The 115,343-nt window shown below is 43.6% G+C and carries 102 protein-coding genes and 1 tRNA gene (1 of these 103 only partly in view); 53 read left to right on the top strand and 50 right to left on the bottom strand.

Annotated elements, in window-relative coordinates:
* Positions 1–235 precede the first annotated feature (235 nt).
* From aciT to serB, 3 genes are all read right to left on the bottom strand, one after another.
* Positions 236–613 carry an AciT family ciprofloxacin tolerance protein gene (gene aciT / locus AAEY80_RS03995; protein ID WP_227502360.1) on the bottom strand — a complete coding sequence of 126 codons (378 nt, stop codon included), beginning with the start codon at positions 611–613 and terminating at the stop codon, positions 236–238.
* A gap of 274 nt (positions 614–887) precedes the next feature.
* Complete coding sequence (locus tag AAEY80_RS03990; protein WP_350587921.1) at positions 888–1,898, bottom strand: DUF368 domain-containing protein; 1,011 nt, start codon at positions 1,896–1,898, stop codon at positions 888–890.
* A gap of 260 nt (positions 1,899–2,158) precedes the next feature.
* Positions 2,159–3,349 (bottom strand): phosphoserine phosphatase SerB, encoded by a 1,191-nt coding sequence (gene serB, locus AAEY80_RS03985; RefSeq protein WP_350587919.1) that lies wholly within the window; start codon positions 3,347–3,349, stop codon positions 2,159–2,161.
* A 527-nt stretch (positions 3,350–3,876) separates the two neighbouring features.
* Here serB and AAEY80_RS03980 point away from each other — a divergent pair.
* The 6 genes from AAEY80_RS03980 to AAEY80_RS03955 all read left to right on the top strand — a co-directional run bounded on the left by AAEY80_RS03980 (position 3,877) and on the right by AAEY80_RS03955 (position 9,423).
* The gene (locus AAEY80_RS03980; RefSeq protein WP_350587918.1) at positions 3,877–5,403 is read left to right on the top strand and encodes a hypothetical protein; all 1,527 of its coding nucleotides are present in this window, start codon (positions 3,877–3,879) and stop codon (positions 5,401–5,403) included.
* Between the two features lie 207 nt (positions 5,404–5,610).
* The gene (locus tag AAEY80_RS03975) at positions 5,611–5,847 is read left to right on the top strand and encodes a PA3496 family putative envelope integrity protein (RefSeq protein ID WP_025652287.1); all 237 of its coding nucleotides are present in this window, start codon (positions 5,611–5,613) and stop codon (positions 5,845–5,847) included.
* A gap of 510 nt (positions 5,848–6,357) precedes the next feature.
* On the top strand, positions 6,358–6,915 hold the full coding sequence (locus AAEY80_RS03970) for a UPF0149 family protein (RefSeq protein WP_025652288.1): 558 nt from the start codon (positions 6,358–6,360) through the stop codon (positions 6,913–6,915).
* A gap of 163 nt (positions 6,916–7,078) precedes the next feature.
* Entirely contained in the window at positions 7,079–7,516 is a 438-nt protein-coding gene (locus tag AAEY80_RS03965) for a YbjQ family protein (RefSeq protein ID WP_227502364.1), read from the top strand.
* A 49-nt stretch (positions 7,517–7,565) separates the two neighbouring features.
* Entirely contained in the window at positions 7,566–8,054 is a 489-nt protein-coding gene (locus AAEY80_RS03960) for a YbjQ family protein (RefSeq protein WP_025652290.1), read from the top strand.
* Between the two features lie 445 nt (positions 8,055–8,499).
* Positions 8,500–9,423, top strand: coding sequence for a bile acid:sodium symporter family protein (locus AAEY80_RS03955; RefSeq protein ID WP_025652291.1), 924 nt, complete (start codon positions 8,500–8,502; stop codon positions 9,421–9,423).
* A 146-nt stretch (positions 9,424–9,569) separates the two neighbouring features.
* On the opposite strand, the gene AAEY80_RS03950 is transcribed toward AAEY80_RS03955, so the two are convergent.
* The gene (locus tag AAEY80_RS03950) at positions 9,570–10,727 is read right to left on the bottom strand and encodes a formate/nitrite transporter family protein (RefSeq protein WP_201565538.1); all 1,158 of its coding nucleotides are present in this window, start codon (positions 10,725–10,727) and stop codon (positions 9,570–9,572) included.
* Between the two features lie 374 nt (positions 10,728–11,101).
* Between AAEY80_RS03950 and AAEY80_RS03945 the strand changes: the two genes are divergently transcribed.
* From AAEY80_RS03945 to AAEY80_RS03930, 4 genes are all read left to right on the top strand, one after another.
* Entirely contained in the window at positions 11,102–14,047 is a 2,946-nt protein-coding gene (locus AAEY80_RS03945) for a valine--tRNA ligase (RefSeq protein ID WP_350587917.1), read from the top strand.
* A gap of 180 nt (positions 14,048–14,227) precedes the next feature.
* Entirely contained in the window at positions 14,228–14,332 is a 105-nt protein-coding gene (locus AAEY80_RS03940) for a hypothetical protein (RefSeq protein ID WP_201565659.1), read from the top strand.
* Between the two features lie 169 nt (positions 14,333–14,501).
* On the top strand, positions 14,502–16,898 hold the full coding sequence (locus AAEY80_RS03935; RefSeq protein ID WP_201565530.1) for an SIR2 family protein: 2,397 nt from the start codon (positions 14,502–14,504) through the stop codon (positions 16,896–16,898).
* 145 nt (positions 16,899–17,043) lie between these two features.
* Positions 17,044–17,232 carry a hypothetical protein gene (locus AAEY80_RS03930; protein ID WP_227692007.1) on the top strand — a complete coding sequence of 63 codons (189 nt, stop codon included), beginning with the start codon at positions 17,044–17,046 and terminating at the stop codon, positions 17,230–17,232.
* 9 nt (positions 17,233–17,241) lie between these two features.
* Here the strand turns inward: AAEY80_RS03930 and AAEY80_RS03925 are convergent, their stop codons facing one another.
* On the bottom strand, positions 17,242–18,375 hold the full coding sequence (locus tag AAEY80_RS03925) for a sterol desaturase family protein (RefSeq protein ID WP_201565529.1): 1,134 nt from the start codon (positions 18,373–18,375) through the stop codon (positions 17,242–17,244).
* A gap of 251 nt (positions 18,376–18,626) precedes the next feature.
* On the bottom strand, positions 18,627–20,690 hold the full coding sequence (locus AAEY80_RS03920) for a carboxypeptidase-like regulatory domain-containing protein (RefSeq protein WP_025652298.1): 2,064 nt from the start codon (positions 20,688–20,690) through the stop codon (positions 18,627–18,629).
* A 455-nt stretch (positions 20,691–21,145) separates the two neighbouring features.
* On the opposite strand from AAEY80_RS03920, the gene AAEY80_RS03915 reads away from it, so the two are divergent.
* Together AAEY80_RS03915 and AAEY80_RS03910 are read left to right on the top strand one after the other, a co-directional pair.
* A complete protein-coding gene (locus AAEY80_RS03915; RefSeq protein WP_025652299.1) occupies positions 21,146–21,565 on the top strand; it encodes a YbaN family protein in 420 nt (139 codons plus the stop codon).
* 245 nt (positions 21,566–21,810) lie between these two features.
* Positions 21,811–22,020, top strand: coding sequence for a cold-shock protein (locus AAEY80_RS03910; protein ID WP_010201661.1), 210 nt, complete (start codon positions 21,811–21,813; stop codon positions 22,018–22,020).
* Between the two features lie 207 nt (positions 22,021–22,227).
* Here the strand turns inward: AAEY80_RS03910 and AAEY80_RS03905 are convergent, their stop codons facing one another.
* Entirely contained in the window at positions 22,228–23,310 is a 1,083-nt protein-coding gene (locus AAEY80_RS03905; RefSeq protein WP_025652300.1) for a YeiH family protein, read from the bottom strand.
* A 187-nt stretch (positions 23,311–23,497) separates the two neighbouring features.
* Here AAEY80_RS03905 and AAEY80_RS03900 point away from each other — a divergent pair, with 187 nt between their 5' ends.
* The gene (locus AAEY80_RS03900) at positions 23,498–24,427 is read left to right on the top strand and encodes a LysR substrate-binding domain-containing protein (RefSeq protein WP_037025358.1); all 930 of its coding nucleotides are present in this window, start codon (positions 23,498–23,500) and stop codon (positions 24,425–24,427) included.
* Between the two features lie 120 nt (positions 24,428–24,547).
* On the opposite strand, the gene AAEY80_RS03895 is transcribed toward AAEY80_RS03900, so the two are convergent.
* Positions 24,548–25,015 carry a universal stress protein gene (locus AAEY80_RS03895; RefSeq protein ID WP_025652301.1) on the bottom strand — a complete coding sequence of 156 codons (468 nt, stop codon included), beginning with the start codon at positions 25,013–25,015 and terminating at the stop codon, positions 24,548–24,550.
* Between the two features lie 298 nt (positions 25,016–25,313).
* On the opposite strand from AAEY80_RS03895, the gene AAEY80_RS03890 reads away from it, so the two are divergent.
* Positions 25,314–28,391 carry an insulinase family protein gene (locus AAEY80_RS03890; RefSeq protein WP_350587915.1) on the top strand — a complete coding sequence of 1,026 codons (3,078 nt, stop codon included), beginning with the start codon at positions 25,314–25,316 and terminating at the stop codon, positions 28,389–28,391.
* 121 nt (positions 28,392–28,512) lie between these two features.
* Here the strand turns inward: AAEY80_RS03890 and AAEY80_RS03885 are convergent, their stop codons facing one another.
* Complete coding sequence (locus AAEY80_RS03885) at positions 28,513–29,076, bottom strand: NUDIX hydrolase (RefSeq protein ID WP_025652303.1); 564 nt, start codon at positions 29,074–29,076, stop codon at positions 28,513–28,515.
* Between the two features lie 519 nt (positions 29,077–29,595).
* On the opposite strand from AAEY80_RS03885, the gene AAEY80_RS03880 reads away from it, so the two are divergent.
* A complete protein-coding gene (locus tag AAEY80_RS03880; protein WP_037025361.1) occupies positions 29,596–30,348 on the top strand; it encodes an NUDIX hydrolase in 753 nt (250 codons plus the stop codon).
* Between the two features lie 110 nt (positions 30,349–30,458).
* On the opposite strand, the gene AAEY80_RS03875 is transcribed toward AAEY80_RS03880, so the two are convergent.
* Positions 30,459–31,799 carry an oxygenase MpaB family protein gene (locus AAEY80_RS03875; RefSeq protein ID WP_025652305.1) on the bottom strand — a complete coding sequence of 447 codons (1,341 nt, stop codon included), beginning with the start codon at positions 31,797–31,799 and terminating at the stop codon, positions 30,459–30,461.
* Positions 31,800–31,871: 72 nt separating this feature from the next.
* Entirely contained in the window at positions 31,872–33,071 is a 1,200-nt protein-coding gene (gene nhaA / locus AAEY80_RS03870; protein WP_025652306.1) for a Na+/H+ antiporter NhaA, read from the bottom strand.
* A 517-nt stretch (positions 33,072–33,588) separates the two neighbouring features.
* On the opposite strand from nhaA, the gene AAEY80_RS03865 reads away from it, so the two are divergent.
* The gene (locus AAEY80_RS03865; RefSeq protein WP_025652307.1) at positions 33,589–34,344 is read left to right on the top strand and encodes a TSUP family transporter; all 756 of its coding nucleotides are present in this window, start codon (positions 33,589–33,591) and stop codon (positions 34,342–34,344) included.
* A 211-nt stretch (positions 34,345–34,555) separates the two neighbouring features.
* Here AAEY80_RS03865 and AAEY80_RS03860 read toward each other — a convergent pair whose 3' ends face one another.
* The 3 genes from AAEY80_RS03860 to radC all read right to left on the bottom strand — a co-directional run bounded on the left by AAEY80_RS03860 (position 34,556) and on the right by radC (position 40,807).
* A complete protein-coding gene (locus tag AAEY80_RS03860) occupies positions 34,556–35,929 on the bottom strand; it encodes a dicarboxylate/amino acid:cation symporter (RefSeq protein WP_101212232.1) in 1,374 nt (457 codons plus the stop codon).
* A gap of 525 nt (positions 35,930–36,454) precedes the next feature.
* A complete protein-coding gene (locus AAEY80_RS03855) occupies positions 36,455–39,361 on the bottom strand; it encodes an acyl-CoA dehydrogenase (RefSeq protein WP_350587914.1) in 2,907 nt (968 codons plus the stop codon).
* A gap of 762 nt (positions 39,362–40,123) precedes the next feature.
* The gene (gene radC, locus AAEY80_RS03850) at positions 40,124–40,807 is read right to left on the bottom strand and encodes a RadC family protein (RefSeq protein WP_025652310.1); all 684 of its coding nucleotides are present in this window, start codon (positions 40,805–40,807) and stop codon (positions 40,124–40,126) included.
* 128 nt (positions 40,808–40,935) lie between these two features.
* Here radC and coaBC point away from each other — a divergent pair, with 128 nt between their 5' ends.
* Positions 40,936–42,321 (top strand): bifunctional phosphopantothenoylcysteine decarboxylase/phosphopantothenate--cysteine ligase CoaBC, encoded by a 1,386-nt coding sequence (coaBC, locus tag AAEY80_RS03845; RefSeq protein WP_201565522.1) that lies wholly within the window; start codon positions 40,936–40,938, stop codon positions 42,319–42,321.
* 40 nt (positions 42,322–42,361) lie between these two features.
* Positions 42,362–43,150, top strand: coding sequence for a sulfite exporter TauE/SafE family protein (locus tag AAEY80_RS03840; RefSeq protein ID WP_101212235.1), 789 nt, complete (start codon positions 42,362–42,364; stop codon positions 43,148–43,150).
* A gap of 82 nt (positions 43,151–43,232) precedes the next feature.
* Here AAEY80_RS03840 and AAEY80_RS03835 read toward each other — a convergent pair whose 3' ends face one another.
* From AAEY80_RS03835 to AAEY80_RS03820, 4 genes are all read right to left on the bottom strand, one after another.
* Entirely contained in the window at positions 43,233–43,439 is a 207-nt protein-coding gene (locus AAEY80_RS03835) for a DUF2905 domain-containing protein (protein ID WP_025652313.1), read from the bottom strand.
* Positions 43,440–43,509: 70 nt separating this feature from the next.
* The gene (locus tag AAEY80_RS03830) at positions 43,510–44,424 is read right to left on the bottom strand and encodes a histone deacetylase family protein (protein ID WP_101212236.1); all 915 of its coding nucleotides are present in this window, start codon (positions 44,422–44,424) and stop codon (positions 43,510–43,512) included.
* 219 nt (positions 44,425–44,643) lie between these two features.
* Positions 44,644–45,465, bottom strand: a complete 822-nt coding sequence (locus AAEY80_RS03825; protein WP_201565519.1) for a YbjN domain-containing protein — start codon at positions 45,463–45,465, stop codon at positions 44,644–44,646.
* 63 nt (positions 45,466–45,528) lie between these two features.
* A complete protein-coding gene (locus AAEY80_RS03820) occupies positions 45,529–46,566 on the bottom strand; it encodes a hypothetical protein (RefSeq protein ID WP_227692006.1) in 1,038 nt (345 codons plus the stop codon).
* 133 nt (positions 46,567–46,699) lie between these two features.
* Between AAEY80_RS03820 and ccmA the strand changes: the two genes are divergently transcribed.
* The 5 genes from ccmA to ccmE all read left to right on the top strand — a co-directional run bounded on the left by ccmA (position 46,700) and on the right by ccmE (position 50,139).
* Positions 46,700–47,329, top strand: coding sequence for a heme ABC exporter ATP-binding protein CcmA (gene ccmA, locus AAEY80_RS03815; RefSeq protein ID WP_201565517.1), 630 nt, complete (start codon positions 46,700–46,702; stop codon positions 47,327–47,329).
* Between the two features lie 56 nt (positions 47,330–47,385).
* Positions 47,386–48,123: a heme exporter protein CcmB gene (locus AAEY80_RS03810; RefSeq protein WP_227674779.1), complete on the top strand. Its 738-nt coding sequence runs from the start codon at positions 47,386–47,388 to the stop codon at positions 48,121–48,123.
* Positions 48,124–48,341: 218 nt separating this feature from the next.
* The gene (gene ccmC / locus AAEY80_RS03805) at positions 48,342–49,130 is read left to right on the top strand and encodes a heme ABC transporter permease CcmC (protein WP_025652319.1); all 789 of its coding nucleotides are present in this window, start codon (positions 48,342–48,344) and stop codon (positions 49,128–49,130) included.
* Positions 49,131–49,174: 44 nt separating this feature from the next.
* Positions 49,175–49,396, top strand: a complete 222-nt coding sequence (ccmD, locus tag AAEY80_RS03800) for a heme exporter protein CcmD (RefSeq protein ID WP_025652320.1) — start codon at positions 49,175–49,177, stop codon at positions 49,394–49,396.
* A 242-nt stretch (positions 49,397–49,638) separates the two neighbouring features.
* Entirely contained in the window at positions 49,639–50,139 is a 501-nt protein-coding gene (ccmE, locus tag AAEY80_RS03795) for a cytochrome c maturation protein CcmE (RefSeq protein ID WP_025652321.1), read from the top strand.
* A gap of 98 nt (positions 50,140–50,237) precedes the next feature.
* On the opposite strand, the gene AAEY80_RS03790 is transcribed toward ccmE, so the two are convergent.
* Positions 50,238–51,086 carry an aldo/keto reductase gene (locus AAEY80_RS03790; protein WP_025652322.1) on the bottom strand — a complete coding sequence of 283 codons (849 nt, stop codon included), beginning with the start codon at positions 51,084–51,086 and terminating at the stop codon, positions 50,238–50,240.
* 264 nt (positions 51,087–51,350) lie between these two features.
* Between AAEY80_RS03790 and AAEY80_RS03785 the strand changes: the two genes are divergently transcribed.
* On the top strand, positions 51,351–52,580 hold the full coding sequence (locus AAEY80_RS03785; RefSeq protein ID WP_350587912.1) for an MFS transporter: 1,230 nt from the start codon (positions 51,351–51,353) through the stop codon (positions 52,578–52,580).
* Positions 52,581–52,752: 172 nt separating this feature from the next.
* On the opposite strand, the gene AAEY80_RS03780 is transcribed toward AAEY80_RS03785, so the two are convergent.
* The 6 genes from AAEY80_RS03780 to AAEY80_RS03755 form a co-directional block, all read right to left on the bottom strand.
* The gene (locus AAEY80_RS03780) at positions 52,753–53,718 is read right to left on the bottom strand and encodes a MetQ/NlpA family ABC transporter substrate-binding protein (RefSeq protein WP_350587911.1); all 966 of its coding nucleotides are present in this window, start codon (positions 53,716–53,718) and stop codon (positions 52,753–52,755) included.
* A gap of 95 nt (positions 53,719–53,813) precedes the next feature.
* A complete protein-coding gene (locus tag AAEY80_RS03775) occupies positions 53,814–54,503 on the bottom strand; it encodes a methionine ABC transporter permease (RefSeq protein ID WP_173238775.1) in 690 nt (229 codons plus the stop codon).
* A gap of 53 nt (positions 54,504–54,556) precedes the next feature.
* Entirely contained in the window at positions 54,557–55,327 is a 771-nt protein-coding gene (locus AAEY80_RS03770) for a methionine ABC transporter ATP-binding protein (protein ID WP_173238776.1), read from the bottom strand.
* Positions 55,328–55,598: 271 nt separating this feature from the next.
* Positions 55,599–57,818, bottom strand: a complete 2,220-nt coding sequence (locus tag AAEY80_RS03765; RefSeq protein ID WP_101212248.1) for a HAMP domain-containing sensor histidine kinase — start codon at positions 57,816–57,818, stop codon at positions 55,599–55,601.
* Between the two features lie 193 nt (positions 57,819–58,011).
* Positions 58,012–58,734 (bottom strand): response regulator transcription factor, encoded by a 723-nt coding sequence (locus tag AAEY80_RS03760; protein WP_201582972.1) that lies wholly within the window; start codon positions 58,732–58,734, stop codon positions 58,012–58,014.
* Between the two features lie 306 nt (positions 58,735–59,040).
* On the bottom strand, positions 59,041–60,246 hold the full coding sequence (locus AAEY80_RS03755) for an efflux RND transporter periplasmic adaptor subunit (protein WP_350587909.1): 1,206 nt from the start codon (positions 60,244–60,246) through the stop codon (positions 59,041–59,043).
* Positions 60,247–60,964: 718 nt separating this feature from the next.
* Here AAEY80_RS03755 and pilG point away from each other — a divergent pair.
* From pilG to AAEY80_RS03710, 9 genes are all read left to right on the top strand, one after another.
* Positions 60,965–61,342, top strand: a complete 378-nt coding sequence (gene pilG / locus AAEY80_RS03750) for a twitching motility response regulator PilG (RefSeq protein WP_010201623.1) — start codon at positions 60,965–60,967, stop codon at positions 61,340–61,342.
* A 363-nt stretch (positions 61,343–61,705) separates the two neighbouring features.
* Positions 61,706–62,068, top strand: coding sequence for a response regulator (locus AAEY80_RS03745; protein WP_025652330.1), 363 nt, complete (start codon positions 61,706–61,708; stop codon positions 62,066–62,068).
* A gap of 3 nt (positions 62,069–62,071) precedes the next feature.
* Positions 62,072–62,602 (top strand): chemotaxis protein CheW, encoded by a 531-nt coding sequence (locus AAEY80_RS03740; protein WP_025652331.1) that lies wholly within the window; start codon positions 62,072–62,074, stop codon positions 62,600–62,602.
* A 201-nt stretch (positions 62,603–62,803) separates the two neighbouring features.
* Positions 62,804–64,204, top strand: a complete 1,401-nt coding sequence (locus tag AAEY80_RS03735) for a methyl-accepting chemotaxis protein (protein ID WP_201577378.1) — start codon at positions 62,804–62,806, stop codon at positions 64,202–64,204.
* Positions 64,205–64,353: 149 nt separating this feature from the next.
* Positions 64,354–65,304: a CheR family methyltransferase gene (locus AAEY80_RS03730; protein WP_025652333.1), complete on the top strand. Its 951-nt coding sequence runs from the start codon at positions 64,354–64,356 to the stop codon at positions 65,302–65,304.
* Positions 65,305–65,334: 30 nt separating this feature from the next.
* Positions 65,335–72,357, top strand: a complete 7,023-nt coding sequence (locus AAEY80_RS03725) for an Hpt domain-containing protein (RefSeq protein ID WP_350587908.1) — start codon at positions 65,335–65,337, stop codon at positions 72,355–72,357.
* Entirely contained in the window at positions 72,347–73,348 is a 1,002-nt protein-coding gene (locus tag AAEY80_RS03720) for a chemotaxis protein CheB (RefSeq protein WP_201565509.1), read from the top strand. Before AAEY80_RS03725 ends, AAEY80_RS03720 begins: the two co-directional genes overlap by 11 nt.
* A 17-nt stretch (positions 73,349–73,365) precedes the next feature.
* Positions 73,366–73,947, top strand: a complete 582-nt coding sequence (locus tag AAEY80_RS03715) for a hypothetical protein (RefSeq protein WP_350587906.1) — start codon at positions 73,366–73,368, stop codon at positions 73,945–73,947.
* A gap of 52 nt (positions 73,948–73,999) precedes the next feature.
* Complete coding sequence (locus tag AAEY80_RS03710; protein WP_307783247.1) at positions 74,000–74,608, top strand: cytochrome b; 609 nt, start codon at positions 74,000–74,002, stop codon at positions 74,606–74,608.
* Between the two features lie 123 nt (positions 74,609–74,731).
* Here AAEY80_RS03710 and minE read toward each other — a convergent pair whose 3' ends face one another.
* The 5 genes from minE to yihG form a co-directional block, all read right to left on the bottom strand.
* Positions 74,732–75,022: a cell division topological specificity factor MinE gene (gene minE / locus AAEY80_RS03705; protein WP_025652337.1), complete on the bottom strand. Its 291-nt coding sequence runs from the start codon at positions 75,020–75,022 to the stop codon at positions 74,732–74,734.
* A gap of 2 nt (positions 75,023–75,024) precedes the next feature.
* A complete protein-coding gene (minD, locus tag AAEY80_RS03700; protein WP_010201589.1) occupies positions 75,025–75,837 on the bottom strand; it encodes a septum site-determining protein MinD in 813 nt (270 codons plus the stop codon).
* A gap of 444 nt (positions 75,838–76,281) precedes the next feature.
* Entirely contained in the window at positions 76,282–77,124 is an 843-nt protein-coding gene (gene minC, locus AAEY80_RS03695; RefSeq protein ID WP_025652338.1) for a septum site-determining protein MinC, read from the bottom strand.
* Between the two features lie 127 nt (positions 77,125–77,251).
* The gene (locus AAEY80_RS03690) at positions 77,252–78,331 is read right to left on the bottom strand and encodes a hypothetical protein (RefSeq protein ID WP_407074180.1); all 1,080 of its coding nucleotides are present in this window, start codon (positions 78,329–78,331) and stop codon (positions 77,252–77,254) included.
* 486 nt (positions 78,332–78,817) lie between these two features.
* Positions 78,818–79,774, bottom strand: coding sequence for a 1-acylglycerol-3-phosphate O-acyltransferase, YihG family (yihG, locus tag AAEY80_RS03685; protein WP_025652340.1), 957 nt, complete (start codon positions 79,772–79,774; stop codon positions 78,818–78,820).
* Positions 79,775–80,176: 402 nt separating this feature from the next.
* Between yihG and AAEY80_RS03680 the strand changes: the two genes are divergently transcribed.
* The 7 genes from AAEY80_RS03680 (at position 80,177) to AAEY80_RS03650 (ending at position 88,750) form a co-directional block, all read left to right on the top strand.
* The gene (locus AAEY80_RS03680; protein ID WP_025652341.1) at positions 80,177–80,833 is read left to right on the top strand and encodes a YiaD family glycine zipper/OmpA-like lipoprotein; all 657 of its coding nucleotides are present in this window, start codon (positions 80,177–80,179) and stop codon (positions 80,831–80,833) included.
* Positions 80,834–81,153: 320 nt separating this feature from the next.
* Entirely contained in the window at positions 81,154–82,608 is a 1,455-nt protein-coding gene (locus AAEY80_RS03675) for an imelysin family protein (RefSeq protein WP_201565506.1), read from the top strand.
* 265 nt (positions 82,609–82,873) lie between these two features.
* Positions 82,874–84,535, top strand: a complete 1,662-nt coding sequence (locus AAEY80_RS03670) for a di-heme oxidoreductase family protein (RefSeq protein ID WP_350587905.1) — start codon at positions 82,874–82,876, stop codon at positions 84,533–84,535.
* A 41-nt stretch (positions 84,536–84,576) separates the two neighbouring features.
* Positions 84,577–85,725: an imelysin family protein gene (locus AAEY80_RS03665; RefSeq protein ID WP_025652344.1), complete on the top strand. Its 1,149-nt coding sequence runs from the start codon at positions 84,577–84,579 to the stop codon at positions 85,723–85,725.
* A gap of 3 nt (positions 85,726–85,728) precedes the next feature.
* Positions 85,729–87,354 (top strand): DUF1513 domain-containing protein, encoded by a 1,626-nt coding sequence (locus tag AAEY80_RS03660; protein WP_025652346.1) that lies wholly within the window; start codon positions 85,729–85,731, stop codon positions 87,352–87,354.
* A 24-nt stretch (positions 87,355–87,378) separates the two neighbouring features.
* On the top strand, positions 87,379–88,041 hold the full coding sequence (locus tag AAEY80_RS03655) for a M48 family metallopeptidase (RefSeq protein WP_025652347.1): 663 nt from the start codon (positions 87,379–87,381) through the stop codon (positions 88,039–88,041).
* Positions 88,042–88,147: 106 nt separating this feature from the next.
* On the top strand, positions 88,148–88,750 hold the full coding sequence (locus tag AAEY80_RS03650) for a methyltransferase domain-containing protein (protein ID WP_025652348.1): 603 nt from the start codon (positions 88,148–88,150) through the stop codon (positions 88,748–88,750).
* Here the strand turns inward: AAEY80_RS03650 and AAEY80_RS03645 are convergent.
* Together AAEY80_RS03645 and AAEY80_RS03640 are read right to left on the bottom strand one after the other, a co-directional pair.
* A complete protein-coding gene (locus AAEY80_RS03645) occupies positions 88,731–89,399 on the bottom strand; it encodes an HD domain-containing protein (RefSeq protein ID WP_025652349.1) in 669 nt (222 codons plus the stop codon). The two genes, AAEY80_RS03650 and AAEY80_RS03645, sit on opposite strands and share 20 nt — an antisense overlap.
* Before the next feature lie 53 nt (positions 89,400–89,452).
* Positions 89,453–90,361, bottom strand: a complete 909-nt coding sequence (locus AAEY80_RS03640) for a hydrogen peroxide-inducible genes activator (RefSeq protein WP_025652350.1) — start codon at positions 90,359–90,361, stop codon at positions 89,453–89,455.
* 278 nt (positions 90,362–90,639) lie between these two features.
* Between AAEY80_RS03640 and ahpC the strand changes: the two genes are divergently transcribed.
* Positions 90,640–91,206 (top strand): alkyl hydroperoxide reductase subunit C, encoded by a 567-nt coding sequence (gene ahpC, locus AAEY80_RS03635; protein WP_025652351.1) that lies wholly within the window; start codon positions 90,640–90,642, stop codon positions 91,204–91,206.
* A gap of 172 nt (positions 91,207–91,378) precedes the next feature.
* Here the strand turns inward: ahpC and AAEY80_RS03630 are convergent, their stop codons facing one another.
* Both AAEY80_RS03630 and AAEY80_RS03625 read right to left on the bottom strand, forming a co-directional pair.
* Entirely contained in the window at positions 91,379–91,627 is a 249-nt protein-coding gene (locus tag AAEY80_RS03630) for an HP1242/YdcH family protein (protein WP_201565502.1), read from the bottom strand.
* A gap of 385 nt (positions 91,628–92,012) precedes the next feature.
* Positions 92,013–92,261, bottom strand: a complete 249-nt coding sequence (locus AAEY80_RS03625) for an HP1242/YdcH family protein (RefSeq protein WP_025652353.1) — start codon at positions 92,259–92,261, stop codon at positions 92,013–92,015.
* A gap of 488 nt (positions 92,262–92,749) precedes the next feature.
* Here AAEY80_RS03625 and ahpF point away from each other — a divergent pair, with 488 nt between their 5' ends.
* From ahpF to AAEY80_RS03610, 3 genes are all read left to right on the top strand, one after another.
* Positions 92,750–94,330, top strand: coding sequence for an alkyl hydroperoxide reductase subunit F (gene ahpF / locus AAEY80_RS03620; RefSeq protein ID WP_025652354.1), 1,581 nt, complete (start codon positions 92,750–92,752; stop codon positions 94,328–94,330).
* 133 nt (positions 94,331–94,463) lie between these two features.
* Positions 94,464–95,318, top strand: a complete 855-nt coding sequence (locus tag AAEY80_RS03615; protein WP_025652355.1) for a hypothetical protein — start codon at positions 94,464–94,466, stop codon at positions 95,316–95,318.
* Positions 95,319–95,392: 74 nt separating this feature from the next.
* Positions 95,393–96,187 (top strand): hypothetical protein, encoded by a 795-nt coding sequence (locus AAEY80_RS03610; RefSeq protein ID WP_025652356.1) that lies wholly within the window; start codon positions 95,393–95,395, stop codon positions 96,185–96,187.
* 16 nt (positions 96,188–96,203) lie between these two features.
* On the opposite strand, the gene AAEY80_RS03605 is transcribed toward AAEY80_RS03610, so the two are convergent.
* The 5 genes from AAEY80_RS03605 to AAEY80_RS03585 form a co-directional block, all read right to left on the bottom strand.
* Positions 96,204–96,944, bottom strand: a complete 741-nt coding sequence (locus AAEY80_RS03605) for a glutathione S-transferase family protein (RefSeq protein WP_201582994.1) — start codon at positions 96,942–96,944, stop codon at positions 96,204–96,206.
* A gap of 153 nt (positions 96,945–97,097) precedes the next feature.
* Positions 97,098–97,430 carry a protein tyrosine phosphatase family protein gene (locus AAEY80_RS03600; RefSeq protein WP_350587904.1) on the bottom strand — a complete coding sequence of 111 codons (333 nt, stop codon included), beginning with the start codon at positions 97,428–97,430 and terminating at the stop codon, positions 97,098–97,100.
* A 119-nt stretch (positions 97,431–97,549) separates the two neighbouring features.
* The gene (locus tag AAEY80_RS03595; protein WP_025652359.1) at positions 97,550–97,876 is read right to left on the bottom strand and encodes a protein tyrosine phosphatase family protein; all 327 of its coding nucleotides are present in this window, start codon (positions 97,874–97,876) and stop codon (positions 97,550–97,552) included.
* Positions 97,877–98,167: 291 nt separating this feature from the next.
* Positions 98,168–99,877: a SulP family inorganic anion transporter gene (locus tag AAEY80_RS03590; RefSeq protein ID WP_350587903.1), complete on the bottom strand. Its 1,710-nt coding sequence runs from the start codon at positions 99,875–99,877 to the stop codon at positions 98,168–98,170.
* A 56-nt stretch (positions 99,878–99,933) separates the two neighbouring features.
* Positions 99,934–100,224 (bottom strand): ArsR/SmtB family transcription factor, encoded by a 291-nt coding sequence (locus tag AAEY80_RS03585; RefSeq protein WP_025652361.1) that lies wholly within the window; start codon positions 100,222–100,224, stop codon positions 99,934–99,936.
* 476 nt (positions 100,225–100,700) lie between these two features.
* Between AAEY80_RS03585 and AAEY80_RS03580 the strand changes: the two genes are divergently transcribed.
* Both AAEY80_RS03580 and trxA read left to right on the top strand, forming a co-directional pair.
* Positions 100,701–101,573, top strand: coding sequence for an MBL fold metallo-hydrolase (locus AAEY80_RS03580; RefSeq protein WP_025652362.1), 873 nt, complete (start codon positions 100,701–100,703; stop codon positions 101,571–101,573).
* 150 nt (positions 101,574–101,723) lie between these two features.
* Positions 101,724–102,161 (top strand): thioredoxin, encoded by a 438-nt coding sequence (gene trxA, locus AAEY80_RS03575; RefSeq protein ID WP_025652364.1) that lies wholly within the window; start codon positions 101,724–101,726, stop codon positions 102,159–102,161.
* Positions 102,162–102,295: 134 nt separating this feature from the next.
* Here trxA and AAEY80_RS03570 read toward each other — a convergent pair whose 3' ends face one another.
* From AAEY80_RS03570 to AAEY80_RS03555, 4 genes are all read right to left on the bottom strand, one after another.
* Positions 102,296–102,697, bottom strand: a complete 402-nt coding sequence (locus tag AAEY80_RS03570) for a hypothetical protein (RefSeq protein WP_025652365.1) — start codon at positions 102,695–102,697, stop codon at positions 102,296–102,298.
* A gap of 425 nt (positions 102,698–103,122) precedes the next feature.
* Positions 103,123–103,482, bottom strand: a complete 360-nt coding sequence (locus AAEY80_RS03565) for a SirB2 family protein (RefSeq protein WP_101212297.1) — start codon at positions 103,480–103,482, stop codon at positions 103,123–103,125.
* 138 nt (positions 103,483–103,620) lie between these two features.
* Positions 103,621–103,947: a BolA family protein gene (locus tag AAEY80_RS03560; RefSeq protein WP_101212299.1), complete on the bottom strand. Its 327-nt coding sequence runs from the start codon at positions 103,945–103,947 to the stop codon at positions 103,621–103,623.
* A gap of 282 nt (positions 103,948–104,229) precedes the next feature.
* Entirely contained in the window at positions 104,230–105,042 is an 813-nt protein-coding gene (locus tag AAEY80_RS03555; protein WP_025652368.1) for a M48 family metallopeptidase, read from the bottom strand.
* A gap of 637 nt (positions 105,043–105,679) precedes the next feature.
* Here AAEY80_RS03555 and AAEY80_RS03550 point away from each other — a divergent pair.
* A tRNA-Gly gene (locus tag AAEY80_RS03550) sits at positions 105,680–105,754 on the top strand.
* 205 nt (positions 105,755–105,959) lie between these two features.
* Here the strand turns inward: AAEY80_RS03550 and AAEY80_RS03545 are convergent.
* The 4 genes from AAEY80_RS03545 to AAEY80_RS03530 form a co-directional block, all read right to left on the bottom strand.
* Positions 105,960–106,763 carry an SDR family NAD(P)-dependent oxidoreductase gene (locus AAEY80_RS03545; protein WP_173238801.1) on the bottom strand — a complete coding sequence of 268 codons (804 nt, stop codon included), beginning with the start codon at positions 106,761–106,763 and terminating at the stop codon, positions 105,960–105,962.
* The gene (locus AAEY80_RS03540) at positions 106,763–107,167 is read right to left on the bottom strand and encodes an MBL fold metallo-hydrolase (protein ID WP_350587902.1); all 405 of its coding nucleotides are present in this window, start codon (positions 107,165–107,167) and stop codon (positions 106,763–106,765) included. The genes AAEY80_RS03545 and AAEY80_RS03540 overlap by 1 nt, the downstream gene beginning before the upstream one ends.
* Positions 107,167–107,880 (bottom strand): hypothetical protein, encoded by a 714-nt coding sequence (locus tag AAEY80_RS03535; RefSeq protein WP_350587901.1) that lies wholly within the window; start codon positions 107,878–107,880, stop codon positions 107,167–107,169. Before AAEY80_RS03535 ends, AAEY80_RS03540 begins: the two co-directional genes overlap by 1 nt.
* 151 nt (positions 107,881–108,031) lie before the next feature.
* Positions 108,032–108,937, bottom strand: a complete 906-nt coding sequence (locus AAEY80_RS03530; RefSeq protein ID WP_101212305.1) for a LysR family transcriptional regulator — start codon at positions 108,935–108,937, stop codon at positions 108,032–108,034.
* Positions 108,938–109,072: 135 nt separating this feature from the next.
* Between AAEY80_RS03530 and AAEY80_RS03525 the strand changes: the two genes are divergently transcribed.
* Genes AAEY80_RS03525 through AAEY80_RS03515 form a run of 3 tightly spaced genes read left to right on the top strand, consistent with a single transcriptional unit; the run spans position 109,073 to position 110,803 of the window.
* On the top strand, positions 109,073–109,471 hold the full coding sequence (locus tag AAEY80_RS03525) for a DoxX family protein (RefSeq protein WP_350587900.1): 399 nt from the start codon (positions 109,073–109,075) through the stop codon (positions 109,469–109,471).
* 32 nt (positions 109,472–109,503) lie between these two features.
* On the top strand, positions 109,504–110,058 hold the full coding sequence (locus AAEY80_RS03520; RefSeq protein ID WP_350587899.1) for an NADPH-dependent FMN reductase: 555 nt from the start codon (positions 109,504–109,506) through the stop codon (positions 110,056–110,058).
* On the top strand, positions 110,051–110,803 hold the full coding sequence (locus AAEY80_RS03515; RefSeq protein WP_350587898.1) for a YoaK family protein: 753 nt from the start codon (positions 110,051–110,053) through the stop codon (positions 110,801–110,803). Before AAEY80_RS03520 ends, AAEY80_RS03515 begins: the two co-directional genes overlap by 8 nt.
* 224 nt (positions 110,804–111,027) lie before the next feature.
* On the opposite strand, the gene AAEY80_RS03510 is transcribed toward AAEY80_RS03515, so the two are convergent.
* On the bottom strand, positions 111,028–111,354 hold the full coding sequence (locus AAEY80_RS03510; RefSeq protein WP_025652375.1) for a GNAT family N-acetyltransferase: 327 nt from the start codon (positions 111,352–111,354) through the stop codon (positions 111,028–111,030).
* A gap of 301 nt (positions 111,355–111,655) precedes the next feature.
* On the opposite strand from AAEY80_RS03510, the gene AAEY80_RS03505 reads away from it, so the two are divergent.
* From AAEY80_RS03505 to AAEY80_RS03495, 3 genes are all read left to right on the top strand, one after another.
* Positions 111,656–112,363 carry a pirin family protein gene (locus tag AAEY80_RS03505; RefSeq protein WP_025652376.1) on the top strand — a complete coding sequence of 236 codons (708 nt, stop codon included), beginning with the start codon at positions 111,656–111,658 and terminating at the stop codon, positions 112,361–112,363.
* Positions 112,364–112,544: 181 nt separating this feature from the next.
* Positions 112,545–113,483, top strand: coding sequence for a pirin family protein (locus AAEY80_RS03500; protein ID WP_350587897.1), 939 nt, complete (start codon positions 112,545–112,547; stop codon positions 113,481–113,483).
* Positions 113,484–113,709: 226 nt separating this feature from the next.
* Complete coding sequence (locus AAEY80_RS03495) at positions 113,710–114,321, top strand: nitroreductase family protein (RefSeq protein WP_201565485.1); 612 nt, start codon at positions 113,710–113,712, stop codon at positions 114,319–114,321.
* Between the two features lie 245 nt (positions 114,322–114,566).
* On the opposite strand, the gene AAEY80_RS03490 is transcribed toward AAEY80_RS03495, so the two are convergent.
* Both AAEY80_RS03490 and pnuC read right to left on the bottom strand, forming a co-directional pair.
* On the bottom strand, positions 114,567–115,007 hold the full coding sequence (locus AAEY80_RS03490; RefSeq protein WP_101212319.1) for an Mpo1 family 2-hydroxy fatty acid dioxygenase: 441 nt from the start codon (positions 115,005–115,007) through the stop codon (positions 114,567–114,569).
* 162 nt (positions 115,008–115,169) lie between these two features.
* Positions 115,170–115,343, bottom strand: partial view of a nicotinamide riboside transporter PnuC gene (gene pnuC, locus AAEY80_RS03485; RefSeq protein WP_201565483.1) — the end only. It continues 579 nt past the right edge of the window; only the last 174 of its 753 coding nucleotides appear in the window; its start codon lies off the right edge, out of view; it ends in the stop codon at positions 115,170–115,172.

Below are 115,343 nucleotides of genomic sequence, written 5' to 3'. Positions count from 1 at the left end.
AAAGCGTACTTTATACCAATTTTTGCGACAAATATATAAGTAGATTATAAACCATTGCAAGGTCACAACTCTTTAGTAGTTAAGTAGAGAGCGTTAAGTATCTTGTAACATTAATCGCTCAAGGTTTACTGATTATCAGTTTCTTCGCATTGGCTTTCTTACTTCTGCTGAACTGTTTGCAGTTATCTACTTTTTTATAGATTACTTTTTGATTGTCTGCTTTTTATTTAACCTTTCAATGAAAGCGCGGCTGATAATCGTCGTCGTAGACAGGAGTGTGTTCGATATAGCGTGCCGCTTCCAATTCTCGCTGTTGTTGTACCGTTTGACTGACGTCGTCGTAACGTAGCGCCCGATACAGTACCCAAGCACCTAAAGGTAGCCAGCTGATACCCATGGCGATGACATAGCTGTGCCATTCTGAGAGCGTGGCGAGCATCGGCCAAGTCGCCAACAAACCTTGGATGACTTCAACAGCCAGCCAATAGGCCATACCACCAAACAGATATAGCAGCAGCCAGCGCTGTGATGACAAGGCAAGCGCCACTACCAAGCTTGCCAACAAGCCATAGCCGAGCCACGTCGCGCTGCTCCACGTGTCTATACTGATCATAGAAAATATCGTCAATAACATCATTCATCTCGCTAGTCATAAGGTGAATTCCAATGTGACCATTATGAAAGTTTGCTGAGTAAAGCTAAAGAGGGCAGAGGCGACTTTGCGACAACAGATGACGTTTGGTTTTTTGACTAATTTTGACCGTTGAGCATGTGTAATTGGCAGGCAAAGCGCCGCAAGGATGGGCGCTTATTTTTGAGACTGGCGATGGTTTAAGAATAAGATATTAACAAAACTATTGCTAAATCGAATTTTGACAGTTTAACGGTTAAAGACGATTGCTGCGGTTGCCCCACCAAGCCAATAGTGAGACTAAAACTGCGCCTAATAGCATCAGTCCTATAGTGGTGAGCCACTGCGGGCCAGTAGGGTATTGCCAAGGCATGACATTGGTGACTGCCTCGCTATCCAAAGTACCCAAAGCGTCTGTTTTCCACGGCCAGACTTTAACCAAGGAGCCAGCGATAAAACCGGTAAGCAAGGCCAAGGTGGCTTGATAATAATGTGACAATAGCCATTTGAGCGCGCGTGTAAATAATAACAAACCCGTTGCCATACCCGCCATAACAGTAAGGATGATAGTAAAGTTATGGGTATGCACCGCCTCTAATACCGTATCATAAGCGCCCATTAGCAGTAAAATAAACGACCCTGAGATGCCCGGTAAGATCATCGCACAGATGGCAATGGCTCCGGCAAAAAACAGATAGGGTAAGCTTGGGGTGGTGGTCAATAAAGGCAAACTACTGATAATGACCGCTGCCGCAATCCCGATGACAAACAGCACCGCCCGTCCCATGTTCCAGCGCTTAATCTCACTCAATAAAATAAAGACAGTGGCGACGACCAGTCCAAAAAAGAACGACCAAATCAGTAGCGGCTCATTGTCTAGTAGATGCTTAATAATGCCAGCCAAGGTCACAAAGCTGGTCGCAATGCCGAGTAGCAGACACAATAAGAAGGTGGCATCAACTTGGCGCCAAACGGCAAGCAAGCCTTTGATACCACCATCTTGCCGAAATACTCGCCAGAGACTGAGGCCGATGCTGCCGAGCGCATTAATCAAACGCTCATAAATACCGGCGATCAGCGCGATGGTACCACCAGAAACACCAGGTACGATATCAGCCGCGCCCATCGCCATGCCTTTGAAATACACGCCCAGTAGCTGTTTTGGATTGTCTGTAGCGGTAGCAGGGTTGATGCTGTTATCCAAAGATTGTGGCAATGGTTGTGGCGCTGACGGCGCATTTGGCCGTGGTGATGGTGATGCCGTCATGGACTATCCTTTATGATTAAAAAATAATAAATCTAAAAACCAGCGAAACATATAGTCGATACTAAATAAAATAGAGACACGACATTATAAAATGCGTGACTGGTACAAATTTTTTTGGCTTGCTGTGCCTACGCAGATAAAGGCGACAAAAAATTTATCTCAGTCACGCTGGCTCTTTTTTATATTGAACTGACCATACAAACCAGATTAATGATAAAGCATTAACCTAATTTGTATGAACATGTCTAACTATTTAGCGTCTACACAGTAGGGGCAAGCGCTGGATAACCAAGCGCATAGAGTGTGCCTTCCAGCCCAGTGACATTGATTGCGGCATCGGCGCGTGCTTGTACAATAGGCTTGGCATGATACGCAACACCCAGGTCAGCAATAGCCATCATTGGCAAATCATTAGCACCGTCACCGATACAGACCACTTGCGACATGTCGATACCCAAGCGCTCGGCAGTATGCTCAACGATAGCTGCTTTTTTTGCACCATTGACGATGGGCAGCTGTACATGACCGGTGACTTCACCTTCGTCGATGTCTAAGGCATTGGCGTGAACCTCATCAATGCCTAATTGCTCAGCGATATAGCGCGCAAAGTAGGTAAAGCCGCCGGAGACCAATACCGTATGATAGCCCACTGCTTTGAGCGCCTTGATCGTCGTGCGAGCACCCATTGATAGCGTCAAGCGGCTGCAGATATCATCCAGTACATCGGTTGAGATACCTTTTAATAACGCCACTCGCTGGGCAAAAGACTCATCAAAATCCATCTCGCCGCGCATTGCCGCTTCCGTGATAGCTTCGACTTCCTCACCGATGCCCGCTGTTTTGGCCAGCTCGACGATCACTTCTTGCTCGATTAAGGTTGAATCCATATCAAAGCAGGCAAGTTTGTGAGTACGTAGCATATGACCGACTGATAAAATATGACAATCGACGACATTTAAGTTATCTGCGCTGCTAGCGCTGCGTGTATTGTTATACGCTTCGGTCAAGTCATGACGCAAACGCGTGGTTAGCTGATCGTCGATGATGTGAGCCGCTGCCGTTTTTTTAGCAGGGTGCATGAGCGTGTCAGTCACTGGTACTAGCAAATAGCGGAAGACTTGTGATTGTGTAAAAGGCAGGCGTTGGACGTCTGCTGCTGTCGGTTCTGTATCAGAAACCATAATGTCGACGAAACTGGCATCGGTATCTTCAGCGACGGTCACCAAATGCCAGCTTGGCTGCTCATCGACCCATGACTGTATATACTGATGGATATCAAGCGTTGTGACTTGCATCGGCAACACTACAATGAGGGCAAAAACCGGTAGTGATTGCAGCGCGTCGAAATCTTGCAAGTTAGTACCGTCGGGTAGTAGTGAAGCGATAGAGTCGACGGCTTGTTGCCATGCTTTGCTGTCTTTTGGTAACGAATAAGAGGTATTTTTTGGCATGGCTCAATTGTCCCTTGTATGCTCATATAAGATTGGGAATAATAACAGCTTTACTCGGCAGCGCCTATAGATGAGGCGCAAAGTCTCAGCGTTGTATCAAAACGACTCTGAGGGGTAAAAAAGCCGTTAGAATAAATTCAAACGATTATGACAAATTTATAAAACGGCTAACGCCATCAGGCTTACTATGGTGATATAGTAGCGTTATTGCCTTGATAATGACTTTATATTTAAGATAATGACTTTATATTTAAGATAATGACTTTATATTTAAAAGGCGATGCTGAGCAATTTTATCTTAAGCTGTGCTATTTTTTAGACCTCGTTAAGTTTAAGGCTGTGGTGCTTTTTAGATGGCAAGGCTTTTTAGATTGTGGAGCTTTTTAGAACATATTACGTCTTATAATGTAGTGCTTAATGTCATCATCTTTATAAATATAAACATCGCAGAATTTTTTAAAATTAGCCAAAAAATGAGCCATCGCCTTGTTTTTTAATTTCTTTTATCCAAAAAAGTTTACTATATCATGACGTATTTAGCGCCGCGGCAAGGGTTGTTTGCCATTATTCTTCTGGTTAGTTTTTGTTTGCAAACTCTATTATTGGTCATCAGTACCGATCAACAGCTGAGCGAGAGTCGGGCGCAAAAGGGCGAACAGATGGTCGCCCAACTGATTGATGAGGCGCGCTTGTCTTTGGAAAACAAAGACCGTGTCAGCTTGAGCGTCATTGCCAATCGCTATACCAGCGAGCAAGACGTGACTCGCATACTGATCAAAGACAATAACGACGATATATTAGTGCCGGTCGGCAATGCGCCGATGCAGCAAGGCAATACGATCAGTCAAATCGCGACTAAAGGCGATGCGGTGATTGGCAGTGTGTCATTGACGTTGAAGGATATTAGCAAAGGCGAGATCATCACCATGCAGTGGCCGTTTGTAATCGGTACTATGCTGCTGCATTTATTATTGTGGCTCATCTATGGCTATATTGCCCGTCCGACCAAAGAGCAGATTAATGCCCTGAGCCGTGATATCGAAGATTTGCACCGTGAGCAATATCGGCAGATTGATCAGCGTGGTCATTACCGCGAGAATGCTCGTGGCTATGCGGATGATGGAAAAGGCAAGCGCTCAGACGATTTTGAGACAGCGGATAAAGATCTTAACCTTACTGATAGCCAAGCGAATGCCAGTGGTGAGACAAACGATACAACCACGCGTACTCGCAAAATTGATGTTCACAATGAAGTCAATGCCTACTTAAGAGCGCAGCAGAATCAAGAGGCGACTGCTGTTAACTCTGATCATGCATCTGAAAATCACACAGATTATCAGGTAACCAACGCGACGCACCATGAGGAGCTTGATACTGATAACGGCGCTCACAAAACTACTCGTAGTGCCTCCCAGCTATCTACTAATAAGCTATCTAACGCCAAGCTATCTGCCACCCGCGCATTTGACACGGTCAGCGTCCAAATCGTCTTTCATGACGAATTTAATATGCTTGAGCGCCTAGCGCCTTCTCAGCGCTTGCCTTATCTGGCGCTATGTACGCAGCTTCTGAATCAAGCAATGACCGAGCTACTCAAACAGCCACTGCTGATGGGTGTGAGTGCGATGAATGAACCGCGCTTTGATGAAAACGGTGCTTGTGCGCTGCTCAAAGCAGATAATAGCCACGCCAAAGTTGCGCTAGCAGGTGTAATGTTGGGTAAGCTCTATTTAATGCTTAATAAAATCATCCACGACAAGCATATTGAGCTATCACGCTTTGCTTTGCCAGCCAAAGCTGGGGTGAGCGATGATGCCCAAGCCGATGCCATGAGCCAACTGCTACAAAGCGTGGGCAAAAAAGAACAGATGCTGATATTGCTCCCCAATGCTGGCCTTAAGCAAATCAGCAACCATGTCCAAGTACACAGCATCATGCGCCCAACGACTGTCTATGAGCGTGAGTGCGCGATATTTGATGGTGGCAATGACGCCATGATTCAGCGCTTAGCCGATGTCCGTAATGCCGTATTGATGATTGAAGACGAAGAGTGATGATGACAAGTATGGTATTTCGTTGCCTTTAACGCAGCTACTTTCTCTACAATTGCCTACGCGATAGCTGGTCAGATTCACTTTGTATTTGCGACTAAATAGCGCATAGTGATAAAAAGGATTGACAACGCTCAGTAGAGACTTTATAAGGCATATATATATTCATGTATTTTTAATACACTTGCCGAAAAATGATAGGAGTTTGTCATGAGTGACGCTGATATTGACGACGATTTTGATGATGATTTTGTCGACGATGACGACGCAAAGATGGTAGAAGAGGCTGAGACCAGTGTGCGTACGCGCCTAAGCAGTCTCGAGAAGCGTCGACTAATCGATAATTTGCTAGAAGAAAAGCGTTTGGCAAAAGAGTTAAAAGACGACCTTGATGATCTAGATAACTTCGATGAAGATGGCGATGATTGGGATGATGACGACCTCTAGCTTTAGACTTAAGTTAAGCGCTAGAGGCGTCAGCCAAACAGCCGTTATAACCTTGGTTATACGAAGTAGATCATACAAATTGGGTCACGCAAACTAGGTTATGTAAATTAGGTCGCGCAAAAGCAGCTCAATAAACTAAGCCAACGCCTTAGCAGATTATCGCGACTTAATTGTGCTAAGCTGACTGTCTACATATTAGTGGTTAACGCTTGATTTTCGTTTTTACCGACTGCGACATTATCTACTTTATCTAATAGACTTATAGTCTGTTCGATATAATCTGGATACCAGGAGAGCGAGTGAAGTACTACAAATAGTAGACTAAGCGAGCTTGATACCGTATCTGACTTATAGAGGACTGACTATGCTTTATAAAGGTTGTTTGGTTCTAAGTATGCTCGCCAAGCAACTGCTATCCTCTTTTTATTTACCATCTTTTATTTACCACCTTACATTTAATCGATCGTTTGTGGCGACTGACGCAATCTATCTTTCAAGGACCATCACACCATGAATAACCAATTAAGTTTCGACGAATTATTAGACTATTTGGACAATCAAGAGAGCCAATTTGTGCTTGATAGTGTCGCAACCCATGGTTTTTTGACGGCGACTGTCATTGGGCGTCCGTTGCCTAACTGGCTTGAGGCGCTTTTTGAAGGTCATGTGAGCGAAATTCCAGAAAACGTTATTGATGGTATCCAGCGCTGGCGCGACTCTATCATGGCTGAGCTAAAGAACGAGACGCCTATTGAATTGCCTTTTGGTGAAGATGCGGGCAACGAAGAAGTGGCTGTTGATTTTTCTGAAGAGTCCGATATCGTTGCTTGGTCAATTGGTTTTGTCGATGCCATGTATGGTGATGAAGCCAGCGACTGGTTTGAAAACGAAGAAACGGCAGAAGACGTGGCTGTATTAACCTTGCCAATGATTGTGCTCAGCGGTATCGATGATGAAGATCCAGAGCTGGCCGAAATGCGTGTGGATCAAGATAAAATGGCACAGATGGCCAACAGTATCGAAGGCAATCTGACTGAGTTGTTTTTATTGTTCCATACAAATGATTAGTTTGTTAGAGACAGCATTTATTATTAACACTATTTATTTCTATTAATATTGGGTTTTGTTCGCAGCCATGCGCGCTAACATTACCCTTAATCAACGTCGATGAACGCTGAATGTTACTCGCTAAATTATTTTTATAAGTCACCGATAAGGTCGTACTATGACTGTGCAACTCTCCAATCTTGAGCACTTGCCCAACTATCAGATCACTGAGCGCTTGGACGTGGTTTACGGCAGTACCGTGCGCTCAAAGCATGTCGGTAAGGACTTGTTCGCCAGTCTAAAAAACATCGTTGGTGGCGAGCTGACTGCCTATACTGAGCTACTAGAAGAGTCGCGCCAAGAGGCGATAGATCGCATGATTGTAAAAGCCGAAGCACTCGGTGCTGATGCCGTCGTTGGTCTGCGATTTTCGACCTCTAGCATTGCCCAAGGCGCTTCTGAGCTATTTGTCTATGGTACTGCAGTCAAAGCAGTGCCGGTACAACAGCAGCCTGCCTCAGCGCAACCACCACATTCTCCCTCTAGTCACGACCCATCTATTCAGAATTCACAACCGCCAGCCCCAGCGGATGATTTGCCACGTTTCAATCCTTTTGGTTAGTTAATTAAGTTTTAAAACACTAAAGCTTTTTTATGATAAGAGACGTGCCATGAATAACTCTATGACTCAGTTCCTCATTAACTACGCGCCGCTTATCATATTATTCGTGGTAGGGTGGTTCTTTGGCTCGCGTCATGAGCGTCAGCATTTGGCGCAGCTGATGGTTTCAGAGCAAGCCGTGGGTCATATTGTGGTCTCAAGCGAGCGCTTTTATCGCCCCAAGCTGGTAGCCAATAGTGACAGTGAGCTGGTGCTTGGCAGCGTGGTGATTGCGCAAGATTACTTTAAGATGATTATCGCTCGGGTGCTGAGTTTGTTTGGCAAAAATCTAACCACTTATGAGACGCTGTTAGACCGTGCACGACGTGAGGCTATCGTCCGTATGCGCTCGCAGGCACAAGCCAAAGGCTACAATCATATCTATGGTTTGCGTCTGGAAGTCACTAATATCAATCAATTGGGCAGCATGGTTGAAGCCATTGCCTATGGTACGGCAGTTCTTAGCACTGAGATTGCTACCAAAACGTCCCCAAAATAAGCGCTCATAGCACTATCAATATTTAGCCATCATTATTTAGCTATAACTACTTCACGCCAAATTATCGACCGCCAATTCATTTAAAAGCCAAATCCTTTAGAAGCTGACGGTACACACTCTCATTTAATCTTATTAAACCCGCTTTTATTGTTGTTCAATAGACCCTATTCTGCATTTGACTGATGAGTCGTTGAATAAAGCAGATAAACCTAACTTTCGCCCTATATACTCCCTTTATTGATTCTTAATAATTATCAATGATTAATCACAGTATCTATAAAGTATTTTATAAAAATCTATATCAGAAATGGTATAAAAAAATGGGTGATGTCCGTTATTCATAAGGGTCGGTAACGATGAACCCGTATTAGCAAGGAGCGCTAATCTGGCATCATTTAATCATTATAAACTGACCTAGTATTAGGTCTTCTACATGGATGTAGTTATGGAAAATCTTGAAATAGTCACTTTAGTAAACTCAGTCGTGATTCCCCTTTGCCTATTTTTGATCATGATGGGTATGGGTATGACCCTCATTACCAACGATTTTAAACGTGTTTTAAAATACCCAAAAGCGGTCAGTATTGGCTTGCTCAATCAGCTTATTTTGTTGCCTATTATAGGTTTTGCACTGGCAAATATCATGCCGCTGCGACCTGAATATGCGGTAGGGGTCATGTTACTCGTGCTCTGTCCGGGTGGCACCACTTCCAACTTATTTACCTTCCTTGCCAAAGGCGATGTAGCGTTATCCGTCACTATGACTGCGATTGCTAGTATCATCACGGTATTTAGTATTCCTATTGTTCTAAGCTTTTCATTGATTCACTTTATGGGTGCTGGAAGCGAGTTTCAACTGCCAATTATAAAGACAATGATTTCTTTATTCGTCATCACCATTTTGCCTATTAGTATTGGTATGCTGATCAAACGCTTTGCGCCAAGGGTTGCCGATAGCTCACAAGTATTGGTCTCTCGTTTTGGCGTGACGTTTTTGACATTTTTAGTGGTGTTTTTGAGTTATGTACAAAGAGATATCATCGTTGAGGCGCTTATCGCTACTGGCCCCGTATCGTTGCTACTAAACCTATCAACCATGGCGCTTGGTTACTACAGTAGTAAATGGTTGGGCTTGAACCTAGCACAACGAACGTCTATCACTATGGAAGTCGGCTTGCAAAATAGTACCTTATCTATATTTATGGCGCTCACGCTCTTGTCTAATTACGATATGTCGATGACCCCAGCTATTTATACCTTAGTTATGTTCTTGACCGCTGGTATATTGGTGAGAGTATTTAGCTCGAAGTTCAATAAGTTGAAGAAGACGGAAATTGAGAAAGGGGTTTTGGCCGCCCGTATGCTCTAAAGGTATCATCAGTGTTGAGCACTTATTGCCTATAAAATATAATTACTGATAAAATATTGCCAGCGCACACTCTTAAATAATGAGTTTGCGTTGGTATTTGCTTGTATGAGTCAGAGGCTTTACGAGTCGATAGGCATTTGATTACCCTAGCGCCGTCGTCTATTCATCCTCGCGACTTGGTTGTCTTTGTTTTGCTGCTTCACTCTTTCGATTTCAAATAAGAAGGTACGGTTTTTGAGTACCGCGACGAACACCACGCCGCCTACGGTATTGCCTAATATCACTACCACCAAAAATATCAAGTAACGCCAAAAGCTGACGGTATTGCCATACAGTAGGGCAGAAAACACCTCGATATTACCCACGATACTATGATGCAAACCCAAAAAACCAATACTACCCGTGATTAATGACACCAGCACGATACGGCTAATGGTATCGCGTGCCGAGGTCACCAGCCAAGCGGCGACCCCCATCATCCAACCTGCCAGCACAGCACTACCAAATATCACCCACCATTCAAATCCCAAGACATGCTCGGAATAGGCGTCGATATCGCTCGCACTAAATAGCTGCATATGTAAACCCAACCCGATCATTAACGCTGCAAATAAGCAGCCACCAACGACGTTACCCGCGATCACAATGCCCCACAGCCGCATGAGTTTGTTTAATGGTTCGATGCCATTTAGTACAGGAAGACTCAACAGAGACGTTTGCTCGGTAAACAATAGCGATTGTCCAATGACGACAATGATAAAGCCAATCGGGTAAAGTAGGGAAGCGAGGACAATGGCATAATGACTGGGTAGCACGCCACTCAACAGCGCAAAAGCCGATAAAATCATAAAAAAGCTAATGCCAATCTCCAGCCCAGCGGTAAAGGCACTGGTAAATAACGAGCCAAGCGAGCGTTCAAAGGTTTCTTTGGCATCCATTACTTGCTCAACCAAGATACTGGCATAGCTTTTAGGTTCGCTTAAGTTGTCATCGCTGGCCACTTCTTTGATAGATTGTTTGTCTTCATCGCTCATGCCTTCTGAAAAGTCTTCGTCTTTTAGGGTTTTGCCCTCTGACGCACTTTCATCTTGGTTTTCATCTTCAGAGTCATCTTGGCTTTCATTTTTGGAATCATTTTGGTCTTCATCCTGAGCGACGTACTGATGGGTTTCATTGCTCACTGCTACTGCATTGTTCTTGTCATCGGTATTGGCATTATTATCGTCACTGCTCTTTGCTGCGTGACGGTGAGTGGTGACGCTGGATTCATTATTTTCATGAGAATGATCTTTGTTATTAGGCATGCTAGTAAACTTATATAAGAGAAGCGGTGAGTAAAAGATATAAAAGTGCGAGTCAAACCGACATCGACTTATAGCCATTGCCATGCTGTAATGGCGCTATGCCGTGCTGCTGTATTACTAAAGACAGCTTATTTTAATAAGTTACAGTAAGCCAATAACGACTGCAAGCAGCGAAAAAGCATTCGATGCTAACAAAATTTGCCCATATAAGATAAAATCATCCTACTAACTTTTTTGTTTGCTCGGATGACTTATTATTATCCAACGTTAGCGCTAGGTCTGAACCTAGCTTGCGTTGGTTAATTGTATGAATTCGACGATAACCATACCTTTGCTTATTATTTAATCCATTTACATTTTAGTCTGAGAGCCTTATGAGTAACCCTGATAGCAAAAATAATTTAACCCAATCGATTCAAGCCGCCTTAAGCCAATTAGAAAACGCCTACAATCCAAGCGATGTCGAAGCAGGCATGTATCAAGGCTGGGAAGAAAGCGGTTATTTTAAGCCAAGCTTTGATAAAGACGAATCGTTTTCTATTGCTTTGCCACCGCCAAACGTCACCGGCTCGCTACATATGGGACACGGTTTCAATAACGCCATTATGGACGCATTGACGCGTTATCACCGTATGGATGGTGACAATACCTTGTGGCAACCGGGTACCGATCATGCGGGTATTGCTACCCAGATGGTCGTTGAACGTCGTTTGGAGGCGCAAGGTATCAAGCGCCGTGACATGACTCGTGAAGACTTCGTGGATAAAGTATGGGAATGGAAAGAAGAGTCGGGTGACAATATCACCCGTCAAATTCGTCGGCTTGGTAGCTCGGTGGATTGGTCGCGGGAACGCTTTACGATGGATGATGGCTTGTCCAATGCGGTAAAAGAAGTGTTCGTACGTTTATTTGATGATGGTTTGATTTATCGCGGTAAGCGTCTGGTCAATTGGGATCCTAAATTCCAAACGGCGTTATCAGATTTAGAAGTCGAAAACCACGACGAAAAAGGTAGCTTGTGGCATTTCCGCTATCATTTCACCGATAAAGATATCACTACACAAGACGGCAAAAACTATCTGGTTGTCGCCACCACACGCCCTGAAACTTTACTTGGTGATACCGCCGTTGCAGTTAATCCTAGCGATGAACGTTATGCACACTTAGTTGGCAAAACCATTACCTTGCCGATTACTGGGCGCGTAGTGCCTATCGTCGCTGATGATTATGTCGAAAAAGACTTTGGGACTGGCTGTGTAAAAATTACACCAGCGCATGATTTTAACGATTATGAATTGGGTCGTCGTCATAGCTTACCGCTGATTAATATCCTCGACGAGCGCGCTAATATCTTAGCTGACATGGAGGTCTACGCTGACTTGCAAGTGCGTGAGCCTGCACTTGAGCCTACGCCTGTCGAGTACGCGGGACTTGAGCGTTTTGCGGCGCGTAAATTCCTCGTTGAGCAAGCAGGTGAGCAAGGTTGGCTAGAAGACATCGAAGACTACGCGCTCAAAGCACCGCGCGCTGAGCGTGGTGGTACGATCGTCGAGCCATTTTTGACCGATCAGTGGTACGTCGCCATGAATAAGCTGTCACAGCCTGCGATTGATGCGGTAGAAGATGGCAGCATCGAGTTCGTTCCTGCGCAATATAAAAACATGTATATGGCGTGGATGAACAATCTGCAAGACTGGTGCATCAGCCGTCAGCTGTGGTGGGGGCATCGTATCCCAGCATGGTATGACGATGCCACTGGTGAGATTTATGTGGCGCGCGATGAAGCCGAAGTCCGCAGTAAGTACAATCTAAACGCTGAGGTAACACTGCGCCAAGACGATGATGTGCTTGATACGTGGTTTAGCTCGGGACTGTGGACGTTTAGTACGCTTGACTGGGCAGACGTCAATGCGGATCCACGCGTACTGAAAACTTTTCACCCGACTAGCGTGTTGGTCACTGGCTTTGACATTATCTTCTTTTGGGTTGCGCGCATGATCATGATGACCATGTACTTTGTCAAAAACGAAGATGGCACGCCACAAGTACCGTTTAAAACCGTCTATGTGCATGGTTTAGTACGTGATGGGCAAGGGCAAAAAATGTCTAAGTCCAAAGGTAACGTCCTTGACCCTATTGATCTGATCGACGGTATTGACCTAGAAGCGCTGGTCGAAAAACGCACCAGCAATATGATGAACCCAAAAGACGCGGCCAAAATCGAAAAGCAAACGCGTAAAGAGTTCCCAGAAGGCATCCCAGCCTTTGGTACGGATGCACTGCGCTTTACCTTTACCTCTCTTGCCAGTACCGGTCGCGATATCAACTTTGATCTAAAGCGTGTCGAGGGCTATCGTAACTTCTGTAATAAAATCTGGAACGCCAGCCGCTTTGTACTCATGAACTGTGTAGACAGTGAAGGCAGTGCCAAGCCTATCGATCAAGTGGCAAACCCTGACGTTTGGGAATTACCAGAAAAATGGATCATGAGTCGTTTGAACTCTACCGTTGCCGATATCCATCAGCATTTCGCTCAGTACCGTCTCGATATGGTCAGCCAAGATATCTATGAGTTTATCTGGAACGAGTACTGTGATTGGTACGTTGAGCTTGCCAAAGCCAGTCTGAATGATGACTCGGTATCAAGCGAGCGTAAAGCGCAAATCCGCTACGTGCTCTTGGATGTACTTGAAACCGCCATGCGCTTTACCCATCCGATTATGCCGTATTTGACCGAAGAGATTTGGCAAACCATCGCGCCGCTATTGGGTCGCAAAAATACCGACAGCATCGTAGTCGCTGACTATCCACAGACCGATGCCAGCCAAATCAGTGAGCAGACCGAAGCGGATATGGCATGGCTACAAGAGCTAATCGCTAGCGTCCGTAATATCCGTGGCGAGATGAAACTGGGTAACGCGGTACGTCTGCCCGTGCTACTACAAAATATCTCTAGCGACGAAGATGCGCGTCTATCACGTATCAAAAACCAGTTCAAAGCGCTTGCCAAAGTCGAGAGCTTAGAGATCGTCAAAGAAGGCGATGAGGTGCCGCTATCGTCATCAAGTATGGTCGGTCAGCTACGGGTACTCGTACCGATGAAAGGACTTATCGATCCAACGGCTGAGCTAGCACGTCTAGGTAAGTCATATGATAAGTTGAAAGGTCAAGCCGAAGGTATCGCACGTAAGCTAGGTAATGAAGGCTTTGTCAGTAAAGCACCTGCGGAAGTGGTCGATGCGGAAAAAGCCAAACTGGCTGAGCTAGAAGGGCAGTTGACGGCGATGACGGCGCAGATGGAGCAGTTGAAAGCGTTGTAAATAAAGCGTAAATATTTATAGTAATAAAAAACGCTGTCACAATTGTGATGGCGTTTTTTATTGTTTACTGGTTAGTTCTCTGAATAGCTCTTGATCCTGCAGTATAACTGAATATTTGTGTGCTATTATTTACAGTCTATTAATATGAACTCGAATATATCTATATAAGCTGCAAAAAGTATCGTCAGTAAAGCACCTGCGGAAGTGGTCGATGCTGAAAAGGATAAACTGGCTGAGCTAGGAGGGCATTTGATGGCGCAGATGGAAGAGTTGAAAGCGTTGTAAATATCAAAAGCTTAAAAAATATGGCCCCAGCATCGAAGTCCTTTAATAGGGAGTAAATATGTGATGAATGAGGTAGCGTTTTTTAAAGAGCTTTCTCGGCTTCGTCCCTGACAAAAAATCAGGTATTGGAGTAGATATAAAATGAAAATTGATTAATCAAGGATGGTAAATGTCTATAAAGCTTGAACAATTAGTTCATAAAATAGTACCTGAAGAAACCATACTTTTTTTTGGTTCAGGTGCTACTGTAGAGTCAAATGCTCCTTCAGTAGAAACGATTATATCTGATTTGGGCAAAGACTTTCAGATAAATCCTAAAGGTTATACTTTGGGTGAGATTACTGCGATTATTGAAGAGGACTACAGTCGTCGAGAGTTGATTGATAAATTACAAGATTATCTTAGTAGAACGCAACCTATAGGAGGCATAAAAAACCTACCTCTATACTCTTGGAAAACTCTTTATACTACAAATTATGACAATGTAATTGAAGAGTGCTATAGGCAAAAAAATAAAGATCTTAATGTATATGCATCTAACCACGATTTTAGTGCTCGTTCTTTACCTCAAGTTACTAAATATTATAAATTACACGGAACTATTGAAAAAGATATAGCCTACGGTGACTCATCACGTATAGTTTTAACTGACTTTGATTATTATGAAATTGAAGAGTATAGAGATGCCTTAATTACAAAGCTTAAGTCTGATCTTATTGATTCTCATTTAATAATAATTGGCTATTCATTAAATGATGAGCATATTAAGAAAATAACGAATGAAGCTGTTAAGCGAGGTAAGTCAACTGGTAGCAGTAAAGTTACTTTACTTATTTACAGTGAAGATGAAAATAGAGCTAAAATATGGGAAAGAAGAGGATTTGAAGTTTGCTTTGGAGGTATTAGCGAGTTTTTCAATAAAATGGATGCTTCGAGTTACGGTATGCCTCTAGAAAAGTTGGCACACGATAATACATTCGATACAGTTACTAGTCTTACACCTACTACAAAAATAATATCTGAAGAATTGGTTAAAAGCTCAAATATCAATTTAATGGTTAACGGAAGCCCCGCATCATATTCAGATATAAAAAGTAACTTTACATTTAAGAGGGATGTTTTTAATGATATTAAAAACAGTATAACTAGCACAGAATTTATTTCATATACAATTTTAGGACCTAGTGGGGTAGGTAAAACTACTTTAGCTAGACAATTGTTATTCAGTTTAAATCATGATGGATTTAAATGTTTCGAACATCGAGTTGATTATGACTTTAATTTTTATGACTGGATCGAATACGTAAAAAAACTTATAGAAAATGATGAGAAAGCTGTGCTATTAGTTGATGATGCACATAGTTCCTTGAACGAAGTTATGAAACTGATTGAATACTTAGATCAAGGTAGTATAAAAGTACTTTCCATTCTATTAACATCTTCAAAAGATAGATGGACTTTTAGGACAAAAAATCCAAGCTATTTTAAAAACAATATAAATTACGATATTAAATTATTATCTAACCCAGAGATTGATAGTTTAATAAATGTGGTCGAAAACCATGATTCGATTAGAAAAGTAATTAATAGTAATTTTGATGGTTTTACACGCTCTGAGATTAAGAGAAGATTGAAAGTACAATGTGAATCTGAGACATTCGTATGCCTTAAAAATATATATGCTACAGAAAAGTTTGATGATATTATTCTCAGAGAGTACGCTAACCTTAGTGAAGAGATTCAAGAAATCTACCGTTTAGTATCTGCGCTTGAGTATTGTGGAGTAAGAGTTCATAGACAGTTAGTCACTAGACTTTTGGGTATTGAAGGTAAAGTTATATCACATTATTTAGATAGTTTGATTGATATAATATATGAATACAATATTGATAAGAAGGAGGGGATATATGGCTGGAAAGGAAGGCATCCTGTAATTACTAAAATAATAATAGATTACAAATTCCATGATAAGTCTGAGTTGTTTGATTTAATTGAAAGAGTTGTAGATAATATTATTCCTGCTTATGATATTGAAGTAAGAAGCCTAAAAGAGCTGTGTAATTTCGAGACTGGGATACCCTCATTAAAAAGTAAAGTCGACCAAAATAGATTGCTTAGGAAAATAATATCTATGGTACCTAGTGAAAGAATACCTAGGCATAGATTGATTAGGAATTTAGTAGAAATCGATGATTTTGAGAATAGTGAGGCTGAAATAAAAGTATACGAAAATGACTTTGGAGGTAGGGATCCTACTATATACAGATATAGGACTAAACTAAAAGTCGAAAGAGCTTTAAAAACTAAAGGTATAATGGATGAGGATAGAAATGCAATTTTGTATAAAGCAGTTGATGATTTGATAATTTATATTAATCACTTTCCTAATAATAGGTTTTTACTGAAAGAAATGTGTAGCCTTGGAGTTATAATAGCTCAAAGGACAGGCAATGTAGAATGGCTTGAGCAAGGTTTATCTTTATTGAAAAATGCTGAGATTATCACCCAGGATCCTGAAGTTACAAGTTATGTTTCTAAATTTGAAAGCAGGCTTGAAAAATTATAAACATTAAAAATATATTTAATATTTTTTTAATGTTTAATTCTTCTATTTCAAAAAAACCGCTCCAGCTCGTGCTGTTAGCGGTTTTTTAATGTCAGTTATTAGTCTATTATCTTTAAAGGAATAAAAATCTAACGTAAGGAACACCATGAACCATCTCACTGTCGGACAACGCGCGCCTTTAAGCAATCTTGCTATTGACGACACCGCACCCATCACGCTCAAGTTTACCCGACAAAGTCCAATAGAGATGGACATCAGCTGTTTTGCCTTAGATGCAGCGGGCAAATCAAGCTTATGCGTTATGAGTCGCAGCCGGCAGCAGACAAGAGCCTAAATACTTAAATCAATTCTTCTTACGTTGTTTGTTATTTTGCAGCGGATATACTAACTGCGCCACAAAGCCCTCTGGTATCTTTGTATTGGCTGTCGTACCGTATTTTTTGGGTAAATGGTCTGGTAGATGAGCAGTTTTGAATAGCACATCATAAATAGGCAGAAAAGCGGCAAAGTTTTTGTCCCATGCTTCTTTTTCTGAGGAATGATGCCAATGATGGAACTCTGGCGTTGCAAGTAGCCAGCGAAAATACGGAAAACGGAACCGTACGTTGGCATGAATAAAAATGGCATGAAAAGAGATAAACACCAAATAAGCATAAGTTGCCGCTGGAGAGAAGCCCATAAACAATAAGGGAATATAACCGACAAAACGATTCACAATTAGCTCAAATACATGCACCCGACTTGCCGCCAGCCAGTCCATGTGATGCGAAGAATGATGCACGGCATGTATGCGCCATAGCGACGGGACTTTGTGCATAGTGCGATGAATCCAGTAACTAAAAAAGTCCACTATGATCAAAATCTCTATAAATTGCAGCACTAAAGGCTGACCACTGACCAGCTGATGCCATGAGGGATTGAGCCATTGGTTAAATAAAATCTGCGCTGGAATGATGGTAAAAAAACTCAATAACTGAATACCTAAATGGCTAAACATGAAGTATTTAATGTCCGTTACCCAGCCAGATCGCAATAGCTTTTGTTCTTTATATTTGGCATAAAACCGCTCCATAGGTATAAACACTAATGCGGAAATCACTAGAGTCAAAACAAAATAATCCAAGCCTGCATATAGACTACGCTCATAGTAATTGGGCTCGATCTGTCCTGACGCGAGCAGCGCTGCCAAGGCATTGAGTAACATACCCGCCATGCCCCAGCGCTTAGACGGATTGCGTAGTAGACTAATAACACCCGACACAAAGCCAATAACCACACTGGCAAACAATAGGCCTCGTAAAATATTGGCATCATATAAGGGTCTAAAATCTGGTGTGGTAAGCAGATTGGGGAATAAAAAACACAAAGCAGCAAGCGTGGCAAGTATGCCTAAAGACAGCGCAATAAAGGCAGACACTTGCCCTGAGCCTTTTTTAATTTCACGGTCTTCAAAGTGTTGTCGGAGTAATTTGCTCATAGTTTTAATTTGCTGATGCGATTTGAGTTTAATCTAGCATTGTTTAGCGCAAATGAGTATATTATTTACTCGACATTATTAGATAAATACTGTGGATTTTCATGATATCTGCGAGGTAGCCATTATTGATTAACAGCTCACCCTTAGGCGCTTAAATTCAGTTTTCATTCTGCTTGCCTAGAGCAAAAAGACCGCTACAATATCATGCTGTAGCGGTCTTTTTACTTAGAATTTAATACATTTATAAATTTTTAAAGTGTTGGATAAGCTTCTCTTAATGCTGTAAGAATTTGCTCTTTAGCGGCTTCATTGTAGTAAGCGCACTCATTAGTATCCGCTGTAGATAAGTTAGCAAACCCACCCTTAGTATAATAACCTTCGTATACTAAATTATCAAAATTTACAAGAGCCTCAAATTCTTGGTCTTCATCTGCTACTCTGTTAGCAGCCCAAGGAATACCTGCCCATATACCTCGAATAGGATTTAGATCTAAAACTCTAACTTCATCTTCGAAATTACTACTAGAGCCAAGTCCATCGAAGGTTATAAAGTCTAAATTATTATTTATAGATCTTATAGCTTTACAGCTTGCAGCTCCTGTAAAAGTTCCTCTTGAAAAGGGCAAATTGTTCAAATTGTCGACGAGAGCATTAGGGAAGTCTTCTTCATCAATGTTGTATGACAATACATCCCCTATCTTTAGGCCAGATATAGACTTGTCATTGAATGTAAGTATACTTCTAAAACCATTATTGAACTGCTGTATGAGCTGGTTTCCTCTTACAGTCGTACCTAAAACCTCAAACTTGAGTCTATTATTATCTATAGTATATGGTGCTGTTTCTATAGCTGTCCCTTGACGCGTAAGTATGAAGGACGGACCAGTTGCATTTAAGAAATTCACGCTTTGTTGATAGTTTCCTGTTTTATATAGGGACTCAAAATATAAAGCAACACTAGTTGTCAATGAATTAAACGTCGTCAATGATACGTTCTCAAGCTTGTCATTATTATCTAGATCAAACTCAAAATTATAACCAATTAGTCCATTGCTATTACTAGTAGCAGGTGGTTGAAAAGAATCTTCTGGTGAGGTAGGCGTAAGCGTAATAGAAACAGGTGATAAGGGAAGCTCATTAAAATTCCCGCCCACATCACTATTATTTAGATCTATTTCACCATCACTATCAATAGTTCCTACTTCGATACAATTACCATTATTGATTTGGTAAGTACCATTTTGTGCCAAGGCAGGAATTTGAATGGCATTGAATGTAACCGAATATGGATGAGAAGATAAGGTTAAAGGCGTATTAAAAGGTACTTTGATACTAAACTTACCTTCGCTATCAGCCCCACCAGCACTAAAGAAACTGCCTCGCCCTGTTATCTGACCAGCAAAGTCATCTTTAACATACGGTTTTTTAGTTTTGGCATCAATTACACAGCCTTCTAATAATGCATAATATTCTCCAATAGGAATGTCGAGGTTCCATAACGTAAAGTGAGAGACTTGTCCTTTATAACTACCATCTGTCTGACGAGTAGCGACACCTTCTTTCACCCAAACAGTTTGCTCTTCATCGTAATACCACAAAGGAATAGAAGGTAGGTTTTGGTCAGTTGATACTTTAGGATAAACTAAAGTGGCCTGAGTACCTTTCTTGAGATTAAGCGCTGCGCCTGTAGCAGGGTCAGTGAGCTTGACGTCAATGACACCGACGGTGACCAGATCTGTCTGCTGACTGCCATCACTATTTTGTCCGGCAAAAGGCTGCGCAAAGGACTGTGCCCCTGCGATAGAGTCTGGATTGTAATAGTTGGCAGCGATATTGACTGTACCTGTGTAGCTGCTGCCATCTGCTTTGATGATACTATTTGCGGGAATGCTTATCTTAGCGCCTGATACTTGTAGTTCACTAATACCTGCACTGGTGGCGAAGGCGTTTGTGACTTGGTCGGCTGTCAAGGTAATGTCTAATTTATGCGAACGTTTAGGCGCTACTTTGAATTCACGTGCCATCGTCAAATAGCCTGTCTTACGTACTAAAATCACAGCATCAGACTTTAGCTTATCTAAGCTCAATGAATAAGCGCCAGAGCTATCGGTAGTCACCGCACTTTTACCGATTTTGACTTCAGCACCTACCACAGGGCTGCCATTAGCATCTTTTATCGTACCGCTGATACGCTGTTGTTGAGTGTTTGTGTCAGGTTTGTTGGGCTGAGCGACTGTATCGTTGTCATCACCACAAGCCGTTAAGCTCAAAGCAGCAAACAATATACTGGCAGTTAGGGTGTTAAATTTGGTCATAAGGGGGTCTCTAATTTAGACAGGGTTTTAATTCATGTTTGGAATTTGGTGGTTTTAATTTATGCGATTTATTGAGTAGTGCACGGTTGAGCGCATTTTTATAAAAAATATCTTGATAGTGATTAAGAACTAAACGAGCTGTTTGTATGGACAGTTACTATCGCACATAATCTAGTAACAAAAGGATTATGCCTTATAGTTCAACAATATTCTAGTAGTTAGGATGGAGGATAACTATTGTTTTGTTAACCATAAGAGCTGGGTTCGAGAGAGATATTAAATGATGATCTGTCAGTGCAAAAATGACATAAAAATGCAAAAATAATATTGAGCCGTTTTAAAGGTTATAGCATGCTCTACTAAGTCGTAGAGGTAATTTTGCTAGCGTTATTATCGCCTCAAAACAAACATCTTGACCCTTACCTATAACAAATCCCTTTGACGAAGCTATCACCATGACCGAAAAGAAAGCGTTTTATTATCGACCAAAGACCAATCAATCCAACAGCCCTACAGTGCGCTGGACGTTTGTAACGCTTGGCTGGATATTTTTTATTTTGGGCATTATTGGCGTGTTATTGCCCGTAATGCCGACCGCGCCCTTTATACTACTGGCGGCGGGTTGCTGGGCACGTAGCTCGCGGCGCTTTCATTTTTGGCTGATCAATCATAAATATTTTGGGAAGTTCGTCCGTGATTGGGAAGATCGCCATGCCGTACCGCTGTATGCCAAGTGTCTGGCGACAATTATGATGGCGTTATCGACAGCAATGTTATTTTATCGTTTACCCAGCGACATGATGTGGGTTGCATGGCTGGTAGCCACGGTGTGTAGTGGGGTTGCGGTCTATTTGTTCCGTTTGCCAAACGCTTAAAAAGCTATAAAATTAAGGCTAAAAATAGAAAAAAACGACCTTTAGTTACACGAAATGTCAGATAAGGCTTGCGCTACTAGAATGTACCCCTTATAATACGCCCAAGCTTAAGAGCAGTTCTGCACCAAATCATTACCTCGTAGTATTAGTTATAATCCTTCGTTTTAATATTTATCGTTCAGTAGCTATTTGCAAGCGTTACCGGTCACTAGGCCATTAATAAATTAAAAAGTAGGATTATCAATATGTCAGATACTCAAAAAGGTACAGTTAAGTGGTTCAACGAAGCTAAAGGCTTTGGTTTTATCGCTCCAGAAACTGGCGCAGACGTTTTTGCTCATTACAGCGAAATCACTGGTTCAGGTTTTAAAACTTTGGCTGAAGGCCAAGAAGTTGAGTTCACTGTAACTCAAGGTCAAAAAGGCCCACAAGCCCATAACATCGTTGCTATCTAATTTGTCTTTATAGACAACTAGAGCAAGATGAAAAAAAAGCGAACCTTCGGGTTCGTTTTTTTTCGTCTATTGTTTATGTTTATCGCCTATGACTTATGATAAATGCTTTGATAATAAGACATTAAGCAAGGTTTTAGAGTAAAAATGCCTACGATTGTGATGATAGTCGTAGGCATTTTTGGTTTTGGTGTTTAGTCAGTAACTGTTTTAGAGTGAAGCAATCCCTATATTAATAAGTCCGCCGCCAAGAATAAGCCAAGCAAACATAATGGCACCCAAGATAAGAGGTTTTACGCCAGCTTGCTTGATAGCGCCTAGGTGGGTGGTGAGTCCCAATGCAAACATAGCCATGGTCAGCAAGACGTCATCTAGCATAACCATACTACGCTCAAAATTCTGAGTCATTGGCACCCACGTGTGCAATACCACAATAAGAATAAAAATAAAAGCGAACCAAGGTACTTTGACCTGTTTGGCACGCATAAGTAGGGTTTGTTTTTCAGGATTTTTGCCCGCGCCTTTGGTTAAGGCAAAAGATAGTACCAGTAAGAATGGCGCAAGCATCATCACCCGAATCATTTTGGAAACCACCGCAGTATTACCAACGTCAGTACTGATCGCATTACCGGCTACCACGACTTGTGCCACCTCATGAATGGTTGAGCCGGTATAGATACCGTATTGTTGGGCACTCAGCCAAGGTTGTAACCAGCCAAGATGATAGAGGAAAGGGTAGAGCAGCATGGCAATCGTGCCAAAGACTACCACCGTCGCGATAGCAATCGTTACTTTATGGGCTTCAGCTTTGACAACTGGTTCAGCTGCAATCACCGCCGCGGCTCCGCAGATACTAGCACCTGAGCCAATCAATAAAGTGGTTTGCTGATCGATCTTTAACCATTTTGTACCCAGCCAATAAGTGAGCAAAAATGTCGATGTTAGCACCAAGGCATCAGCCATCACCGCTGGCATACCGACACTGGCCACTTGGGTCATCGTCAACTTAAAGCCATAAAACATAATAGCGAGGCGTAGAATTTGCCCTTTGGCAAAGCATACTCCCGCATTCAAGCGCTCAGCTAAATGAGGATAAATGGTATTGCCCAATAGCATACCAAGCAAAATGGCCAATGTTAAGGAAGACAAACCAACGATGCGTCCGTTCGACCACGTCGCCAGACTCGTATTTAACCATAGACAAAATACACTACCGCTCAGCACGACAAACAACCCTGCCAAATGTCGGTTGTTTGGAACATAATGATTCACTGATTGGGCAAAAGCGTGCATAGCGTACGCATCCTATTATTGATAATCAAAATAAGCATAAGCTTATGAATAGACAGTATAAGCCAAGCTGATTTATAATAAAAACAGATTAATAAGATACAAGCTATCGAAAAAGTAGGTTAATAATTGGTTTTTAATATTAAGTGATTTTTTAAATTTATAGTTTGTATAGGATGTTAGAAAGATTATGAAAAAGCCCATGCAGACGCTACCGAAAATTACCCTCAAGCAATTGGCGGTATTTGTTAGTATTTATCAGACAGGTAGCACCAGCCGTGCCAGTGAAGAGATGCATCTATCACAGTCTGCGGTGAGTAGCGCGTTGACTGAGCTCGAGTCAAGGTTGCAAATGCCCTTGTTTGAACGGGTCGGGCGCAGGCTTAACCAACATCCCAACGCCCATCCCGTGTATGTACAAGCGCAAGCGATCTTGGGGCAATCATTAACGCTAGAGCATTATCATAAATATCAAGCAGGACAGATTCATATTGGTGCGAGTACCACCATCGGCAACTATGTATTGCCGCCGCTACTTGCCAAGCTATATGAGGTGCTACCGGATGCCAATGTCGATGTCTACATTGCTAATACGCAAGAGGTGGTCAGCGAGGTTGAGCAATTAAACATCGATATTGCTGTGGTCGAAGGCATGCCGCGTCCGACTGATATAAAAGTCATCGAGCAGCGAGAGTGGCGCACCGATACCTTGATGGTATTTGCTAAACACCATAGCAAATGGTTGGCAGGATTGGTCAACTATGACAAGGACGAGCATTGTTATTTGTTGACGATCGAGCAATTGGCACAGCTACCTTTATTGGTAAGGGAGGCAGGTTCGGGGACACGGCAGATTATCGATGAGCAGTTACTAAAGCACTTACCCGATCCAAAAGTGGTCATGGCTATTCAACAGTCAGAGGCCATCAAGCGTATGGTTAGTGCCGATATTGGGCTTGGCTGTCTGTCACAACACGTTATCGAGGCAGAGCTAGCAGCAGGGAAGTTGGTACAAGTAAAAATAGCCGGTATCGATTTGTCACGCACATGGTGGCTAGTTTGGCACAAAGCCCGCCATCAAAGCCCGATTTGGCAGACCTTTATTGATATTATTGAATAGGATAATAAATAAGTTAGGGCTAAAATGAATGAGCTAAAAAAAGCGCCCCGTAGATTGCTCACCGATGCGCTTTTTATCAACTTATACAAACCATTTATCAAAACGATATTTGGGTTCAGGTTAGCTGCGTTTTGATACGGGCTTGTCAAGTCTAACGACTAAACTGTCACAGGGGACGTTTGGCAAAATATTATCTGCTGTGGCACCGCTGAGCCATGCGACGATACCATGACGCTCATGGCGACCGATGACCAGAAGATCAACGTCATGCTTATGGCAATAGTTGACGATACCTTCGCTACTAGAGATGGCGGTGGTTACCTCGGCATTAACGGCAGTTAAGCCATTGCGCTCTAAGAATTGTGCCAATTTGGCTCGTGCCTCTTGGCAGCGCTCATCGTCAATCTGGTCATATAAGCTTGATGCGGGCACCAACTCATAACCAAAACCGACCATGGTGTCTTTGACAATGTGCAGTACAGATAGCTTAGAACCGGGGCGGTTATCGACGATCTGTTTGGCTTTTTGTGCCACTGTGTCGGCATCAGATAACAAGTCGGTGACCAGTAAAATATGTTGGTAACTCATGAGGTGCTCCTCGTAGCAAGTAGTCTTAACTATAGCACTACTGATGGCTGCTGTTAAGTAATGTCGGCGTACTTTTAAACGGTTGCGGTGTCGTGCTTCCTAGTTGTAGTATCAGCACTGTTCTTTCTGCTGTCACTGTCTTGACTTCTCAATCTGCCAACCCCATCTATTAGCGCTAGACCAATTGTTTTCATGACTAGCGTTTGCCACTATAAAAACCAATACATCACACCTTTTGACCATTCTATTTACTCTGAATTGCAGGGTGCTATTTACCTAATAAGCTATAAGGATAACTATGACTGACACGCCATTTATTGCGGATTTAACGCTACATCCAGCGTTTGAGCTGATTGAGCATCGCCACATTGAGGCGCTATCGATGGATGTGCTGATCAGTCAGCATGTTAAGACTGGGGCGATGCATTACCATTTGGCGCATCCGAGTGATGAAAATGCCTTTTTGGTTGGCTTTCGCACTCAGCCAATGGATTCAAAAGGTGAGGCGCATATTCTAGAGCACGTGGCTTTATGTGGCTCTGAGAAATTCCCTGTACGTGACCCATTTTTTTCGATGATTAAACGCTCATTGAACACGTTTATGAATGCGATGACGGCTGCCGATTGGACGGCGTATCCGTATGCCACGCAAAATAAGAACGATTATTTTAATTTACTTGCCGTTTATCTTGATGCGTCATTTTTCCCTAATATCCATCCGCTTGATTTTGCCCAAGAAGGCATTCGTGTCGAGTTAGACGAAAATGATAAGCCGCAGTTTAAAGGTATCGTCTTTAATGAGATGAAAGGCGCGATGAGTGGCGAGATTGACCAGCTCTATCATACGGTCGCCCATCATTTGTTCCCAACGACGACCTATCATTATAATTCAGGTGGCGATCCTGCTGATATTCCTGACTTGACCCATCATGAGCTGGTTGAATTTCATCAAAGCCATTATCACCCATCAAACAGTGTGATTATGAGCTTTGGTAATATTCCAGTCGCTGAGACGCAAGCGAAAATCCATGAAGATGCCTTGATTCAATTTGAAGCTGGCAAAAAACACGTCTCGCGTCCAGAACAGCGTCTGTCTGCACCGATTAGCGCGGTCGATACTTATACCGCTGACGAAGCCGGTCCTGACCAAACCCATCATGTGGTGGCGTGGTTATTGCCATCAATTACCGATCCAAAGCAGCGTTTAGCACTGCGTCTACTAGAAGGCGTACTGGTTGAGCATGCTGGCTCGCCATTGCGCGCGTATTTGGATAGCCATCCACTTGGTAAAGCGCCAAGTCCGCTATTGGGACTCGACGACAGTCATTATGAAATGGTCTTTTATACCGGTCTGCGTGGTTCAAACCCTGAGCATGCCGAAGCGGTAGAGCAGGGGATTATTGATTTGCTTAAACAGGTCGCGAGCAAACCGATTGATGATGAAACCATTGAAACCATTTTGCATCAAATTGAGATTGATCAGCGCCATATCGGTGGTGATAGCATGCCGTATGGTTTGAATCTCATGCTAGAAGGCTTTAGCACGGCGATTCATGATGGCAACCCTATCGACGTCTGGGAAGTTGACGAGCATTTGCAGTGGCTACGTGAGCAAGTAAAAGATGCGCAGTGGTTACCGAATTTAATCAAGACTCATTTACTCGATAATCAGCATCGTGTCCGTGTCACTATGACGCCTGACAGCGAAAAAACTGCCCGCCTTGCAGCAGCTGAGCAAACCCGTCTTGATACCATTGCGATGGATTTGACCGCTGATGATAAAGCTATCTTAAAACAACAGGCTTTAGATTTGGCAGCGCGCCAAGCAGCACCTGATGACTTAAGCCTATTGCCAAAAGTTGGCTTAGAAGATGTCCCAACCGATATCAGCTTTAAGCAAGGCACGCAAAAACAAGTAATTTTAAGCGGGAAAGACAGTACCTTATTTGAATATGAGGCAGGTACCAATGGTTTATACTATTATCAAATAATTGTACCGTTGACCGATGCGATTGGTAATCAGAACACCAGCGAGCTACCCGTTAATGAGGTAATCAATCATCCATTGTTGCCTATTTACCTGAGTTTATTGTCAGAACTGGGCACGGATTCGCTAAGCGCTCATGAGATGCAAGCTAAGCAAGCGGCGCATTCATCAGGGGTGACGGCGCGTATCAGTCAGCGCACCAACATCGATGACAGCCAAGCGATTAGCAGCTACTTTGTTGTGGCAACGCGTGCGCTCAATCGTAAACCTGAAGCGATTGATTTGCTCAAAGAAGTCATGGAGCATAGCGTCTTTAGTGAGCATGACCGTATCAAAGAAATCTTGCAGCAGCGTCAAGCAGGTTGGCAATCAAACCTTGCCGGTTCAGGGCATTCGTATGCGATGCAAACTGCCAGTCGCGGCATGAGTCGCCAAGCGCAGTTAGAGTATGTGCGCAGCGGTCTGCCAGCACTAAACGCGCTAAAAGACTTCTTAGCCCATGCCAGTACGGATGATGCACAGTGGGATAAATTGGCAACCAGTTTGATGGATTTACATCAACGTTTAATCAGTTTACCTAAGCACGCAGTTATTATCTGTGAAGCCGAGCAAACCGAACGCTTAAGTAACTTAATCGTTGATAGCTGGAAAGACAGCCAAGCGCCAAAGATTGCGGAAAAAATCACAAACTCTGATGCGGGTATTGAAGACAATATCCCAAGCGAGTTTGCCGAGTTGCAACTTGATGCGGCGTTAAATGGCGAGACAGACGCGGTCAAAGCACTAGAAAGTGGTGTGGCACTCGATGTTGAAGATTTGGCGTGGCTAGTTCCGACCAATGTCTATCATAATGCTAGCGCATATACCGTGCCAGCAGCTGACCATCCTGATACCGCTGCCTTGATGGTATTAGCGCCTTATCTGCGTAATGGTTACTTGCATAGTGCTATCCGTGAGCGCGGCGGTGCTTATGGTGGCGGTGCAGGCTACGATGCCAATGCTTGCGCCTTTAAGTTCTTTAGCTACCGCGATCCGCAGTGTGCTGAAACCTTTGCGCATTTTGATGCCAGTATCGAATGGTTATTAAATGAGCCGCAAACCGATGAGCAGTTGGAAGAAGCCATCTTAGGCATTATCTCAGGTATGGATAAACCAGGCTCTCCAGCAGGCGAAGCTATCAAAGCTTGTTTTGCTGATTTGCATAATCGCGGTGCAGACTGGCAACGTAAAATGCGCGCATCAATATTAGCCGTCACTATCGATGACATACAACGTGTGGCTAAGCAATATTTGCAAGGAAAGGATCATGTTCGTGCAGTATTAGCACCTTATGATAAAGAGGCAGCGGTTAAAGAGCTTGGCTTTAAGGTTTGTAAGATTAAAAGCTAGTTTTTAACTTATCGTGAAATCAGTCATAGCAAATTATTGACTGTATAAAAAAACCGCCGCTTTCAATATTTACATTGAAAGCGGCAGTTTTTATTGCCGGTAAGTATTTTTAAAAGCTGTATTAATAACGCTTAATGGCTTGGTCTTTGCCAATCAACTCTTGATGAATGGGAAAGTTCTCATGGTTATCGTATTGCTGACGGTCGGCAAAATAGCTTTTTAAAGTGCGGCGCACGGCTTCAAAGGCAAGCTTATCCCACGGAATATCTTCTTCGGCGAACAAAGCGCAGTCCAGACTTTCAGAGCCAATACCGTAAGCACCGTCTTTTAGTTCGGTGATGTAGATACTATAAATTTGCCCGATATCAGGGATGTCATATAAACAATATAAGTGCGGATTGGTGACCACCGCTTCCGCTTCTTCAAAGCTCTCACGCGCAGCACCTTCCGCCATTGTTTCACCATTTTCCATAAAGCCTGCGGGCAGCGTCCATAAGCCATATTGTGGCTCAATTGCGCGGCGACATAGCAGCACACGTTGCTTATGCACGACCAATGAGCCACAGATGACTTTTGGGTTTTCGTAGTGAATGTAGCCGCAATTCGGGCAGACCAAACGCGGTATATTATCAGTGGCCGGTATTTTACGTTCAGCCTCGTGGCCACATTGTAGACAATAGCGCATATAAACTGCCTTGTTATTATGATGAGAAAGGATGGGGGTGTAATGTAATTGCTAGCACTCAGTTTGTTTGTATCGATATCATGGTGGATTGATTATACTCAAGGTTAAGCGTCATTCCACAAGAGTGCTATAAATAATCGTTATTACCTTAAGATAGCACACATTTTCGTGGCACAGAATGATGATAACAGTAACGCATCATTTCACTTGCAGTGACGTTGCCTAATTCTATTAACCAAACGGCCTCAAGCAATTCTGATGATACAAATAAGCAGTCACATAAATAGCATGCAGTTGACAGGCGATTGCGCTAATCTAGATTCAGAGATTATTTTAGGTTTTTAGTTAGGGCGTGTCCTCAATTCAAGCGATTGTACCTAAATGGGCTAAAAATGGCTAAATTTTGCTAAACATCGTCAAATATAGTCAGTGAGAAGTAATATCGATATCAGCAGTACCGTAGCGATTTTAGGATATGGTGACAAGGCTTTATACCGATAAAAATACAAGGCAATTATAATGGCAACACCCAAGCAGTCTGCACCTTTTAGTGAATTGTCAGTCGCTGTACCCACTTTTATTCGTCATCCGACGCTGAGACAGTTGGCAGAACGGGTGCAGCATGAAACCTTAAACGCGGTGACCAGTCCAGCGATGTACAACTCTCAAAATACCTCGCGCAGTGCTCGTATCTTAGACAGTCTGTATCAGACACCGATAGCTGATGCCTCAGTCTTGGTTGCTATCACTCATGAGCGTCATCCTAAGCTGCTCTTGACGCGCCGTGCAGCTCATATGAACAGTCACGCTGGCGAAGTATCCTGTGCTGGTGGCAAGTATGAAATAGGCGATGGCAATAACGTCATCACCGCGCTGCGTGAAGCTTGCGAGGAGACGGCGCTACCACCAAACAAAGTCCAACTACTTGGTCAACTGCCTATCCAAACCTCCAAAAGCGGCATGAGTGTCCGTCCTATTGTGGCGCTCATTGCGCCGGGTCTGGTATTGGTGCCTGAGATGGGTGAGATATCGCGCATCTTTTGGGCAGATTTTGAAGCGCTGCTCACACAGCCGACAGTAGAGTATGCGATAGAGTATACGATGCAAGAGGAGACTGCGACCATCCTTACGCCCAGCTGGCAAGTGGATGGTGAGACGGTTTGGGGGTTGACAGGACGCGTCATCGCCAGTTTGTTAGAAACGGGGTTTGATCGACAATTGGAATGGTACTACCGTATCCAAAATGAACAAGCGCAAAACGTAAGGCAGTAAGAATGAGCGGCTGATAACTTCTCACCCAAAACCATGAGTAAACCTATCCGTTATAGATTGATTATAATGAGTGTCGAGGCGATTGATAATGCTTTCACCTATTCTAATGACTACTTATAATAGTCATCGTTTTTCTTAAGCCACCAATTCATATTGTCTTGGCGTTTGGCACGGAAGGCTTCTAACTTATGCGCTACGGCTTGATTGTGCTGTCTGGCAGTGTCAAGAGCAAAGAGAATCGGCACCGAAGATAAGACGCCAAAGCGTATCTTTGATTTGGGCAAATCTAAGCCATCACCGATATCATCGCCGACTAGAGTGCGAGTCACGCTGGCATTGACCATCTCGACGAAGCGCCCGCGACGATTGTCTTCACCCATCAGCTGACGAGGCAAATCGTGCAAGGCTTTTGCTAGTGGTTGTCCCATCTTAAAGTCAAGCTGTTGAATGGATAAATAGGTATATAACCACTCCCAGCACGCTGCTTCATCTGTTGGCAAGCGCTCTAAATCCACCCCCATCCAGTAACTCGCAAGATTCCATAAATGTAAAATACCTTCCGCCTCCTCGGGACTGATGCGTGCGCCCAGTAGTCGTAGGCCGCGCATTATCAACAACGAAAACTGCAAATGGGTGGCGATCATATCGGTCTGGTTGATGGGCAGACCCCAATAAATCGTATTCCAGCTGCCATCGGGGTTATGATGCTGATCGGCACTCGGTATGACGCCCTTAGCAGCATTGCCTTTACCTTTTAATAAATTCTGCCGTACCAATGTATGAATTTGCCGCACCTGAATAGATTGCCGCCAGCCTTCAGAGCCAATCGCTAGTACTTGGTCGATAGGCTTGCGGCCGTTAGCTATGTGCGCAGTGACTTGTGGATGTTCAGAGACGGCTAAGATATAAGCATAGGTACGCATCAAACGCGGCAGCGCATCGTGCATCAAAGCGCCGGTCTGAATGAGTGGCAAGGAGAGGGCAGGGATACTATAGCCTGCCATCAGCGCGACGTTGCGTAATAGCCAAATCAGCATCAATGGATAACGGCGATAGGCGACTGCCCCAATGTGCGCAAGCTTGGGATCGAACCAAGCAGGATGGCCACTGAATTGCTCAGTTAAGGCGTTAAACGCAGGGTTATCTATCAGATTGGTATCAAATTTTGCACTGCGATCATTAATAATGAATTGCTGTAAAGGTTTGGCAAAACGAATGCCATCAGCGGCTAAAGTATCTGCCAACGGATCGCCAATATCGTAGCCTGCCACTATCTCGTCTAATAAATCTTGCGAGATTACAAAGTCCTTTGGTAATAAATAACGCTTGATGCGCTTTAAAACCTGTAAGTCGCTATGATCGTCGATAGCAGTAGTACGACCATGACGCTGGTAAGAAGATGCCGACTGACGATGGGTGTCTGAATTCAAACCATTGTACTTTTTGTCCATATTTGTCTCTACACCCATCCTCTATCGCTTGCATCTGTTACTTATCGATTCCCTTATTGCCCGTCAATCGTATTAATGACGGGTCAAATCTACCGAAGTGCTGTTGATGTCTTCTTTTAGCGTTGCTTTGAGCATCATGTAACCGGCGATACCAGAAACAATTGACCCCATGATAATACCTAAACGCTCATCAAATAATGGAGTGTCGCCTGCGAATGCTAAGCCACCGATGAATAAACTCATGGTAAAACCAACCCCACATAGTAAGGCGGCACCATAGATTTGTTTAAAGTTCATGCCTCGTGGCATGGTTGAGATGCCAAGTTTAAAGATTAACCAGCACATAATCATAACTCCTAACTGCTTACCGATGAAGAGACCAGCAGCGATACCCAGCGGTACCGAGTGGAACAGTTCAGCGAAGCCTGCACCCTTCAGCGAGATACCCGCGTTGGCAAAGGCAAACAACGGCAAGATACCAAAAGAGACGGTATTTTGTAGATCATGCTCCAGCTCTTCTAATGGCGAATGCTCAGGATCAGTACGATCAAACATTGGAATAAATAGAGCCAACACTACACCTGCCAACGTCGCATGAATACCAGATTTGAGTACCGCAATCCACATAATCACACCGATGAGTAGATATGGGGTGATGCTCGTCACGTTGCGACGATTGAGGAGGTATAAAAACGGCAGACATAAACCAGCGACGGCTAAAGAGCCCAATGACAAGTCACTGGTATAAAATAAAGCGATGATTAAAATGGCGCCAATATCATCAAAAATAGCAATAGAGACTAAGAACACTTTTAATGAGTTAGGAACGCGATTGCCCAAAAGACTTAAGATACCCAAAGCAAAAGCAATGTCCGTCGCGGCAGGGATTGCCCAGCCTTTCCAAAAATCAGGTTCATTATAGTTAAAGAGCAGATAGACAATGGCGGGCATAATCATGCCGCCCAGCGCCGCTCCAGCGGGCAGGATAATTTGCTTAACGTTAGAGAGTTCACCAATCAAGACTTCACGCTTGAGCTCAAGCCCGACTAAGAAAAAGAAAATCGCCATCAGACCATCGTTGATCCAATGATGCGCATCCTTAGCAATGCCAAAGTCGCCGATGCGAATGGATACGGGGGCGTGAATAAAAGCCTCGTACCAAACGTTGAGAGGTGTATTGGCAATGATCATTGCAGCAATGGCAGCCAATGCTAAGACGATACCGCCTGCTGCCTCAAATTCGAAAAATGCTTTGATTCTTTTTATTGCCATATCATCCTCATTTACTAAATACAATTTGCTAAATAATTCAATAACCTCAAGTGTCTATACTGGCAACTTTGACGCTGGCGCAGCTAGATGCTAACAGTTTCTCATAATCTCATTCAGATAGACAACAAAATCCGTCAAACTGAAACCATAAAACTATCTTACGCTCGCAATAATAGCGAAATGACAGTGGAATAACAGCAATATGGTGAAAGGCAGGACGGAAATAAGCTATAAAATCTGCTGTCAATAAAATATTATTCTTAAAGATTTCAGTAACCTGTTAGACAAATCTAGCAGACTTTGTTACGTTTTTGGCTTTTTTTAGTCTTTTATCTCTATAATGAGTGGCATTACGTGCACACAGATGCTCTTGCGCACGCGGTTATTTAGGCGCTTTTTGCCTGTTTGATTGCGGTGTTCTTACTCTCGATTTCACTTTTATTTTTAGGGTTGTTTTCTACAGATTGTTTTCTAAAGTTTGTTTCTCTTTTTATCCTCAATGTTGAAGGTCGGCGTCATGGACTTATCCCTCTCGTTAGAGATTATTTTAATGCTCACTGCTGTGGCAGCGTTGGCAGGCTTTATTGATGCTATCGCAGGTGGCGGTGGCTTATTGACTATCCCAGCCATGCTACTGGCGAATATTCCGCCAGTGCTCACGCTAGGTACCAATAAGCTACAAGCGGCTTCAGGCGCATTGGCTGCTTCCATCACCATGATTAGAAAAGGGGTCGTCAAGCCGCAACGTATCAAAGTCGCCATTATTGCGGCTTTTATCGGTTCGGTTATTGGGACTATCGCCGTACAGATGTCACCGCCTGACTTGCTCGAAAAGCTCATTCCTTTCTTAATTGCCGCGATCGGTATCTATACCTTGTTTGCACCTAGGCTTGGCGAAGTAGAAGCGGCACCGCGCATCTCAGAAGGCAAATGGCAAAAAGTCGTTGCACCCTTAATTGGTTTTTACGATGGTTATATCGGTCCGGGCACCGGCATGTTCTTTGCGTTAGGTAATGTAGCACTGCGTGGGCGTCAGATCATCGAAGCAACAGGCGCGGCGAAAGTTTTGAACTTATCGACCAATATTGGCTCGCTGATTTTCTTTATTTTGGGCGGCAATGTCTTGTGGAAAGTAGGACTGGCAATGATGGTGGGACAGACGATCGGCGCTTATTTTGGCTCGCATATGGTCGTCAAAGGCGGTAGTAAGCTGATTCGTCCGATGATTGTGTTGGTCTGCTTAGCCATGGTAACCAAATACGTACTTGGCTAGTTTCCTTGATGTAAACATGCTTTAGACTATACCAAAAAAAACCTCAGCCAATTTGACTGAGGTTTTTTATTTGAATAAGCATTCAAATTTTATAGAGTCGGTTCAATCTAATGTAGATACAAGAAAGGTGGGTGAAAGTACTACAAGTAGTAGACTAAGCGAGCCTGACACCGTATCCAATTGTTATGAGATTGACTATGGTTAATTATGGTTAGCGACGATCGACGTCATCGTATTCACTACCCATAATGCCATCGCTAAAGACATTTGAGAACTCGCGCTCGTTGTCTTCATCGATATGACCATCAAACACGTCTTTGGCACCCGCATCAGGATCGTTATAAATTGCAACGTCCATTTTGTTTTCTGACTTTGCTACAATAGCGGTCACTGCTGCATCACCGCCGACGTTCACTGCGGTACGAAGCATATCAAGAATACGATCCACGCCTAAGATAAGACCAATACCTTCGATAGGTAAGCCCACCTGAGCAAATACCATGGACAGCATAATCAAGCCAACACCCGGTACGCCAGCCGTACCGATCGAGGCCAATACTGACATTAAGATAACTGTCAGATATTCGGTCACACCCAAATCAATACCATAAATATTGGCAATGAAAATGGTCGCCGTTCCTTGCATGATAGCCGTACCATCCATGTTGATGGTAGCGCCAAAAGGAACGGTAAACGACGCGACAGAGTTATTAACCCCCATACGCTTGGTCACAGTACGTAAGGTAATCGGAATCGTCGCATTCGAGCTTGAGGTACTAAACGCAAAAATCTGAACTTCGCGCATTTTTGCCAAAAAGGTTTTGACCGATAAGCCTGAAAATAACTTGAGGACAATCATCATGGTAATAAAGAAATGGAAAGCCAGTGAGCCAACCAATACCGCAACGTAACCAAGCAATGACCAAATTAAGTCTAAGCCGAGCTCAGCCATGGCTTTGGTCAATAGCGCAAAGACACCATATGGTGCAAGATTCATAATGATAGTCACCATCTTCAAGATGACTTCGTTGATCAATTCTAAACTTTTTACCAACCCTTTAGCAGGCTTACCAACCATTAAGATACTAATACCGATTAGGACGGCAAAAAAGATGATGGATAGCATATCGCCATTTGCCATCGCACTGATGGGGTTAGATGGGATAATATTGGAGAATACATCAAGCAGAGGTGGCGCAGAGGCTGCTTCAAATTCTGCTGCGGTCTCGACATTCATGCCTTTACCTATGCCAAATACGATACCCAGCCCAATGGCTGTCGCAATGGCTAATGCTGTCGTCATCATATAGATCATAAAGGTTTTGGTACCAATACGACCCAGCAAACGGATGTCACCAATCCCGCAAACTCCGCAAATCAGTGAGATTAACACCAAAGGTACAACCAACATTTTGAGCGAGTTCACGAACAGTTTACCGATAATGGCAAGGAAGCCATTGGTAATGTACGTATTAACAAAACTGCCTTCAGCGTTTAGCCCTGAATAGTTTATAAATAAACCCAGTACGATACCGAGTATCATGGCAACAATAATCTTGCCCGTTAGTCCCATATTTTTCCACATAACCTCTATCCTTTTATATGCAACGCTCAGTAGTCAGTACGGCAATAAATCAATACATTTATGATTGTTGTCTCAACGTCTGATATTGTTACGTCTATATTAATTTGTTACTTAGTGTCAGACTTTTTGACAATATAAAATAATTGTTAAGGGTACTGCAAGATTTTTTTATGATTTAAATAACGTGACATTAGCGATTTTTTCCGTTTCATTTATTCTTTCGTGCTCAAAAAGACGTAAAATTGAGAAGATTTGTATGGGTTTTTATGAATATAATCGGTAATTATTTGAGGTGAAAAAAGCGAGACCGTCTGAAGTAGACGGTCTCGCTTTTTTAAGTGATATGGTTGATTTAAATAGCAATTTAACGTTCAAGGTTAAGTGAGATTAGTAGGTATAAGTCATATTGATTATAAATAGTTGCTTGTCAGTATTTTTAAGTGACGTTCAACAGACCCTAATTTCTTTCAACCTTAGTCTTTTTAAACATAAGCCCCTTTAAACATAAGCCTCTTTGATTACCATTTAAGCTTTATCGTTTTCATCACGACGGAGACCATCTTGCCATTTACTGTCCTTGGCTTCCTCGGCTCTTTCGGCTATTGTCTTGGTCGAGGTTAAGTCTGAATGATTAGGCAAATCAGAGTCTGCTTTATCAAGGCTATGATTGTAGCTCATACGCTGATTCAGAGTCGACTCGGCGTCACGATAACGAGGATCTAGCGCTTCTGCCTCTGGATTAGACTCATCAAAATCCGCTTGCCCGCGTATTTCTTCGACAGTATTTTGCTCATCTACCATTTTTACATCGCCATCACTTTCATAGCCGTGATCAGGATTGGCATCGCCCGTTTGCTCTTGAGTATCCGCCGCTGCAACCGTATTATTGGTCGCTGTGCCATTTCTTGCTTGGGCATCATTTTTTAGTTGCGCATAATCAGTCAGCTTGTGCACAGCATTTTCTAAGCTATGAGGGTTTTCACGCTCTTGTGCTACCTCAAGATGCTCATCGAACACATCTGTCAATAATGAATCGAAGCGTAGACCATTATATCTAATCAGTTGCTCCGCTTCTTCTTCAGTGATATCACCGCTTTGACTAGCATTGACCACATGATCTTCGAACGTCAAGCCTTCGAAGCTGTCTTTATGCTCCGCTTTTTTGAACTTCTGCCACAATGGTTCGACTTCAAGTAGCGTCTGATAAGCGTGCTCCATACGACCGCTGACATCATCAGGTAAGGTATTATAATAGACCATGGTTTTGAGGTAATCACGGAACGGGTTGGCTTCATGATCATCCATAAAGACATCACCCAGTTTGGTTTTTAACTCATCGCTCGCTGGGGTAAAGATACGACCACTTGGGAATGTCACAAAGCTCACAACACCAGCCGCCATACGATTCGGGAAGTTGGCAAAGAAAGAAACAAAGGCTTCTTGAATGGTATAGAGGCTATTCTGTAGCGCGACCTCGGCATGTAAACGTTCGGCTTCTGATTTGCTGCCATGCTCATAAAACTGCAAGATAGCCGTCGCAATGAATAAATGACCATGAATATCTGCCAAACGGCCAGAGAGCATCTCTTTGCGCTTCAAGTCACCTGCCAATAATCCTAATGCCATATCTGCTGTTAAGGCAAAGCTGGCACTTAAGCGGTTGATATGTTTGTAATAAGGGCGAGTAAAGTCATCGACAAAGCTTGGCGCATCGTTGCTACCACCGACATAACCTGCGATAAAGGCTTTTGCCCCGCGATTAAAGGTATAGCCTAAATGTTTAAAGAACAACGTATCAAATTCTTTGAGCGCCGATTCTTTGTCTTCGCTCTGTAGAAGTTGTAATTCGTCAAATAGATACGGGTGACAACGCATAGCCCCTTGACCAAATATCATCAATGAACGCGTCAATATGTTCGCGCCTTCTACGGTAATAGATACCGGAATGGACTGATAAGGAATGGCCAAAAAGTTACGTGGACCCATCTGCACAGCACGCCCACCAACGACATCCATACCATCATTGACCACACTACGCATGGTTTCTGTCGCATAGTATTTTGCCATTGCAGTCATTACTGATGGCGTACCACCTTGGTTAAGACCACAGGTAACTAAGTGGCGAAAGGCTTCTAGCATATAAGTATTACTGGCCATACGACTCGTAGCGTCTTGCACGCCTTCAAATTTACCGACTGAGATTTTGAACTGTTCACGAACCTTGGCAAACGCGCCAACAGACAGATAAGTCATCTCACTGGCTGAGGTAGATAACGCTGGTAAGGAGATACCGCGGCCCACACCCAAACATTCCATCAGCATGCGCCAACCGCGTCCAGCGTTTTCAACGCCACCGATGATGTAATCCAACGGGATAAAGACGTCTGTACCATCGACAGTACCATTCATAAATGGCGAGCCGATGGGGTTATGACGAGGTCCTGTGATGACCCCTTCGTGGCTGGCAGGAACCAACGCACAAGTAATGCCATAATCGGTCTTATTGGGGTCACCAAGCAAACCTTCAGGATCGTGCATTTTGAAGGCCAAGCCAACCACGGTAGCGATAGGGGCCAAGGTAATCCAACGCTTAGAAAAATTCATGCGCAAACCAAGCATTTGCTTGCCTTCGTGAGTTCCGTAGCACACCACACCAGTATCAGGAATCGCGCCAGCATCAGAACCTGCTTCGGGGCCAGTCAGACCAAAACAAGGCACTTCTTCGCCTTTGGCTAAACCGGGTAACCAACGCTGTTTTTGCGCATCCGTACCATAATGCATGAGCAGCTCACCAGGGCCGAGCGAGTTCGGGACCATACAGGTCACAGCAGCGGTCGGCGAACGTGAGGCGATTTTACTCATCACCCGACTTTGTGCATAAGAGGTAAATTCAAGACCTCCGTACTCTTTCGGAATGATTAATCCTAAGAAACCGTTTTCTTTAATGAATTTCCATGCTTTAGGAGACAGCTCTTTATCATCATGATGGATTTTCCATTCATCAATCATGGCGCACAGCGTCTCTACCTCATTATCGATAAAGCTTTGTTCTTCTGCAGAGAGCTGTGGATAGGGATAATTGGCAAAGGTATCCCAGTTCGGTGCACCCATAAACAGCTCTTTTTCCCACCAGCTAGTACCAGCATCTAGGGCTTCACGTTCCGTATCACTCATGCTAGGCATGGCACCCGCAAGTGCCTTGTAAACAGGCTTGGTCAGCAGTGACTGACGCAGAGGCGCGACAAGCAGCACCAGACACAATAGCAATATCGGTATGCCCAAAATGAGCGACCATGGACTGATAATAGCGGTCACGACCACAGCAATAATGGCGACTATACTACCAGTGACGCGCGATAAAGACAGCAAAAATATGGCCAAAACCGTGGCTAACTGTATGATTACTGCCAAAATAAATAAGCCAACTGCCATGACTGTCTCCTTGGTAAAACCTAACTGGAAAATGGGGTAAAACTCAGAAAAAAATTATATTGAGAAAGCATCTTATTTAAGATCAGGGGTTTAAATCAATTAACGGGAAATCAAAACCCTTTTAAAACAAACAATGTCATTAATTATATAACCATGCTATTAAAAACTAAAAACCTATTGGTAAACAAACTTATAAACGTCTATCACAACATCATTTCGACTCAAAGCACTGTTCTTGAGTCAAAAAAAAGTAGGATAAAACAAGCATTGCTGACCATTAGAAATATACGTTTGATGCTCTACAAAAACTAATGAATCAAAATATAAATAACTGAGCGAAAGTTAGCTACCAATATGAAATAGTTAATGATAACTATCAATAGCGAAAATGCTATTCTGTGTCGATAATATGTATCAACTACTAGGGCGTGTCCTCAATTCAAGCGATTGTATCTACATGGGCTAAAAATGGCTAAATTTTGCCAAACATCGTCAAATTGCTGATTAATATCCCGATATTATTTGCGCTATTTTCCTCGTTTGAGGGCAATTTATCTCATTTTTATGACCATTTTTAAAATGAGGACACGCCCTAGATATATCGTCAATAAACCAGCGCTATAATTGGTTTAACACAACTGGAGCTCCATTCTCAAAGCATTACGGTGTTAATCTCGCTTGAATGATGGCCTATAAATCTTTACTCGCCTTTTTTGTACCTGAATTATCTTGAACCGACTATAGAACTAATTATATTTTCGACTAACCGAAGGGCGCTAAGCAGCTTTCGGCATAAGATAATGTTTCATTACGTCCAACGATGATGTGGTCTACCAAGGATAAATCTATCAAATCACAGGCTTTTTTTAGCTCGTAGGTCAATAGGTTATCTGCCGTTGAAGGAGTCGCATCAGTATGCGGATGATTGTGCGCGACGATTAATTGACCAGCAGCGTGACTCAACGCGTGACGGAGTACGTGCTTGATACAGACCGAGCACGACGAGATGCCACCAGTAAACAGTATTTCAAAGTTTAGCAGATTTAGCGCATTGTCTAAGCAAAGGACGGCAAAGACTTCACGATGCTCACCGCGCAATTGGGTGCTGATATAGTCCTTGACGACTTGTGAGCGCCCAAGCGCTTGCCCTGTCTTTAGCTTACTGTCTAAATAACGCGTACCCATCTCAAGCGACGCCAGTATCTGTGCGTACTTGGCAGGACCGATACCATGACAAGCAAGCACGGTCTGTGCCGGCGCTGCCAATAGCTCGGCAAGACTACCGAACTCATCGATCAAATGACGCGCCAGCTCGATTGCCGACTGCGACTGGGTGCCAGTGCGTAAGAATATCGCTAATATTTCAGCATCCGTTAAGTGAGCGGCGCCAAATTTCAGCAGTTTTTCTCGAGGTCGATCATCTTCATGCCAGTCTTTAATCGCCATTGTCACTCCTTAATGGGGGATGAATGCTAGATATATGATATAAATGCGGAAAACCTTACCCAACTTATCTCATAATTGTTACTATAAGCGCAATTTTATCTTTCAACTTTTTTATTGATGCCACGCTTATGTCCAATATTGTGCTCGCTATCACCGGCGGTATCGCCGCTTATAAATCCGCTATCTTTGCCCGTCTGCTCATCAAGGCAGGCTTTGATGTGCGTGTCATTATGACCACAGGCGCACAGGCCTTTATCACACCGCTGACGCTGCAGGCTTTGACAGGTAATGAGGTGCATACCTCTTTGCTGGATGAGCAAGCCGAGGCGGGGATGGGTCATATTGAATTGGCCAAATGGGCGGACTTAATCGTCATTGCGCCAGCGTCTGCCAATACACTGGCGCGTCTGGCAATGGGCATGGCAGACGATCTGTTGACGACCGTGTGCCTAGCAACGACGGCACCAGTCATTATTGCTCCAGCGATGAACCAGCAAATGTGGGCGCATCCAGTGGTGAATCTGAACGTCCAAACCTTAAGTGATATGAATTACCAAATTATACAGCCCGCCAGTGGTGAACAAGCCTGCGGTGATGTGGGGGCAGGGCGATTGCCCGAACCTGAGCAGTTATTGGCTGAGGTGTTGTTATTTAATGCCATGCAAACCACGCCGCAATTATTGGCAGGTAAAAGAGTGGTGATTACTGCTGGACCAACTGTCGAAGCGATTGATCCGGTACGCTATTTGTCCAATCACTCTACCGGTAAAATGGGTTTTGCTTTAGCGCGTGCTTGCGTGGCCGCTGGTGCAGACGTGGTTTTGATTGCGGGTGGTAAAGTAGCACTGCCCACACCGCTTAATGTCACCCGTATTGATGTGTTGTCCGCGCAAGAGATGCTGATTGTCGCACAGCAATGTGTGGAAGGTACGCATAGTGCGCTACAGTATATCTCTGAAGATGAGCATGAGCATTCACACGAACACTCACACGAAGATCATCATGCTCATCACCACGGTGACTGTGATTGCGGCGATGAGCACGATGTTGATGCTATGGTTACCAATGATAGCGTGAGAGTCGCAGATGTCTTTATTTCGACGGCGGCGGTCGCTGATTATCGTACTGAAGAGGCTGCCCCGCAAAAGATTAAAAAAACCCAAGGTGCCATGACGCTGAGCTTGGTCAAAAATCCTGATATTTTAGCAACCATTTCGCTTGCCCATCCAGAGCTGTTTGTCGTCGGCTTTGCGGCAGAAACGCAAGATGTCGAGCGCTATGCTCGCGGTAAACTGATATCTAAAGATCTAGATTTGATTGCTTGTAATGACGTGTCGCGTGCAGATATTGGTTTTGCCAGTGATGACAATGCGATGCAAGTGTTTTTCTCTGAGCGCTATAAGAATGAAGCAGTAACGCTAGAGAAAGCAAGCAAAGATAAAATAGCTGAGCAGTTGGCCAGTATTATTGGTAAAGCTATCTGGCAGCGTCACAATGCACAAGACACGCCCTAGTTATGCTTTCGCTAATGTCGCTATTAGACACTAAATACTGATGGCAAATATGATAGATAGCGATAGCACCCAGACGTTATTGCTGATTGTGATTTTTGCGCTGGCATCATTGCTGCACGGGATTAGCGGTCTGGGTGTGACCTTGGTGACCACCACTGCGCTTGCCAGCATCTATCCGTTGCCACACGCCATTGTATTGGTGATATTCCCGTCATTATTGCTTAATGCAATGACTTGGCTGGCGGGTGGTGGTCGCACTATTTGGCAAAACTTTATCTATTACGGCAGGCGTTATTGGCTGCTCGCTTTAACTAGCCTGCTCGGTAGTATTTTGGGCGCGAAGCTCTTGCTATGGGTCGATAGCGCTTATATTTTATTGGTATTGGCGGCTGTCATTGGCTTTTATGTGATCAGTGCGCTACTCGGTAAGCAAATTCGGCTACCTGCTACCAAGCCTGTGCTGATTATCGTTGGACTGAGTGCTGGTATCATTGGCGGCGCGACCAATGCAATGTCGACCATATTGATGATGTATTTACTGTCTGCCAGCGATGATAAAAACACCGTCGCCAAAGTCGGCAACATGTGCTATTTCTTAGGAAAAATTGCCCAAATCATTGTATTGCGTGAGCCTATTATGGCGCTGAGTAGTGGTGAATGGCAGCTGATTACTTTGCTGAGTGTTTTATCTATTGTCGCGCTTTTAGTCGGTATCCGCCTGCGTCGTTACTTACCGCAAGCACGTTTTCGTCAGCTTATTTTATTAATTTTGACCGTACTTGGGCTGCGCGTGGGTTGGCAAGGAGTTACGGCATTTTTATCAATCTAAGCAGTTTGCGGTGTTAGTTAAGTTTTAGATTTTAGGTCAAAGGTATGCTTGGCATGTCGTCACTCATATTTGCGCTGGTGATTTAACGATTAAACAAATTCAGTAAGATGGTAGCGACGATGCTAATCACTATCATGGTAACGACCGGAAAATACACGCGTGTATTGCCTGATTTGTGTTTAATATCTCCTGGCATGTTGCCTATCCACGAAAACGCACTGGGAAACACCAGCCAAATGATTCCGATAACAATGAACACAGTGCCTATACCAATCAATATTTTTGCCATATAAAACCTCGCTAACTTTCTGACGTTTTTTCATTTTGTCTTAAGCATCGATATGCGACAAAGTCACTATTTAAACCGCCTTACCAAAATAAAGCTGCTGCGCCACTCGAAAAGTATTACAGTGCGCTTCAACCACATCTTCAATATCTTCTGAATAGCCACCACCCATGACGATGGCAACGGGGATGTTGGCGGCTTTTGCTTGACGTAACACATATTCATCACGCGCCTTACAACCTTCTATCGTCAGTCCAAGTTTTCCCAACTTATCGGTCGCCAGTACATCGACAGCAGACTGATAAAAGATCATATCTGGTGCAACGTCGCTAATTAAGCGCGGTAGCGTGTCCTCTAATATCTGTAAATACTCAGCATCACCAGTATCGTTGGCAAGTTCAATATCTAGGTCAGATAGTTCTTTGCGAAATGGATAGTTCTTGGCGCCATGCATACTAAACACAAAAACCCGTGGCTCATTTGCCATAATACTAGCATTGCCATTGCCCTGATGGACGTCTAAATCGACCACCAAAATCTTTTGCGCCTGTCCACGATTTAATAATAAATTACTCGCGATACAAACATCATTAAACACGCAAAAGCCCTCGCCATGATCGGCAAATGCATGGTGCGTACCGCCGGCGACATTCATCGCCACGCCATATTGCTGAGCATAAAGCGCACATTCATAAGTCGCATGGGCAATATGACGACCACGATCGACTAAAGCTTCAGTCATCTCAAAGCCGATAGGGCGTGCTTCCTTGCGCGGTAAGGTTTGGGTTTTAAGCTTATACCAATAGTCTGCCGTATGAGTGGTCAAAATCTCCTCTTCGCTTAATCGCGCAGGCGCAAAGAAATTATCGGTACTGATAGTGCCTTCAGCCAATAAGCGCTCAGGAATCATCGTATATTTTTGCATGGGAAAACGATGCTTGTCAGGTACGGAATAACGAAAGACGTCGGAGTAAGCAATTTTTAGCATAATGTTTAAGTGTGTCGGTATTTAAGAGGTGATAAGGTGTTTTTAGAAGGTTTTTTATTAAGCGTGATAAAGGGGTAGAAAATAGACGAATGACTGATTTATATTTTGCTAAACTCTTTAAGTTAAAAGGCTTTTTTAAGTTAATAGACTTTCTAAATTAAAGGGCTTTTGTAAGTTAAGAGATTTTCTTAAATAAACTACTTTTTAACTTAAGCATCTTTATTGGACAAACTGAGTCGGCAAAAAGAAGGTGCGTGAGTCGGATTGTTGACGCAGCTCTGTTAATAACGTTTGCATATCTTCAGCGGGATATTGGTTATTGAGTAAATCACTAAACAGCTCATTCGCTACCGTGGTCATGGCAATGACACTTTGTAGTAAATGTTCGATGATTTCGTCATTAATACCAATAGTTTCGACATCGATGGCATGCTTGTAGCGTATCTCGCCATCGTTGATATCCATTTCTAGATTGCCAATCAGCATGTCATAATTGATTTGAGTAATCAGTAACATCGCTGCACTTTGATGACTCTCTGGTATCAAAAATGGCAAAATTCCATAGACCGCTAGCAGCTTGTTTTTCTCTTGCACCCGAAATAGGTAGCCACAGTTCAGTTGTTTATGCCGCATTCTTAAGGATAAGTGATGCGATTGCTGACTGTCACTGCTTCTGGGTCGATAATAGGTATATTGCCACTGATTATTACTAAAGTACTGTTTTAGACAGTCGACGATGGACGTTTCATTGGTTTCTTGCTGCGATGCTTGCAAATTCGCTTGAGCTTGCGAGCGCTCGCTATCATGATTATTATCACGGTGACTGGTCAAACTGCCAGTAGAGTCAGCCGTATTTGCCTCATCGCTATTACGAGTATTGGCGCTCGAGATTCCTGCCTGCATCATATCAAGATCAATATCATCGTCAGCCGCTGCTGCCTGTGTTGGCATTTTTGCGCCATGGATAATAGACTGCGGTGCTGAAGCATTCAGTAGCCGTTTGAGTTTTTGCCACAAGCTGAGTTTATTACGTTGACTCATAGGTATTGTGTTGACATATAAATGGATGATATTGAAAAATGGCCGATAAGCAAAAACAGTCAGTTAGTTATTATTAAACACCAAACCCTCTTTGATAGTGGGCTGCGCATAAAATGCTTGCAACATCTCACCTATATGCGCTGCCAACCACGGACTTTCAAGCGCATCGTATACGATGGGCAGTAGGGCACTACTAAATTGCGTCATGGCTTGCTCATCTATATATAAACTCGCGGCCACCGTTGCCATGCTATCGCCATGATGGTTGGCATACCACGTATCGATACTGGCTGACACGAGGCTGTGCAGATAAGGCGACATACGCAGACGGTTGTAGCTCTGTTGAATACTGGCTTCAATATGATCGATACTACTATTGCCAGGCTCATCAGTTAAATAATTTTGCAGTTGGCTAATGGGCTGATCTTTGATTCTTGCCCAACCGCTTACTAGCAACCGAGCGACTTCGTCATTTGATAAGTGCTCTTGGGCATTGGCTTCTGCACGACGTGCTAAGTCTTTAATATTACGGTGCAAATACGTTTGCAGTTTTTCATCAAGGTTTCTATTGGTCGCCTTTTCAAAAGAGCTGCGCCCAAATTTCATCAGTTTACCAGCAGCGCCTGCTTTATCCAGCGTGGTTTCCATAAAGTCGTTGATCGCGTGATAGAGCGTTTGCGTCAGCAAATCTGCAAAAGTCTCGTTGCCGACTAGCGTATGAATCAAAACATTACGCTGCTGCTCATGGCTACCCACATAATCGGCTAAGGTCTGCACTTGAGTGTCATCTACCAGCTCAGACAACGGCACATTGTCATTGACCGGATGATAAATAATCGTATGCAAGATATCGCGAATATCTTTACGTATCACATCCGTCATCGGTTGGTTCAGGAGCCAGTCGTTGATCAGATGTTGCAAATCATCGGCGCTGACATATTTATTCAATGGCTGGGCAGCAAACCACTGCCAAGCCTCAATGCTTAGCGGTTCTGCTTGCGTGCGTAACCATTGCTGCATAAACGCAACTTGCGCGTCGACTAAGCTGTCTATTGTTAGCGCTGGCGTATCTAAGTTTTGGCTATCTTTTGAAGTCTGCATAGGTTTTGAGGTCATAGTTATCGACAATTTGTTATACTGTGTGGTTGGGGTAAGCATAAAGTATTATGCCACGAACATGATATTTGTTGGTGATGAATATTGACTGCTGCTTGATAAATAATAAGAGGTTTGAATGACAGCTCTGAATACCGCCTTACTTACGCTTGATGAGCTGACCGTTCAGCGCGGTGAAATCCCTCTATGTGAAGGCGTTGCGCTCGATTTACCTGCGGGCAGTATTTGTCACTTGATTGGTGCTAATGGCACAGGCAAAACGACGCTACTGATGCAGCTGGCTGGATTATTACCAGTGTTGGAAGGTCAAGTTTACTATCAAGGAACAGCCAGTTTACCGGTTCAGCCTTTATATGTGTCGCATCAGTTGGGCATACATCCAAATCTGACGGTCACGCAAAATCTGACTTTTTTGCTGAATTTATACGGCATTAGCCCAAGTGTTGCTGATATTGATGACGCTTTAGCTTGGGTTGGACTGCAAGGCTTTGAGACGATTAGCTCAAGCCATTTATCTGCTGGACAAACCCGCCGTATCACCCTTGCACGGCTTTACTTGTTGACCCCTGAGGTGACACCGTTATGGCTACTTGATGAGCCTTTTACTGCTCTTGATGTCGATATGGTGGCGCGGATGGAAGACAGATTACGCGAATTTTCTAATGCTGGCGGCGCTATATTAATGACCAGTCATCAGGCAGTCGGCGTGGCCAATCAAGTGCTCGATTTATCCGGTTATATGGTTTGAATGCTAGGGCGTGTCATCAGTATAAATGTGCCAAGCATCCGTAGAAGAGCGAATAAATGATAGAAACAGACAATCCAGTACAAGTAGCGAATAAAAGCTCAAACGTTAGTGCATCGGCTGCACGCGCTATCAGCTTTAGGCAGTTATGGCGGCGCGAGTGGCACGTGAAGCAGCAAGGAGCGGTACAATGGTTGTACCCTTTGGTACTGTTTTTAGTGATTATCACCTTGTTTCCGCTAGCCGTTGGTAGCGAACCTGCGCTGTTACAGCGTCTTGGGGTCTCAGCGGTGTGGATTGCTGCTCTATTGTCACTAGTAATGGGTGTTGATGGCTTATTTAAGCCCGCTCTTGATAATGGCACACTGGCGCAATTGGTTGTTGCCAAAGCGTCGCTGCCGTTATGGGTGCTCATCCGCCTAGTCATCCATTGGATTTTTAGTAGTGGCATTGTGGCAGCGCTTAGTTTACTTGCCGTGCCTTTGTTTCAGCTTAGCTGGTTTGAGGCGTGGATATTGATGGCGTCTATTTTGACCGGCAGTCCGATGCTCTTGATGCTGTCAGCAGTGGCAAGTAGTTTGACGCTGTCATTGAAGAATGGTGCAGTGCTAGTGCCTTTGATCGCCTTACCAATGCAATTGCCGGTGTTGATTTTTGCCACAGGAGCAGTGGATTTATTTGCCACTGGTTTGAATGGCTTACCGATACTGGCATTATTATTGGCAGGTAGTATTATTTCAGTGTTGGTGATGCCATGGGTGATTGCGATGACCTTAAAAATGTCATGGCTCAATTAAACAGTAGACTTTCTGTACTATCAACACCCAGTCGTTTAAACCCAATGTATTAACAGCATGTTGAAAACTGGCAACTTTGCTATAATAGCCAGCTAACTAAGTAAACAATCACTCGTAGATTCTATCCAGTGTTTAACGCCGGCAGGTTGACAGGTAGTCGCGCCCATGATGCGCTATATCGGTTACAACCAATACGCTGTGCCAATAGGTTTATTCCCATGCCCAACCTGAATAACATCTCATCTCCTAGCCTGTGGCAGCGCATCTGGCAGGGCTTTTTGACCACTGTGGGTACCAAGCAGTTTTTTCGCATTTTTTCGCCTTGGGTCAAGTGGCTGGCAATATTAGCCACTATTTGTCTTGTGATCGGTAGCGTCTGGGGTCTCGCTTTTGCGCCACCTGATTACCTGCAAGGTAATAGCTACCGCATTATCTTTATTCACGTGCCTGCTGCTAGCATTGCCATTTCTATTTATTTTGCCTTAGCAGTGCTCGGGGTCATTTTTTTGGTTTGGAAAATTAAGACTGCCAGTCTTGTGGCGCAGGCGCTTGCTCCGCTAGGATTTTTGCTCTGTGTGATTAGCTTGATTACGGGTTCTATTTGGGCAAAACCGACGTGGGGCACTTACTGGGTTTGGGATGCGCGTTTGACCTCTATGCTCATTTTGGCATTTTTGTATGCGGGCGTCATGGCCCTGTTTGCCGCGTTTGAGCATACTGCCAATCGTGGTAAAGCTGCCGCTATTTTGTCTATTGTTGGCGCAGTAAACTTGCCTATTATTAAGTATTCGGTACAGTGGTGGAACACCTTGCATCAAGGCTCGACCTTTACTTTAACCGCCGCGCCCAAAATGTCTGCAGATATGTGGATGCCATTATTACTAATGATTGTCGGTAGTTATTTATTGGTCGCGACGTTAGCGATTTATCGTACCAATACGCTTATCTTGTATCGTGATCAAGGCAAAGCGTGGGTCAAAGAGTATATTCGCGGGCAAGCCAAATGACGGCAATGACTGTCGTCAAAACAAATAACGGCTAGGAAAATATTATGCAGCCTTACTTTTATAGCGTATCTGAGTTTCTCGCCATGGGTAAGCATGGTGTTTTTGTCTGGTCGTGCTGGGCCATTACCGTTGGCATGATGCTGGCTTTTGTTATTTATAGTCGCAGGCAACGACAGGCTTTAATCAAGCAGCTGACTATTCAGCAAGCGCGGCAAGCACAGCGTACGGCTAAAACTCCTAATTCTAAAACTAAGCAACCGATGTAAAAAATATTTTAATATCATAACTTTAGCTCACAAAATTATGATCTCTCAATTGTAAAGATATGACCCCGTCAGTTGCTAGGGGCTTATTGATTTATGCGAAAAATGCTACCATATAGCCATTAGAAGAGTACGATTAGAAAGACATTTTTAGAACGTTTTTCTAATGGTAGTTTCTTTAATATTTTCTGTTTTATAGACTGTCTATATTCTACAAAACAGCGACTCATCAATGAGGTAGTGGTATGAACGCAGTTCGTCGCAAAAAACTGATGTGGGTTATGTTTACGCTTGCAGGGGCAGCGATAGCCGTGGTGTTGGTTATTTATGCTATTGGGCAACAGACTGATTACTACTTTGATGCTACCGCGATTGCGCAAGGTGAGGCACCGCAAGACAAGCGTATTCGTGCTGGTGGTATGGTAGTCGCGGGTAGTGTTCAACGCGCCGAAGACAATCCATTGAACGTTGAGTTTGCCATCACGGATTTTCAATCGACCGTACCTGTGACCTATCAAGGTATTTTGCCAGATTTATTTGCTGAAAACTCAGGTGTCGTCGCTACCGGTAAGATGCAAGGCGACATCTTTGTGGCTGGTGAAGTATTGGCCAAGCATGATGAAAACTATATGCCGCCAGAGGTGGCCAAATCGATGAAAGAAAACAATCGGAGCGTCGCAGTGCCTTCTTCTGAGCAATATAACCCTGCTGAGCCGATACATGAAACCAAAACGCTTCAACAATAGTGGTTGCGAATACCAATAAAAAAACCACCGACTTGCTCGGTGGCTTTTTTTGTTTAGTAAATTATTAATTGATTAAGTATATAACGATTTTACGTCAATCAATCATCCCACTCAGGTGAATAATCAGGATGTTCGATTTTACGTCCATCACTACTGGCAAGTTTGCCAATTTTCTCTAGTTCCTCTGCACTCAAATGCACCTTCATTGCATCCAAGTTACCTTGTAAGTGGTCAGGATTAGACGTCTTTGGAATAGCAACGCGGTGCTTGTCTGACAGAATCCAAGCCAACGATACTTGTGCAGGCGTGATGTTATGCTTATCAGCGATTTCTTTGATAACCTCATTGTCAAACACATCACCGCGTGCAAGTGGCGAATAAGCTTCAAGTAGAATATGGTGATTGTTCAAAAAAGTTTGCAAGGTTTTTTGCTTAATAAAGGGATGAAACTCAACCTGATTGACCACAATCGGCACATCTGCATATTTCTTGGCTTCAATGATATTGGCAATATTAAAATTAGAAACCCCGATATGGCGCGTCAAACCTTGCTTTTGCAACTCGCATAGTGCTGGAATTGTCTCAGATAGTGGTACGCGGTCGTCAGGCCAATGCAAGAGTAGCAGATCCACATAATCGGTATCTAAATTCTCTAATGAGCGTTTTGCTGCTGCCATGAGTTTCTCTGGCTCAAACTTCATATCATCAGGGAAAATCTTTGTGGTCAAAAAGAATTTATCACGAGCGACGCCTGATTGCTTAATACCTTGGCCAACCTCGAATTCATTACCGTAAGCTTGGGCGGTATCGATATGTTCGTAGCCCATCTTAAGACCTTGGCTAACGACATCGATACAGTCTTGCCCCGTTGACTGCCAAGTGCCCAGTCCTAATACTGGAATGTTGGCTTGTCCTGCGGTACGAATATTATACTTTTTAGCATGCATATTATTATCCTTGTTATTTGTGTGATTTGTTAATAGAGGACTTATCAAGAGAGCGATTACTCATGAATATTATTGTCTCGACCTCTATACAGCCCAACCACTATAGAAAAAAGCAGGCTGAAGTGAAAGGGCGAGTGACGGTTTCCTACAAAGGACAAACAGGCTGTAACGTCATTTTAGAGATGGTTAGGTGTTTATGGACGGAATTATTAATAAAGGAAGATTACCTAATCTTCTGAACACTTCATTCAACTAGGAGAGGATGTGGCTATTTTTTCAGAAATCACTCATTCAAAAGACGGTCTGGCAAAAACCAATAGCACCGGACAAAATCCTCTTTCTTGGTTTATCTTTGGTCTCATGGCCAGTGTTACTTTTATCGGTATTCTCTCAGAGCTGATGCCTTCCGGTATTTTGCCGCAAATGACAGCAGGTCTTGGTATCGAACAGACCCAAGTCGGATTCTTGGTCGGTATCTATGCGCTCGCATCAGCGATTTTTGCCATTCCACTCATCAGTATGACGCTGTGGGTCAATCGAAAGATTCTCCTTATGGCTTTATTGACAGGTTTTGCTGTCTCTAATATCGTCGTCGGCCTCACTTCTTCTTATTCTCTCATCGTGGTCATGCGTATTTTGGGTGGTATCTGTGCCGGTATTATGTGGCCAATGATTGCAGCCTACGGTACTGCATTGGTGCCCGAGAATATGCAGGGTAAGGCGATTACTATTATTATGGCAGGTAATACTTTTGGTGTGAGTTTGGGTCTGCCAGTGATGACTTTTATTGGGACGCAAGTAGGTTGGCGCACCTCCTTTATCGTACTTGGTGTACTAGGTGGGGTCATTGCACTATTGGCGATGAAATTCTTACCATCCGTAAAAGGTGAAAAGCTGACGCAAAGCAATTCGCCAATAGCGGTGCTAAAAATATCTGGGGTCTGGATAGTCTTAGCCCTGACTTTCTTGGCAGTCGTCGCGCATTACAGTACCTACACCTATATTACGCTACTGGTCGAAACCATAGAGTTTGTCGGTGGTATCAGCTTAGCGCTGTTGATTTTTGGCATTGGTTCTGTCGTCTCAGTCATACTATCTGCCAAGATTATTGACACCCATCTGCGCGGTTTGATCGTTAGTATGCTGGCTTGTGGTGCTATGACGATGCTGCTGTTTTTCTTCTTTGGCGGGACTAATGGGTTTGCGCATTTTGCCTTTTTACTGTGGGGCTTAGCATTCGGACCTTTGGTCACGATGTTTCAAACAGCCGTTAGCCATCAGGTCACCGAGGCAAAAGCTATCGCCACGTCAGTACAATCTAGTGTGTTTAACTTTTCAATTATGATTGCGACATGGTTGGCGGGTTTGATTTTGGTGCACCTGCCAGAGACAGGTGTTTTCGGCATTGTATATCTGTCTATTCTTTGTTTTGTTCCGGCCATTATTATTACGGTAATCTCTAAAAAAACCTTAGATACGCCTACTTTCCACTGACTATAGAATGCAGACCATAAAAGATGCCCATTACTTATAAGTAATGGGCATCTTTGTATTTATATTTCGGCTTGTTAGCGCTATTCGTTGATATGAATGAATACTCTTTAAATATCTAAAAATTTAATGACTAAGTTATCAACTATTAGTCTATCAATTACTAAGCTATCAACTATTGAGCAGCTGCTTCGGTAGTAGGTGCTGTCGTGGTAGCGACGGCCTTATCGGTAGCCGCATTTTCACCCCAAATTTTTGGGTACTTGTAACCTGGGAAGCTATCATGCGCATACTTTTTAAAGGCTTCTGAGTTATAAGCAGCCGTCACGTCTTCGACCCATTTTTTGCCTACATCTGCAGATTTAACCGCTGACCAGTTGACATAAGCAAAGCTTGGCTCTTGGAACAGCGCTTCGGTCAGTTTAATACCAGAATCAGTGGCATAGTTACCATTAATCACTGCAAAGTCGACTTCATCGCGGGCACGGGGTAACTGCGCCGCTTCCAATTCGATAATGTCGATATTATATTTACTATTATCGGCGATATCTTTCTTCGAAGCGGTTAGCGGATCGATATTATCTTTAAGCGTAATCCAACCGAGATCATCCATCATCACCAATGCACGAGCAAAGTTACTCGGGTCATTCGGTGCGGAGACACTCATTCCTTTATATACTTCCTTTAGATCGGTTTTTTTGCCTGAATAAATACCTAATGGTGCTGTTGGTACTTGAAAGACTTCGACTATATCAAGATTTTTTTCAGTTTTAAAGGTATCCAAATAAGGCTTATGCTGAAAGATATTGATATCTAAGTCACCATCAGCTAGCGCTATATTAGGACGGACATAGTCGGTAAATGTAATGAGCTCGACTTCATAGCCTTGCGCTTCTAATGAGCCTTTGACTTGGTTACGTACCATATCAGCAAAATCACCTTCGGTCGTACCGATGACGATTTTGGTATGGTCAGGATCGATATCATTAGCAGCTGTGCCAGAAGCCGTGCCTTCAGTGATAGGGGCTTCTTTCGTTGCTTCTGGTGCTGACGAATTATTACAGCCTACTAAGACTAAACCTGATACCCCAACGGTTGCTAACGCAAGCGCTAATTGGCGGCTGATATCTGTTAATTTCATAAGTTTTCCTTGATAGTAAACAATGGTAGTAATGAATAGCAGTGACATAGTCGATAATTGATAATTGATAATCGATAAGTAGCTAGGTATGAGAGCTAGCGCTTGTCTAAGCGGGCAGCAAGTAAATTACCCAAGGCTTGAATAGCAATAACCATAATAGATAAAGCGATAACAATGAAAATAATGACTTCGTTGCGAGAGCGATAATAACCATAGCGAATGGCTAAATCACCAAGACCACCACCACCAATCATACCGGCCGCTGCTGAAAAAGATAGTAAACTAATAGCCAATATCGTTACGGACAATACCAAACCAGAACGCGATTCATTCAAGAGGACTTTAATAATCGTCAAGGGACGAGCACCCATAGATTCAGTTGCTTCAATAATGCCCTGCGGTACTTCGCGTAGATTCTGTTCTACCAAGCGCGCAAAATAAAATGAGCCTGCAATGGCCAATACTAACGAAGCAGCAATCGGTCCAATTCCAGTACCAACAATCGCCTTGGTCAGGGGAGTCATGGCGATCATCAGAATGACAAAAGGGAAAGCGCGTATAAAGTTGGTCGTGCCCCCTAATAACGCATACAGTGGTCTATTGCTTAAGAACTGCTTATCACTAGAAAGAAAAAGAAAAATGCCAAAAAAACCGCCGATAATAATGGCAGCAGTGGTAGAAATACCTAACATAATAAAAGTATCTATGGTAGCTTGCCAAACTTCTGCACGCATATCCCAAAGGCTTGCAAAAGCAGTCTCTAGAGTCAGGGGAGTTGTTGCCATTATTGTTCCTTTACACTAACCATTATGGTTTCTTAATACTAATAAATAGTGCCTTAGTCTTCGTAAACTAAACCTTTACCAATAGCGGTAACCGCTTGAATAGAACCGTCCGTAATATCTGCCACTTCGAGCAATTGCCCTTGGTGTAATAGCGCCGCACGATGGCACAGCCTACGAATGACGCTCATCTCATGAGTCACGATGACAATAGTGACGCCGAGTTGCTCATTAATATCACGTAGACAAGTCAGCAGACTTCGCGTCGTCGCTGGATCAAGGGCGCTGGTCGGCTCATCAGCCAATAATACTTTGGGGCTGGGCGCAATCGCGCGGGCGATACCAACACGCTGTTTTTGTCCGCCCGACAGCTGCGCCGGATAGTGACCAGCGCGATCGGTTAAGTCTACAATCTCAAGACAATCCATCACTCGCTTGTGAATATCGCGACGCGGATAGCCAGAAACCATCAAGTTAAATGCGACGTTATCAAAGACGGTGCGATTGGACATGAGGTTAAATTGCTGAAAAATCATACCAATGTTGTGACGAGCGATACGCAAATCACTGGCAGACAAGGTGGTCAAATCCGTCCCATCTATCACCACTTGACCTGAATCTGGGCGTTCGAGCAAATTAATTAAGCGCAAAAGGGTCGATTTCCCAGCACCTGAATAACCCATCAAACCAAAAATCTCACCTTGCTGAACAGACAACGAGGTCGGTTCGACAGCGGTAAACCAATGCGGCTTGCCGTCTTTGTCTTTGATTGATCGGTCGCTTAAAAAACTTTTGGTCACATCGTTTAAGACAATCATGTCACTCATGGAGGGCTCAAAATTCAATAGGTTTATGAGGGTTATAGAAAAATTAGACTGCAGTGTACCTATGGCAGCGCAAAATCGGATATTTGCTAGCATTAACAATGGTAATAAGGGGCAGTAATATAGCATATTATGCAATGTTTTGGATATGCACATCCGTGACTTGCTTATGACTAATGGCTATTAGCTCTAAGAAATCTGAAAAATGTAAATGGCGGGGTGCAAAGGGCGTGATTACTCAGAAGGATGACGATAAAAGAGGTACAGCCATATCTTAATTATTATTGTCGTGGTAGTTGTAATGAGGATCTTGCTTTACGGGTATAACGACCAAAAATCTGGTGTGGCCATTAATAGTATCGGTCACGATACGCCCTTGGTGAGCAGTAGCGATTTGTGAGACCAAGGATAATCCCAAACCTGAGCCTTTGTTCTTTTGCTGCAAGCGCACGAATGGACTGAATACTTCCTCGCGTTTGTCTTTAGGAATGCCTTCGCCTTCATCAATAACCGCCAGCACGGCGTATTTTGGTAACGGACGTATGGGTTCGGCTTTAGACTTTTTGATATGTTTGGTAAATAGATTCTCTTTACGCGCGGCAATCGGCGCGTCACTCTCATTTTGGGTGTTGGCTTTAACGTCGTCTTTGCTAGCAGTTTTATCCGTCGCGAGTTTATCAGTTTTGCGGGATTGACCATTGCTAGTTAGCAACGCATCGTTGGCTTTACGAGCTCCTTCGCTATTAACGGTCATTTCATTATCGTTATGAATTTCCGCAGATTTTTGGACGTCTTCTTCGTTATCCGGCACGGCTCTCCAAATAACCTTTTTAATTTTTTCAGTCAAATCTGTGGTAAAGCTTTGGTAGTTGGGGATTAGTGATGCTTCAGGATTAATAGCAGTGGTATCGTCAGTGAGTATAGGATTTTTAGCAGTATTTTCTTTCACTTTTGCATCTTTACTAGCGTCTGTTGCTGAGGGGCTAGTTTCTAACCCCTTTATATCAGCGTTGCCCATAACATCAGTGCTTTCAGCAATGATATCAGTGACATCCGCATTTGAAGCGTCAGCTGCAGCATCGTTACTATCGAGCGCAAGGTTTTCACCATTTCGATAAATAGGCGGCGCCGGTAATATCACAACCATCTCTGCTTTTTCTTTCTCAGTATTGGTTATATGAGAGTCGTCAGAAACCTCGCCTGGTTGTGTTGATGTTTGCAGCGCTAAGTTATCGGACTCGTTTGATTCGTAATAATGCTCAAAATCCGAACGGTTATAATCAGCAAAGCTACTAGAAACCAACGTTTGCAGTAAATAATCTGGAACGGTATCGGCTTCGTCAATAGTCTGAACGCCATAAATCAGCACGGTAACGGGTGGTTTACCATGTAACATAGCATTGGTCAAAAGGTTGCGAATAAGATGGGTCAACATCGGTGCCTGACCATCGATGACTATATGCTCACCAATCAAAGTGGCTTCAGGGTAATGTTGGCGTTCTTGATTCACTAAGTCATATAAGTCCAAATGCTCGACTTGCTGCATGACATGACCGGCATCTAAGCGACTGACCAATAAGATACTTTCAACCAAGTCATTAAGCCCTGATAAATCACGGTTGATCGCTTGCGCGCGTTTGTCAAATTTCGCTTTGGTATCCATTGGCATCGCATCCGCCAGCATATCCATCATCTCGATTTGTAGACGGATACGGGTAATCGGCGTCCGCAGCTCGTGAGAGGCATGCGCCAAGAGCAGATTGTTGGCATTGATAAGATGCTCAATTTTTTGTGCCGCTTGGTTAAATCCGCGTGCTAACGAGGCGATTTCATCACTGCCGCGTGCATTGACTCGTACGGTAAAGTCACCGTCACCCAATTGGGTCATCTGCTGGCTCATCTGATTGATGCGCCAAGTCATGGTGCGAGCAATCAGCCATAGAACGCCCGCCATAATTAAGAGCAATAGTAGAGTACCCGTAAATAAATTTAAAGCTGCGGAGAGTACAGGTTTTTTAGGTGGCAAGCGTGATTCGTACAGTAAAGTATAGCCAGTGCTACTATATACTTGAGCTTGCTTCGTAGGGGAGGTGTCTGAAAGAGAAGGAAAAACACGTGAAAATAAGGAGGGCGTGGGCGGCAGCTCTAACGGCAAGTCGCTATTGTCAGTCTGCATGAGCAAATGACCTTCATTGTCGTATAAGCCCATTTTTGCTTGTAAGGATTCATCAAAAATATCAAAACTTTTTTTGACTACAGCGAGCATAAAGCGTGACTGTAAACGGTTGTCCTTGCTGATGGCGATATTGAGCTCATGTAAGAAGGGATCGATTTGACCCAAAATTTGGGTCGCCAATACTTCTGAGCGAATACCCGCATCTTTGTCATGCACCAGTTGCGTCAATAGCACCATGGCAACCGCAAATAGGATAAGTGCCAGCATGACACTGGCAAATAACTTAGCAAAGACGGAACGAAAACCCAATTGCTGCATTAAACCATCTCTATTATCAGATGCTCATATCGATTTATATCATGCCATTTAGATTGTTTAATAAACATATTATTTAATAAAAATGACGGTGACTAATTTGCCGCGAAACGGTGACTAATTTTCCACAATAAGTGTTTCGATGAATCAAATCAGCCGCCGTCATTTAGCTACTTCAAAAATTAGCTATTTAAGATTACACCTGATCGGTAGCGAACTGATAACCAACACCGCGTACGGTAATAATACGCTTTGGCTGACGTGGATTGTCTTCAATCAAGGCACGCAAACGCGAGATATGAACATCGATAGCGCGATCAATATTGTCTGAGCTGTCATCATTTGGCATGGCTTGCCATAACTGCTCACGATTCAGTACTTTACCAGAATGGGTGGCAAAGTAGTGCAACAATTGAAACTGATGCGTCGTCAAACGCACGGGCTGTTCATCAATGGTCACTTCATGGCTATCAGGGAACACGCTGAGACGGCCAAAGGTCAAGCTGTCCGATTGGCTATCTGCTTGGTTTGGTTGCTCGTGACGACGAATGACTGCGCGTATACGTGCTAAGAGTTCACGTGGCTCAAACGGTTTAGAGATATAGTCATCAGCACCCATTTCTAGACCCAAGACGCGATCGGTGGTATCACCTTTGGCGGTTAGCATGATAATCGGCACTTTGTTGGTCATGTTGTTTTTATTGCCGCGTATCTTTTGACAAACTTGCATACCATCCATATCGGGTAGCATCAAATCAAGCACCACTAAATCAATATCGCGCTCTTTGGTATCTAGTAATTCTAGACCCTCTTGACCGAGTCCTGCATGATGTACGTCATAATAATTCATGGTCAGATAGTCGCTGATCAATTCTGCTAGATCTGGATCATCTTCAATTAACAAAATTTGCTTACTCATGGCTTGTCCTCTAGTTGTTGTTATGGTTTGTCAAGAAACTGCTTTTTATTAAAATTCTAGCGCGCCTCGATATTTACGTTAATTTAAATTCAGGTTATTTTAAAGGTAAGTTGTCATAAATTGATAGGGTTCTGAACCATAAGACAGTCACCGTTAAGATAGGGTTAAGAAAATATGATTAAGGCCTCAGCCAATATAGGACAGGGTAATAATACTATAGTGCCTAATTCAGCTATGACTAAACAAGACACGCTTTGTTAATGTTTCTACACAATGTAACTGTCTTTTTCTCTTCTTTCTCATTTCTTAGGAAACCACCACCTTTTTGCCTTTAGATTCAATGGTTAAGTCAGCAAGGCAAATTAAACTGTCATTGCTAATGCCAGCTATTAAGTACTGTTTGGTACTTGGATCGTACTCGACGACCTCGACTGGCTGACGAGTTAAACGCTGATCTTGCTTAATAATCCATACATTGGCGCTCAAGGGTCTTAGTGGCTTATACGGTGGTCGCTGCAATTCTGTTAAGTCAACATCATGCAACGCGCGCTCGGGGACAATCGTACCGACGTCGATTTGACCATAATTCACTCGCCCCGTCACCTGCATATTAGGCTGTAGTTTTTCACGGCTGATTTCATTATTGACGACATTTACATGAACCAGAAGCTGTTTGGGCTGAACCGTTGCTGTCAATTTGCTGACCTGCCCAGTGAACTTATCCGACATGCCTTTAGCACTAAAATTCACTGTCTGACCGACCGAAAGCTGAGGCTCAGCTTGAATAGGGACAGTGGCCATAAAGTGTAATTCAGTCTCATCACTGAATAGCAGTAGCGGTTGACGCGCGGCTAGCCCTTGTCCAGCTTTAGCATACAGCTTTTCGACGCGACCTGAAAAACTGGCACGTACAGTGGTTAATTGATAGGGCTGTTTGAGGTTAGCAGAGGTGTCATTACTGGTTGTTACCGTGCTTTTATCAACGCTAGGCTGACTGCTCTCTACATTTGCATCGTTTTCTGGTGGCGTTTTTTGGGCAGTGTTTTCTGTATTATTGTTTTTCGTAGGCTCATTTAAGGTTGCGAACTCTGCATCTGCGGCTGCGGCAACTGAGGTATCCGCTGACTCTAGCGGTTTACTTGCTGTGCCCTGACGCTGAACGATTAGCAGAGGTGTGCCTTTTTCTACCCATTGGCCTTTTTCTACCAAGACTTGCTGCACAGTAAGTGCGTTCGCAGCGATGAATTGAGTTTTTTTGATCGGTTCAATCACGCCTTGCAGTCCCATGCTTGGCTGATAGCGTGAGGGCTTTATACTCAGAATATGGTCAGGCGTCATAGTAACGCTATCATCGTCAATAATAATGGGGGTTTCTACTGTTTCGCTATTTTCAGCCGTCACCGGTTCATCAGTAGGGGGCGAGGGCTGACAGCCTGCCAGCAGTAACAAAGCGCTGCATAAATACGCACTATTTCTTAAACCTCTATTTTTTCGACCTCTCAAAACTCTCATACCAAGCACTCTCGTAAACGTCATTTTATTATATAGTGAATTGAGGTAAGGGCAAATAACAGTATTATATTTATGCAACATGCCCAGACGGTAGATGGCAAAAGTAACCTGAGACAAATTAGGGAGCATAATCAAAAGACTCTCACTAACTCAATGATTAATTTGAACATAAATTCACTAAATGACTGGAAAACAACCAGTAACTGTGCTAAAACGAACATATAAAAATATAATGATACATATTTATCACAAATGAAGATTATTCGGTAAGGTAAGTATTGTTTTTACTCAACCTTAAACCCTTTTGACCCTTTGTGTACATTTCAACAGATATCGAGCCAGTTAAATTTATGATGCTGACAAGGTTTAGGCTTGCCAGTTTTGAGCAAGTCTAAAAATTTCTATAAGCAAAGTGAGTCAGCAGATAGGCTGCTTTATAAACACAAGCATCTGGCAGTTTTTTAAAAAATAAAAGCCAAAAATAGCGCTTAATACACGAAGATAATTGTCGCTAAAGTGCGTATAGTAACCGATGGTAACGCCATGCTTGATAGGCGAATACTGATAGAGAACATGTTAGCGATCGTGACAGCGTAAAATACAAACTTAACCGTTCATCTCAATCCAAGAATAAACCATTTTATAAATTGAAATAACTGTTAAAATTTTGCACTGGCAGATAGTGCTACGAATAATAGCCGTTTATAGGACAATGATAATGGAAAATAATTTTGAAGGTTTGAAAGTCATGGTTATCGATGACTCTAAAACCATTCGCCGTACTGCAGAGACTTTATTACAAAAAGCGGGCTGCGAAGTAGTGACCGCTATTGATGGTTTTGATGCTTTAGCCAAGATTGTTGATAACAATCCCGATATCATTTTTGTTGATATCATGATGCCACGTTTGGATGGTTATCAGACATGTGCATTGATAAAGAATAACCCTGACTATGCCAGTAAGCCTGTGATTATGCTGTCGTCTAAAGATGGTTTGTTTGATAAAGCGCGTGGACGTATCGTAGGTTCGGATGAATACTTGACTAAGCCATTTAGTAAAGATGAGCTGTTTGAGGCAATCAACCAATATCGCTAATGCATAACGGCCTATATAATTGATAGCTAGGCAGTTAATTAGACAGTTATATTGGCATGATTAATGCATATAGCGTTACGGCTAAGGCAAGTAGCTGAGAGGACTGTTATTAAGAAAGTGAACTGTTGCTGCCGTGATTATTGAATACTTTATAAATGAAGTGTTGATGTTAAATAACCACGTTATAAACAGCCCAGTGATCATGATGGTTATCAATCAGTGTTTGTCATTTCATAGGTACCACCGTAAAAATAGGTATCATCGTAAAAATAGTGTTGCCAACAAGGCATTAGGCATTATTTTTAATAGATTTGTCTCAACAATATATCCGAACGGATATCATCGAAAATAAAGGAAATTTCCATGGCTACTGTTTTAGTCATTGACGACTCGCCATCTGAGATGGCGAAATTTCGCGACATGCTTGCAAAAAACAACTATCAAGTCCTTGAAGCGACAAATGGTGAGCAAGGTTGTCAAATGGCAGCCGATCATTTACCAGATGTCATCTTGATGGATGTGGTTATGCCTGAAATGAATGGTTTTCAGGCCACCCGTAAGATAACACGTGGCAAAACAACGTCGCATATTCCGGTCATCATGATCAGCACCAAAAATCAAGAAACGGATCGTGTTTGGGGTAAGCGTCAAGGCGCTAAAGAATATATCACCAAGCCAGTTGACGAAAATGGTCTGGTCAATGTCATTCGCAAAGTAATGGGGTAACTTGTGGCTTCCAGAGGATTTATTGAGCTTCTGCGTTTAGCAGATTTGGCACGCGCGCGCAAAAGTGGCCGTCACGGCGGACAAGAATCCGACTGGCAAGGGGTAGTATTCGAGATTGGTGGTCAGCGTTTGGTCGCACCAATGGGTCAGGTTTCAGAAGTACTGACCATGCCGGAGTTCACCAGTTTGCCCTTAGTAAAGCCCTGGATGCTCGGCATCGCTAATATTCGCGGACGCCTATTACCACTGACGGACTTGTCCGAGTTTTTGCAGGTGCCCAGTCGCTTGGCACAAATGAGTCAACGTAAAGTTATTGTCATCGATCATGACAATGTGTTCTCAGGCTTGCTTGTCGATCAAGTGCTAGGTATTGAACAGTTTACTCGTGGTCAATATCGTCCAGAAGCCCTTGAAAACGACTCGCCATTTGCACCTTACAATCATGGCAAGTTTTTTAAAAATGAACAAGATTGGTATATTTTTATGCCAAGCTTGTTGGTGCAAGATTTGCAGTACGCTGATGCGGCGCTATAACTGTCTGTCATAGAGTATTTGCTGTCATAAAATACTCGACTGCTAGCACCTAGCACGATAAAAATAAATACCGACTGACATGATACGGTTGTATGTCAGCATTCATACAGGCTTTGTTAATCACTGTTGTTTTGATAACAATATGATTGTCGAAGTCAGTCACGATAAGACTTTGACGATTGTTCGAAAGGAATACGCAAGATGAGTGATGTTATAAATAACCCTGTAGCTGGTAATAGTAAAACGACCCCCACGGTGAAAGACGCTAATAATACTTGGAAGTTATTATTAGGGCTTTTTGCTTTATTGACTGTGGCCTGTCTGATTTGGCTGGTCAATTCACTATCATCAGTGAGTCAATATCTGACCAATTTCAATCAATCAGTGGTATTGCCGGTGATTTTGTTTGTGATAGGTGTCGTAGGTATTTTATTTGCCCTATACCAATTACTCAAGCAACGTGGCGGCTCAGAGCGTCTACTCATCGAAAAAGAGACCTTGCGTCGTCGCCAAGAAGCAGAAGCGGAATCTGAGCGTGCTCGTCAAATTCAAGAAGAAAACGAGCGTAACCAGATCGCAATTTTGCGTTTGCTTGATGAATTGGGTGATTTGGCAGATGGTGATTTGACGGTTAATGCGACCGTATCAGAAGACTTTACGGGGGCGATTGCTGATTCGGTAAACTTTGCCATTGACCAATTGCGTCAGTTGGTATTGGTTATTAACAGCACGGCTGATCGCGTCTCGCAGTCCTCAGAACAAACCCAGATGAATGCCGTTGAGCTTGCTGAAGCCTCAGAAAACCAAGCGCAAGAAATCGCGGGCGTATCGGCTGCGATTAATGAGATGACCGTCTCGATTGACCAAGTTTCGAACAACGCGGCAGAGTCTGCAACGGTTGCCCAGCGCTCGGTTGCCATCTCTTATAACGGGGCAGAGGTTGTACAGCGCTCTATTGAAGGCATGAATGTTATTCGTGACCAGATTCAAGAGACCTCAAAGCGTATTAAACGTCTTGGTGAATCTTCGCAAGAAATTGGTGATATCGTTGGTTTGATTAATGATATTGCGGATCAGACCAACGTATTGGCATTGAACGCGGCTATTCAGGCATCAATGGCAGGGGAGGCTGGTCGAGGTTTTGCGGTCGTTGCTGATGAAGTTCAACGTCTGGCTGAGCGTTCAGCCAATGCCACCAAACAGATTGAAACCTTGGTAAAGACTATTCAGGCAGATACCAACGAAGCCGTGATGTCAATGGAATCAACGACTTCTGAGGTTGTGCGCGGTGCGCGTTTGGCCAAAGATGCTGGTGAAGCTCTAGAAGAAGTACAGAGCGTTTCTAATACCTTGGCAGATCTGATTCAAAATATCTCAAACGCCGCCCAACAACAGGCTGAGTCTGCTGGTCACATCTCTCATACGATGAATATTATTCAAGACATTACTTCACAAACATCATCGGGTACGATGGCCACAGCGCGCTCTATCGGCGAGCTAAGTGAAATGGCTGCCGCTCTCCAAGAGTCAGTTACGGGCTTTAAAGTATCAAACGATGATGAGCAGTTAGAAGTGGAAGAAAGCTTAGTAGCCAATGCTTAATCAATCGCTTTTGCTTAATGGCTAATGCTTAATAATTAATTATTAGCCATCATAAACAGCCATTAAGCTTAGGGTGTTGTTATCTTGAGATTTTAATCAAAGGACTGCTCTAATATTAAGAGTGGGCAGCAGGAGCAAGAGCAGGTCACGTGGATAATCGTACTCAACAAGACGCTAATATAGTCGATAAAGCCAGTTCCGATTCGGTAACAGCTTTAAGGCAAGATGATAGTTTTGATACGCAGCAATGGCAACGCTATATAGAGCAAGAAATCGGCTTTGTTTTACCCGATATTCAACGCCAGTGGCTAGTAAATGCGATTGATCGTACCGCTGTTGCGAATGGATTATCAGCGCTGCAACTATGGCGTCAATTGCCGAACAACGATGCGCTGCGCCAGCAACTATTGGATAAAGTGCTGATTCACGAAAGTCGCTTCTTTCGCCACTTGCCTTCTATAGATTTTGTCACAGAGTGTGCCTTGCAGCATCAGTGCCTGACGCTAACAGATGATAGTATTGATGAGACGTTTCGCATTTGGAGTGTCGGTTGTGCCAGTGGGCAGGAGACTTGGTCGCTTGCCATGAGTTTGGCATCGAAGCAGCTGGTTAACTATGTCATATTAGGCACTGATGTCAGCCAGCAAGCACTGACAAAAGCACGTATGGCACAGTACGACCAACGCCAAAAAACGTTAATTCCGTCTTGTTGCCAGCCATTTATTCATCCATTACGTCCTGAGACTATGACTGAACAATCGACTGCCTGTGATTTATCTATACTAAAAAATGCTAGCAGTCACACTCGAGTACATTGGCAAATCGCGCCAACTTTACAGCAGTATGTTAGCTTTGCTTTACACAATATCATCAATCAAGAACCACCCACCCCGCATCTACAACAGGTCATTATCTGCCAAAATATGCTGCTATATTTTCGTAAGTTTGATCAACGGGATATTCTGACCAAGCTGTCAGAGCAGTGTGCCTTAGGTGGTTATATTGTATTGGCTCCAGGTGAGGCGTTGTTTTGGCGTCCTTCAAATATGCGCCGTATTGCGCACCCACAGATTAATGCGTGGCAAAAGATCAGTGCCTAAATTACCGCCTAGACGAGTTAGGATAAACCTATGAAAAACCAGCCCAATGACATGGTGACGCTCGAGTGGCTACTACCACTTTTTAATCAGCAATTATCACAAGTATCTGATGGCTGGCAATTAGGCGCTGATAGCACTAATTACGAGCAAATGGTACAGCACTACCATCAAGTTGGTGGCGCTCTAACTATGGTTAACCTGCCTTTATTGGCAGACTTAGCGACTAAGCTAAGTCTGTTGGCAGGTGCTGGTCGCCAAGAGGACTTTACTACTGACGATTGCCGCAGTGGTCGGTTTTCTCATCGTCTGTTACAACGTGAGCTGACGCAGTATATGCGTACAGGCAGTCATCATACGGCTTTGATCAATAGAGCCGCTGCTGATCTTACTCAGTCACTATCACGACGAGGTATTGCGACAGATCTTTTTTCACAGCCATCTAGCACTACTAAAAATACACCTCACGAACATTTGATTAATAGCGATTTTAGCGCTGAAAATGTCATCGATGATATTGAATTAATCGTACCAAACCCGGCGGCAGATGCCCATCTAGACATTCAGCAATATCAGCAGTTATTGTTGGTTTGGCGTCAGCAAGTACAAGCATTGTTAGCTGCTAATAGCAATCAGCCCTCTATACTAGCCCTCTTGCAAAAAGTCAGTGAGTACTTATGGCAAAGCACAAAAGAGGGTGATGTGCAGCGTCTATGGTATCTAACCGAGTTATGGCTGCACGATCTTGCCCACAATAAAACACCATTGCCTGAGCACTATGCGCCATTATTAGCGCAGCTTGAGCAAGTGATTGAGTCAGGCGGTCATCAGACTAAGCTAGCATCGAGCGTTATTAAAGACTTGATAGCCAGTATTTATATTGAGTCAAGTGGCCTTGCACAAAGTAGCGAGCATACGCAATCTATTCTCAATAATTTACCGCAAAGTGAGACTGTGGCTTCGCGTTTTTTACCGCGCATATTGAGTGAGCTTGAGACGCTCATATTCAGTCTTGATCAGCCGCAAACTTTATTGAATCCATTACAGCGTATAAATAGTCAGCTCGAAGCTCGAGGTTGGACACTCTATGCGTCACAAGTCGCATTTATTCTAGCAGATATCGAACGTGCTCTCTCCTCAGAAACAGGGTTTGCACAAGAGCAATGGCAGATCGAACGCCAGCTCCAAGAGCTATATAGTGCTATTTATAATACCGAACAGACGATATCTACCAAAATAGGGGACGCAGCTGACTTTACTTTGAGGTCTGATAGCGCTGACTCGCGGTTAGGAGCTAGTACGGACAGCAGCGCTGCTACGAAAGACTTACGTGAACTGCGCATTGCTGTTGAAGACATAAAACAGCGCTTTAACGCCTATATACAGCGTCAAGATATTGCCCTCTTACCTGAGACGGCTGAGCTGACAGACATCGGCCACACTTTTGATGAGATGGGCTTGCCCTCAGTCCGTGAAGCGACTGATGCGATAGCCAACCTATTTGTACAACTGACGACTCATGATGTTAATGTGCTCAGTTGGAATGTTACTCAAGCGTTGGCTGAGGGCTTGACCTCTATAGAGCTGCTGCTAGACTATCTGGCGCAGCAGGTCTTTGACCAACCATTATTAGCGCTGGCAAATCAGCATATCGATAATGCTACCATACTGCTGAATGACTATATTCAAGCGCCTGAAAGTGTTGAGCACAGTTTCCTTAGCCAAAAACCTGTGGCAACTGATGTGCTGCGCTACGATGATAGTGGGGAGATTGCGCCTGTTACTGAGCATGCCGTCAATGACCAAGCTTCTGATATCCAGGCTTCTAATACGCCAAACCTTGATACAGCAAGTGTAGACGATGAAACTGTATTAGAAGATGAGAGCGATAACCTCATAACGAATAGTGCTGTAGTAGGTAACTTTAACACTGCAAGCGATAGTGAAGACTTGCTGCGCGCGCGTGAACAAGTGAAACCTGACACTTTTGATATAGATGAAGACATTCGGGACATTTTCATCGAAGAGGTGACAGAGGTCGTCGAGGACTTAGAAGATTTTTTACCGATTTGGCAGCAAGACTCACAAGATCTAACGCCATTAACAGAAGTGCGCAGAGGTTTTCATACCTTAAAGGGATCAGGACGCATGGTTGGTGCTTTTAGCATCAGTGAGATGGCATGGGCCATCGAAGATCTGCTCAATCGTCTGTTGGATAAGACATTACCCGTCACGGACGATGTTGTTGACTTGGTGACAGAGAGCACTAAGCGATTATCAGTCTTGGTTACAGATTTTACAGCACAACAACCGCCAAGCTTTGATCCTGCGGTAACCATTTTACAGAGTCATAACTTGATGACAGGACAGCCGGTTAACTCGGGTTTAGAAACTTCTATAGCTGCACCATCAGGCATTGTATTCAGCGAAGATGATTCTATATTAGATGAGACTCTTGACTTAGGTGAGCCCATGTCAATTGCTGACTCTACTGAGTTGGCAGATGCTGCAGATACGATTAATGATTCTCAAACTGTACAGAAAGAGGCTGGAGACAGAAATCCAATAGACTCTCTTTCTGGTTTAGCATTACCAGCCGTACTCGTTCCTTTTATGCAAGAGACTGAGCAGTTACCAACGGATGCGAATGATGCTGATCCTGATATTAAAGAAATCTTTATAGAAGAAGCCAATGAAGTGCTGGCCGACATCGTGCCTTTATATGAGCATTGGCAGCTGTCACCCACTGATTTAAGCGATTTGGCGGATATTCGTCGTGGATTCCATACGCTAAAAGGTTCTGGTCGCATGGTAGGCGCCAACTATAGTGGCGAGCTAGCATGGTCTATAGAAAACATGCTCAATCGCATTTTGGATAAGAGTATCGTCGCGTCAGCCGATATAAGACAGCTTATCGCCGATGTGCTAGGCGCGTATCCCGCCATGCTAACTGCCTTTGAAAATAATAACAGTCAAGGTTACCCCGCATTGGTGCCGTTATGGATTACTTGTGCTAACGCTTTTAGTAAGCAACTAGGCGATGAATTCAGCTATGTTGAGTTATATAAGCAAGCGTTGAGCTCTACTGAGCAGTATTCTGCAGTGCAGCCTGATGACACGATTGACCGTATTCATGATGATAGTAGCAATGATGACATTGAAAATATGGATAGTATGTTGCAGACAATTCATTCGGTTAATGCAATGATGGCAGAAGCACCCGTTATTTTGACGCATCAAAATGCAGAAGAAAAAGCATTTTTTGAGATTTTTATCGACGAAGCAGAAGCGCTATTACAAGATATCAATACCTTTGTTGATGATCATCAAGGCCAGCCTCACATTGCAGTCAGTGATGATATTGTTCGTGCCTTCCATACCCTAAGAGCCGCGTCTGGCTCTAGTGCTTTAGCGGCGATTAGCGAAGTCAGTGCGATGATTGAGCAAAGCTTAGAGCTATTACAACAGCAGGATGCTTCTATGAATGCGCAACACCTAGAAGCATTAGCCCAGTCTGTGACACTGATGGATGGCTACCTCAATAATTACAAACAGAATGCCCAGCAGCAAACCATATCGACAGAAGAGTCGCAAAGCCAGCAAGATATTGCCTCATTACAAGCCATGCTGGGTGAGCAGTATGCCATCGGCGATCATAGCGAAATTACGAATAACAAGCCCACTATAGATCAGCTATTAGATGAAAATATTGATGAGTTGCTCGATGCTGAATGGCAGTTAAATGAGGCGCTGAGTCACTCTGATAGTGAGCAGGTTCAGACATATATAGAGCAACAACTTGCCCAAATAAATTATCTATCTAGCAAAGCGCTAGAGTTTCCAAAATTCAGCGCGATTCTTGGTGCATTAGCAGCGGCTTATACTTACTTAAATGATCATCCTGAAACAGCAGCTGATGCTGCTATTCAAACCACGTTACTGGCTGGACATGCTCAGCTAGTAGGGCTATTCGATGCCTTGGCTGGTAGTACCTCACTAAAAGTTGATGAGCAAGTGCTTGAAGGTTTACAGCGTATTGCTAATGGCACTGCCAGCAGTGATGAGGCTATCGACGAGTATAATGATGATCTGCCTAGCGTGCAAAGTGTCTCTGCCCCTGAGTTGCAGCTAGAGTCTATCGATACCGATATTGAATTGTTAGAGATCTTTTTAGAAGAAGCGCAAGAGCTCGATGATGCGCTTGCCGAGAGCTTTAACAAATGGCGTGCGGACATCTCTAACATCAATACTCTAAAAGTATTGCAGCGTCATTTGCATACCATTAAAGGTGGTGCGCGCATGGCAGGTATCCGTAGTATTGGAGACTTGACTCATGAGGCGGAGAGTATTTACGAAGCCTTTGTAGAGCATAGACGCGAGCCAACCACCCAGTGGCTTGAGATTATGCAAATCGTGCAAGATACCTTGTCGTTGCAAGTGATGCATATGGTCAAGCATCAGCAATCGTTTTTTGCACCTGAACTTATTGAGCAGCTGCAACAGTTTGAGAAAGCACAAGCATTACCAGATAATGTCAATCTGATTGTACCGGTGCCAAAAAACCATGCTGACGCTGAGCCGCAAGTTTTTGCTAATGATGCGACAGACAGTAATGTCAAGACCACAGAAGTATTAACGCTTGATAGAATGATTAAGCAGTCATGGGCCAATGGCTTACCGGACCCTGATATCTTAGAAGTGTTTTTAGAAGAAGCGGCAGCGCTTACCAATAATAATCAATATTTGCAGTTATTCTTAGATAACGTGAGCGATACCGTTGCCTTGCAAGCGCTACAGCGTGACCTACATACCCTTAAAGGTGGCGCAAGAATGGTCGCAGCAAATGGCATAGCGGACTTGTCACACGAAATGGAAGCAGTCTACGAAGACCTTGCTAGTCGTCGCCGTCCTGCAACGAAAAAAGTCCAAGAGTTACTGGTGGCTTGTCATGATTGGTTAGCAGATGCTCTGTTTATTCTAAAAGAGCGGGTCAACCCGCCAACACCTGGATTGTTGATAGAGGCGCTACAAGTATTCAGTAAAAATCCTGATAGCCTAAAACAAATACCTGATGAATCGCTGCAAGGGCAGCGAAAAGCTATCTTGACCGCCAAGGAAAAGCAAAATTCAGATGGTAGGGTCAAAGACATCAGTAAGATGCCATCGATGGTCGGCAAGTTCACTGGGCAAGAGCAGAGCGCTAGTAGCAATGAGATGATTCGTATCTCAGGTGGTCTAATCGAGCATATGATTAACTTGTCTGGTGAGTCAGCGATTAACCGTGCTCGTATTGACATGGGTATGAGTAGCTTGACCAACAGCCTTGAAGAGATGGGCATCACGGTACAGCGTTTGGCGGATCAGTTACGTCGAATGGAGATTGAGCTTGAAGCTCAGATTTTATCGCAGATAGATGATGAGCTGATCAGCCATGAAGGCTTTGACCCGTTAGAGATGGATCAGTACTCCTCTTTGAATCAGTTATCAAAATCCCTGACGGAGTCAGCATCGGATTTGGTTGATATCAATCATACACTGTTAGAAAAGACCCGAGATAGCGAGAGCTTATTATTACAGCTGTCGCGGACGCAAACTGAGCTACAAGATGGCTTGATGAACTCGCGTATGGTGCCATTTACGCGCTTGACACCGCGCCTTGAGCGTACCGTACGTCAAACGGCCAATGAGCTTAACAAGTCTGTTGATCTAACGATTATTAATGCCGATGACGAGATGGATAGAACCATTCTAGAGCGCATTACGTCGCCGCTTGAGCATATGCTACGTAACGCTGTCGATCATGGTATCGAAGACAGCGCAAACCGTCTAAAAGCTGGTAAAGCACGCAGTGGTAACATTACTTTAGAAGTACTGCGTGAAGGCAGTGAAATTGTCATCAACTTGTCCGATGATGGGCGCGGTATCGATGTCGAAGCGGTTCGCAGCAAAGCAATTGCTCAAGGTCTTATCGATGCAGACGATAGTAGTCTGACGGATCTTGATATCATGCAGTATATTTTTAATGCAGGCTTGAGTACCAGTAAGCAATTAACGCAAATCTCAGGGCGCGGCGTTGGCATGGATGTCGTTATCAGCGAGATTCGTCAGTTAGGTGGCGTAGTATCTGTAGTCTCTGAGCTTGGTCAAGGATCGCGCTTTACCATGCGTTTACCACTCACAGTAGCAGTGTCGGATGCCCTAGTAGTGCGGGCAGCAGATCGCTACTATGCCATACCATTGGTTCAGATTGAGCGTGTGGTACGTATTAACCCAGAAAAGCTTTATGACTACTATCAGTCAAATGATGCGACCCTCAACTTTGAAGACAATGATTATCGCGTGCGTTATTTAAATGAGATTTTATCAGGCAATAAACTCAATGAATTGGTGGTCAATACCAATACAAGCTTGCCGGTGATTATCATTAAAAACCGTACTGGACAGAATATTGCCCTGCAGGTCGATCAGATAGCTGGCTCGCGTATCGAAGTCGTGGTAAAACCGTTAGGGCAACAATTCTCCAACCTATCAGGTATTTCCGCTGCTACCATCATGGGTGATGGCTCGGTCATGCTTATCTTAGATTTGATTGCCTTGATGCGTAATGCGCCAGTGCTCAAAGAAGTTGCCTCGTCTACTGGCTCTAAGCACAGACGTTTGGAGTCTCAGTCAACAGTGATGGTCGTCGATGACTCGGTCACGGTACGTAAAGTCACGTCGCGCTTCTTAGAGCGTCAAGGCTACAAAGTTGCCGTTGCCAAAGACGGTGTCGATGCGATTGAGATACTACAAGAAACGATACCGGATCTCATCCTCTTGGACATTGAGATGCCGCGCATGGATGGCTTCGAAGTGGCCATTCAAATACGTCATAATAAACGCTTGCAGCATATCCCAATTATCATGATTACCTCACGTACTGGTGAAAAGCATCGCGAGCGTGCTCTGGAAATTGGGGTGAACGATTATATGGGTAAACCCTTCCAAGAAAACGAGCTACTCAATAAAATCCAAACGCTATTGGGTGAAGAGGTCAGCTTGACTCATGAAGGATAATGTACCTGCTCTATTAGCGCTCAAAGAAAAAAACCAAAATGATATCAAGGTGCTGGTGGTCGCAGAAGACCATCACCAGCGCATGGCCTTTTCGGATACCGTACGCAGTTGTGGTTTTATATTGGTTGATTGTGTGACACGGGCGCAGCTGAATACCAAGTTTGAACTTTATGAAGCACCTATTGATATCTGGCTAATAGACAGTGATTATGATGACGGCGTTGCCACGGCTACTACTGTGTCTCAATCGATTGGAGTGTTGGTGGGTTTTAGTCAAGCGCCTTATCTAAATGAGGCGCAGCAGTATGCTAAATGGCAACGTAAACTAAAGCGTAAACTTGCGCAGATGTTGTCTCTACCAGCATTGGTGGATACCCAAGCTTACCAGAGTGATACCAGCGATTGGCGTTACGTGGTGTTCTTGGGGGCGTCTATGGGTGGCCCTAGCGCTGTCAAAGAATTCTTAGATAATTTGTCACCCACGCTACCCATTTGTATCTTATTGGCGCATCATTTCAATCAGACCATGATTGGTACGCTGCCACGTATACTTAATCGCCATAATGACTGGCGCTGTCAGGTGATTACCTCATCACAACGTTTGCAGTCAGGTCAGTGTTTAATTGCTCCTATTGACAAGCAAATTGTCTGCGATTCGACTGGTCGGATTATATTGCTTGATAAAGCATGGGATGGTGATTATAAGCCTGCTATCGGTCAAATCCTAAAAAACACCAGCGATGTATATGGTAGTGAGCTGATTAACATTATTTTTTCAGGTATGGGCAACGATGGGGCTCAGCATCTGGACTTAATTCAAGACAATGACAGTCAGTTATGGGTACAAGATCCAAAGGTAAGTGCTTGTCCCAGCCAACCACAGGCAATTATTGATTCTGGATACTGCGATTTTATTGGTAGCCCAGTGGCTTTAGCACAAAAACTTACCGACTATATTGGTGAAAGAGTGGCGGTTGCCTCTTCGTATTAATCTATTGTGAGCGACTTATGAAAGAAATTCTAAAGCATTCGTTTGAAGCAGTAAGTTTGCTGACCACGAACAACGGTATGCTCGATGTCACTATCGTCCCAGCATTCAATCAGCCTGATTGGATCATTCCGAGCAGTTTGATTTTGAGTGTGGATCCTCTTGATGAGCATATCTGGACTTATCTGTGGCAACAACAAGAAGTGGCTGTATTCCATTTGCTATCTAGCGAGCAGGTGCCAGATAAAATCATCGTATTAGAAGGCAATACGGCGGCCCATCGCATGGCGTTACAGACAGCTGGTGAACTGCGCCAACTGCAGGTGCGTATCTCTGAGGTTAAGGATGGTGAGCTTCCAGAGCAGTATCACGCTGATAATCTAAGCCATAACGATGCTAAAAAAGCGAAAAATATCGATAATAAGACTGTTGAAGCGACTGGTGAAAACCCGACCGGTGGCGAAATTGACTATGTCAAAGAGCGTTTTCAAGAAAACGTTGTACAATCCTACTTGTTTCAAACCGTAATTATCGATAGTATTCCTTACTTGGTGCCCGATTTGGATAAAATTGCGCATCAATTGGTTGATTTAGACAGCTAGCTTGTTTAGTAAGAGGGCTGATAGTGAATAACGATTCATTATAAACCTAGTTATGACTAACCCAGCCGCGATGGTCATGCCGTTAGCTGCTGTCTTTATCTATAAATGTTGGTCAGAGGTAGTAGGGCAGCTTATGAATAATATCAATGCGAGTGTTTCCAAGTGGTCAGTCGCTAGCCGCTTATTTCACTGGATCAGTGCGGTTTTATTACTGGTAACGTGGATCATGATCCTGTTATACCAAAATCTTGATAGCAATCTCTATATTGGTTTGCATAAGGCGTTTGGCATCAGCTTGTTATGTTGGATGATAGCGCGGGTTATTAATCGCGTCTTTACCAAAGCACCACCAGCATTACCAATGCCAAAATGGCAGCTATTGATATCAAAGCTGTCGCACTTTGTGCTCTATGCTTTGTTAATTGCGATGCCACTAGCTGGCTTGCTGATGTCCGTCTATGGTGGTCGACCAGTAGACATATTTGGCTTATTTCAGATTCCTATCTTTGTCACGCCAGATAGGGGTTTAGCGCGTTTTTATAATGACTTACATACCGATATTATTTGGCCCATGATTATTGCTTTTACTGTGCTACATATTGGCGCGGCTTTGTATCATCAATTTGTCAAAAAAGACAGTCTGATGGCTCGTATAAAATGACTAATAATTCAGCAAAATATATACCCACAAAAAAGCCCTCAGTACGATACTGAGGGCTTTTTAGATGAAGTGTTTTTAAATTAGAGCTTAATGCGGGCGCTTTTCCATATGCTTTTGGGCAGATTACTTCTTATGCTCAGGCAAATTGATATTCATCTCTAGCACATCTAAGCTGTCTTCAGAACGATGATTGATGTTCACATCATCAATTTGCACGCCATTGACGTACTTATTCACCACTTCTAATATTTCACGTTTCATTTTTTCGATACGATCCGCCGTTAAGCGGTTGTTTAAGCGATTTTCACTTGCAACGATAACCTTGAGACGCTCAGTGGCTAGGTTGGCGCTACCGACAGTGTTGCCATCATCAGTACCGAACAAACTACTCCAAAATCCTTTTTTCTTACTCATCATTAACCCCCAAACCAGCGCTGTAATAGACTCTTTTTCTTCACATCAATATGACGTAACGGACGCTCTTCGCCTAAGAAACGGGCGACAATGTCATCATAACATTGACCAGCGATAGAATCGGTATAATGGATCACCGGCTCACCGTGGTTAGATGCTTCAAGCACTGAATGGCTTTCAGGAATAACGCCAAGTAGGGGTACTTTTAAGATATCGTTAGAGATGGTATCGATGTCCATCATCTCATTCGCTGCTGCACGTTCGGCATTATAACGAGTGATAACCAAATGCTCACGGATAGAGCCTTGGTTCTCTTCGATTTTTTTGGTGCGGCTTTGTAAAATACCGATGATACGATCCGAGTCACGTACTGAGGAGATCTCAGGGTTGGTCACGATGATCGCTTCATCAGCATGATACATCGCTAACTGAGCACCGCGCTCGATGCCAGCAGGCGAATCACAAATGATATAGTCGAACTGCTTAGACAGCTCAGCCATTACTTCGGACACCCCTTCGTCGGTCAGCGCATCTTTATCACGCGTCTGACTGGCAGGCAGGATATATAAGTTTTCAAGCTGCTTATCTTTGACCAGTGCTTGTGATAAGCGAGCGTTACCGCTGATGACGTCTACAAAGTCATAAACAATTCGATTTTCACAGCCCATGATCAAGTCTAGGTTACGTAGACCTACATCAAAATCGATAACAACCGTCTTATAGCCACGCAACGCCAAACCGGCAGCAAAAGAGGCACTCGTGGTGGTTTTGCCCACACCGCCTTTACCTGAAGTGATTACAACAATCTTCGCCACAATGGCACACTCCTATGAATCAATGGGATATCTATTAAATAAAATAGCGCATTTACTTATGCTTTGCATACTTATTATTCACATGCAATATATGCGCTACCTGCGAGCGTAAGCCTAGCATATATAAACAAAAATTTATAGCAAGTCTGCACTAAAGCTCAAAAACAGCCAATATCTGTGTTAAGTACTGCTGCTACTGGCTGTCAGCGCTCGCAAACATAGTAAATAGTGGCAGAGACAGCAGATTAGCATAGGGCAGTTTTGTTAAATAAACTTACTATAATATTAAACGAGTCGCCTAGCCCTAAACGCATTATGACTATCAAGTAGTGACCATATAAGTATTGACTATCTATAGTTATTACAGAAGGTAGCTACTATAGATAGCCACTACAGAGATTTTCTTGGGCATTTATACATAAGCAGCAATATACCACTAGGCGTCTAAGCCTCATCCATCACGGTAAAGACCAAGCCTTGACCCTCTATAAAGCGTACTTGTACGGGCTTGTCGATCACGTGTTCGGGTAAGTTGTCTCGTAGGCAGTAAGTGCCGGCGACCGATACCAAAGAGGGGTTAAAGACCTGACAAAAAATACGAGCATCTTTATCACCCGTGGCTCCTGCGACCAAACGGCCTTGGGCGCGGCCATAAACATGCAAGCTGTTGTCGGTAATGGCTTCAGCGCCACTATTGACACTGTTGGTCAAAATCAAATCCCCACCGACGTGGTTAAGGCTTTGTCCTGAGCGCAGCATTTGATCATAGATGAGGCTGGTAATATGCTCAGCGCTGACTAAAGTCTCTGCTGGAATATTAGAGAGAGTCGTCTCGGTCGCTGTCTCAAGTGCGGGTTCAGACGCTGCGGCTACGTCATTCGTGCTGGTTGACTCTGTACTTTTGGCTTCTGATGCTTTACTGACCTGAGCAGTGGCTTTTTTGCTGGGTAAAATACGCTCGATACGTTTGCCATCAGCAGGGAAGATTGCCAATCGTTGTTCTCGCGCTTGGGCATCTAATACACCTGTTACGACACCGATAGGTTGTACGCCCCATGACCATAATAGCTCTACCAATGCTGACAGGTCTTGTTCGACCTCGCTATCGATAAGGATAGGGATATTGCTGGATTTGTTGCTGAGCGTTTCGGCAAGCTGAGATTCGATAGCGCTCAAATCATTGGTACTGAACTGCAAACGCGAAAAGGTGAGCATCTTGCCATAAAAGGCGAGAGCAGGGATGCTACTCGGGGCTTGTGCGCTGCTGTCGTTGTCTGAAACCGTCATAAGATTGATCCTCAAAAAATGTCGTATTGCTGCATGCGTACTATATTTATTATTATTTAGTGGTTATTTATTAGGTGCTGGTTATCTATCAGGTACTAGCTATTTGTCAGCTATTTTTAGCAAGATTTTATAAGTTAAGCATATCTTGGTGCTTCCATTGCTGTACTTTTACCTGTGCCTCAAACTCTGTCAAACTGTCCTCAATGATACTCGAAATTAAAGTATCCAGCGCTGTGTTATTGGTATCGATTTGCGCCACGCCGCTGGCAATAGCGACCATCAATGCATCGAGGCGTTCTGCATCGAGTAGCCGCTCGTTTAGAGCAATGACTACGTTTTCACCGATATTGTGTCCGACATGCTGCAATTGTGACTCAATCAAGCCGCCGGCGATTGGTATCATGCGCAAGTAGCGACGCAACTCAGGCGTATTGGCCAAACCTTCCTTAATCGCTTCGCCCATCGCACCGGCTATCATATTGCTACCTCCCGGCGAGGCGGTCAGCGCTTGTAGTTTTGGCGCCAGTTCTGTGCGTAGTAGCGACAACAGGGCGGCTTCAATCTCATGGCGATTGCGCGCAATCGTTGATTCGATAAAGGACTTGTGCGTTTCAGGGTTGGTAAGTTGCTGACGAAAGTTGTCGATGGTCGTCAAAATTACCCTATCTGACAACTCTTCTAATAACAGCTCAATATAGAACTTGATACGAGCAATCCATGACTGCGGCAGTACTTGATAGCCAAGCTGATATAGCCGGCGGCCGATGACCACCACCCGAAATAACCGTAGCGCGCGTAGCTGTGGAAAACAGCCTAACACTTCATACCAATGGACAAAGGGAAAAAAGAACCAGCGATAATAAGCTTTTTGCTTAACGGCAATCGCCCAACGTACCAACAATTCTACGATTAAAAATATGGTAAAAAAGCCACCCGCCGTACGCAATGGATCGTGCAAGGTGTTCTGATACCAGTTGAGCGCATCACTCAATGCCAGCCATCCTGCGACATTACTACTAAAACCACTCATCAAGATGGCATCGATACTGATCAATAAAAGATCAATACTAATAGCAACAATCATCAAGATGTCATACGTCAGCTTAAAGCGACTTGGCTTGGGACGATTTAATCGTGGCGGCTGCTCGATCGAGGAATGAGTGCTCGGAGACTGACTGTTTGCTAAGTTCGATGACTCATTTGGCATTGCTGCTATCGGCGAGCTTTTAGTGGGAGAGGCGGGCACAGTCATACCTTATTAGTAAGAAATGGCATAAGAAATCATGTCATCAGTAGGCACTGCTAGTGAGGACATGATTACTAAATAAGCGAGCGTTTTAATGACTATTCACATTATCAATGAATGGCATCAAAAAACAACCCATCAACCATTATAATTTGGTATTTTATACAAATTGAGTAACCTTGATATTAGGGTGTGTTCTCAATCTGAACCTTAAGCAGTAAATGCGCTAAAAACGGCTAAATATTTGCCAAACTTCGTCAAGTAGCTTGCTAATCTCTCGATATTATCCGTACTATTTTCTCTGTTCAGCTGCCATTTATCTTATTTTTATCACTATTTTCAAAATGAGGACACGCCACAGCCAGTCTTTAGTATTTAAATAGCAGCGTAAAAAGTATGGCACCATTGTGGTTTGAAGGTTTACTGAAAAAATAAGTTATCTTTAGCCTATTTGCTCTGCGGATTGTCTGCAAAGTCAGCCAGCATCGTCGTAATAAGGTCATCTTTTTGACGCCATATCTGCTCAACCCAATCAAACATCTTCGCCTTGATTGACTCATCTTCTTCGTAGCCACCATTTTTGATACCAGCAAACAATTCATCAGGTATCTTAATGTGTCGAACATCAACGCCCAAGCGCTTAATATTGCCTTTCCACAAATCACCATAGGTTGGCACGCCATCAGGATAAACGATGGTCATGTCCAAAATACCGTCGATATCATCTCCTAGTGCATTGACTGCGAGCGCCAAACCACCTGCACGCGGTTTCAGTAAATGCGTATAAGGCGAGCCTTGTTTGGCGTGTTTTTCTTGGGTAAAGCGCGTGCCTTCTAGGTAGTTCAATAAGGTAAATGGCTTGTCTTTTAAGAGCGCACAAGCACGTTTGGCTTCTTCGATGTCTTTGCCTTTTAGGGCAGGGTTTTTGGCAACCTTTTCTTTAGAATGGCGGCGCATCATCGGGAAGTCTAAAAAATAAAAAGCTTGGCCAACGATTGGGATATAAATCAGCTCAAACTTGGTAAAAAATCGGGTGAGGGGCAGGCGCTTTTCACCAATGTATTGCACGATACTGGTATCGACCCACGACTGATGATTGCTAACCAGTAGATATTTGCCATCCATATGAACATCATTGGGCAAATTGATACGCCAATCTTTGCGTGGCAACATATTATCGATTAAAGCATTATTACTACTAATCCAGTGGGCAGCAATTTTTATCACGGTTTTATCCGCAATAGGGGCGCCAGTAATTATTTTGGTCGCACCCATTAGCCATAAGGGAATACTATAACCAAAGCTATTGGCTGCGATGACACTGGCTGCGGTGGTCAGCGAGACCGCTTTGCCCAATTTAGGCGCGCGTTGATGTATTTTTTGAATAGTAGAGGTCAGGCGCATGTTTAATCCCTTTTCTATCGATATTATTAATATATAAATGCTCCATTTCTGGAGTCGCTATCGTCGAAGTTTTTGGCGTTTTGTTAAGGTTGAACGCGTGCTATATGCTTATAGCTTTTATTAGCGCTACTTTAGGGTCAACTTTATTGCATGATTTTAGCAGAAATTAATGATAGTGTACGACTGTAAACGTGACTAGTCATGGCAGACATCGCTAGCGTTAGAAAAAAACTGGCAAGCCTTCTGCACTTCTCATACATAGATGTGACAAAATATTACACATGAATAGATGGTAATTGCCATAATAATGACGAGTGTAAATAAGCACCTAAATAAGATTAATGAATAATCTTCTATAAAAAGTACAATTTAACCATTTTTTTAAACTTAAGAGGAAATATTATGCGTAATACATTAATGATTGCCGCAGTCGCATCTGGTCTAGCATTGAGTGGTTGTACAACAGATCCAAACACTGGACAGCAACGTTTGAATAAAACGGCTGTTGGTACACTAGCGGGTGCTTTAGGTGGCGCGACTATCTCAAAAGCAACGGGCGGCGACAAAACTGGTCGTGATGCTGCTATTGGTGCAGCATTGGGTGCAGGCGTTGGTTACTACATGGAGCGTCAAGCTAAGCAGCTTGAACAACAAATGGCTGGTACAGGCGTCACGGTTGAACAAAACCCTACGACTGGTAACATTGACTTGGTTATGCCAGGTAGCATTACCTTCTCATTTGATGATGCTACATTGAGCTCATCTTTCAAGCCAACCCTTGATAAGCTAGCATCGACGATGAATCAGTATAATAAGACCACTGTTAACATCGCAGGTCACACTGATAGCAAAGGTTCAGCATCATACAACATGGGTCTATCACGTGATCGTGCTTACTCAGTAGCTAACTATCTGACAGCTCGCGGTGTGGCTTCTAACCGTGTTAATGTTGTTGCTTATGGCGAATCACGCCCAGTAGCGGATAACAACACTGATTATGGTCGTCAACAAAACCGCCGTGTTGAGCTAACGATTAACTCGCCACAGAGCGTAAACTAAGCCATTACTTAGTAGCTATTTATATTAGTATCTATTTACATTAAGAACACTGTTAAAAAGGGTCAGCAATATGCTGGCCTTTTTTGTGCTTAAAATTTGCGCCACTAAATTATCAAGAGTACCGACTAGACCAAAACGGCAAATTATGTTTGATAATAGTTATCAATAACATTATAATTCGCAAATATTTGAATATTCTAGCAATAATATTTCAGTAATATTAATGATACCGTTTGGCAGATTTGACAGTAATTATTATTCTGGACATTCGTTATTTACTGTATTTACCCTTTTTCTAATGTATCTCATCGAGGACGTGTATGAATATGACCACAGTGACGAGCCGTAAAATTTTACCGACTACTTTAGCCGCTGCGCTTGCAGGGATACTGCTAGTATCGGGTTGTACCAAACAAGCCAATGACGATGCCGCCACTGATGCACAAGCGGAGGTACAAGACACAGAAGCCGCTAATAATAAAACCACGTCCGGTGCAGAAAAAGCCAATATCGATCGCTTGGTGATTAGTTATGCAAATATGGCTCATGCTACCTATAAAGACTCATTAGATAGCGCAAAAACCTTGCAGACCGCTGTAAATACTTATGTAGATACGCCAACTGAAGCGAACCTTGACGCGGCAAAAGCTGCCTATAAAGCGGCGCGTCAGCCTTACTCACAAACTGAAGTGTTCCGTTTTGATGAAGCCTTTGTGACTGCTGATGACCAGCGTGAGATTGGCAGCGTCGATAGCTGGGAAGGACAGGTCAATGCATGGCCGCTCGATGAAGCGCTCATTGATTACGTCAGCGACGATTACGAAGGTGAATATAACAGTCAAGACAATATCATCAATAGTGATAGCATCGCCGTCGGTAGCATCAAGCAAGATACCAGCACCATTACGCCGCAATTGTTAGCAGACATGAATGAGATTGGTGGTAGTGAAGCCAACGTAACGACTGGCTATCACGCGATTGAGTTTATGCTATGGGGACAAGATACCAATGGCGTCGGTGAGGGTGCAGGCAACCGCCCGGTTAGCGACTATATTACCACCGATGGTGAATGTACCAGTGGCGAAAGCGCAAATACAGAAGCAAGTATTTGTGAGCGTCGTGGCGAGTTCTTAAAAGCTGCTGCGCAATTATTGGTTGATGATTTAACCGCAATGGAAGCCCAATGGCAGCCTGATAGCGAACATACCTTACGCAGCGATATGATAGCGCGTAAAGATAACAATGGTCTGCGCCAGATTTTGTACCAGATGGGCAGTTTAGCACTTGGCGAGCTGGCCTCTCAGCGTATGCAAGTCGCCTTTGTCACGGGCTCTACCGAAGATGAGCACGAGTGCTTTAGTGACTTGACCCATCTAAGTTATGCCAATAATGCTCGCGGTATTCAAAATGTCTTTAATGGTAGCTATAAGACCGTCGCGGGTAAAACCGTGGGTGGCTATGGCGTGAAGAACTACCTAATTGATACTGGTCATAAAGACGTTGCTGATAAGCTGGCGGCTGATTTTAGTAAGGTGGAAAGTGATTTTAATATCATCGTCGAAAAGGGCGAAAAAGAAGGCATCAAGATTGATCAAATGATTGCGACTGTTGGTCAAGCCAGTAAACAAGGTATCTCTGCTGAAGAGCAAAATACGCGTCGTGGTTGGGTTGAGACTGCCATTACCAGCTTGCAAGAATTGACGACTGGTATTGAAAATGCGGCAAAAGCGGCTGGCATTGACAATCTAGATGCTGATGCAGGTTCACAGTTTTAAGCTCAGCTTATACGCTTACTAGCGTCAGTTGTATTCATTTATAATGCCTGATAAGTCTTTATAAGTGAATGAGAATTATTTTCATAGGAAAGTAATTTATGTATAATACACACGTTGTCAATCTCGGTTGGCAGTGTGTTTTTTTATGCCCTATTAAAATAACGCTACCAGCCAGCTTTCTTACAGTTGTACCCTGTTGACTGTAACGACATATTGTTATGGTGCGCGATTTTGATGGTTCTATACTAGCGCTAAGGCAATGCTTATGAACGCCCTTCCTGCCACGAAAGACAGATCATCTATGTCTCTTCATACCTTTTTATTGTCTAAAAATACATCATTAAAGCTTGCGCTTAGTGCGCTCTGCATATGGTCACTTGCGGCTTGTCAACCGACTGACAGCTCATCCGCTGATAAGAATGACACGCAGGCTGGTAAGCAGGATGATAGTTCATTGTCTACTGAGCGCAGTCAAAACATCGAAGCGCTGGCTGGGGTATCCATGCAGCAGCTTGCTTCCTTTGACCCGCAAGAGATTAAGCAAGGCGGTGATACTGGTATCAGCATTACCAGCGCTGAGAGTTACTCAAAACCCTCGTCAAACCTCACCGCCTCACGTAAAGGCTCTTTTTTTATTGGCAATGCATTCTTTCAACAACCGTGGGTGGTAGCGCCTGCTAGCACGGACAGCCGTGACGGTCTTGGTGCGTTATTCAATGTCGCTGCCTGCCAATCGTGCCACGTCAAAGACGGTCGTGGTCACGCGCCGATGAGCAGTGAGGACGATGCTGATAGTTTATTAATACGTCTGTCTATGCCAGCGACAACAGATGAGCAGCGTCAGCAATTGCAGAATTCCCAGATCGAAAAAGTGGTGCATCCTATGTATGGCGGTCAGTTACAGGATCGCGGTATTCAGGGTGTACCGGCCGAAGCGCGAATTGCGGTACAGTGGACTGATAAGCCAGTGACCTTTGCCGATGGTTATGTTGAAACCCTACGTGCGCCGACCTTTGAGTTGACCAAACCCGGCTATGGCGCATTCGATGATGAGATGATGGTCTCGCCGCGCATCGCCTTGCCAATGATTGGTCTGGGCCTACTTGAGCAAATTCCAGACGCAGACATTAAAAAACAAGCCAGCCAAACGCCTAATAATAAAAATAGCGATGGCATCAGTGGTAAGTTTAATTGGGTGATGGACCCGCAAACGGGCAAGCATGCGCTCGGTCGTTTTGGTTGGAAGGCCGGTCAGACCAAGCTGATTACGCAAAACCAAAGTGCCTTTAATGAGGATATGGGGCTGACCTCAAACATTCGTCCACATGAGTCTTGCATGCCGAGCCAAACCGCTTGTATTAAAGCGACCACTGGCGCTGATGAGCAAGGTAATGGCAAGACACCGGTCGAAGTGAATGATGAAGTCGCGAAGTTTGTAGAATTTTATACGCGGAACTTAGCGGTGCCACATCGCCGCAATGCCGATGATAAATTGGTGCTGGCTGGTAAAAAACGCTTTTATGATATGGGCTGCCAGAGTTGTCATACGCCAAGATATCAGTTGCCAAAAACTGACGACGATCATCTTGAGCAGCATGGACAAGTCATTTATCCTTACACAGATTTGCTGCTGCATGATATGGGTGATGATCTTGCCGATCGTACGATAGCGGGTAAGCTACCGGCAAAAGATGCACAAGTTGAGTTTTTGGCCAACTCATATGAATGGCGTACGCCGGCATTGTGGGGGATTGGTCTGGCTCAAACCGTCGATCCACAAGCGACCTTTTTACATGATGGTCGCGCGCGCACGCTGATGGAAGCGGTACTATGGCATGGCGGTGAAGCAGAAAAACAACGCCAAAAAGTATTGAAGTTGGACAAGCAAGGACGCGCAGAATTAAACGCCTTCTTAAAATCATTATAAAGGTGATATAAATTATTACTTATCCCATTACCGAGAAACTTATGAAAATAAATCCTGCATTAGCAATGGCGTTATCGGCACTGAGTGCTGGATTACTCATCAGTTGTGTCAAGCCTGCCGATGAGAATAAAACAGCAGAGGTGGATAGCCAAACCGTCGCGCAAGATGGCGCTGCCTCAAATAGTACGGCCGCCGATAGCGCGAATGACGAACAGATAGTCGCCATAGATATCAGCGCGGAGACCGAAAAAACCTATCTGACCCATGTGGCTGAAGACATTGTCATTCCGGCTTATGCAGATGCAGCGAAGCAAAGTGGTTTGTTACATGATTTGGCGCAGAAGCATTGTCAGCAAGCGCCTGTCAGCAGTGATGAGTTACAAGCGTTACGTGCTCAGTGGCTGGTGCTGGCGCAAGCATGGGCGAGTGCTGAGATGATCAACTTCGGTCCTGCGACTGCTAGTATGAGCAACTTGTACATTAACTATTATCCTGACGAGCGCGGCTTGGTACACAGTGGGGTTGCAGAGCTAATCGCGGCCAATCCAAAACTAACCCCAGAGCAGCTCGCTAACGAGAGCGCTATTGTGCAAGGCGTACCAGGTCTGGAAGAGGCGCTATTTGCCAATGACAGCTTGAATGCTGCTCAATGTGCTTATGTAGTCAGCGCCAGCGCGGCACTAAGCACGCGATTAAAAGACATCGAAAGTAACTGGCAGCAGAACGCCACGACTTTACTGGCGATTGATAAAACGGCTGATAGCGATCAAGGTTTGAACCAGTGGTTTAACGCTTTATTGTCATTGATTGAGACGATGAAGACCAATGCTATTGATGAGCCATTAGGTCTTACAGGCAAAGCCAAGGGTCATCTGCCTGCTGCTACCGCTGGACAAAGCCGCGCTATTATTAATGCTAAGTTGGCTACCTTGAATAAAACGCTGACTGACCCAGTATTGACGGCCATTCTTGGTAGCAATGATGAGAATGCTATTGCGGCCAGTCTATCAAGCGAGCTGGCTGATACCACCACGCTATTGGCGCAGATGCCAGAGGATTTAGCGACTGCCGATAAAGCCAAGCAGCAAGAATTGTTTGATCACTTTACGACCATTACCCGCCTGATGAAACGCCAATTGATTCCGACCCTCGGTATCCGTGTTGGCTTTAACAGCAATGATGGCGATTAAGTCATGCAAACCTCTGAAGCCTATACAGCTGCGATAGCTAAACGTCATAGCGCGTCCTCTAAAGCAACGCCTAGACCAGCAGACAAGCGCTCAAATCATGAGCCGCTGATGACTTCGGCTTTGACTACGCTTGGTAGCGTACTGGGAACGGCGGCATTGGTTGGTATCCATCATCACTATCGCAAGCAGCATCAGCCTGAAGCACGATTGCAGGATTATGTGTCGGGTGTGCGTGCTCAGCTGCATACATTGCAAGCATCGCCCAAGCCCCAGTTGACCCGCCTTCGCTATGCCTATCAGCAAGCATCTGCTGCGTGGCAACGAGCTTATCATGATGATATCGATGATAAAAATCGTGATAGTAAAAATATCGTCACTGAGCTGACGGCAATACATAGCACCATTATGTTGGCGCGTCCAGTATGCTGGGTCAGTGGCGTAGCGTCGATGCCACAGAACCGCTCATTGATAAATAACGACGATAGCAATGATGATAGTAGTAATGATGAAACTGGCTTTGGGGTGGTTGGTATCGATGCAGACCGACAAATCGTTTGGCAGACCACCATGCCTGAGCGTGTCCACGATATCGTTGTCCAGCCAATCCCTAATATTCAAAATAGACAAAACGATCAAAACAAATCAAATACTCATAACTGTCCACGCGATGTTGTGGTGCTGGGTCGCCGCCCTAGTGAAAAGTTTTGGGTATTAGATACGGCGATAGGGCAAGTAAAATTCGCTATTACAGCGGCTGATAATCGCCATTTTTATGGACATGCTTGCTACAGTTTGGACGGCTCAACGCTATACGTCACTGAGAATGATACGATAAGCTTGGCGGGTAAAATTGGTATCTACGATGCTCGTAATAATTATAGCAAAGTAGCCGAGTTTGACACGCATGGTATTGGGCCACATGAGTTGATCATGCATCCAGATGGCGAGACGTTGGTCATCGCTAATGGCGGTATCAAAACAGAACAAGCCTCGCGTGAAGAGCTGAATCTCGATACCATGCGTCCATCTTTGGCTTATTTGAATCGTCATGACGGAACGCTGATTGAGCAAATTACTCCTGAGCACAATCAGATGAGTGTGCGCCATTTGGCCATACATGATGATGGCACGGTGATGATTGGTATTCAGTTCCAAGGTGAAAAACATATCAATGTGCCGTTAGTCTTGACCCACTATCGCGGTGATCCCGACTTTAAACCATTGATTATGCCTAACAATCAATGGCAACGCTTCCATCAATACATTGCCAGTGTCGCGGTTGATAGTGAGCGCAATCTGTTGTGTGTGACCACACCAATTGGCGGCTGTGCGGCGATTTATGATTTAAACACACGTATGCTGATTGATGCTGTGCGTTTGCCAGATTGTGCAGGAGCCTCGCTATTCGCGGGTCAGGTATCTGGTCAGGCCAAAAACAAGGATGGAACATCAGGTTTTATCGTCAGCGACGGGCACGGGAAACTGACAAGATTGTGGGTCAATACGCTATCAGTAGAGACATCGGATTTAGCAGAGTTAGATTCCAAGAATACAGCTGCTATTATTGTGCAGGACAGTCAGATACATAATATGTCTTTTGACAATCATCTGCAGGCAGTCTTAGCATAAGTGGTATAAAAGGATAAAATCACGATGCCGCAACCGAGTACGTCGCTCGTATTAGATTTGGCCAGACAACAGCTGGCACAAGCGGGTATTGCGCTACACGTGAGTAAAAAACGCGTCAAAAATATAAATTTTCGCCTAAAGCCTCATGCGCTTATGGTTTCTGTACCGATGTCTATCAGCGCCAGCCAAATCGCTCAAGCTGTCGATAAGCGTGTCTCATGGGCGCTAGACCACCATCCGCAAGTATTGGCACGCTACCATCGCAACCAAACCCCGAAACCTGAAGCTTCAAGCGTAGACAGCCCCGTTAGCTTGTGGGGTATCGTACAATCGTTCACCCTCAGTCACGATGAAAAAATGGCTTATTATCGGCAACAACTTACGGAAGTAAATCCGACGCTATTCGCTAAGTGGCAGCCAATAGTCGGTGCTACCGCTAACGAAGTACGACTGAAAAAAATGCATACGCGCTGGGGCAGTTGTAACACTCGCGCGCGCCGAATTTGGTTGTCCGTGTATCTTCCTGCTTATCCGATTGAATGCACCGAATACGTCATCGTCCACGAGCTGTGTCACCTGCATCATGCCAATCATAGCAAGGCATTTTGGCAGACGGTAGCAGCAGCGATGCCAGATTATCAGCAGTGGCACAATATGCTGGCGGGTAAAACGGGTCAGTTAGACTAAAGGTCTCACGCAAATCATATAAAGATAAGCGCGCAGCCTGATATGATAAATGCTCATGGTACACCGCCTGTTATTTAAATAATCAAGCCAGATACAAGGATGTCAGATGAAAAATGTCAATCAAGCCGAATTTTGGCAGCAGCGTTATGAGACTGGTAGCATACAGTGGGATATGGGACAGGTGTCACCACCGCTAAAAGCTTATATCGACCAACTGCCAGCCACTGCGAAAGATCAGGCCATTTTAGTGCCGGGTGCAGGCAATGCGTATGAGGTAGGTTATCTACATGAGCAGGGTTTTACCAATGTTACGTTGGTCGATTTCGCTGCTGCGCCGATTGAGACTTTTGCTGAACGTTATCCTGATTTTCCCTCCAAGCATTTAATTTGTGCAGATTTTTTTCATTTATCAGCTGAGCAATATCAATTTGATTGGATACTCGAACAGACGTTCTTTTGTGCGATAAATCCGTCACGTCGTGATGAATATGTCGAGCAGATGGCAGCGTTATTGAAGCCGCAAGGCAAGCTGGTTGGCCTACTTTTTAATGTGGATTTTGGGCGTGATGAACCACCGTTTGGTGGCACAATAGAGGAATATCAGCAGCGCTTTGAGGCGTATTTTGATATAGAGATTATGGAGGCCAGCTATAATTCGCATCCTGCACGCCAAGGCAGCGAGTTATTTATCAAGCTGCAAGCGCAGTAATCTCACGCTTGATATTGTCCCGAGCTGGCTTTTCTAATCGCTCAAAGTAAAAATCAGTCAAATACAGTCTTGAGTGCGCCAGTAGTCCTTTTAGCACAGCTGTGCGTCCGATACGGTAATCTGTCACTGGCACATGTGCATATTCTTGGCGTACTGCAGATGCATACAGTTCATATTCAGACCACGCAGCACCCAACATACTTAAATCCATATCTAACAAATAAGCCGCATCGCTGCGTTTATTAGCATCCAGTAATTCATCAAGTTGATGGGTAGCCGTCATCATAATCAGCGCGTAGATAAGTTGGCATTGCTCAGTAGTCAGATAAGGACTTAACGATTCCACCGCATATTTTGCACTTTTAAGCTCATTATCTGAGCGCGTCGGCTCGTATATCACATCGTGATAATACAATGCTAAAGCGATAATATGCGGCTCATAAAGATGAGATTTAACTTGCTCAAATTGGGCAAACAACTGCTCAATATGGCGCAAGGTATGATAAGCGCGTTGAGGTTCGTTGTAGCGGATAGCGACTGCTTGCCAAAGCGCTTGTACTTCCCTTGGATCAATATTATTAGCAATGGCAGCTAAATGCATGGCGAAGCGCTGACCAAGGTCGGACGTTACGTGCGAGACATCATTCATATTTACCCTCACTTGCCTAACATGATTAACGCCTCATAATCTCAACAGTTCACTCAGCTTTTATTAGCTGATTCTTCAAAAGCTTGTTTAAACACTTTGCCCAGTAAATTTACATCGTCGACACGCGCATAATTCAAACGGGTGACAAAGGCGATGTGGCGATGTGGGCCTTTTTCTGCCAATGGCACTGCGACTGCATTTTGGTTTTGTAGATGTAATTGATCCAGCGCCATTTCAGGTACTAAGGTTGTACCCATATTGGCAAGTGCCATCTGAATGAGGGTGTTGAGACTGGCGTCAGAAAAGCTCGACTTCATCTGTGCGCGATCAAAATGACATACTGATAGCGTCTGATCGGTTAGGCAATGTCCTTCACCTAACAGCATAAGATTGGCCGTAGCGAGCTCGTCAGAATTAATGGTCTCAAGCTTGGCATGGACATCGTCTTTTGGGAATACCGCAAAGAAGTCTTCACTCCAAAATTCAAAACTGTGCAAGCCCTCTACGGCATAGGGTAGCGCAATGATGGCTGTGTCAATATGACCGTAACGCACTTGCTCGAGTAAGCGTTCGGTTTGCTGCTCAACGATGGTCATACGAAATTCTGGATAATTGGCTCGCAGCGCTGGCAGGACTTTTGGTAGTAAATAAGGCGCAATCGTTGGAATAATACCGACAGTCATCGGGTAGGCAAGTGGCGTTTGATGACTATGCGCACGGGTGGTCAAGTCGCTCACTTCAGAGAATACACGCTGCGCCCGCGTGAGGATATCTTGCCCAATAGGAGTGATAAGTACTTGTTTGTTATTACGCTCAAAAATCTGCGTGTCTAATTGTTTTTCTAATTCTGCGATACCTAAGCTCAGCGCAGACTGCGAAATATTACAATCTTCCGCTGCCCGTTTGAAATGGCGGTGTTTAGCGACTGCTAAGGCAAATTCAAGTTGACGTAAGGTAATCATAAGACCTCTTTTATTGTTGGTTTTTATGCAAGTGATGATACTTATGTCTCTTGGTCATTATCGAAACTTACCGATAGCGCACTGATGACAGGAAGTAGATAGAATAGTTTAACAAGTTTAATAAAACAAAACATCACATTAAAAACTTTTAACTGGATTAACCATAGAATTCGCGTATAGTTTGTCAGGTAGCCCAGATAGTTCAAGGCTTAACGGAAACAATCAAATAAATAATCACAATTTTATTCAATCATACTTAATCAAAAAAGGAGCCAATCATGGCGTCTATTATCAATCAAGAAATCCCAGAATTTTCAGCAGATGCATATGTAAACGGTGAATTCAAAACCATCACTTCAGAAGACGTAAAAGGTGACTGGGCGATTTTCCTATTTTACCCAGCTGACTTTACCTTTGTTTGCCCAACTGAACTTGAAGACATGGCAAACCATTATGAAGAGCTTAAAGGTTTGGGCGTAGAAGTGTATTCAGTATCGACTGACACTCATTTCACGCACAAAGCATGGCATGACTCTTCAGAGGCTATCGGTAAAGTGACCTATCCAATGATCGGTGATCCTACTGGTAAAATCACTCGTGGTTTTAACGTGATGATCGAAGAAGCAGGTTTGGCTGAGCGCGGTACTTTCTTAATCGATCCAGATGGTTTGATTCAAGTTGCTGAGATTCATGCTGGCGGTATCGGCCGTAGTGCAAAAGACATGCTACGTAAAGTAAAAGCAGCACAGTATGTTCGTGAAAACGACGGCGAAGTTTGCCCAGCAGCTTGGGAACAAGGTGGCGATACATTGAAGCCAAGTCTTGACCTAGTTGGTAAGATCTAAGTCGGCAAAATCTAAGTAGTTATCCAACTATTTAGCGAGAGGTGCGCTGTTTTTATGATTTTTTAATCTGAACCAGTGCTATAAATAAAGACCCCATCAGCATACGTTGATGGGGTCTTTTTATATTAATAGTTTAGATTTTTATTGTTGTTTGTCGATAATAGATGAACGATTATGCTTGAGATTGCGTTTTGTTTTTATCGATTATCTTATAAATCTCATCTTTAAGATGTAGCTTGCGCCGCTTCATTTGTTCGATTTCTTCATCGCGGCTGGCGTGTTTGACCACGTCATTTTCGAGCTTGTTGATTTGCCTATCCAGCGTGGTGTGTTCATCGAAGATACTCGCAAAGTGCGTATTTTTTTGTTTGAGCTCATCGATGATGTCGCTGTGGTCTTGCCATTTATCAGTCATGGTCATGTTGTCATCCTTGTTATTTAGCGTGTGCTTAACATAAGCAGTGACGCGTTGTGGTTAAGGCAGATTATGATTGTGAGACTTGTTGATTATAAAATTAAGATTTATAAAACTAGGGCGTGTCATCATTTAGATTGTGAGGCTTAAAATGAGGAAAATTGCAGCCAAACAAGGAAGGAATTGCCGTAAATATGAACATATTGACAAGATTTCTGACGATGTTTGACTAAATTTAGCCATTTTAAGACCACTAAATGTATCAATGTGCTAATTGATGACATTCCCTAGATGTAAGAAATTCTTAGCAGTAATTTTAGGGCGTCTCCTTAATCTGAATGAGTATGCTCAGATGAGATCAAAATGAAGATACGCCCTAATAAATGAAGCATTAAGCGTGAGATTGCGTTTTGTTTTTATCGATTATCTTATAAATCTCATCTTTAAGATGTAGCTTGCGCCGCTTCATTTGTTCTATTTCATCATCACAGCTGCTATGTTTTATTAAATCCTTCTCAAGATAATTGATCTTTTCATCAAGCTGAGTATGCTCGGCAAAAATACTCGCAAAATGACTGTCTTTTTGCTTAAGTTCAGCAATGATTTCTTTGTTATCTGTCCTTGTATCAGTCTTTCTCATCTGGTCATCCTTGTTATGAAGCGCAAGCTAACGATTAGCATCAGCGCATTGTCGTTAAGATCTATGATTGTGAGACTCGATTATTATTGAACCAAACCGCTATTACTCTCAATAGTGATAAGGCTTAATACAAGCAAAAATAGCCTTTAATAAGCATGCATAAAAGCCAGGTTTCCGCTAGAAAACAGGAATTATTCCTATTGCTCTTACTCGATTGTAGCGAAAAAACCCTGTTGATACTATGAGAATAATCTTCTTGTAAGTTTAAATTTAATTAAAAATGACAGTTAATGATTGGTTTTATAAAACATAAGATTTGGGTTTCTCAGCTTGCTCAAACTCATGAAACCTATGATAATAGGGACATCGAAAGGTACAAGCCTTATCCAAATAACACTTTAAACAATATTACTGACTCCAGATTTTCCATCTTTACACGTGCAACCACTTAGTTGTCGTTACATATTGAATAATAATGAGGAACAAACATGATAGATCAAAGTTTATTAGATGCTGTCAAAAGCTATAGCGAGAATATGACCCGTCCCATTACCTTTGTATTGGGTAGCGGTGAGCATGCAAAGCGCGCAGAGTTGATTGATTTTTTGACCAAAATTGCTGGTACGACTGACAAGATTAATTTTGATGTCGACGCTAATGACGACAGCTTATCGAGTCCCATTAGCTTTAAAGTCGTCAGCCATGCTGATGACGCGTTGACTGATACGGGTATCGTCTTTAGCGGTATTCCTGGTGGTCATGAGTTTACCTCGCTTATCTTGGCAATCTTGCAAGCGGGTGGTCATACGCTAAAACTAGACGAAGGCATTCAAAAGCTGATTAAGCGTTTTAATAAGCCACTACAGTTCCAGACTTACGTGTCGTTATCTTGCCACAGTTGCCCAGAAGTCGTGCAAGCGTTGAATCAATTTGCCTTATTGAATGACGGCATCAGCAATGAGATGATCGATGGCGCGTTATTCCAAGAGCAAGTAGAAGCAAATAACATCCAAGGCGTACCAGCGGTATTTTTAAATGGTAAACCTTTTGCTAATGGTTTGATTGATACGGCCAAGTTGATTACCAAGTTGCAAGAGCAGTTCCCTGACTTGTTGGCAGAGGGTAGTGCAGACGATGCTGAGCAATTAGAGCAGCAAGATGTCACTATTATCGGTGCAGGCCCTGCTGGCGTTGCCGCTGCTATCTATACCGCGCGTAAAGGCCTAAAAGTGACCATGGTCGCTGATCGTATCGGTGGGCAGGTCAAAGATACCCAAGATATCGAAAACTTGATTTCTGTACCATTGACGACAGGTACGCATCTATCAGCAGACTTTGTCAAACATTTAGGCGAATACAATATCACGCTGAAAGAACACGTCAGCGTCAAAGAAATTGGCGAGACTAAGGAAGAGAACTATAGTATTCACCTCAACACTGGTGAGACGTTTGAGACGCGTAGTATCATCCTAGCGACGGGTGCTCAGTGGCGTAAGCTTGGTGTACCGGGCGAAGAAGAAAACATTGGTAAAGGCGTGGCTTACTGTGCGCACTGTGATGGACCCTTCTTTAAAGGTAAAGAAATCTCTGTCATCGGTGGTGGTAACTCCGGTGTCGAAGCGGCGTTAGACCTTGCGGGTATCGTGCAGCATGTGACGGTGCTTGAGTTCGCTGATGATCTAAAAGCGGATCAGGTATTGATTAACAAAGCCAAAGAGAAGTCAAACATCGAGTTTATCACTGGGGCGGCGACCAAAGAGATTAAGGCTACTGATGGTAAAGTCAGCTCTATCGTCTTTGAAGATCGCAAAACAGGTGAAACTCATGAGCGTGATTTGTCCGGTGTCTTTGTACAGATTGGCTTAGTCCCTAATACTGGATTTATCAAAGGCTTTGTTGATTTAAACCGCTTTGGTGAAATTGAGATTGATGAGCGCTGCCGTACGGATCGCAAAGGTATCTTTGCTTGTGGTGACGTCACGACTGTGCCATTTAAGCAAATTAACATTGCGATGGGCGAGGGTTCAAAAGCGGCGTTGAGTGCTTTTGAGTACTTGGTCATGCAGTAGATTATTTAGCTTTAAAGTTAGTTTGAGAAGCCACCTCTTTTGAGGTGGTTTTTTTGTGAAAAATGTTTTACTGCTTGTTAAATAATATAAGTTGACGTATGTTTGTTAATATTTTTTTTATGAGAACTTAATAGTGAAAAATAAATGTGCAATCAACAAAAATAGTCATTGGGCTAAATGTCTGGTTTTTATATCGTTTATATTTAGTGTAACCAATGCTTATGCAGGGCAAACCGTCAATGAGATTCTGAATGAATACTATCCCATCTATAATGAGACAAAGCAGTGTCAAGGTATTATGGCTAATAACGGTTCATCATCTGGCGAAGAAACACCGCATCAAAGCGGATATTGCATAGAGATTGATAGACAACTGGAGGTACGAACCAAGCAAGGTAAACGGTTATACATATCAGTCATTGGTGACGTCGCTTTTCATGAAAATGGTGCTGCGGCATATAGTTCTCACGCTGATACTGGTCTAGTGGGTATGTTCGTTTTAAAGCCACAAGGTTCCGGTTGGGAGGTGGAATACGCTAATCCAGTGATGAATGCAGGCGCTTCTGGTGCAGGACTAAAAGACTGGAAGCTGATACGAGTTGCCCCTGATATTTGGGGATTTATTAATATTCATAGTGATTCGCACTACATTCAATCTTTTTCTAAATACGTATTAATGACACCAGACCCTAAGTCAAAAAAAGTGATATATAGTCATATAGCTGCGAAAGCAACTACAGAAAACAATCCTATAGCACCATCTGGCTGTAGTAAAGATAGAAAGGTAGAATATTGCACATTATTGAAAGCCAAGCTCAATATCGATAAAACGACGCTGATAAATGGTTTTTACCCGCTAGAGATTACAATCAGTGGTCATAAGTATAACTATAACGGTTCAGAAAAAAAGACCTATAACAATCAGGTCTATAAAATAAAATACGAGCCGAAAAAAGGGTATCAAAAGCCCAAAGATTATCCCGTATAGTGATATCATCAGAGTCATTTACTGAGCCAATTGAGGTAGGTATGATGCACGCCAAATTATATGGATCAATACTCATGTTAAGGTTATGTCTTAGTTTTGGATTACTAGGTTTTGTCACAAATGCCTCTGCTGCTGATAGCGTGATGGATATCCTCAAGCCGTACTATCCGATTTATAATGAAGCATTAGGGTGTCATGGTGCGATTGCCCCTTCTGGTTCCGTAAGTGGTTTAACTAGAGAACCTTATATGACCGGCTATTGCATCGATATTGATCGGCAAAAAGTCATAGAGACGGATAAAGGTAAACGCTTATATATATTAATTACAGGCGATGTTAGCTTTGATGAAGATGGTAAAGAAGTTTTACGCGGTCATGGCGCTAGTGGTTTAGTCGGTATGTTTGTTTTAAAACCTAAAGGTGAAGGTTGGCAAGTTGAGTCGGCCAATCCTTATATGAATGCAGGTAGTTGGGGGCTTGGTTTAGGGGGTTGGGGTTTAGAACAGTTTGCCCCAAATACGTGGGGCTTTATGAACGAGCATGGTGATACGCATCAAGGTTACACGAGTACCAGCTTTGTGATATTGACGCCAAATGGTCGCGGTATAATGGAGAACTGGATTGGCGCAGGTTTTGATAGTGATGGTTCAGACAGTTGCGGTGGTAAGGGACAGCGTCTGTGTAATGATAGGAGTGCTGATTTAGAAATTGATACCAGTAAAACGGTAAACGGGTTTTACCCTCTAAAGCTAACTGTGAATGGATATAATCAGGGTAAAACCTATAAAAATAGTATCTTTTCCATCAACTACCAAAAAGACAAAGGTTATATAGAGCCTAATGAATATCCTTTGAAAGATAATTATTAGGCTTGTTTTCAATGATTCACTTTTGGTCAGCCAACACCCCAACCACCGACAGTATCTCACCTGCTTCATCCTCTTTGATGACGCGTGTCTCTTTTAAAGCTGAATCGATCCAAGCTTGTAGATGAGGATTGTTTAACATCGTTTCACAATACTGTTTGGTCGTTGGTTTTAATACTATGTTAGAGGCATCAGTATAAGTCTGCAAGCGTAGCACTACTGGCGCAAAAAAAGCATCGGCAGCCGTAAATTGACCAAATAGATAACTGTTTTTTGAGCGATTTTTTAAACAATCCGCAAAAATCTCTTCGACACGAGCAATGTCAGTCAGGCAAGCAGCGCTGGGTTGTATCCTTGCTGTAGCTCGGATATTCATCGGCATGTCACTACGAATGCCCATCAGCCCTGAATGCATTTCGGCGACGATACTTTGGCAGTAGGCGCTATTTATTCTGTTGCTATTATCAATATTGGACTTATTCAGTCCTATCCAAATATCCAAGTTTGTCAAATAATCATTGGCGTGAATGGCAATCGCTAAAGTATCCCATACCATAACTCTTTCATCATTCTCGCCATAGACTAAAACGGGTACTTTACCTGTTGGCGCATGCTCATCGAGAATCGGTGTCGCTGAGGGATGAAACAGCTCAATCACTTGCTCCTCAAAATCAATATTAAAGGCTTTGAGTAATAGCCAAGCTCGTAATGACCAAGAGGAATAGTTTTTATTGCCGATGATGAGAAGTGGTTTTTGCATCATAAAATCCTATCAAATTATATAAATAAAATTTGATTATGTACCCAATGCTGAAAATTGACCAGTCTATAGTTTAGTAATCCCAATAAAAAATGCCCATCCAAAATTTGGACGGGCGTTTTTAAAACAGCGGTAATTGTATTTAGATCAATATCAATCGTCTAACAAATCCATGCGCTTAGCGGCTTCATAGATACCGGTTGAGCGATTACCAGTACGGCAAAATATCAAGACGGGTTGCTCGGCTTGATTAAAAAAGTCAGCAAACTCCTCGACGTGGTTTTGATTGAGCTCGCTACCAGCGAATGAGACTTCTTTATAAGCAAGTCCTGCTTCCTTGGCAGCTGCTTCAATCTCAGCACTGGTCGGTTGTCCCAGTTCTTCGCCATCAGGACGATTATTGATAATGGTTTTGAAGCCGTTTTCGGCAAGCATAGGGACTTGATCAGGGGTAATTTGTCCCGTAATACTGATTTCGTGGCTCATAGGAGCTCCTTTTATTGTTTATATGAAAGAGTAAAATGTTTGTTATAAAAATACAGCATATAAGGGTAGGTTTATTGCAGTCATTTCTAAAGAGACCGTATGTAAGCGTTATAGTCGTTTTATAGCAGACCTTGCATCAATGCGCTTTGATACAGCAGTTTGGCACGTGCACCCGTACCACAAAACATCAATATGGGTTTTGGCATCGCGTGATAAAAGGCGGCAAACTGTTCTACAGTCAGCATACTCAGGCGCTCATCATCAAAGGGCAGATGGTGATAAGTCAAATTCGCTTTTGCCGTTGCATTAATAAAGTCGCAGCTGTTGGGCTGAGTGTCGACCTCGGCATCAGGGCGTATATTGAGCACTGAGCGATAACCCAGTTCCGCAATCTTGATGCATTGGCTCGGATAAATTTGCTTATAAATCGTTAAATCATTGGTCATAAAAGGGGTCGTTTGCGTTTATTAAGGAATGTAAAAAACAATAAGGCGTCAATTTGACGTTTAGAGGCTGTTTTATGTCGTTTTGGCTTGGTTTAGCTTGGCTTAGCTTAGCTTAGCTTGTTGAGATTCAATTTAGTTATACAACAAGCTAGCATACTATACGCTCTATCATAACGATATTTTGTTGCAGACATCAATAGTGATTGTATGGTTGACGCAAATATTAGGGGATGTTCAATACGGCTTGAGTATTCAGCTTCAGTATTTAAATTAAATGTTCAACTTAAATATTCAAATTTGCTTTAGTTCATTGACGGCGTCCATGGTACTAAGATACACCTGTCCTGATAGCTCAGTGATCAGTGGTGTGTGCTCGATGATATCCATAACTGGGCCTTTGATAAAGCTAAAGTGTAAATGCTTGTCTTGTAGGGCAAGCTCTTGATTCAAGGTGCTGAGCATTTCTTGCGCAGTCAGATCAATGTGGTTGACAGCAGACATAATAAGAACCAGCTCATGCGCTTCTGGATACTGTTGTAAAGCATTTAAAATACGCCGATGTACCGATTCGCTATTACCAAAGAACAGACTCTCATCGATACGTAGCATCAATAAATTATGAAAAGTGACAACATCGTGACGATTGATATTGCGAAAGTGGCCCGTGCCAGCCAATTGACCAACGATGGCGACATGAGGTTGGCTCGACTGCCAGATGAGACTGGCAAATGACACCATGAGACCGATGACAAGGCCAGTATTTAGCCCAAATATCAGTACCCCAGTAAACGCGGCGATAAAGCTTGCCCCATCTAAGCGATCTCGTTGCCAAGCGGACTTTAAGGTGGCAATATCGATTAAACCAATGATGGATGCCATGATGGTTGCGCCAAGTAAGGCGTAGGGTAGCGGGGCGAGCGCATTGCTAAATGCTATCAGCGCTAAAACCATGACCAGTACCGTCATGAGGCTGGCAAGTGGCGTCTTGGCACCTGAGTCAACGTTGATAGCCGTCCGTGAAAACCCACCTGCCACGGCAAAGCTCTGAAACAATCCGCCGGAAATATTGGCGAGTCCAAGCCCCGTTAGCTCACGATTGGCATCAAACTTCTCACCGCGCAGCCGCGCATAAGTACTGGCGACGGAACTGCTGGAGACAAAGATAATAAGCGCCATGAGTCCTGCAGTTGGTAAGAGTTTAAGTGCTTCTTGGATATCTGGTAGATGGGGCAGGGTAAAACTCGGTAGCCCTTGCGGAATACTACCGATAGTGGCGACGCCACGCGCATCCCAATGCAGTGCCATACTGAGTAAAATGGCAATTCCCAGTAAAATAAGCGGAAACAAGCGCTCCGCCCATTTGGCAGAGGAAGAAGACAGCCACGTTCGCCACACCCATTTGCTACCGTAGCGATTTATTAATAAGAGGGCAAAGGCGATCACGCCAATCAGCAAGGTCAGCGGGTGTAGCTGGCGCGCATATAACTGCATCGTCGATAGATAGCTAATTAGGCTACTACCTGCTATCGGAATATCCGTTAAGTATTTTAGCTGACTGACGAAGATAAGAACCGCCGCGCCGCTCACAAACCCTGCCGATACGCCGCGGCTGATAAACTGCATAATCCAGCCAAGCTTGAGCCATCCTGCGATCCAAAGCAGCGACCCTACCATCAGTGCCAATAAACTTGCCATTAGAGCATATTGTTCCGGGCCCCGATCAGCGTAAGGCAACAAACTACTGGCAGTCATAATAGCGGTGATGGCAACCGGTCCGACTGCTTGCACATTGCTAGAGCCGAGCCAAGCGTAAACGATGACAGGCACAATCGCTGCGTATAGACCGTAAACGGGTGGTAAGCCTGCAAGTACGGCGTAGCCAAGACTCTGCGGTATCACCAGTACGCCCACCACCAGTCCAGCGATGACGTCAGTCGGCAAGGCAGCCAGCTGATACTGGCGCAGCCAAATGGGAATGAGGCGAGCGGCGATAGAGGTCATATCAATACATCATCACAATAAATAAAGTTAAAAACAGCTAAGAACTCAATAACCAGTTAGGCATCTGTTTTGGCACAAAAGCGCTCATACAGTAAATGTAGCACCGCCAAAGCGTCGTCGCTGGCGATACTATAATAGATTTGCTTGCCGTCGCGCCGTGTCGTGACCAGCTCATCCTTGCGCAAGATACCTAACTGCTGTGATAGGCTCGGCTGCCCAACACCGACCAAACCCTCAAGCTCACTGACGCAATACTCGCCTTGTGTCAGCTGACAAAGGAGGAGCAAGCGATCAGGATGTGAGAGCGACTTTAATAATTGGCTGGCTTGCATAGACGCTTTTTGCATTTGTTTGGCAAGATCTATCGGCGCAAAGTCTGCGTTACTATCTGACGCAGACTCGATAGTACGGTCAGTAGAGCTAGCCAATGCTGAGGTGGAAGTTGTCAGAGTGAGCTCCTTATATAAAACCGCGATAGAGGTCGTGCGGCTTGTATAAAAGTAATGTGTGATTACCGTTAATTATCAATGATATCGCAATCCATAGCAAGTTATCATTATTTACATTATATAAATTGATAAATTGTATGACGGTTGCTATATTGGTATTAACGTTACGAAAGCATATTAGGACAGGTTTAAAACCTGAAGGCTAATGTCGACATTGTTCTTGATGTTGCCGTCAGCGTTAAGATTAACGGCAACTATTTATAACCATTTTCAAGATGTGTTCGTTTACGTATTAAACATTGTATATGACCACCCATTATACTGAAAGAATGGGTGGAAGATTGACATCATCCTATAAAAACAGAGAGGCGGCCATGCAAGTTCATTCGTTCTTACATAGCGACACCGAGACTTATACCCATGTACTCGCAGACGTTCAGCAGCAGCTGTGCGCCATTATCGATCCGGTATTGGACTTTGACTCAAAGTCAGGACGTACGAGCACCAAGAGCGTAGACGAGGTCATTGAGTTTGTACGTGAGCACGGTTGGCAACTGCTGTATGTCATCGAAACCCATGCGCATGCCGATCATCTCTCAGCGGCTATCCATGTTAAAGAAAATCTCGGCGGAGAATTGGTCATCGGTCAGCATATTACCGAAGTACAAAAAATATTTAAGCAAATTTTTAACTTTGATACTAGCTTTCGCACCGATGCCAGCCAATTCGATATTTTGACCGACGAAGGCGACACGTTAGCGCTTGGCGATATTACGATCACAGCCATGTATGTGCCCGGTCACACACGGGCGGATATGGCTTATCTGGCGGCTGACAAAGAAAAAACAGTGGTCTTCGTTGGCGATACCTTGTTCGCGCCTGACGTCGGTACAGCACGCTGCGACTTTCCCGGTGGCGATGCCAAAATGCTCTATCATTCTATTCAAAAGCTACTCGCGCTCGATGATAATACAGTCATCTATCTGTGTCATGACTACCCAGGCCAAGGACGCAAGCACTGTCCAACCACTACAGTAGCGGCGCAGAAGCTAGGAAATATTCATGTGAAAGATGGTATCAATGAGGCAGAGTTTGTGCAGATGCGTGAGCGCCGCGATTCGACTCTTGAGATGCCGCGTCTGATTATCCCGTCTGTCCAAGTTAATATCGATGCCGGACACTTTCCTGCACCGGAAGACAATGGCACGCGTTATTTGAAAGTACCGATCAATGTCCTTGGTGGATAAGCTAAATAGTGCTGCAATAAGTGATATTATCTGTGTCGATCCAGCGGTTCAGATGCAACCAACTTGGGCAAATAGCTTATAGATGAAAATGCCAAAGTTGAATTTTTAAGACAATAAAACCATCAAAATAATTAGAATAGGAGATATACAATGAGTGAGCAAAACTCGCACGTGGTATGCCCACATTGCCAAGCCACCAATCGCGTACCCGCTGCCAAGTTGGCGGCTGATCCAAACTGCGGTAAGTGTGGTCAGCCATTATTGACCGCTAGCCCGCATGAGCTAAACGGACAAAGTATTAATAAAGTTATTCAAAAAAATGAGCTATTGACTGTCGTAGACTTTTGGGCGAGCTGGTGTCAGCCTTGTATTATGATGGCACCGGAGTTCAAAGCCGCTGCTGGTCAGCTGCCGCAAGTAGTGTTTGCCAAAATCCAAACGGATAAATATGAGCAGGCGGCAGCGCCCTATAATATCCGTAGTCTACCGACGATGGTGGCCTTCAAAAACGGTAAAGAAGTGGCGCGTCAATCAGGGGCGCTTCCTAGCAATCAAATTGTCCAGTGGATAAGAAGCCTAAATTCTTAAGCATTGCTTGAGTTTTTACTCATAATGATTGGACACAAAAAAGCCAATACGCTATCAATGTATTGGCTTTTTTAATGCTGAAACAGTGGTATCTGCATACTATCAAAACGATAGCGAATAAGCATCAAGTGATTTTATTCACCATAAATCTTAACACCATTGACGAAGCTACAACGCTGAATACGGGCCGATTGGACAATCGCATCACGCTCACCATAAAGCCGTGATAGTTTGGCATCGCGGGCTTTGGTATTGTTGCTTTTGCCCACACCAAAACTGATATTCGGTGAGATGCCCCAGCGTCCTGCTGAAACTCCAACACCGACGCCTGACGCGGATAAGGTTGATTGCTCATTACGCGCGGCATCAACGTAACGATTGACGCGGGTGTACTCTTGGCTCAGTGCTTGGCAGTCATAGCTCTGATACGTACTTGGCGGCACATATTGCGGCGTGATATTACCAGTAGAGGCGCAGCCTGAGAGAGCCAACATACCGGCTGATGCCAAGAGTGTCGCTATAGTAAGGTTTTTCATAATGGCTCCATAGGGCTAAGTAATGATAGGTGCAGTTGCTAAACTTTTAAGTCAAATAATCGTAATTGCTTTGCTAGGGCGTGTCTTCAACTTATCGATAGTCATCTAAATGGGCTAAATCTTGCCAAACATCGTCAAATAGCTGGTTAATATCTCGATATTATCTACGCTGTTTTTCTTGTTTGACGGCAATTTATCTCATTTTTATCACCATTTTTGCAATGAAGACACGCCCTAATAATTATTCGCTTGCAAATGATCCTTTTTAATAACGAACATGCCTTAAACAAGCATGCAAGGCATTGTATTTATTTAAGATAGCAAAAATAACGGGATTAAGATATTAAAAATATACGCTTTAGTAGACGTTTATCTTGCAATCCCGCCATCACTTTATTCAAGCTCAGTCAGATATAGAGTGGCGATTAAAATAAATTATCAGGTTTGCTAAAGGCCAGTAATACAATGCCGATATAAGCCACGGCAGCGATAAGAATGCCTATTTTGGTTTGACCCGATGTCGCGTGAGGATGAAAAGCTTTGATACTGGCGCTAATAGCCGCTACGAGTAGGATTATTTTGGCAAATACCCATTGTACTGGCGCATTGGCATTCATCAGTTGCATCAGCATCACGGCGCCTGACACGATGAGCAACGCATAGAGGACATGGGTGGCTATTTTGAACACGCGTGGCGCTCGTCGATTGGCGCTTAATGCCAGATAGCTTTGGTATAAAAATAGCACAATCACCAATACTGCCATGAGCATATGTAAATGTTTCATCGAGTGTCATTTCCTTTAACGGGGCAATTTGCAAGTTTGTAAAAAAGCACGCGATGTCAGCTGTTTAAGTGGCAAGCACATCGTGAGCAACGTGTTTCTAATAATTGTTATTTAACTTAAAAATTGGCTACAGCTTACCTAGCTTTTATTTTGTCCGGCACATAGCGGGCTATCAGGACTTTGACCTTGCCATTCGGTTGGCGTATAAGCATGAATCGCCAAGGCATGTACTTGACCACCCTGTGAGGTCAATAAGGCGTTAACCAAGCCATATATGAGCTGATGACGCGCGACCAAACGTTTGCCTTCAAAGGCATCGCTCACAATAGTCAGTTTAAAATGGCTTTCTTTACCCTCGAAATAACCTGCATGATTCATCGATTCATTGATTAATTCGATATGCTGCGGTTGTAAGCCCTGTAGCTCCTGATGGAGCGCGTCGGCAGTCGGTGAGTGGTTACTCATAAGAATCCTTTATTTTGTGAAGCTTAACAGTCTTTGAAGCAATATTTGAGACCGTATGATGACCATTATAGCAGACGCTGATAACTGTACAGAAAGCTATTAGACGGACCATAACACAGCCAATCGCTTTAAACTAATGCCGCCATTAAGTTGTCAGTCAAAAACCTAAAAAAGCAGAGTACAACCCATGGGCTGTACTCTGCTTTTGGTAAGCTATCAACCTCTATATAAGACATTGACAGCTGATAACTGACAGCCGATAACTACTAGCCAAAATAGCTATTAACGACGTGACTTTTGGTACAGTGGCATCACTTTAGGCATCAATGCTTGCAGTTGGCTAATGCGATTGCTACTGTTTGGGTGAGTGCTTAAGAATTGTGGTGGCTCGCCTTGACTGGCGCGCTGCATTTTTTGCCACAAGCTGATAGCTGCTTGCGGATTGTAGCCTGCACGTGCCATTAGCTCAAGACCGATTTGATCCGCTTCCGCTTCTTGGGTACGACTGTGTGGACGACTCAAACCTAAATCCCCAGCGACGTTTGCTAGCTCAGCCTGACCTTGCGATAGCCCAAAGATACTCGCTGCGACGCCGATACCCGTCTGAGTAGCATACTCGCGTGACAGACGCTCACGTGAGTGCTCACGCAGGGCATGAGACATCTCATGACCCATAATCGCGGCAATCTCATCATCCGTCAGGTTTAGACGATCGATAATACCTGAGTAAAACATGATTTTACCGCCCGGCATGACAAAGGCGTTCAGCTCATTGGATTTAATGGTATGTACTTCCCATTTCCAATTAGCCGCATCAGGACGATATACACCCACTTGACCGATCAGACGGTTAGAGATGCTTTTTAAGCGATTGAGCTGCGCTTTATTGGTATCGAGCACGCCGCGCTTACTGGCCTCTTGCAAGTTTTTATTATAGCTTTGCGCTGATAGTTGCTGTACTTGTTCACTAGAGACCAAAAGTAGCTGTTGACGATCAACGCCGACAGCACCAGTAGTGGTAGTGCTGGTACAGCCAGTCAAAGTAAGTGCCGACAATGACGCGGCCATCACGGTGGTGGTAAGTATTTTTTTCATAATAAACATCCTCGCTGTAAATGATAAAAAGTAAAGTTAAACAAAGTTAGTAGTAGCGGAGTAGTCCGGTAACAGCAGAGCGGATAGAAGGGCGGTTTATTATTAAAGTTTTACTACCGTCTACCAATCTACTTGATCAGTGAAATTTTACCCGAATGACAATAAGCCATAAGTATAATAATGTTAACAACCTAAAACCAAGGCAGAAAAAGTAACAATACAGCGTATGATTGTAAGTGGCAGTAATAAAGCGGTATTGATCAAATGAAATAGGTATCGACAAGAATGACGTCACTTTTATTCATTTTTCATCCTTTCATCTTTTTTCGTAAGACTATATAACAGCGGGTTGATAATGACTTGTTAATAGTCAGATTCATGGCAGATAAAAAAACAAAGAGAAATAGTGGTTATTTTGCTATTATTTTATTAAATAATTTTAACAGTTCTGATGGCTGGATTGATTGTAAAATCAAACGTTTATGATAAGCGTGCATACAAATACAACCAAAAAACGCTGAGACTGGATAGAAATGTGAAAAAAGTGATTGACACACACAGAATATTTGCTAAAATAGCCAGCCTATCGAGACGTAGTAGTTAACAAGTTGTTAGCAACATTACGCTTTGATATTAAGCGGGAATAGCTCAGTGGTAGAGCATAACCTTGCCAAGGTTGGGGTCGAGAGTTCGAATCTCTTTTCCCGCTCCAAATATGGCTCGTTTAGAGCACTAAAGCCTCACTTCACAGTGAGGCTTTTTTTATGGGTAAAATTTGAGAGTGCTGTTAGGAGATGTTGAGCACTAAAGTTATTCCAGACCCTAATATCGATACATCACGCACTACTGATTGTTTTTTCATAAAAAAAGCCGAGCAATTCGCTCAGCTTATCTTTAGAATCCAAACCTCAAACTGCTTACTTTTTCATAGACCATGCTACAGTTTTATTGCCGATCCAATTGACCCAACTGACGGGGAAAAAGCGTAACTGCAGTCTAATTAAATTTGCCATGACACCTGGCACCACGAGGAACTCCCGTTTTTCTACGCCTTTTAGCATGGATTTGACCGCATCTTCAATTTTGAGCTCGCCTGCCAGCTTTTTCATACCGACGCCAGCTTCTGCCATGACACCGACTTCGGCTTGCGTGAGTGGTGTGTCTATCGGCGGCGGTGCAAAAACGGTGATGTCGATACCGAGTGGTTTCCATTCAAAGCTGATTGACTGCATCATGCCCCAGATAGCAAATTTGGAGGCGCTGTAAGAGCTGTAACCATAGCTGCCAGTGAACGATGCCATCGAGGCAGTCACCATTACTTGCTTGCCACGTGATAAGAACGGACGTATCGCTGCTAAGACGTTGCGCGTGCCAAATAGATTGATAGTCATGACACGCTCAAATTGCTCTTGACTCATGTCATCAAACGTCCAAGGACCTGTGATGCCCACGAAATGCATCAAGATATCTGGCGCTAGCGTGTCGGCGGCAGTGGCCATTTGCTTGGTAGTCATCTCTGCATCAGTGACATCGAGCTTATAAGTTGCAATCGAGGCATCGTTTTTATTCATGGCTTGCAAGGCGGACACCGCCTTATCAAGCGACTGTACGTCGAACAATACTAGATTTGAACCTTGCTTGATTAGCTGCTTGGCGGTCTCAAAGCCGATGCCTGAAGCGGCACCAGTGATATAGACCGTTTTGTTTGTGAAGTAACCCATTAAGCGCTTTCCTTCTGTAATGAATTACTTCTTAAAGCCTCTGCCTGTAAGGTGCCGAACTTGGCTTCACCAATCAAATGGCTGACTTTATGACCGGGGATAAGCCAATAGGGAGTTGCTTCACTGCTTGAGGCACAGTTAGGAAAGTCGGGGTTTTTCGACGGACCCGCAATGGTTTTTTCGACGACCATAGAGATATATTGCTCATTACTGCCTTCTAAGGTGTTACCGTTTAAGATGACTTCCATACCAGTGCTTTTAGCATAATCACGGATAGCATTGACCTTTGAGTTCATAGGTGCATAAGCGTCTGCGCCGACGCCGTTTTCTGAAGTCACGTGTATGCCGTCTGGTACGCGCGCGACCAATGAATGGTTGCCTTCGGTATGACCGGGAGTATGCACTAGCGCCAAGCCTTCGCCCAGCTGAATGCTGCCAGTAAACTTAATGACTTTGGCAGGATCAACGCCGTCGATACCATTAGGGCAATACCACTCCGCCTGCACGGGCAGTAGGGCTGTGGCGCTAAGCCATTCTTTTTCGTGTACCAATAGCTTGGCATTGGGAAAGTAAGCGGGTCGGTCGTATCAGCCGTCGTGCCTAGCCATTGACGGACGTCTTGAGTATGCAAGTGATCGTAGCTGATGTAGTCAATATCTTCTGGGGCGAGACCCACTTCTGCTAGTGCCTGTGTGACGTCACGAGTGATGGGGGCGACCATGTTTTCGAGCGGTGACCAATTCGGCATCTTATTCGTTAGGCGTTTAAAAAAAGGCGTCTCACGGTCAGCATCGATGTCAGATGGCGAAAATAGCAAGGTCTTTAATTCGCCCAAAAAGTTACGGAACTGCACGATGAACAGACGATTGAGGATGTGAAGGTAGGGGAATTTATAAGTGCTCTGCGTATAGACGCCACTGTAGGCGTACCAAGTGGGATAGGGGACTCTAACCATGTCCGCACTTTGGTAAAACTGAACGCAGGGCTCATCGATAAAGCGCTCTCTAAATGCCAGTGCTTGCTTGCGGGCGATGTTGAGGCGCTCTTGTGGTAATGGACTTTGACGAATATCATCAAACTCCTGAATGGCTTTCATGCCGAGTGATGTTAAATCCATGTTGCATTTCCTTATGACTGATGGATAGATTTCTGAAGATTATAGTAGCAACATTATTTTGTTCTTGATAGCAGTATTTAGAATACTGCTAGGTTTACCAAGTTTTATCAAGTAGGTTAATAAGGCATATTAAATAGTTCTATTGAGCGTATCAAAATTCATCCCAATAAGGGTTATCACCAAAACGTTCTGCAATAAATTCAATTAGATAGCGGCAGCGCTGTGATAAAAAGCGGTTCTTTGGGTAAACGGCATAGGCATGGAGTGCGGGTAATTTATATTGCTTGAGAATAGGTACTAGCTCACCTTTGGCCAATCTTTTATAAGCGATAAAAGTTGGGATAAAAACGATGCCGTGGCCTTTTACCGCCAAATCAACTAAGAACTCACCATTAGTCGCTTTGATCTTGGCATTAATAGTATGGTTATGTTTTTTTCCTGTCGCATCAGTCAGCTCGAGATTGCTGGTTTTACTAAGACCATACTGCAAAAACTCATGTTCTTGTAGCTCTTCTAGTGTCTCAGGCATACCCATCTTTTCTAAATACTCAGGGCTTGCGCAGAGTGCATAACGAATCAGCGCCATCCGCTTTGCTTGATAACTGGAGTCTTGTAGCTCCCTAATACGAATGGCCAACTCATATCCTTCTTCAATCAAGTCAACGTGTCGATCAGAAAAGTCTAATTCAAAGTTCAGGTTAGGATGCTGGTCGGCGTATTCTGCGATGACATCATTTAAGTGCATCAGTCCAAATGACAAGGGCGCGGTCATTTTTAGCGTGCCTTCAATACGCGTGGGGGCACCACTGGTTTGCTCATTGAGCGCATCCACCTCACTCAAGATATTGTTCACTTGCTGATAATATTGCTCACCAGCCTGCGTTAAGTTGGATTGGCGCGTGGTTCGGCTGATTAATTGGCTACCCAAACGTGTTTCCAAATCCTTTAAACGACGGCTGACGGCAGACTTGGCAATGTTTAGCTGTTCTGCAGCTTTAGTGATACTACCTGCTTCGACGATGCGTACAAACATCGCCATATCCTCTAGCTGTCCCATTATTGATGCCTCACAATTGTTATCAAAATCAGAACTCATATTTGTGATTATTGCCGTTTATCTAGGTTCAGTCAATATATACAATGGCGCTATTACTTAGTCAAACACTAACAAACACTTTACTGGAGAATACTTATGAACAATTTACAGAATCTTAGCGCACCAATTGGTCGCCTATTTTTATCGATGATTTTTATCTTTTCAGGCTTTGGCAAAATCTCAGGTTATGCAGCGACGCAAGGTTATATGGATTCGATGGGTGTGCCTGGTATGCTATTACCGCTAGTCATTGCGCTTGAATTGCTAGGTGGTATCGCTATTCTAATCGGCTTTAAAACTCGTTTGTTTGCTGTCTTAATTGCAGGTTTCAGTATTTTATCAGCGTTTATGTTCCACCAATTTTGGTTGGATGAGTCACAAATGAATCCATTCATGAAAAACATTGCGATGGCTGGTGGTTTCCTAATGATATTTGCTCATGGTCCTGGGGCTTATTCAATTGATAATAGCCATACTCGCAAAACCTCAGTATAGTCATTGAAATTTCATCACAAAAAGGAGTCGCTATGAGCGCAGCAACGACCATTGCCCTAGTCATCGGTAGTTTGCGAGAAGAGTCGATTAACCGCAAGTTTGCAGAATATATTGTGTCGCAGTTACCAGAAAGTGTCACGGTAAATGAAGTCAATATTGCAGACTTGCCCCTTTATAATCAAGACTATGATGACACAACGATTGAAAGCTATGAGCGGGTGCGTCAGCAAATTAAAGATGCTGATGCCGTGTTGATGGTGACACCCGAGCACAACCGTACGATGCCAGCAGCGCTGAAAAATGTGATAGATATCGGTTCACGTCCGTATGGTAGTAGCGTCTGGACTGACAAAAAAGTCGCTGTGGTCACGGCTTCTCCAGGTACTTATGGTGGTAGAAGTAGTGGCCTTGATGTGCGCAAGAGTATGCAGATGCTATCCGCAAAAATGATGATTAGCCCTGAAGTTTACTTGAGTCATGCTACTGACAGCCTTGATGAAGAGGGTGTCAGCAGTGAGCGCACGCAGAAGTTTTTGCAAAAATTTGCTAGTGAGCTGGCCAAATTTGCAGAAAACAGCGGTGTCTAATTCAGTACCTGACAGCAGCGCATCTAAGCGTAGCGCGCACGGCAATAATCAACCAGCACCGTTAAGTTTTTGGCAGCGTTATCAAGCGCCTGTCTTATTAACGCTGGTTGGCGGTGCTATTGATACGATTGGTTTTATCACTTTATTCGGCTTTTTTACGGCCCATGTCACGGGTAACTTGGTGATGGCTGGTAGTGGATTGGTCAACGGTGAAGACGGGCTTTGGATCAAGCTTGCAGCTTTACCGTTGTTTATTTTGACGGTGATGGTAACCAAGATATTTATCGATAAAAGTCATAAACCACAGTTGATGTTGAGCCATTTGTTTTTGGCAGAGGCGCTTTTCTTAACTGCATTTATGGTAGCCGGTCTATATTTCCAGCCTTTTACAGATGCTGGTGATATCACGGTTGCCATAACTGGCGGTTTAGGCTTGATTGCTTTGGCCATTCGCAATACAGCCAGTAAAACGGTGATCAAACATATGAGTCCGACGGTATTGATGACCGGCAACACCACACAGCTTGGTATCAATCTGACGGATTATTTGCGTAATCGAACGCCTGACAATGCTAAAAAATTGGTTAATAGCTCAGCGTTGGTATTGAGCTTTTTGCTGGGGGCGCTAGTGGGCGCGCTGTTATATCTCAAGTTGAGCTTTTGGGCCGTTGGCTTGTTCGTGCTACCCGTATTATATTTATCGGTTATGGCACGTGATAAAGACTTTTTAAGTCATATTGGTTAAGTGTTTTTACGCTATTCACAGTCGATCGCTGTTGGACTAACTATTTTGAAGCCTATACCGTGCTAGCAGTATTGAAACTGTAAAAACAAAAAACGCCTTATCTAGCAGATAGGGCGTTTTTTGTTTTTAAGTTATAGTCAGTGAAAAGCAATATCGATATATCAGCAATACCGTCGCGCTTTTAAGATATTTTAACTATATATGGATTTCAGCATAGTAAACACTTAAGGCGTTGCGTTATGGAACACAGAGTTGTCTTGGTACTCTGGATGTTTATCAATATAAGCTTTTACATAAGGGCAAGTTGGTTTGACTCGTAGGTGCTTAGCCGCGGCATCGTCTAGGATAGTCTTGACTAAATAGCCTGCAATACCACGTCCGCCAAGCGCTTCTGGCACTTCAGTATGTTTATAATCAATGCCTTTTTCGCCTTGACTGGTAGTAAAAAACTCATAGTCTTCAAAGGCGATATGACCATCCACGTCAATTTCAAAACGTTGTTGTTCAGTGTTATCGACCACTTCATAATCCAATGGTTGCTTGGTTGACATACTTAAACTCCTTTGTATAGTAACGCTTACTTTTTTAGTGCTTTATTAATGTTTTTGATTATCACTATTCAACAGACCCTAACGTTTCTGAGTCGATCTCAATCATAGTAACAGTTAAAAATACTGTCTCTGTTATGATTATATTACCTTATCTAAACCGCTTTATTGTTCTCTGAATTAGAATAGTCATTTGCGATTATCTTGGTTTATCTATCCTTAGACAACAATTATAATAGCTCCACTGTTTAAATACATTCACTAATAATAAATTTATAAACCTATTGATAACCAAGGATAACTTATGAAAACTATCTATCATGCAGCAGATTCTCGTGGCGACGCTAACCACGGTTGGTTAAAAAGCCGTCACACCTTTAGCTTCGCTAACTATCACAATCCAGAACGTATGGGCTTTGGTGCCTTGCGTGTGATTAACGATGACTTCGTTATCGGTGGTCAAGGCTTTGGCAAACACTCACACCGCGATATGGAAATTATCAGTATTCCATTGTCTGGCAAGCTTGGTCATGGTGACAACATCGGCAACAATGGCATCATTGAAACAGGTGAAATCCAAGTGATGTCGGCCGGTACTGGTATCACTCATAGTGAGATGAATGGCGATGACAAAGAAGACGTAAAATTCTTACAAATTTGGGTTATCCCAAACAAAATGAATGGTGAGCCTCGTTATCAGCAAGTACGCATGGATGAAATCATGCAGCCTAATGAGTTTAATCAAGTGCTATCACCAAATGCTGACGATGCGGGTGTCTGGATTCATCAGAATGCTTGGTTCAGCATGGGTGACTTTGATAAAAACGTGACGCAGACTTATGAGCTAAAAGACCCAAACAATGGCGTTTATATCTTTGTCATTAGCGGTAAAGTCGTCGTAAATGACAACACTTTGAATACTCGTGATGGTCTCGGTATCTGGGATACTAAGAACTTCACAATGGACGTCATCGATGACGCTAAAGTCCTATTGATGGAAGTACCTATGTAATTTTAGGCAACTTAGGTGGTTTCAGGTCGCCCTGAGTCTAGCTAAAAAAAACTAACAAGATAGTTATCGGAGTCGGTAGCTATCTGTTAATAAAGTCTAAAAGCCAGATGCTAGCAGCGAACATCTAATAGTCAGAACTGAGAGACAAATGCATCCCCTATCACATAATAAGAGGTGACTCATGACAATTAAAAAGTTTGAACCACGCATTGCTGATGTCGGTGGTATACCGATTGCGCGCTTATTGCCGAACAAAGGCAAAAAACCTATCGGCGCTTGGTGCTTTTTGGATCATGCTGGTCCTGCCGAATTTGGTGAGGACGAGTCAGGCATGCAAGTCGGTAGACATCCGCATACCAATTTGCAGACCTTTAGTTGGATGATTGAGGGCGAGGTTTTACATAAAGACAGCTTGGGTAACGAGCAAGTCATCTCCAAAAACCAAGTCAATGTCATGACCGCAGGTACAGGTCTTAATCAAGGTATCAGCCACACCGAGCAGAGCGTGTTTCCTGACACTGGTGGCTCAGCAGATGCCGCCCGTGGTATCAGCATGGTACAGCTGTGGATTGCGCTACCGACAGATCAGCAAATCGAGCGCAATTTCCATCATTATCCAGAGCTGCCAATGTGGAGCGAAGATAACGTTGATATGATTCTCACCACGGGCAGTTATACCAGTGTAACTGGCAAGCACTATGAAGCGCCTACCATACAGTATTCAAAACTGATCGGTATCGATGTCAACTTCACGCAAGATGGTGACGTGACGCTCAACTTAGAGCCAGGCTTTGAGTACGGTATCTTAGTCTTAGAAGGCGAGATTGAGTCTGAGGGCGAGATTTGCGGGCAAGATGAGCTATTCCGCTTCCACGATACTGACGTTGCAAATAACAAAAGCATCAGACTGGTTGCGAAAAAAGGCACTCGGGTGATGTTCATCGGTGGTGAACCATTGAACAACCAAGTACTCCTGTGGTGGAACTTCGTTGCCGACAATAAAGCAGAGATCGAACAATCCATCATCGACTGGAACAATGGTCATGAACGCTTCGGTAATGTCGATTCTGATATGAAACGTCTACCGGCACCAGAACTACCAGAAGGTTTTAAAGGTTGAATTATGTAATAAAACTTATTTAATATTGACAACTATTAATTTTTTTTACAAAAAAGGAATAGGGATTTAATCCGTTGTTTCTTATAATAAAGCAGATTGGATTGGGGTATGATTGTTCACTAGCGCTCGTTAATGTGAATGCGACAATGTTAGTAAGTAATCACACCCATCTAACCTTTATCCTATTGGTCTCAATCAATTTATATAAATATCATGGAGAATGACTATGTCAGATTTACAGAAATTACATGAACTTGCTGAAAAGCGTCGTTCTATCTATGCGTTAAACGATCAACTGCCCGTCGAAAAAGAAGAAGTGGTTAAATTGGTTGAGCATGCTATTTTACATACGCCCTCATCATTTAACTCACAATCAACGCGTATCGTTGTGTTGTTCGGTGACGATCATCAAAAACTTTGGGATATAACCGAAGCTGCTCTACGTGATATCGTGAGTGAGGAACAAGATTTTGCCCCAACCAAGCAAAAAATCGGTGGTTTTAAAGCTGGTGCAGGTACGATTTTGTTCTTTGAAGATCAAACATCGGTGAGAAATTTACAAGAAGCCGCGCCATTGTATGCTGATAAATTCCCTGTATGGGCCGAGCATACCAATGCCATGCATCAGTATGTGATATGGACAGCACTTGCTAGCATCGATGTTGGTGCTAACTTGCAGCATTATAATCCAGTCATCGATAATAAAGTAGCGAGCACTTGGAACATTAATGACCATTGGGATCTGACCGCACAAATGGTCTTCGGTGGCATCGAGCAGCCAGCAGGCGACAAAGCATTTATGCCTGTTGAAGAGCGCATGAAAGTATTTGGTGCATAATCAAAAAGATTGAATAAGAAAAATAAAAGCGCCACTCAGCTATCTGTTGAGTGGCGCTTTTTTTTATAAAAACTATCAATGAGCTGTTCTAGTTAGTAGCTGCTTATAAATGATTGATAACGACTATAGTCAGTGAAAAGTAAGATTGATATATCAGTAATACCATCGAGTTTTTAGGATGTTTTAACTATAACGAGTGTCTAGTCATGCGGGCTTGTACTGATAGTAATCCGCTTAGTAAGCCACTATTTACGTCGCATGAGACTGTTAGCGACCCACGCTGGACCAATTAATAAAAACTGTAAATCTTCAAAAAACGAAGGTTTTTTGCCTTCGATTTTATGGCCGATAAACTGCCCAATCCATGCAACGATAAAAATAGCTGCCCAAATTTTAAAGCCTAAAGGGAATAACGTCATCACAGAAAGACAGATGAGAATAAACATGCTCATGGCCAAAAATAATGGTGTCGAGAGTTGCATATAAAACAGTAGTACTAAGGCGCTAAGCACCAAAGTAAACCAAACTGATAATGACATGCCCATTCCTAACAGGCTGACAAAAATAGTGGGGACACAGAGCCAATGGATTTTTTTGTTCACTAGGTTTTGATGACTGACAGCATACTCACTGAGCCATTGCTCAAGGGTGCGTTTAGACATCTTCTTTTGATGAGTGCGAGACATACTAACCTCCGTGTTAGTAAATGAATGACTGGTAGTAGCTCAATGAATGAATCTACTGACAACTACCAGTTGTAGCACTAATTTGTGTAATCTACCATATTATCTGGTAAACCGCGCAGTCAAACTGCTTATATTATCGAGTGGAAGATAGTCCATTTTATGCTAATAGTTGTTGCTCGCTGCTAGTTGTTGTTCGCTGCGATACCATTCATAAAGACCCACGAAAGAGTTCACTTGGTAGATGATGGTTTGAATGGCAAAGATATAATTGCCTGACATGAGGTTTACGATGAGCCAGACAAAATTAACGATAATCCATAGCCACCAGCTAAAAGA

The organism is Psychrobacter sp. 78a-MNA-CIBAN-0178 (assembly GCF_040309625.1).
GTDB lineage: Bacteria > Pseudomonadota > Gammaproteobacteria > Pseudomonadales > Moraxellaceae > Psychrobacter > Psychrobacter okhotskensis.
The sequence above is the reverse complement of the archived record's forward strand: the minus strand, read 5'-3'. Positions and strand labels throughout refer to the sequence as shown.

What these genes read in the sequence shown, in the direction of transcription:
- AAEY80_RS03710 (WP_307783247.1), top strand. Translation starts at nt 74,000, where the DNA reads ATGACTAACCCAGCCGCGATGGTCATGCCGTTAGCTGCTGTCTTTATC.
- ahpF (WP_025652354.1), top strand. Translation starts at nt 92,750, where the DNA reads ATGATAGATCAAAGTTTATTAGATGCTGTCAAAAGCTATAGCGAGAAT.
- AAEY80_RS03605 (WP_201582994.1), bottom strand. Translation starts at nt 96,944, where the DNA reads ATGCAAAAACCACTTCTCATCATCGGCAATAAAAACTATTCCTCTTGG.
- AAEY80_RS03675 (WP_201565506.1), top strand. Translation starts at nt 81,154, where the DNA reads ATGAATATGACCACAGTGACGAGCCGTAAAATTTTACCGACTACTTTA.
- AAEY80_RS03955 (WP_025652291.1), top strand. Translation starts at nt 8,500, where the DNA reads ATGGAAAATCTTGAAATAGTCACTTTAGTAAACTCAGTCGTGATTCCC.
- pilG (WP_010201623.1), top strand. Translation starts at nt 60,965, where the DNA reads ATGGAAAATAATTTTGAAGGTTTGAAAGTCATGGTTATCGATGACTCT.
- AAEY80_RS03735 (WP_201577378.1), top strand. Translation starts at nt 62,804, where the DNA reads ATGAGTGATGTTATAAATAACCCTGTAGCTGGTAATAGTAAAACGACC.
- AAEY80_RS03780 (WP_350587911.1), bottom strand. Translation starts at nt 53,718, where the DNA reads ATGAAATTAACAGATATCAGCCGCCAATTAGCGCTTGCGTTAGCAACC.
- AAEY80_RS03665 (WP_025652344.1), top strand. Translation starts at nt 84,577, where the DNA reads ATGAAAATAAATCCTGCATTAGCAATGGCGTTATCGGCACTGAGTGCT.
- AAEY80_RS03690 (WP_407074180.1), bottom strand. Translation starts at nt 78,331, where the DNA reads ATGCCAAATGAGTCATCGAACTTAGCAAACAGTCAGTCTCCGAGCACT.
- AAEY80_RS03865 (WP_025652307.1), top strand. Translation starts at nt 33,589, where the DNA reads ATGGACTTATCCCTCTCGTTAGAGATTATTTTAATGCTCACTGCTGTG.
- AAEY80_RS03925 (WP_201565529.1), bottom strand. Translation starts at nt 18,375, where the DNA reads ATGAGCAAATTACTCCGACAACACTTTGAAGACCGTGAAATTAAAAAA.
- AAEY80_RS03520 (WP_350587899.1), top strand. Translation starts at nt 109,504, where the DNA reads ATGAGCGCAGCAACGACCATTGCCCTAGTCATCGGTAGTTTGCGAGAA.
- AAEY80_RS03770 (WP_173238776.1), bottom strand. Translation starts at nt 55,327, where the DNA reads ATGAGTGACATGATTGTCTTAAACGATGTGACCAAAAGTTTTTTAAGC.
- AAEY80_RS03915 (WP_025652299.1), top strand. Translation starts at nt 21,146, where the DNA reads ATGACCGAAAAGAAAGCGTTTTATTATCGACCAAAGACCAATCAATCC.
- ccmA (WP_201565517.1), top strand. Translation starts at nt 46,700, where the DNA reads ATGACAGCTCTGAATACCGCCTTACTTACGCTTGATGAGCTGACCGTT.
- AAEY80_RS03905 (WP_025652300.1), bottom strand. Translation starts at nt 23,310, where the DNA reads ATGCACGCTTTTGCCCAATCAGTGAATCATTATGTTCCAAACAACCGA.
- AAEY80_RS03890 (WP_350587915.1), top strand. Translation starts at nt 25,314, where the DNA reads ATGACTGACACGCCATTTATTGCGGATTTAACGCTACATCCAGCGTTT.
- AAEY80_RS03715 (WP_350587906.1), top strand. Translation starts at nt 73,366, where the DNA reads ATGAAAGAAATTCTAAAGCATTCGTTTGAAGCAGTAAGTTTGCTGACC.
- AAEY80_RS03860 (WP_101212232.1), bottom strand. Translation starts at nt 35,929, where the DNA reads ATGTGGAAAAATATGGGACTAACGGGCAAGATTATTGTTGCCATGATA.
- AAEY80_RS03535 (WP_350587901.1), bottom strand. Translation starts at nt 107,880, where the DNA reads ATGGATTTAACATCACTCGGCATGAAAGCCATTCAGGAGTTTGATGAT.
- minC (WP_025652338.1), bottom strand. Translation starts at nt 77,124, where the DNA reads ATGACGGTTTCAGACAACGACAGCAGCGCACAAGCCCCGAGTAGCATC.
- AAEY80_RS03840 (WP_101212235.1), top strand. Translation starts at nt 42,362, where the DNA reads ATGGCAAATATGATAGATAGCGATAGCACCCAGACGTTATTGCTGATT.
- AAEY80_RS03555 (WP_025652368.1), bottom strand. Translation starts at nt 105,042, where the DNA reads ATGAAAAAAATACTTACCACCACCGTGATGGCCGCGTCATTGTCGGCA.
- AAEY80_RS03990 (WP_350587921.1), bottom strand. Translation starts at nt 1,898, where the DNA reads ATGACGGCATCACCATCACCACGGCCAAATGCGCCGTCAGCGCCACAA.
- aciT (WP_227502360.1), bottom strand. Translation starts at nt 613, where the DNA reads ATGATCAGTATAGACACGTGGAGCAGCGCGACGTGGCTCGGCTATGGC.
- radC (WP_025652310.1), bottom strand. Translation starts at nt 40,807, where the DNA reads ATGGCGATTAAAGACTGGCATGAAGATGATCGACCTCGAGAAAAACTG.
- AAEY80_RS03775 (WP_173238775.1), bottom strand. Translation starts at nt 54,503, where the DNA reads ATGGCAACAACTCCCCTGACTCTAGAGACTGCTTTTGCAAGCCTTTGG.
- AAEY80_RS03950 (WP_201565538.1), bottom strand. Translation starts at nt 10,727, where the DNA reads ATGCCTAATAACAAAGATCATTCTCATGAAAATAATGAATCCAGCGTC.
- AAEY80_RS03880 (WP_037025361.1), top strand. Translation starts at nt 29,596, where the DNA reads ATGGCAACACCCAAGCAGTCTGCACCTTTTAGTGAATTGTCAGTCGCT.
- AAEY80_RS03875 (WP_025652305.1), bottom strand. Translation starts at nt 31,799, where the DNA reads ATGGACAAAAAGTACAATGGTTTGAATTCAGACACCCATCGTCAGTCG.
- AAEY80_RS03630 (WP_201565502.1), bottom strand. Translation starts at nt 91,627, where the DNA reads ATGACCATGACTGATAAATGGCAAGACCACAGCGACATCATCGATGAG.
- AAEY80_RS03650 (WP_025652348.1), top strand. Translation starts at nt 88,148, where the DNA reads ATGAAAAATGTCAATCAAGCCGAATTTTGGCAGCAGCGTTATGAGACT.
- AAEY80_RS03660 (WP_025652346.1), top strand. Translation starts at nt 85,729, where the DNA reads ATGCAAACCTCTGAAGCCTATACAGCTGCGATAGCTAAACGTCATAGC.
- AAEY80_RS03510 (WP_025652375.1), bottom strand. Translation starts at nt 111,354, where the DNA reads ATGTCAACCAAGCAACCATTGGATTATGAAGTGGTCGATAACACTGAA.
- AAEY80_RS03755 (WP_350587909.1), bottom strand. Translation starts at nt 60,246, where the DNA reads ATGAGAGTTTTGAGAGGTCGAAAAAATAGAGGTTTAAGAAATAGTGCG.
- AAEY80_RS03810 (WP_227674779.1), top strand. Translation starts at nt 47,386, where the DNA reads ATGATAGAAACAGACAATCCAGTACAAGTAGCGAATAAAAGCTCAAAC.
- AAEY80_RS03655 (WP_025652347.1), top strand. Translation starts at nt 87,379, where the DNA reads ATGCCGCAACCGAGTACGTCGCTCGTATTAGATTTGGCCAGACAACAG.
- AAEY80_RS03570 (WP_025652365.1), bottom strand. Translation starts at nt 102,697, where the DNA reads ATGAAAAACCTTACTATAGCGACACTCTTGGCATCAGCCGGTATGTTG.
- AAEY80_RS03760 (WP_201582972.1), bottom strand. Translation starts at nt 58,734, where the DNA reads ATGAGTAAGCAAATTTTGTTAATTGAAGATGATCCAGATCTAGCAGAA.
- AAEY80_RS03670 (WP_350587905.1), top strand. Translation starts at nt 82,874, where the DNA reads ATGAACGCCCTTCCTGCCACGAAAGACAGATCATCTATGTCTCTTCAT.
- AAEY80_RS03585 (WP_025652361.1), bottom strand. Translation starts at nt 100,224, where the DNA reads ATGCAAAAAGCGTCTATGCAAGCCAGCCAATTATTAAAGTCGCTCTCA.
- AAEY80_RS03790 (WP_025652322.1), bottom strand. Translation starts at nt 51,086, where the DNA reads ATGCATGCTAAAAAGTATAATATTCGTACCGCAGGACAAGCCAACATT.
- AAEY80_RS03980 (WP_350587918.1), top strand. Translation starts at nt 3,877, where the DNA reads ATGACGTATTTAGCGCCGCGGCAAGGGTTGTTTGCCATTATTCTTCTG.
- AAEY80_RS03590 (WP_350587903.1), bottom strand. Translation starts at nt 99,877, where the DNA reads ATGACCTCTATCGCCGCTCGCCTCATTCCCATTTGGCTGCGCCAGTAT.
- AAEY80_RS03495 (WP_201565485.1), top strand. Translation starts at nt 113,710, where the DNA reads ATGTCAGATTTACAGAAATTACATGAACTTGCTGAAAAGCGTCGTTCT.
- AAEY80_RS03825 (WP_201565519.1), bottom strand. Translation starts at nt 45,465, where the DNA reads ATGAGTCAACGTAATAAACTCAGCTTGTGGCAAAAACTCAAACGGCTA.
- AAEY80_RS03565 (WP_101212297.1), bottom strand. Translation starts at nt 103,482, where the DNA reads ATGAAACATTTACATATGCTCATGGCAGTATTGGTGATTGTGCTATTT.
- AAEY80_RS03580 (WP_025652362.1), top strand. Translation starts at nt 100,701, where the DNA reads ATGCAAGTTCATTCGTTCTTACATAGCGACACCGAGACTTATACCCAT.
- AAEY80_RS03525 (WP_350587900.1), top strand. Translation starts at nt 109,073, where the DNA reads ATGAACAATTTACAGAATCTTAGCGCACCAATTGGTCGCCTATTTTTA.
- AAEY80_RS03855 (WP_350587914.1), bottom strand. Translation starts at nt 39,361, where the DNA reads ATGGCAGTTGGCTTATTTATTTTGGCAGTAATCATACAGTTAGCCACG.
- AAEY80_RS03640 (WP_025652350.1), bottom strand. Translation starts at nt 90,361, where the DNA reads ATGATTACCTTACGTCAACTTGAATTTGCCTTAGCAGTCGCTAAACAC.
- AAEY80_RS03765 (WP_101212248.1), bottom strand. Translation starts at nt 57,818, where the DNA reads ATGCAGCAATTGGGTTTTCGTTCCGTCTTTGCTAAGTTATTTGCCAGT.
- AAEY80_RS03680 (WP_025652341.1), top strand. Translation starts at nt 80,177, where the DNA reads ATGCGTAATACATTAATGATTGCCGCAGTCGCATCTGGTCTAGCATTG.
- AAEY80_RS03895 (WP_025652301.1), bottom strand. Translation starts at nt 25,015, where the DNA reads ATGAGTTACCAACATATTTTACTGGTCACCGACTTGTTATCTGATGCC.
- AAEY80_RS03595 (WP_025652359.1), bottom strand. Translation starts at nt 97,876, where the DNA reads ATGACCAATGATTTAACGATTTATAAGCAAATTTATCCGAGCCAATGC.
- AAEY80_RS03600 (WP_350587904.1), bottom strand. Translation starts at nt 97,430, where the DNA reads ATGAGCCACGAAATCAGTATTACGGGACAAATTACCCCTGATCAAGTC.
- AAEY80_RS03625 (WP_025652353.1), bottom strand. Translation starts at nt 92,261, where the DNA reads ATGAGAAAGACTGATACAAGGACAGATAACAAAGAAATCATTGCTGAA.
- AAEY80_RS03505 (WP_025652376.1), top strand. Translation starts at nt 111,656, where the DNA reads ATGAAAACTATCTATCATGCAGCAGATTCTCGTGGCGACGCTAACCAC.
- AAEY80_RS03975 (WP_025652287.1), top strand. Translation starts at nt 5,611, where the DNA reads ATGAGTGACGCTGATATTGACGACGATTTTGATGATGATTTTGTCGAC.
- AAEY80_RS03500 (WP_350587897.1), top strand. Translation starts at nt 112,545, where the DNA reads ATGACAATTAAAAAGTTTGAACCACGCATTGCTGATGTCGGTGGTATA.
- AAEY80_RS03970 (WP_025652288.1), top strand. Translation starts at nt 6,358, where the DNA reads ATGAATAACCAATTAAGTTTCGACGAATTATTAGACTATTTGGACAAT.
- AAEY80_RS03835 (WP_025652313.1), bottom strand. Translation starts at nt 43,439, where the DNA reads ATGGCAAAAATATTGATTGGTATAGGCACTGTGTTCATTGTTATCGGA.
- AAEY80_RS03560 (WP_101212299.1), bottom strand. Translation starts at nt 103,947, where the DNA reads ATGAGTAACCACTCACCGACTGCCGACGCGCTCCATCAGGAGCTACAG.
- serB (WP_350587919.1), bottom strand. Translation starts at nt 3,349, where the DNA reads ATGCCAAAAAATACCTCTTATTCGTTACCAAAAGACAGCAAAGCATGG.
- yihG (WP_025652340.1), bottom strand. Translation starts at nt 79,774, where the DNA reads ATGCGCCTGACCTCTACTATTCAAAAAATACATCAACGCGCGCCTAAA.
- trxA (WP_025652364.1), top strand. Translation starts at nt 101,724, where the DNA reads ATGAGTGAGCAAAACTCGCACGTGGTATGCCCACATTGCCAAGCCACC.
- AAEY80_RS03920 (WP_025652298.1), bottom strand. Translation starts at nt 20,690, where the DNA reads ATGACCAAATTTAACACCCTAACTGCCAGTATATTGTTTGCTGCTTTG.
- AAEY80_RS03530 (WP_101212305.1), bottom strand. Translation starts at nt 108,937, where the DNA reads ATGGGACAGCTAGAGGATATGGCGATGTTTGTACGCATCGTCGAAGCA.
- AAEY80_RS03490 (WP_101212319.1), bottom strand. Translation starts at nt 115,007, where the DNA reads ATGTCTCGCACTCATCAAAAGAAGATGTCTAAACGCACCCTTGAGCAA.
- coaBC (WP_201565522.1), top strand. Translation starts at nt 40,936, where the DNA reads ATGTCCAATATTGTGCTCGCTATCACCGGCGGTATCGCCGCTTATAAA.
- ccmE (WP_025652321.1), top strand. Translation starts at nt 49,639, where the DNA reads ATGAACGCAGTTCGTCGCAAAAAACTGATGTGGGTTATGTTTACGCTT.
- nhaA (WP_025652306.1), bottom strand. Translation starts at nt 33,071, where the DNA reads ATGGCAATAAAAAGAATCAAAGCATTTTTCGAATTTGAGGCAGCAGGC.
- AAEY80_RS03725 (WP_350587908.1), top strand. Translation starts at nt 65,335, where the DNA reads ATGAAAAACCAGCCCAATGACATGGTGACGCTCGAGTGGCTACTACCA.
- AAEY80_RS03745 (WP_025652330.1), top strand. Translation starts at nt 61,706, where the DNA reads ATGGCTACTGTTTTAGTCATTGACGACTCGCCATCTGAGATGGCGAAA.
- AAEY80_RS03960 (WP_025652290.1), top strand. Translation starts at nt 7,566, where the DNA reads ATGAATAACTCTATGACTCAGTTCCTCATTAACTACGCGCCGCTTATC.
- AAEY80_RS03885 (WP_025652303.1), bottom strand. Translation starts at nt 29,076, where the DNA reads ATGCGCTATTGTCTACAATGTGGCCACGAGGCTGAACGTAAAATACCG.
- AAEY80_RS03945 (WP_350587917.1), top strand. Translation starts at nt 11,102, where the DNA reads ATGAGTAACCCTGATAGCAAAAATAATTTAACCCAATCGATTCAAGCC.
- ccmC (WP_025652319.1), top strand. Translation starts at nt 48,342, where the DNA reads ATGCCCAACCTGAATAACATCTCATCTCCTAGCCTGTGGCAGCGCATC.
- ahpC (WP_025652351.1), top strand. Translation starts at nt 90,640, where the DNA reads ATGGCGTCTATTATCAATCAAGAAATCCCAGAATTTTCAGCAGATGCA.
- AAEY80_RS03610 (WP_025652356.1), top strand. Translation starts at nt 95,393, where the DNA reads ATGTTAAGGTTATGTCTTAGTTTTGGATTACTAGGTTTTGTCACAAAT.
- AAEY80_RS03935 (WP_201565530.1), top strand. Translation starts at nt 14,502, where the DNA reads ATGTCTATAAAGCTTGAACAATTAGTTCATAAAATAGTACCTGAAGAA.
- AAEY80_RS03545 (WP_173238801.1), bottom strand. Translation starts at nt 106,763, where the DNA reads ATGGGTTACTTCACAAACAAAACGGTCTATATCACTGGTGCCGCTTCA.
- AAEY80_RS03645 (WP_025652349.1), bottom strand. Translation starts at nt 89,399, where the DNA reads ATGAATGATGTCTCGCACGTAACGTCCGACCTTGGTCAGCGCTTCGCC.
- AAEY80_RS03830 (WP_101212236.1), bottom strand. Translation starts at nt 44,424, where the DNA reads ATGCTAAAAATTGCTTACTCCGACGTCTTTCGTTATTCCGTACCTGAC.
- AAEY80_RS03720 (WP_201565509.1), top strand. Translation starts at nt 72,347, where the DNA reads ATGAAGGATAATGTACCTGCTCTATTAGCGCTCAAAGAAAAAAACCAA.
- minE (WP_025652337.1), bottom strand. Translation starts at nt 75,022, where the DNA reads ATGAGTAAGAAAAAAGGATTTTGGAGTAGTTTGTTCGGTACTGATGAT.
- AAEY80_RS03910 (WP_010201661.1), top strand. Translation starts at nt 21,811, where the DNA reads ATGTCAGATACTCAAAAAGGTACAGTTAAGTGGTTCAACGAAGCTAAA.
- ccmD (WP_025652320.1), top strand. Translation starts at nt 49,175, where the DNA reads ATGCAGCCTTACTTTTATAGCGTATCTGAGTTTCTCGCCATGGGTAAG.
- AAEY80_RS03820 (WP_227692006.1), bottom strand. Translation starts at nt 46,566, where the DNA reads ATGCAGACTTCAAAAGATAGCCAAAACTTAGATACGCCAGCGCTAACA.
- AAEY80_RS03930 (WP_227692007.1), top strand. Translation starts at nt 17,044, where the DNA reads ATGAACCATCTCACTGTCGGACAACGCGCGCCTTTAAGCAATCTTGCT.
- AAEY80_RS03900 (WP_037025358.1), top strand. Translation starts at nt 23,498, where the DNA reads ATGAAAAAGCCCATGCAGACGCTACCGAAAATTACCCTCAAGCAATTG.